Origin of the sequence: Agrococcus sp. GCM10030265 (assembly GCF_042666675.1) — a bacterium.
Lineage (GTDB): Bacteria > Actinomycetota > Actinomycetes > Actinomycetales > Microbacteriaceae > Agrococcus.
In genome coordinates, this window is record NZ_JBHTCZ010000004.1 from 1 (window position 1) to 109,504 (window position 109,504).

117 protein-coding genes and 1 pseudogene (1 of these 118 cut by a window edge) are annotated in these 109,504 nt (G+C 72.6%); 91 read left to right on the forward strand and 27 right to left on the reverse strand.

Annotation, left to right across the window (positions count from 1 at the left end; all coding sequences use genetic code 11):
* The first annotated feature begins 616 nt into the window (after positions 1-616).
* The 23 genes from rpsJ (at position 617) to map (ending at position 12,754) form a co-directional block, all read left to right on the forward strand.
* Entirely contained in the window at positions 617-925 is a 309-nt protein-coding gene (gene rpsJ, locus ACFQPP_RS11660; RefSeq protein ID WP_092503033.1) for a 30S ribosomal protein S10, read from the forward strand.
* An 8-nt stretch (positions 926-933) separates the two neighbouring features.
* Positions 934-1,584, forward strand: a complete 651-nt coding sequence (gene rplC / locus ACFQPP_RS11665) for a 50S ribosomal protein L3 (protein WP_376916813.1) — start codon at positions 934-936, stop codon at positions 1,582-1,584.
* Between the two features lie 2 nt (positions 1,585-1,586).
* Positions 1,587-2,300 carry a 50S ribosomal protein L4 gene (gene rplD / locus ACFQPP_RS11670; RefSeq protein ID WP_376916814.1) on the forward strand — a complete coding sequence of 238 codons (714 nt, stop codon included), beginning with the start codon at positions 1,587-1,589 and terminating at the stop codon, positions 2,298-2,300.
* A 5-nt stretch (positions 2,301-2,305) separates the two neighbouring features.
* A complete protein-coding gene (gene rplW, locus ACFQPP_RS11675) occupies positions 2,306-2,602 on the forward strand; it encodes a 50S ribosomal protein L23 (RefSeq protein ID WP_376916815.1) in 297 nt (98 codons plus the stop codon).
* Between the two features lie 19 nt (positions 2,603-2,621).
* Positions 2,622-3,461: a 50S ribosomal protein L2 gene (gene rplB, locus ACFQPP_RS11680; RefSeq protein WP_376916816.1), complete on the forward strand. Its 840-nt coding sequence runs from the start codon at positions 2,622-2,624 to the stop codon at positions 3,459-3,461.
* A gap of 6 nt (positions 3,462-3,467) precedes the next feature.
* Entirely contained in the window at positions 3,468-3,749 is a 282-nt protein-coding gene (rpsS, locus tag ACFQPP_RS11685; protein ID WP_092503023.1) for a 30S ribosomal protein S19, read from the forward strand.
* 26 nt (positions 3,750-3,775) lie between these two features.
* Positions 3,776-4,138: a 50S ribosomal protein L22 gene (gene rplV, locus ACFQPP_RS11690; RefSeq protein WP_376916817.1), complete on the forward strand. Its 363-nt coding sequence runs from the start codon at positions 3,776-3,778 to the stop codon at positions 4,136-4,138.
* Positions 4,139-4,144: 6 nt separating this feature from the next.
* Entirely contained in the window at positions 4,145-4,879 is a 735-nt protein-coding gene (rpsC, locus tag ACFQPP_RS11695; protein WP_376916818.1) for a 30S ribosomal protein S3, read from the forward strand.
* A gap of 2 nt (positions 4,880-4,881) precedes the next feature.
* Complete coding sequence (gene rplP, locus ACFQPP_RS11700) at positions 4,882-5,301, forward strand: 50S ribosomal protein L16 (RefSeq protein WP_376916819.1); 420 nt, start codon at positions 4,882-4,884, stop codon at positions 5,299-5,301.
* Positions 5,301-5,600 carry a 50S ribosomal protein L29 gene (gene rpmC / locus ACFQPP_RS11705; RefSeq protein WP_376916820.1) on the forward strand — a complete coding sequence of 100 codons (300 nt, stop codon included), beginning with the start codon at positions 5,301-5,303 and terminating at the stop codon, positions 5,598-5,600. The genes rplP and rpmC overlap by 1 nt, the downstream gene beginning before the upstream one ends.
* Positions 5,600-5,884 (forward strand): 30S ribosomal protein S17, encoded by a 285-nt coding sequence (rpsQ, locus tag ACFQPP_RS11710; protein WP_376916821.1) that lies wholly within the window; start codon positions 5,600-5,602, stop codon positions 5,882-5,884. Before rpmC ends, rpsQ begins: the two co-directional genes overlap by 1 nt.
* 18 nt (positions 5,885-5,902) lie before the next feature.
* Positions 5,903-6,271 (forward strand): 50S ribosomal protein L14, encoded by a 369-nt coding sequence (gene rplN / locus ACFQPP_RS11715; RefSeq protein WP_092503011.1) that lies wholly within the window; start codon positions 5,903-5,905, stop codon positions 6,269-6,271.
* Entirely contained in the window at positions 6,271-6,642 is a 372-nt protein-coding gene (gene rplX, locus ACFQPP_RS11720; RefSeq protein WP_376916822.1) for a 50S ribosomal protein L24, read from the forward strand. The genes rplN and rplX overlap by 1 nt, the downstream gene beginning before the upstream one ends.
* Positions 6,635-7,195: a 50S ribosomal protein L5 gene (gene rplE, locus ACFQPP_RS11725; protein ID WP_376916823.1), complete on the forward strand. Its 561-nt coding sequence runs from the start codon at positions 6,635-6,637 to the stop codon at positions 7,193-7,195. The genes rplX and rplE overlap by 8 nt, the downstream gene beginning before the upstream one ends.
* An 85-nt stretch (positions 7,196-7,280) precedes the next feature.
* A complete protein-coding gene (rpsH, locus tag ACFQPP_RS11730; RefSeq protein WP_376916824.1) occupies positions 7,281-7,679 on the forward strand; it encodes a 30S ribosomal protein S8 in 399 nt (132 codons plus the stop codon).
* 6 nt (positions 7,680-7,685) lie between these two features.
* Entirely contained in the window at positions 7,686-8,222 is a 537-nt protein-coding gene (gene rplF, locus ACFQPP_RS11735) for a 50S ribosomal protein L6 (RefSeq protein ID WP_376916825.1), read from the forward strand.
* Positions 8,222-8,593, forward strand: coding sequence for a 50S ribosomal protein L18 (gene rplR, locus ACFQPP_RS11740; protein ID WP_376916826.1), 372 nt, complete (start codon positions 8,222-8,224; stop codon positions 8,591-8,593). Before rplF ends, rplR begins: the two co-directional genes overlap by 1 nt.
* Positions 8,594-8,616: 23 nt before the next feature.
* Positions 8,617-9,291 carry a 30S ribosomal protein S5 gene (gene rpsE / locus ACFQPP_RS11745; RefSeq protein WP_376916827.1) on the forward strand — a complete coding sequence of 225 codons (675 nt, stop codon included), beginning with the start codon at positions 8,617-8,619 and terminating at the stop codon, positions 9,289-9,291.
* A complete protein-coding gene (rpmD, locus tag ACFQPP_RS11750; protein WP_144719925.1) occupies positions 9,288-9,473 on the forward strand; it encodes a 50S ribosomal protein L30 in 186 nt (61 codons plus the stop codon). Before rpsE ends, rpmD begins: the two co-directional genes overlap by 4 nt.
* Entirely contained in the window at positions 9,470-9,937 is a 468-nt protein-coding gene (gene rplO, locus ACFQPP_RS11755) for a 50S ribosomal protein L15 (protein ID WP_376916828.1), read from the forward strand. The genes rpmD and rplO overlap by 4 nt, the downstream gene beginning before the upstream one ends.
* 65 nt (positions 9,938-10,002) lie before the next feature.
* Entirely contained in the window at positions 10,003-11,340 is a 1,338-nt protein-coding gene (secY, locus tag ACFQPP_RS11760; RefSeq protein WP_376916829.1) for a preprotein translocase subunit SecY, read from the forward strand.
* Positions 11,337-11,921, forward strand: a complete 585-nt coding sequence (locus ACFQPP_RS11765) for an adenylate kinase (RefSeq protein ID WP_376916830.1) — start codon at positions 11,337-11,339, stop codon at positions 11,919-11,921. The genes secY and ACFQPP_RS11765 overlap by 4 nt, the downstream gene beginning before the upstream one ends.
* A gap of 8 nt (positions 11,922-11,929) precedes the next feature.
* Positions 11,930-12,754 carry a type I methionyl aminopeptidase gene (gene map / locus ACFQPP_RS11770; RefSeq protein WP_376916831.1) on the forward strand — a complete coding sequence of 275 codons (825 nt, stop codon included), beginning with the start codon at positions 11,930-11,932 and terminating at the stop codon, positions 12,752-12,754.
* A gap of 1 nt (position 12,755) precedes the next feature.
* Here the strand turns inward: map and ACFQPP_RS11775 are convergent, their stop codons facing one another.
* A complete protein-coding gene (locus tag ACFQPP_RS11775; RefSeq protein ID WP_376916832.1) occupies positions 12,756-13,091 on the reverse strand; it encodes an ImmA/IrrE family metallo-endopeptidase in 336 nt (111 codons plus the stop codon).
* A 22-nt stretch (positions 13,092-13,113) separates the two neighbouring features.
* Positions 13,114-13,587, reverse strand: a complete 474-nt coding sequence (locus tag ACFQPP_RS11780) for a helix-turn-helix domain-containing protein (RefSeq protein ID WP_376916833.1) — start codon at positions 13,585-13,587, stop codon at positions 13,114-13,116.
* Between the two features lie 104 nt (positions 13,588-13,691).
* On the opposite strand from ACFQPP_RS11780, the gene ACFQPP_RS11785 reads away from it, so the two are divergent.
* The 20 genes from ACFQPP_RS11785 to truA all read left to right on the forward strand — a co-directional run bounded on the left by ACFQPP_RS11785 (position 13,692) and on the right by truA (position 27,985).
* Entirely contained in the window at positions 13,692-13,925 is a 234-nt protein-coding gene (locus ACFQPP_RS11785; protein ID WP_376916834.1) for a helix-turn-helix transcriptional regulator, read from the forward strand.
* 95 nt (positions 13,926-14,020) lie between these two features.
* Entirely contained in the window at positions 14,021-14,335 is a 315-nt protein-coding gene (locus tag ACFQPP_RS11790; RefSeq protein ID WP_376916835.1) for an uberolysin/carnocyclin family circular bacteriocin, read from the forward strand.
* Positions 14,335-14,934, forward strand: coding sequence for a stage II sporulation protein M (locus ACFQPP_RS11795; RefSeq protein ID WP_376916836.1), 600 nt, complete (start codon positions 14,335-14,337; stop codon positions 14,932-14,934). Before ACFQPP_RS11790 ends, ACFQPP_RS11795 begins: the two co-directional genes overlap by 1 nt.
* Before the next feature lie 10 nt (positions 14,935-14,944).
* Complete coding sequence (locus ACFQPP_RS11800; RefSeq protein WP_376916837.1) at positions 14,945-15,499, forward strand: hypothetical protein; 555 nt, start codon at positions 14,945-14,947, stop codon at positions 15,497-15,499.
* Positions 15,496-15,903, forward strand: coding sequence for a hypothetical protein (locus ACFQPP_RS11805; protein WP_376916838.1), 408 nt, complete (start codon positions 15,496-15,498; stop codon positions 15,901-15,903). Before ACFQPP_RS11800 ends, ACFQPP_RS11805 begins: the two co-directional genes overlap by 4 nt.
* Positions 15,900-17,024 (forward strand): hypothetical protein, encoded by a 1,125-nt coding sequence (locus tag ACFQPP_RS11810; protein WP_376916839.1) that lies wholly within the window; start codon positions 15,900-15,902, stop codon positions 17,022-17,024. Before ACFQPP_RS11805 ends, ACFQPP_RS11810 begins: the two co-directional genes overlap by 4 nt.
* On the forward strand, positions 17,009-17,620 hold the full coding sequence (locus ACFQPP_RS11815) for an ATP-binding cassette domain-containing protein (RefSeq protein ID WP_376916840.1): 612 nt from the start codon (positions 17,009-17,011) through the stop codon (positions 17,618-17,620). Before ACFQPP_RS11810 ends, ACFQPP_RS11815 begins: the two co-directional genes overlap by 16 nt.
* Entirely contained in the window at positions 17,620-18,525 is a 906-nt protein-coding gene (locus tag ACFQPP_RS11820) for an ABC transporter ATP-binding protein (RefSeq protein ID WP_376916841.1), read from the forward strand. Before ACFQPP_RS11815 ends, ACFQPP_RS11820 begins: the two co-directional genes overlap by 1 nt.
* Entirely contained in the window at positions 18,522-19,295 is a 774-nt protein-coding gene (locus tag ACFQPP_RS11825) for a hypothetical protein (protein ID WP_376916842.1), read from the forward strand. Before ACFQPP_RS11820 ends, ACFQPP_RS11825 begins: the two co-directional genes overlap by 4 nt.
* 112 nt (positions 19,296-19,407) lie before the next feature.
* Positions 19,408-19,662 (forward strand): HPr family phosphocarrier protein, encoded by a 255-nt coding sequence (locus tag ACFQPP_RS11830; protein ID WP_376916843.1) that lies wholly within the window; start codon positions 19,408-19,410, stop codon positions 19,660-19,662.
* A 28-nt stretch (positions 19,663-19,690) separates the two neighbouring features.
* On the forward strand, positions 19,691-21,691 hold the full coding sequence (locus ACFQPP_RS11835; protein ID WP_376916844.1) for a PTS mannitol transporter subunit IICBA: 2,001 nt from the start codon (positions 19,691-19,693) through the stop codon (positions 21,689-21,691).
* Positions 21,691-22,812, forward strand: a complete 1,122-nt coding sequence (locus tag ACFQPP_RS11840) for a mannitol-1-phosphate 5-dehydrogenase (RefSeq protein WP_376916845.1) — start codon at positions 21,691-21,693, stop codon at positions 22,810-22,812. The genes ACFQPP_RS11835 and ACFQPP_RS11840 overlap by 1 nt, the downstream gene beginning before the upstream one ends.
* 101 nt (positions 22,813-22,913) lie before the next feature.
* Positions 22,914-23,804 (forward strand): SAM-dependent methyltransferase, encoded by an 891-nt coding sequence (locus tag ACFQPP_RS11845; protein WP_376916846.1) that lies wholly within the window; start codon positions 22,914-22,916, stop codon positions 23,802-23,804.
* Between the two features lie 133 nt (positions 23,805-23,937).
* Positions 23,938-24,159, forward strand: a complete 222-nt coding sequence (gene infA, locus ACFQPP_RS11850) for a translation initiation factor IF-1 (RefSeq protein ID WP_092502965.1) — start codon at positions 23,938-23,940, stop codon at positions 24,157-24,159.
* Between the two features lie 58 nt (positions 24,160-24,217).
* Entirely contained in the window at positions 24,218-24,331 is a 114-nt protein-coding gene (gene rpmJ / locus ACFQPP_RS11855) for a 50S ribosomal protein L36 (RefSeq protein WP_137756603.1), read from the forward strand.
* Positions 24,332-24,570: 239 nt separating this feature from the next.
* Positions 24,571-24,945, forward strand: coding sequence for a 30S ribosomal protein S13 (gene rpsM, locus ACFQPP_RS11860; protein WP_376916847.1), 375 nt, complete (start codon positions 24,571-24,573; stop codon positions 24,943-24,945).
* A gap of 22 nt (positions 24,946-24,967) precedes the next feature.
* Entirely contained in the window at positions 24,968-25,366 is a 399-nt protein-coding gene (gene rpsK / locus ACFQPP_RS11865) for a 30S ribosomal protein S11 (RefSeq protein WP_376916848.1), read from the forward strand.
* A gap of 104 nt (positions 25,367-25,470) precedes the next feature.
* Positions 25,471-26,460, forward strand: a complete 990-nt coding sequence (locus ACFQPP_RS11870; RefSeq protein ID WP_376916849.1) for a DNA-directed RNA polymerase subunit alpha — start codon at positions 25,471-25,473, stop codon at positions 26,458-26,460.
* Between the two features lie 30 nt (positions 26,461-26,490).
* Complete coding sequence (rplQ, locus tag ACFQPP_RS11875; RefSeq protein WP_376916850.1) at positions 26,491-27,066, forward strand: 50S ribosomal protein L17; 576 nt, start codon at positions 26,491-26,493, stop codon at positions 27,064-27,066.
* 106 nt (positions 27,067-27,172) lie between these two features.
* The gene (gene truA, locus ACFQPP_RS11880; protein WP_376916851.1) at positions 27,173-27,985 is read left to right on the forward strand and encodes a tRNA pseudouridine(38-40) synthase TruA; all 813 of its coding nucleotides are present in this window, start codon (positions 27,173-27,175) and stop codon (positions 27,983-27,985) included.
* Here the strand turns inward: truA and ACFQPP_RS11885 are convergent.
* Positions 27,963-28,613: an HAD hydrolase-like protein gene (locus tag ACFQPP_RS11885; RefSeq protein WP_376916852.1), complete on the reverse strand. Its 651-nt coding sequence runs from the start codon at positions 28,611-28,613 to the stop codon at positions 27,963-27,965. The two genes, truA and ACFQPP_RS11885, sit on opposite strands and share 23 nt — an antisense overlap.
* Before the next feature lie 74 nt (positions 28,614-28,687).
* Between ACFQPP_RS11885 and ACFQPP_RS11890 the strand changes: the two genes are divergently transcribed.
* The 4 genes from ACFQPP_RS11890 to glmM all read left to right on the forward strand — a co-directional run bounded on the left by ACFQPP_RS11890 (position 28,688) and on the right by glmM (position 32,610).
* Complete coding sequence (locus tag ACFQPP_RS11890) at positions 28,688-30,115, forward strand: DivIVA domain-containing protein (RefSeq protein ID WP_376916853.1); 1,428 nt, start codon at positions 28,688-28,690, stop codon at positions 30,113-30,115.
* A 185-nt stretch (positions 30,116-30,300) separates the two neighbouring features.
* Positions 30,301-30,747 (forward strand): 50S ribosomal protein L13, encoded by a 447-nt coding sequence (gene rplM / locus ACFQPP_RS11895; protein ID WP_376916854.1) that lies wholly within the window; start codon positions 30,301-30,303, stop codon positions 30,745-30,747.
* 22 nt (positions 30,748-30,769) lie between these two features.
* Positions 30,770-31,249, forward strand: a complete 480-nt coding sequence (gene rpsI / locus ACFQPP_RS11900; RefSeq protein ID WP_376916855.1) for a 30S ribosomal protein S9 — start codon at positions 30,770-30,772, stop codon at positions 31,247-31,249.
* A gap of 2 nt (positions 31,250-31,251) precedes the next feature.
* The gene (gene glmM, locus ACFQPP_RS11905) at positions 31,252-32,610 is read left to right on the forward strand and encodes a phosphoglucosamine mutase (RefSeq protein WP_376916856.1); all 1,359 of its coding nucleotides are present in this window, start codon (positions 31,252-31,254) and stop codon (positions 32,608-32,610) included.
* Positions 32,611-32,656: 46 nt separating this feature from the next.
* Here glmM and ACFQPP_RS11910 read toward each other — a convergent pair whose 3' ends face one another.
* Positions 32,657-33,196, reverse strand: coding sequence for a CGNR zinc finger domain-containing protein (locus ACFQPP_RS11910; RefSeq protein WP_376916857.1), 540 nt, complete (start codon positions 33,194-33,196; stop codon positions 32,657-32,659).
* A gap of 76 nt (positions 33,197-33,272) precedes the next feature.
* Here ACFQPP_RS11910 and ACFQPP_RS11915 point away from each other — a divergent pair, with 76 nt between their 5' ends.
* Positions 33,273-34,256, forward strand: a complete 984-nt coding sequence (locus tag ACFQPP_RS11915; RefSeq protein WP_376916858.1) for a DMT family transporter — start codon at positions 33,273-33,275, stop codon at positions 34,254-34,256.
* Between the two features lie 10 nt (positions 34,257-34,266).
* On the opposite strand, the gene coaA is transcribed toward ACFQPP_RS11915, so the two are convergent.
* Entirely contained in the window at positions 34,267-35,196 is a 930-nt protein-coding gene (gene coaA / locus ACFQPP_RS11920; RefSeq protein WP_376916859.1) for a type I pantothenate kinase, read from the reverse strand.
* Positions 35,197-35,247: 51 nt separating this feature from the next.
* Between coaA and glmS the strand changes: the two genes are divergently transcribed.
* The 9 genes from glmS (at position 35,248) to ACFQPP_RS11965 (ending at position 42,803) form a co-directional block, all read left to right on the forward strand.
* Complete coding sequence (gene glmS, locus ACFQPP_RS11925) at positions 35,248-37,095, forward strand: glutamine--fructose-6-phosphate transaminase (isomerizing) (protein WP_376916860.1); 1,848 nt, start codon at positions 35,248-35,250, stop codon at positions 37,093-37,095.
* Positions 37,092-37,457 carry a holo-ACP synthase gene (locus tag ACFQPP_RS11930; RefSeq protein ID WP_376916861.1) on the forward strand — a complete coding sequence of 122 codons (366 nt, stop codon included), beginning with the start codon at positions 37,092-37,094 and terminating at the stop codon, positions 37,455-37,457. Before glmS ends, ACFQPP_RS11930 begins: the two co-directional genes overlap by 4 nt.
* Positions 37,458-37,459: 2 nt before the next feature.
* Complete coding sequence (locus tag ACFQPP_RS11935; RefSeq protein ID WP_376917329.1) at positions 37,460-38,425, forward strand: alanine racemase; 966 nt, start codon at positions 37,460-37,462, stop codon at positions 38,423-38,425.
* On the forward strand, positions 38,422-39,333 hold the full coding sequence (gene tsaE, locus ACFQPP_RS11940; protein WP_376916862.1) for a tRNA (adenosine(37)-N6)-threonylcarbamoyltransferase complex ATPase subunit type 1 TsaE: 912 nt from the start codon (positions 38,422-38,424) through the stop codon (positions 39,331-39,333). Before ACFQPP_RS11935 ends, tsaE begins: the two co-directional genes overlap by 4 nt.
* Positions 39,330-39,890 carry a tRNA (adenosine(37)-N6)-threonylcarbamoyltransferase complex dimerization subunit type 1 TsaB gene (gene tsaB, locus ACFQPP_RS11945; RefSeq protein ID WP_376916863.1) on the forward strand — a complete coding sequence of 187 codons (561 nt, stop codon included), beginning with the start codon at positions 39,330-39,332 and terminating at the stop codon, positions 39,888-39,890. Before tsaE ends, tsaB begins: the two co-directional genes overlap by 4 nt.
* Complete coding sequence (gene rimI, locus ACFQPP_RS11950; protein WP_376916864.1) at positions 39,887-40,333, forward strand: ribosomal protein S18-alanine N-acetyltransferase; 447 nt, start codon at positions 39,887-39,889, stop codon at positions 40,331-40,333. The genes tsaB and rimI overlap by 4 nt, the downstream gene beginning before the upstream one ends.
* Positions 40,330-41,370, forward strand: coding sequence for a tRNA (adenosine(37)-N6)-threonylcarbamoyltransferase complex transferase subunit TsaD (gene tsaD, locus ACFQPP_RS11955; protein WP_376916865.1), 1,041 nt, complete (start codon positions 40,330-40,332; stop codon positions 41,368-41,370). The genes rimI and tsaD overlap by 4 nt, the downstream gene beginning before the upstream one ends.
* 90 nt (positions 41,371-41,460) lie before the next feature.
* Entirely contained in the window at positions 41,461-41,784 is a 324-nt protein-coding gene (locus tag ACFQPP_RS11960) for a hypothetical protein (RefSeq protein ID WP_376916866.1), read from the forward strand.
* Positions 41,785-41,909: 125 nt separating this feature from the next.
* Entirely contained in the window at positions 41,910-42,803 is an 894-nt protein-coding gene (locus tag ACFQPP_RS11965) for a hypothetical protein (RefSeq protein WP_376916867.1), read from the forward strand.
* 84 nt (positions 42,804-42,887) lie between these two features.
* Here ACFQPP_RS11965 and ACFQPP_RS11970 read toward each other — a convergent pair whose 3' ends face one another.
* Positions 42,888-44,066 (reverse strand): SAM-dependent methyltransferase, encoded by a 1,179-nt coding sequence (locus tag ACFQPP_RS11970; protein ID WP_376916868.1) that lies wholly within the window; start codon positions 44,064-44,066, stop codon positions 42,888-42,890.
* A gap of 171 nt (positions 44,067-44,237) precedes the next feature.
* Here ACFQPP_RS11970 and groES point away from each other — a divergent pair, with 171 nt between their 5' ends.
* The 3 genes from groES (at position 44,238) to ACFQPP_RS11985 (ending at position 46,984) form a co-directional block, all read left to right on the forward strand.
* Positions 44,238-44,534, forward strand: a complete 297-nt coding sequence (gene groES / locus ACFQPP_RS11975) for a co-chaperone GroES (RefSeq protein ID WP_137756581.1) — start codon at positions 44,238-44,240, stop codon at positions 44,532-44,534.
* A gap of 88 nt (positions 44,535-44,622) precedes the next feature.
* On the forward strand, positions 44,623-45,546 hold the full coding sequence (gene rarD / locus ACFQPP_RS11980; RefSeq protein WP_376916869.1) for an EamA family transporter RarD: 924 nt from the start codon (positions 44,623-44,625) through the stop codon (positions 45,544-45,546).
* A gap of 175 nt (positions 45,547-45,721) precedes the next feature.
* Positions 45,722-46,984 (forward strand): ABC transporter substrate-binding protein, encoded by a 1,263-nt coding sequence (locus ACFQPP_RS11985; RefSeq protein ID WP_376916870.1) that lies wholly within the window; start codon positions 45,722-45,724, stop codon positions 46,982-46,984.
* 921 nt (positions 46,985-47,905) lie between these two features.
* Here ACFQPP_RS11985 and ACFQPP_RS11990 read toward each other — a convergent pair.
* From ACFQPP_RS11990 to ACFQPP_RS12005, 4 genes and pseudogenes are all read right to left on the reverse strand, one after another.
* Positions 47,906-48,628: pseudogene (locus ACFQPP_RS11990) on the reverse strand (ABC transporter ATP-binding protein); the annotation flags it as partial.
* On the reverse strand, positions 48,625-49,545 hold the full coding sequence (locus ACFQPP_RS11995; protein ID WP_376916871.1) for an ABC transporter ATP-binding protein: 921 nt from the start codon (positions 49,543-49,545) through the stop codon (positions 48,625-48,627). The pseudogene ACFQPP_RS11990 and the gene ACFQPP_RS11995, both read right to left, overlap by 4 nt.
* On the reverse strand, positions 49,538-50,563 hold the full coding sequence (locus ACFQPP_RS12000; protein ID WP_376916872.1) for a branched-chain amino acid ABC transporter permease: 1,026 nt from the start codon (positions 50,561-50,563) through the stop codon (positions 49,538-49,540). The genes ACFQPP_RS11995 and ACFQPP_RS12000 overlap by 8 nt, the downstream gene beginning before the upstream one ends.
* The gene (locus tag ACFQPP_RS12005; RefSeq protein ID WP_376916873.1) at positions 50,563-51,951 is read right to left on the reverse strand and encodes a branched-chain amino acid ABC transporter permease; all 1,389 of its coding nucleotides are present in this window, start codon (positions 51,949-51,951) and stop codon (positions 50,563-50,565) included. Before ACFQPP_RS12005 ends, ACFQPP_RS12000 begins: the two co-directional genes overlap by 1 nt.
* A 161-nt stretch (positions 51,952-52,112) precedes the next feature.
* Here ACFQPP_RS12005 and guaB point away from each other — a divergent pair, with 161 nt between their 5' ends.
* From guaB to ACFQPP_RS12050, 9 genes are all read left to right on the forward strand, one after another.
* Positions 52,113-53,615, forward strand: a complete 1,503-nt coding sequence (gene guaB / locus ACFQPP_RS12010; RefSeq protein WP_376916874.1) for an IMP dehydrogenase — start codon at positions 52,113-52,115, stop codon at positions 53,613-53,615.
* Between the two features lie 588 nt (positions 53,616-54,203).
* Positions 54,204-55,046 carry a DUF4097 family beta strand repeat-containing protein gene (locus ACFQPP_RS12015; protein WP_376916875.1) on the forward strand — a complete coding sequence of 281 codons (843 nt, stop codon included), beginning with the start codon at positions 54,204-54,206 and terminating at the stop codon, positions 55,044-55,046.
* Positions 55,043-55,693 (forward strand): PadR family transcriptional regulator, encoded by a 651-nt coding sequence (locus tag ACFQPP_RS12020; protein ID WP_376916876.1) that lies wholly within the window; start codon positions 55,043-55,045, stop codon positions 55,691-55,693. Before ACFQPP_RS12015 ends, ACFQPP_RS12020 begins: the two co-directional genes overlap by 4 nt.
* A 72-nt stretch (positions 55,694-55,765) precedes the next feature.
* Positions 55,766-56,881: a GuaB3 family IMP dehydrogenase-related protein gene (locus ACFQPP_RS12025; RefSeq protein ID WP_376916877.1), complete on the forward strand. Its 1,116-nt coding sequence runs from the start codon at positions 55,766-55,768 to the stop codon at positions 56,879-56,881.
* Positions 56,882-56,955: 74 nt separating this feature from the next.
* Positions 56,956-58,734: a glycerol-3-phosphate dehydrogenase/oxidase gene (locus tag ACFQPP_RS12030; protein WP_376916878.1), complete on the forward strand. Its 1,779-nt coding sequence runs from the start codon at positions 56,956-56,958 to the stop codon at positions 58,732-58,734.
* A gap of 2 nt (positions 58,735-58,736) precedes the next feature.
* Positions 58,737-59,525: an SURF1 family protein gene (locus ACFQPP_RS12035; protein ID WP_376916879.1), complete on the forward strand. Its 789-nt coding sequence runs from the start codon at positions 58,737-58,739 to the stop codon at positions 59,523-59,525.
* Positions 59,526-59,546: 21 nt separating this feature from the next.
* Positions 59,547-60,050 (forward strand): DUF3817 domain-containing protein, encoded by a 504-nt coding sequence (locus ACFQPP_RS12040; protein WP_376916880.1) that lies wholly within the window; start codon positions 59,547-59,549, stop codon positions 60,048-60,050.
* Positions 60,050-61,621 carry a glutamine-hydrolyzing GMP synthase gene (guaA, locus tag ACFQPP_RS12045; RefSeq protein ID WP_376916881.1) on the forward strand — a complete coding sequence of 524 codons (1,572 nt, stop codon included), beginning with the start codon at positions 60,050-60,052 and terminating at the stop codon, positions 61,619-61,621. The genes ACFQPP_RS12040 and guaA overlap by 1 nt, the downstream gene beginning before the upstream one ends.
* A gap of 174 nt (positions 61,622-61,795) precedes the next feature.
* Positions 61,796-62,791 (forward strand): bile acid:sodium symporter family protein, encoded by a 996-nt coding sequence (locus ACFQPP_RS12050; RefSeq protein ID WP_376916882.1) that lies wholly within the window; start codon positions 61,796-61,798, stop codon positions 62,789-62,791.
* 156 nt (positions 62,792-62,947) lie between these two features.
* On the opposite strand, the gene ACFQPP_RS12055 is transcribed toward ACFQPP_RS12050, so the two are convergent.
* Both ACFQPP_RS12055 and ACFQPP_RS12060 read right to left on the reverse strand, forming a co-directional pair.
* On the reverse strand, positions 62,948-64,459 hold the full coding sequence (locus tag ACFQPP_RS12055; protein WP_376916883.1) for an SDR family NAD(P)-dependent oxidoreductase: 1,512 nt from the start codon (positions 64,457-64,459) through the stop codon (positions 62,948-62,950).
* Between the two features lie 90 nt (positions 64,460-64,549).
* The gene (locus tag ACFQPP_RS12060) at positions 64,550-65,503 is read right to left on the reverse strand and encodes a Bax inhibitor-1/YccA family protein (protein ID WP_376916884.1); all 954 of its coding nucleotides are present in this window, start codon (positions 65,501-65,503) and stop codon (positions 64,550-64,552) included.
* A 149-nt stretch (positions 65,504-65,652) separates the two neighbouring features.
* Between ACFQPP_RS12060 and ACFQPP_RS12065 the strand changes: the two genes are divergently transcribed.
* The 3 genes from ACFQPP_RS12065 to ACFQPP_RS12075 all read left to right on the forward strand — a co-directional run bounded on the left by ACFQPP_RS12065 (position 65,653) and on the right by ACFQPP_RS12075 (position 71,772).
* On the forward strand, positions 65,653-66,660 hold the full coding sequence (locus ACFQPP_RS12065) for a glycerophosphodiester phosphodiesterase family protein (protein WP_376916885.1): 1,008 nt from the start codon (positions 65,653-65,655) through the stop codon (positions 66,658-66,660).
* A gap of 171 nt (positions 66,661-66,831) precedes the next feature.
* The gene (locus ACFQPP_RS12070) at positions 66,832-69,234 is read left to right on the forward strand and encodes a lamin tail domain-containing protein (RefSeq protein ID WP_376916886.1); all 2,403 of its coding nucleotides are present in this window, start codon (positions 66,832-66,834) and stop codon (positions 69,232-69,234) included.
* A gap of 132 nt (positions 69,235-69,366) precedes the next feature.
* Positions 69,367-71,772 (forward strand): ATP-dependent helicase, encoded by a 2,406-nt coding sequence (locus ACFQPP_RS12075; RefSeq protein WP_376916887.1) that lies wholly within the window; start codon positions 69,367-69,369, stop codon positions 71,770-71,772.
* A gap of 261 nt (positions 71,773-72,033) precedes the next feature.
* Here the strand turns inward: ACFQPP_RS12075 and ACFQPP_RS12080 are convergent, their stop codons facing one another.
* From ACFQPP_RS12080 to ACFQPP_RS12090, 3 genes are read right to left on the reverse strand one after another with little or no spacing between them, the layout of a single operon-like run.
* Positions 72,034-73,707 carry a tripartite tricarboxylate transporter permease gene (locus tag ACFQPP_RS12080; protein WP_376916888.1) on the reverse strand — a complete coding sequence of 558 codons (1,674 nt, stop codon included), beginning with the start codon at positions 73,705-73,707 and terminating at the stop codon, positions 72,034-72,036.
* Positions 73,700-74,254 (reverse strand): tripartite tricarboxylate transporter TctB family protein, encoded by a 555-nt coding sequence (locus ACFQPP_RS12085; RefSeq protein ID WP_376916889.1) that lies wholly within the window; start codon positions 74,252-74,254, stop codon positions 73,700-73,702. The genes ACFQPP_RS12080 and ACFQPP_RS12085 overlap by 8 nt, the downstream gene beginning before the upstream one ends.
* The gene (locus tag ACFQPP_RS12090) at positions 74,251-75,285 is read right to left on the reverse strand and encodes a Bug family tripartite tricarboxylate transporter substrate binding protein (protein ID WP_376916890.1); all 1,035 of its coding nucleotides are present in this window, start codon (positions 75,283-75,285) and stop codon (positions 74,251-74,253) included. The genes ACFQPP_RS12085 and ACFQPP_RS12090 overlap by 4 nt, the downstream gene beginning before the upstream one ends.
* Before the next feature lie 172 nt (positions 75,286-75,457).
* Between ACFQPP_RS12090 and ACFQPP_RS12095 the strand changes: the two genes are divergently transcribed.
* Together ACFQPP_RS12095 and ACFQPP_RS12100 are read left to right on the forward strand one after the other, a co-directional pair.
* Positions 75,458-77,092, forward strand: coding sequence for an ATP-binding protein (locus tag ACFQPP_RS12095; RefSeq protein ID WP_376916891.1), 1,635 nt, complete (start codon positions 75,458-75,460; stop codon positions 77,090-77,092).
* Positions 77,089-77,763, forward strand: a complete 675-nt coding sequence (locus ACFQPP_RS12100; RefSeq protein ID WP_376916892.1) for a response regulator — start codon at positions 77,089-77,091, stop codon at positions 77,761-77,763. The genes ACFQPP_RS12095 and ACFQPP_RS12100 overlap by 4 nt, the downstream gene beginning before the upstream one ends.
* Before the next feature lie 60 nt (positions 77,764-77,823).
* On the opposite strand, the gene ACFQPP_RS12105 is transcribed toward ACFQPP_RS12100, so the two are convergent.
* Both ACFQPP_RS12105 and ACFQPP_RS12110 read right to left on the reverse strand, forming a co-directional pair.
* On the reverse strand, positions 77,824-78,909 hold the full coding sequence (locus ACFQPP_RS12105; RefSeq protein ID WP_376916893.1) for a PQQ-dependent sugar dehydrogenase: 1,086 nt from the start codon (positions 78,907-78,909) through the stop codon (positions 77,824-77,826).
* Positions 78,910-79,007: 98 nt separating this feature from the next.
* On the reverse strand, positions 79,008-79,199 hold the full coding sequence (locus tag ACFQPP_RS12110; protein ID WP_376916894.1) for a hypothetical protein: 192 nt from the start codon (positions 79,197-79,199) through the stop codon (positions 79,008-79,010).
* A gap of 125 nt (positions 79,200-79,324) precedes the next feature.
* On the opposite strand from ACFQPP_RS12110, the gene ACFQPP_RS12115 reads away from it, so the two are divergent.
* A complete protein-coding gene (locus ACFQPP_RS12115; RefSeq protein WP_376916895.1) occupies positions 79,325-80,680 on the forward strand; it encodes a pyridoxal phosphate-dependent decarboxylase family protein in 1,356 nt (451 codons plus the stop codon).
* 4 nt (positions 80,681-80,684) lie between these two features.
* On the opposite strand, the gene ACFQPP_RS12120 is transcribed toward ACFQPP_RS12115, so the two are convergent.
* The gene (locus tag ACFQPP_RS12120; RefSeq protein WP_376916896.1) at positions 80,685-81,404 is read right to left on the reverse strand and encodes an MBL fold metallo-hydrolase; all 720 of its coding nucleotides are present in this window, start codon (positions 81,402-81,404) and stop codon (positions 80,685-80,687) included.
* Positions 81,405-81,471: 67 nt separating this feature from the next.
* On the opposite strand from ACFQPP_RS12120, the gene ACFQPP_RS12125 reads away from it, so the two are divergent.
* On the forward strand, positions 81,472-82,032 hold the full coding sequence (locus ACFQPP_RS12125; protein ID WP_376916897.1) for a TetR/AcrR family transcriptional regulator: 561 nt from the start codon (positions 81,472-81,474) through the stop codon (positions 82,030-82,032).
* A 13-nt stretch (positions 82,033-82,045) separates the two neighbouring features.
* On the opposite strand, the gene ACFQPP_RS12130 is transcribed toward ACFQPP_RS12125, so the two are convergent.
* Positions 82,046-82,447, reverse strand: coding sequence for a glyoxalase superfamily protein (locus tag ACFQPP_RS12130; protein WP_376916898.1), 402 nt, complete (start codon positions 82,445-82,447; stop codon positions 82,046-82,048).
* 45 nt (positions 82,448-82,492) lie between these two features.
* Positions 82,493-83,218 (reverse strand): VIT1/CCC1 transporter family protein, encoded by a 726-nt coding sequence (locus tag ACFQPP_RS12135; RefSeq protein WP_376916899.1) that lies wholly within the window; start codon positions 83,216-83,218, stop codon positions 82,493-82,495.
* Between the two features lie 207 nt (positions 83,219-83,425).
* Here ACFQPP_RS12135 and sucC point away from each other — a divergent pair, with 207 nt between their 5' ends.
* The 3 genes from sucC (at position 83,426) to ACFQPP_RS12150 (ending at position 86,536) form a co-directional block, all read left to right on the forward strand.
* The gene (sucC, locus tag ACFQPP_RS12140) at positions 83,426-84,592 is read left to right on the forward strand and encodes an ADP-forming succinate--CoA ligase subunit beta (RefSeq protein WP_376916900.1); all 1,167 of its coding nucleotides are present in this window, start codon (positions 83,426-83,428) and stop codon (positions 84,590-84,592) included.
* 11 nt (positions 84,593-84,603) lie between these two features.
* A complete protein-coding gene (sucD, locus tag ACFQPP_RS12145; protein WP_376916901.1) occupies positions 84,604-85,503 on the forward strand; it encodes a succinate--CoA ligase subunit alpha in 900 nt (299 codons plus the stop codon).
* Between the two features lie 499 nt (positions 85,504-86,002).
* The gene (locus ACFQPP_RS12150) at positions 86,003-86,536 is read left to right on the forward strand and encodes an endonuclease domain-containing protein (RefSeq protein ID WP_376916902.1); all 534 of its coding nucleotides are present in this window, start codon (positions 86,003-86,005) and stop codon (positions 86,534-86,536) included.
* 64 nt (positions 86,537-86,600) lie between these two features.
* Here ACFQPP_RS12150 and ACFQPP_RS12155 read toward each other — a convergent pair whose 3' ends face one another.
* Positions 86,601-87,224, reverse strand: coding sequence for a hypothetical protein (locus ACFQPP_RS12155; protein ID WP_376916903.1), 624 nt, complete (start codon positions 87,222-87,224; stop codon positions 86,601-86,603).
* Positions 87,225-87,367: 143 nt separating this feature from the next.
* On the reverse strand, positions 87,368-89,587 hold the full coding sequence (locus tag ACFQPP_RS12160; RefSeq protein ID WP_376916904.1) for an NADP-dependent isocitrate dehydrogenase: 2,220 nt from the start codon (positions 89,585-89,587) through the stop codon (positions 87,368-87,370).
* A gap of 169 nt (positions 89,588-89,756) precedes the next feature.
* On the opposite strand from ACFQPP_RS12160, the gene ACFQPP_RS12165 reads away from it, so the two are divergent.
* The 6 genes from ACFQPP_RS12165 (at position 89,757) to ACFQPP_RS12190 (ending at position 98,774) form a co-directional block, all read left to right on the forward strand.
* Complete coding sequence (locus tag ACFQPP_RS12165; protein ID WP_376916905.1) at positions 89,757-91,175, forward strand: DUF6350 family protein; 1,419 nt, start codon at positions 89,757-89,759, stop codon at positions 91,173-91,175.
* A gap of 10 nt (positions 91,176-91,185) precedes the next feature.
* Positions 91,186-91,746: a phosphoribosylglycinamide formyltransferase gene (gene purN / locus ACFQPP_RS12170; RefSeq protein WP_376916906.1), complete on the forward strand. Its 561-nt coding sequence runs from the start codon at positions 91,186-91,188 to the stop codon at positions 91,744-91,746.
* A complete protein-coding gene (gene purH, locus ACFQPP_RS12175; RefSeq protein WP_376916907.1) occupies positions 91,743-93,383 on the forward strand; it encodes a bifunctional phosphoribosylaminoimidazolecarboxamide formyltransferase/IMP cyclohydrolase in 1,641 nt (546 codons plus the stop codon). The genes purN and purH overlap by 4 nt, the downstream gene beginning before the upstream one ends.
* A gap of 318 nt (positions 93,384-93,701) precedes the next feature.
* Positions 93,702-94,958, forward strand: coding sequence for an LPXTG cell wall anchor domain-containing protein (locus ACFQPP_RS12180; protein WP_376916908.1), 1,257 nt, complete (start codon positions 93,702-93,704; stop codon positions 94,956-94,958).
* A gap of 217 nt (positions 94,959-95,175) precedes the next feature.
* Positions 95,176-96,969, forward strand: a complete 1,794-nt coding sequence (locus ACFQPP_RS12185) for an ABC transporter ATP-binding protein (protein ID WP_376916909.1) — start codon at positions 95,176-95,178, stop codon at positions 96,967-96,969.
* A complete protein-coding gene (locus ACFQPP_RS12190; protein WP_376916910.1) occupies positions 96,966-98,774 on the forward strand; it encodes an ABC transporter ATP-binding protein in 1,809 nt (602 codons plus the stop codon). Before ACFQPP_RS12185 ends, ACFQPP_RS12190 begins: the two co-directional genes overlap by 4 nt.
* Before the next feature lie 47 nt (positions 98,775-98,821).
* Here the strand turns inward: ACFQPP_RS12190 and ACFQPP_RS12195 are convergent, their stop codons facing one another.
* The 3 genes from ACFQPP_RS12195 to ACFQPP_RS12205 form a co-directional block, all read right to left on the reverse strand.
* Positions 98,822-99,259 (reverse strand): hypothetical protein, encoded by a 438-nt coding sequence (locus ACFQPP_RS12195; RefSeq protein ID WP_376916911.1) that lies wholly within the window; start codon positions 99,257-99,259, stop codon positions 98,822-98,824.
* Positions 99,260-99,306: 47 nt separating this feature from the next.
* A complete protein-coding gene (locus ACFQPP_RS12200; protein WP_376916912.1) occupies positions 99,307-99,693 on the reverse strand; it encodes an MGMT family protein in 387 nt (128 codons plus the stop codon).
* Positions 99,694-99,886: 193 nt separating this feature from the next.
* The gene (locus ACFQPP_RS12205) at positions 99,887-100,777 is read right to left on the reverse strand and encodes a MurR/RpiR family transcriptional regulator (RefSeq protein WP_376916913.1); all 891 of its coding nucleotides are present in this window, start codon (positions 100,775-100,777) and stop codon (positions 99,887-99,889) included.
* Positions 100,778-100,918: 141 nt separating this feature from the next.
* Here ACFQPP_RS12205 and ACFQPP_RS12210 point away from each other — a divergent pair, with 141 nt between their 5' ends.
* Together ACFQPP_RS12210 and murQ are read left to right on the forward strand one after the other, a co-directional pair.
* Positions 100,919-102,865, forward strand: a complete 1,947-nt coding sequence (locus tag ACFQPP_RS12210) for a glucose PTS transporter subunit IIA (protein ID WP_376916914.1) — start codon at positions 100,919-100,921, stop codon at positions 102,863-102,865.
* A gap of 29 nt (positions 102,866-102,894) precedes the next feature.
* A complete protein-coding gene (gene murQ, locus ACFQPP_RS12215) occupies positions 102,895-103,806 on the forward strand; it encodes an N-acetylmuramic acid 6-phosphate etherase (RefSeq protein WP_376916915.1) in 912 nt (303 codons plus the stop codon).
* A gap of 213 nt (positions 103,807-104,019) precedes the next feature.
* Here murQ and ACFQPP_RS12220 read toward each other — a convergent pair whose 3' ends face one another.
* Positions 104,020-104,901: a DMT family transporter gene (locus tag ACFQPP_RS12220; RefSeq protein WP_376916916.1), complete on the reverse strand. Its 882-nt coding sequence runs from the start codon at positions 104,899-104,901 to the stop codon at positions 104,020-104,022.
* A 39-nt stretch (positions 104,902-104,940) separates the two neighbouring features.
* Here ACFQPP_RS12220 and ACFQPP_RS12225 point away from each other — a divergent pair, with 39 nt between their 5' ends.
* Entirely contained in the window at positions 104,941-105,558 is a 618-nt protein-coding gene (locus ACFQPP_RS12225; RefSeq protein ID WP_376916917.1) for a MarR family winged helix-turn-helix transcriptional regulator, read from the forward strand.
* Here ACFQPP_RS12225 and ACFQPP_RS12230 read toward each other — a convergent pair.
* Positions 105,555-105,998, reverse strand: coding sequence for a GNAT family N-acetyltransferase (locus tag ACFQPP_RS12230; protein ID WP_376916918.1), 444 nt, complete (start codon positions 105,996-105,998; stop codon positions 105,555-105,557). The genes ACFQPP_RS12225 and ACFQPP_RS12230 overlap by 4 nt on opposite strands.
* A 144-nt stretch (positions 105,999-106,142) precedes the next feature.
* Between ACFQPP_RS12230 and ACFQPP_RS12235 the strand changes: the two genes are divergently transcribed.
* The 3 genes from ACFQPP_RS12235 to ACFQPP_RS12245 all read left to right on the forward strand — a co-directional run.
* A complete protein-coding gene (locus tag ACFQPP_RS12235; RefSeq protein WP_376916919.1) occupies positions 106,143-107,306 on the forward strand; it encodes an ROK family protein in 1,164 nt (387 codons plus the stop codon).
* A gap of 52 nt (positions 107,307-107,358) precedes the next feature.
* Positions 107,359-108,636, forward strand: coding sequence for an extracellular solute-binding protein (locus ACFQPP_RS12240; RefSeq protein WP_376916920.1), 1,278 nt, complete (start codon positions 107,359-107,361; stop codon positions 108,634-108,636).
* Between the two features lie 175 nt (positions 108,637-108,811).
* Positions 108,812-109,504: the 5' portion of a carbohydrate ABC transporter permease gene (locus tag ACFQPP_RS12245; protein ID WP_376916921.1), read on the forward strand. It continues 285 nt past the right edge of the window; the window shows 693 of its 978 coding nt (coding positions 1-693); the start codon lies at positions 108,812-108,814; its stop codon lies beyond the right edge, outside the window.

Here is a 109,504-nt window from a genome sequence, read left to right on the forward strand (position 1 = left end):
CTCCCTCCCCCCATTCCCCACCCTCACGCCGAACCCTCCAGCGACGGCTCCCGCGCGAAGCGAAGCGACGCGCATGGCGTCGACCCCAGCGACGCGCTCCCCGAGCAACCCACGCGATCCCCGAACGACGCGCTCACCGAGCGACCCACGCGATCCCCGAACGACGCGCTCACCGAGCGACCACGCGATCCCCGAACGACGCGCACGACGATGCGCGTCGCGCGCACAGGAACCCATGGCACGATCGACGACAGGGGACGCTGGTGGCAGCGCGCGACGCCCACGCACATCGTCCGCCCCAGGGCCCGAGTCACGAGCTCCCCGAGCGACGCGCCCCACGTGCGGACGATGCGACACGCCCGGGTTGCACGCCCTCCCGCCTCCGTGCGAGAATCGTCAGGTTGCAGACGCCGCGATCGCGGCTCACTGCTCGGCTGTGCACAGGACATGTCTCCTGGGCCGCGAGCAGATCGACATCACTTCGCCGAAGCTCCTGCAGGCATGTCCTGCGGAGGATCGGCATGCCCCTCGGGGCGTTGACAGAAGAACAGGGCGCACAGCAGTGCTCAAATGCGCGGGCCGGTCACGGTCCGTGCGTCGATGAGAGAAGGAAGCCATGGCGGGACAGAAGATCCGCATCCGACTGAAGTCGTACGACCACGAGGTCATCGACTCGTCGGCGCGGAAGATCGTCGACACCGTGACCCGTGCGGGCGCGACGGTGGTGGGCCCTGTGCCGCTGCCGACCGAGAAGAACGTGGTGGCGGTCATCCGCTCGCCCCACAAGTACAAGGACAGCCGCGAGCACTTCGAGAAGCGCACGCACAAGCGCCTCATCGACATCGTCGACCCGACGCCGAAGGCGGTCGACTCGCTCATGCGCCTCGACCTCCCTGCCGACGTCAACATCGAGATCAAGCTCTAAGGAACCGCATGTCCACCCTCGCAACGACTCAGGGTCTGCTGGGCCGGAAGCTCGGCATGACGCAGGTGTGGGATGAGCAGAACAAGCTCGTCCCCGTCACCGTCGTGGAGATCACGCCCAACGTGGTCACGCAGATCCGCACGCCCGAGCGTGACGGCTACGACGCGATCCAGATCGCGTTCGGCCAGATCGACCCCCGCAAGGTGAACCAGCCCAAGGCCGGTCACTTCAAGGCTGCAGGCACGACGCCTCGCCGCCACCTCACCGAGGTCCGCACCGCCAACGCGTCCGAGTACGAGCTCGGCCAGGAGATCGCGGTCGACGTGTTCTCGGCCGGCCAGAAGGTCGACGTCGTCGGCACCTCGAAGGGCAAGGGCTTCGCCGGCGTCATGAAGCGCCACAACTTCGCGGGCGTCTCCGCGTCGCACGGTGCGCACCGCAACCACCGCAAGCCCGGCTCCATCGGTGCCTCGTCGACGCCGTCGCGCGTCTTCCGCGGCATGCGCATGGCCGGCCGCATGGGTGGCGACCGCGTCACCGTCCAGAACCTCACGGTGCACTCCGTCGACCTCGAGAAGGGTCTGCTGCTCGTCAAGGGCGCCGTCCCCGGTGCTCGCGGCCGCATCGTGTTCGTCCGCAACGCCGTGAAGGGAGCCTGACCATGGCGAACAAGGTCGACGTCCTCGACGCCAAGGGCGCGAAGGCCGGCTCGCTCGAGCTGCCCGAGTCGCTCTTCGACGTCCAGACGAACGTGCCCCTGATCCACCAGGTCGTGGTCGCGCAGCTCGCTGCCGCACGCCAGGGCACGCACAAGACGAAGAACCGCGGCGAGGTCTCCGGCGCCGGTCGCAAGCCGTTCAAGCAGAAGGGCACCGGCCGTTCGCGCCAGGGCTCGATCCGCCAGCCCGAGCACCGTGGTGGTGGCGTCGTGCACGGCCCGACGCCCCGCGACTACTCGCAGCGCACCCCCAAGAAGATGATCGCCGCCGCGCTCCGCGGTGCGCTCTCGGACCGCGCCCGCGGCGGCCGTCTCCACGTGGTGGAGTCGTTCCTCGCGGACGGTGCGCCCTCGACGAAGACGGCCGTCGCGCTGCTCGCGTCGGTCGCGACGTCGCGGAACGTGCTCGTGGTGCTGCACCGCGACGAGGAGTCGTCGTGGCTGTCGGTGCGCAACCTCGACAACGTCCACGTGCTCACGTGGGACCAGCTCAACGCGTACGACGTGCTCGTCAGCGACGACATCGTCTTCTCGAGGACGGCCTACCAGGCGTTCGTCGAGGCTCGCACGGGCGAGGCCGTCGAGGTCGAGGCCGCGAAGAAGGCTCCGAAGGCCAAGGCTGCCAAGGCCGACGCCGCCGAGGCAGAGGAGAAGTAGGACCGATGAGCATCCAGAAGGACCCGCGCGACATCATCCTGCGCCCGATCGTCTCGGAGAAGAGCTACTCGCTCATCGACCGCGGCAGCTACACGTTCGAGGTCGACCCGCGCGCCTCGAAGACCGAGATCCGTCTCGCGATCGAGAAGATCTTCGGCGTCAAGGTGGAGCGCGTGAACACGCTCAACCGTCAGGGCAAGACCCGCCGCACGAAGTTCGGGCTCGGCAAGCGCAAGGACACGAAGCGTGCCATCGTCACGCTGCGTGCCGGCTCGATCGACATCTTCACGGCTGTCGGCTGAGGACTAGAGGACTAGACACATGGCTATTCGCAAGTACAAGCCGACGACCCCGGGTCGTCGTGGCTCGTCGGTCGCCGACTTCGCGGAGATCACGCGCTCGACCCCCGAGAAGTCGCTGCTCCGCCCGCTGCCCAAGACGGGCGGCCGCAACAACACGGGTCGCATCACGACCCGCCACATCGGTGGTGGCCACAAGCGCCAGTACCGCGTGATCGACTTCCGTCGTCACGACAAGGACGGCATCGACGCTCGCGTCGCGCACATCGAGTACGACCCGAACCGCACGGCGCGCATCGCGCTGCTGCACTTCGCGGACGGCACGAAGCGCTACATCATCGCTCCCAACAAGCTCTCGCAGGGCGACGTGGTGGAGTCGGGCGCGGGCGCCGACATCAAGCCGGGCAACAACCTGCCGCTGCGCAACATCCCGACGGGTACGGTCGTGCACGCCATCGAGCTCCGCCCGGGTGGCGGCGCGAAGCTGGCTCGCTCGGCGGGCGCCTCGGTGCGTCTCGTCGCGAAGGACGGCCCCTACGCGCAGCTCCGTCTGCCGTCGGGCGAGATCCGCAACGTCGACGCGCGCTGCCGCGCGACGGTCGGCGAGGTCGGCAACGCCGAGCAGTCGAACATCAACTGGGGCAAGGCCGGCCGCAGCCGCTGGAAGGGCGTCCGCCCGACCGTCCGTGGCGTCGCGATGAACCCGGTCGACCACCCGCACGGTGGTGGCGAGGGCAAGACGAGCGGTGGCCGTCACCCGGTGAGCCCGTGGGGCAAGCCGGAGGGCCGCACGCGTCGCCCCAACAAGGAGAGCGACAAGCTCATCGTCCGTCGCCGGTCCACGAACAAGAAGCGGAAGTAACCCAAGATGCCTCGCAGCCTCAAGAAGGGCCCGTTCGTCGACGACCACCTGTTCCAGAAGGTGGTCCGTCAGAACGAGGCCGGCAGCAAGAACGTCATCCGTACCTGGTCGCGCCGCTCGATGATCGTGCCCGCGATGCTCGGTCACACCATCGCCGTCCACGACGGTCGCAAGCACATCCCCGTGTTCGTCACGGAGTCGATGGTCGGTCACAAGCTCGGCGAGTTCGCGCCGACTCGCACCTTCCGCGGCCACGTGAAGGACGACAAGAAGGGCCGTCGCCGCTGACGCGGCGACGCTGACAGGAGGAAGAGATGATCGAGTCGATCGCTCGGGTGCGGCACATCCGCATCACCCCGCAGAAGGCCCGACGCGTCGTGGACCTCATCCGCGGCAAGCAGGCCGAGGAGGCCATGGCCATCCTCAAGTTCGCGCCGCAGGGCGCCGCTGAGCCCGTGCGCAAGCTCGTCGCCTCCGCGGTGGCCAACGCTCGCGTGAAGGCCGACGCGCAGAACGAGTACCTCGACGAGCAGGACCTGTACGTGTCCCGCGCATTCGTCGACGAGGGCACCACGCTCAAGCGGTTCCGTCCGCGTGCGCAGGGTCGTGCCTTCCGCATCAACAAGCGCACGAGCCACATCACCGTCGTGCTGGCCACGCCCGAGACGGAGGTCTAGGAAGCAATGGGACAGAAGGTCAACCCGTACGGGTTCCGCCTCGGCATCACCACCGATCACGTGTCGCGTTGGTTCGCCGACTCCTCGAAGCCGGGTCAGCGCTACGCCGACTACGTGGCCGAGGACGTCAAGATCCGCGAGATGCTCAAGAAGAGCCTCGACCGTGCAGGCGTCGCCCGCATCGAGATCGAGCGCACCCGCGACCGCGTCCGCGTCGACATCCACACCGCCCGTCCGGGCATCGTGATCGGTCGTCGTGGCGCCGAGGCCGAGCGCATCCGCGCCGAGCTCGAGAAGCTCACGGGCAAGCAGATCCAGCTGAACATCCTCGAGGTCAAGAACCCCGAGGCCGAGGCGCAGCTCGTCGCCCAGGGGATCGCGGAGCAGCTCAGCGCTCGCGTCGCGTTCCGCCGTGCGATGCGCAAGGGCCTGCAGGGTGCGCAGCGCGCCGGCGCCAAGGGCGTCCGGATCCAGGTGTCGGGCCGTCTCGGCGGCGCCGAGATGAGCCGCTCGGAGTTCTACCGCGAGGGCCGCGTGCCCCTGCACACGCTCCGCGCCAACATCGACTACGGCTTCTACGAGGCCCGGACGACGTTCGGTCGCATCGGCGTGAAGGTCTGGATCTACAAGGGCGACATCACCAACCGCGAGCTCGCACGCGAGCAGGCGAACCAGAAGTCGCAGCGTCCCGAGCGTCGTGGCCCCCGCCGCGACTCCTCGAACGCCGGATCGGAGGGCTGATCATGCTGATCCCCCGTCGCGTCAAGCACCGCAAGCAGCACCACCCGAAGCGCTCGGGCCAGGCAACCGGCGGCACGAAGGTCAACTTCGGCGAGTTCGGCATCCAGGCCCTCACGCCCGCGTACGTGACCAACCGTCAGATCGAGGCAGCTCGTATCGCCATGACGCGTCACATCAAGCGTGGTGGCAAGGTGTGGATCAACATCTACCCCGACCGGCCGCTCACGAAGAAGCCTGCCGAGACCCGAATGGGCTCCGGCAAGGGCTCGCCCGAGTGGTGGGTCGCCAACGTGAAGCCGGGCCGCGTCCTCTTCGAGGTCGCCGGCGTCAACGAGGAGCTGGCTCGCGAGGCCATGACCCGCGCGATCCACAAGCTGCCGCTCAAGGCACGCATCATCACCCGCGAGGAGGCTGACGCATAATGGCGATCGGAACGAAGGAGCTCATGCCCGTCGAGCTCGCGACGTTCGACGACGAGCGTCTCGTCGTCGAGCTGAAGCGTGCCAAGGAGGAGCTGTTCAACCTGCGCTTCCAGGCAGCGACCGGCCAGCTCGAGAGCCACGGCCGCGTGCGTGCCGTGAAGCGCGACATCGCGCGCCTCTACACCGTCATCCGCGAGCGCGAGCTCGGGATCAGCGCCTCGCCGGCGCCGGTGGAGAAGCCCGCCGAGAAGAAGAAGTCCAAGAAGGCCGCCGAGGCCGAGAAGGTCGAGGAGAGCTGATGGCCGACAAGGCAGAGGCAGCTCAGACGATCCAGCGCGGCTACCGCAAGTCGCGTCAGGGTTTCGTCGTGAGCGACAAGATGGAGAAGACCATCGTCGTCGAGGTCGAGGATCGCGTGAAGCACCCCCTCTACGGCAAGGTCATCCGCACGTCGTCGAAGGTCAAGGCCCACGACGAGCAGAACAGCGCCGGCATCGGCGACCGCGTCCTGATCGCGGAGACCCGCCCGACGAGCGCCACCAAGCGCTGGCGTCTGGTGGAGATCCTCGAGAAGGCCAAGTAGGCCAGGGGAGACAGAGAGATGCTGCAGCAGGAATCTCGAGTCAAGGTCGCCGACAACACCGGCGCCAAGGAGCTCCTGACCATCCGCGTGCTCGGTGGCTCCGGCCGCCGCTACGCGGGCCTGGGCGACACGATCGTCGCCACGGTCAAGGACGCCATCCCGGGTGGCAACGTGAAGAAGGGCGATGTGGTCAAGGCCGTCATCGTCCGCACGGTCAAGGAGACGCGTCGTCCCGACGGCTCCTACATCAAGTTCGACGAGAACGCCGCCGTGATCCTGAAGAACGATGGTGACCCTCGTGGCACCCGCATCTTCGGTCCGGTCGGCCGTGAGCTGCGCGACAAGCGATTCATGAAGATCGTCTCGCTCGCGCCGGAGGTGCTGTGATGGCGACCATCAAGAAGGGCGACACCGTCCAGGTGATCGCTGGCGCTCGTGAGAGCCGTGGCGGCGACCGGGGCAAGACCGGTCGCGTGCTCGAGGTGCTCAAGGAGCAGGACCGCGTGATCGTCGAGGGCGTGAACCTCGTGACGAAGCACGTGAAGGTCGGCCAGACGCAGCGCGGCACGAAGACGGGTGGCATCGAGACCCACGAGGCCCCGATCCACGTCTCGAACGTCGCGCTCGTCGACCCGGAGACCAAGAAGCCGACGCGCGTCCGCTCCTCGATCACCAAGGTCGAGAAGGACGGCGTCCAGGTGACGACGAAGGTGCGTGTGAGCACGCGCTCGGGCAAGGAGATCAAGAGCAATGACTGACACGGCAGTGCGCCTGCCGCGCCTCAAGGCGCAGTACCGCGCGGAGATCGTGGACCAGCTGCGCTCGCAGTTCGAGTACGCGAACGTCATGCAGGTCCCCGGCCTCGTGAAGATCGTCGTGAACACGGGCGTCGGCGACGCCGCCCGTGACTCGAAGGTCATCGACGGCGCCGTGAAGGACCTCACGGCCATCACCGGCCAGAAGCCGATGGTCACGAAGGCACGCAAGTCGATCGCGCAGTTCAAGCTGCGCGAGGGCATGCCGATCGGCGCCCACGTGACGCTGCGCGGCGACCGCATGTGGGAGTTCCTCGACCGTCTGCTGACGCTCGCGCTTCCCCGCATCCGCGACTTCCGCGGCCTGAGCCCGAAGCAGTTCGACGGCAACGGCAACTACACGTTCGGTCTCCAGGAGCAGTCGGTGTTCCACGAGATCGACCAGGACCGCATCGACCGCGTGCGTGGCTTCGACATCACCGTCGTGACCACCGCGAAGTCGGACGACGAGGGTCGCGCGCTGCTCAAGGCGCTCGGCTTCCCGTTCCAGTCCTGACCCCAGCCTGGCGCCGCCGGCGCCGGGACAGTATCCAGGTCGCCGTCCGTGGAACGGGCGGGGAAACCAGAACAAGGAGACATCCATGACGATGACCGACCCGGTCGCCGACATGCTGACGAGGCTGCGGAACGCCAACACGGCGTTCCACGACGAGGTCTCGCTGCCGTCGTCGAACCTCAAGACGCACATCGCCGAGATCCTGCAGCGCGAGGGCTTCATCCAGGACTGGAAGGTGGAGGACGCCCGCGTGGGCAAGACCCTCACCATCGGCCTGAAGTACGGCCCGGAGCGCCAGCGTTCGATCGCCGGCATCAAGCGCGTGTCGAAGCCCGGCCTGCGCGTGTACGCGAAGTCGACCGAGATCCCTCAGGTGCTCGGCGGCCTCGGCGTCGCGATCCTCTCGACGAGCTCGGGCCTGCTCACGGACCGTGAGGCCCAGCAGAAGGGCGTGGGTGGGGAAGTCCTCGCCTACGTGTGGTGATCTGACATGTCTCGAATCGGACGACTCCCCATCGACATCCCCTCGGGCGTCGAGGTCAAGGTCGACGGCGCCTCGGTGACCGTCAAGGGCCCCAAGGGCGAGCTGAACCTGGTGGTGGCGAAGCCCATCCAGGTCGAGGTCGCCGACGGCCAGGTGCAGGTCACGCGCCCGGACGACGAGCGCGAGTCGCGTTCGCTCCACGGCCTGACGCGCACCCTCATCGCGAACGACATCGTCGGCGTGACCGACGGCTACTCGAAGGCCCTCGAGGTCGTCGGCACGGGCTACCGCGTCGCGTCCAAGGGCTCGGGCATCGAGTTCGCGCTCGGCTACTCGCACCCGATCGCCGTCGAGCCCCCCGCGGGCATCACGTTCACGGTCGAGGGCAACAACAAGGTCATCGTCGCCGGCATCTCGAAGCAGGCCGTCGGCGAGGTGGCTGCCAACCTCCGCAAGCTCCGCAAGCCCGAGCCCTACAAGGGCAAGGGCGTCCGCTACGCGGGCGAGCAGATCCGCCGCAAGGCCGGAAAGTCAGGTAAGTGATGGGAATCGGAACCCGAGGCACCAGCAAGTCCGCTGCCCGCGGCCGTCGTCACTCGCGGCTGCGCAAGAAGATCGTCGGCTCGGCCACCATGCCGCGCCTGGTCGTCACCCGGTCGGCACGGCACCTGTTCGTGCAGATCGTCGACGACGCGCAGGGCCACACGCTGGCCTACGCATCCACGATGGAGGCTGACCTCCGCGCCCTGACCGGCGACAAGTCGGACAAGGCGAAGAAGGTCGGCGAGCTCGTCGGCGAGCGCGCCAAGGCAGCGGGCGTCGAGAAGGTCGTCTTCGACCGCGGCGGCAACCGCTACGCAGGTCGCGTCGCAGCAGTGGCGGACGGTGCACGAGAGGCAGGTCTGGAGCTGTGAGCGAAGAGACGAAGGAGACGCAGGTGAGCGACACCACCGCCACCGCGGAGACGGTGCAGGGCACCGACACCCGCAGCGAGCCCCGCGAGCAGCGTCGCGGCAGCCGTGACCGCGGCACCCGCGGCGAGCGCGGTCAGCGCGACCGCGGCAACGACAGCCAGTTCCTGGAGCGCGTCGTCACCATCAACCGCGTGTCGAAGGTCGTGAAGGGTGGTCGTCGCTTCAGCTTCACCGCCCTCGTGGTCGTCGGCGACGGCAACGGCATGGTCGGCGTCGGCTACGGCAAGGCGCGCGAGGTCCCCACGGCGATCTCGAAGGGCGTCGAGGAGGCGAAGAAGAACTTCTTCCGCGTCCCCCGCGTCGCGGCGACGATCCCGCACCCCGTGCAGGGCGAGGCGGCTGCAGGCGTGGTCCTGCTCCGTCCGGCCGCTGCCGGTACCGGCGTCATCGCGGGCGGCCCCGTGCGTGCCGTCCTCGAGTGCGCGGGCATCCACGACGTGCTGTCGAAGTCCCTCGGCTCGTCGAACACCATCAACATCGTCCACGCGACGGTCGCTGCCCTCCAGCAGCTCGAGGAGCCGCGCGCCGTCGCAGCTCGTCGTGGCCTGGATCTCGACCGTGTCGTGCCGGCGCGTCTGCGTCGTGCCGAGGCGGAGGCGAAGCAGCACGCTGCAGAGATCGCGGAGGTGTCGTCGTGAGCAAGCTCAAGGTGACCCAGATCAAGTCCAAGATCAGCGAGAAGCCGAACCAGCGCGAGACGCTGCGGTCGCTCGGTCTCAAGCGCATCGGCCACACGGTCGTGCGTGAGAACGACGCGCAGAACCGTGGCTACGTGAACGTGGTTCGTCACCTCGTGCGCGTCGAGGAGGTCGACGAATGAGCGAGAAGAACAAGGACGGCGAGCAGCTGCCCGCACTGAAGGTGCACCACCTTCGCCCCGCGCCCGGTGCCAAGAAGGACCGTCAGCGCGTGGGTCGCGGTGAGGGCTCGAAGGGCAAGACGGCCGGTCGCGGCACCAAGGGCACGAAGGCGCGCAACACCGTGCGCCTCGGGTTCGAGGGTGGCCAGCTGAACTCGGTCATGCGCGCCCCGAAGCTGCGCGGCTTCAAGAACCCGTTCCGCACGGAGTACCAGGTCGTGAACGTCGGCCAGCTCCAGGACCTCTTCCCCGAGGGTGGCGACGTGACCGTCGCAGCGCTCGTGGCGAAGGGTGCGGTGCGCAAGAACGAGCTCGTGAAGGTGCTCGGCGACGGCGAGCTGACGGCTACGCTGAACGTGACGGTCGACAAGGTGTCGGCTGCTGCGGAGCAGAAGATCGTCGCCGCTGGCGGCTCCATCCAGTAAGCATTCGGGATGGGGTGGCCCTCGTGGCCACCCCATCCCTCTTCTGCGTCCACCGGAAGGCTCACGTGTTCAAGGCAATCGGCAGGATCTTCAAGACTCGCGACCTGCGACGGAAGATCCTCTTCACGCTCGCCATCGTGGCGGCGTTCCGGCTGGGATCGTTCATCCCTGCTCCGTTCGTCGACTACGGCAACGTCCAGGCGTGCCTCGACACGGCCGCGGCGGACACGTCGGGCCTCTACCAGCTCGTCAACCTCTTCTCGGGTGGCGCGCTGCTCCAGCTGAGCGTCTTCGCGCTCGGCATCATGCCGTACATCACGGCATCGATCATCGTGCAGCTGCTGCGCGTGGTCATCCCTCGCTTCGAGGCCCTCTACAAGGAGGGCCAGTCGGGTCAGTCGAAGCTCACGCAGTACACGCGCTACCTGACCATCGGTCTCGGCGTGCTGCAGTCGACGACCCTCATCGCCGTCGTGCGCTCGGGTCAGCTGTTCTCGGCGGGCGGCGTCGCGCCGTCCGGTCCCTGCGCCAACCTGCTGACCAACGAGTCCTGGTGGGCGATCGTGCTCATGGTCGTCGCGATGACGGCCGGCACCGGCGTCATCATGTGGATGGGCGAGCTCATCACCGAGCGCGGCATCGGCAACGGCATGTCGCTCCTCATCTTTACGTCGATCGCGGCGACGTTCCCGTCGGCGCTGTTCCTCATCGGCGAGACGAACGGCATCGAGATGCTCGTCGCGGTCCTCGCGGTCGGCGTCGTCATCATGGGCGCGGTCGTGTTCGTCGAGCAGTCGCAGCGACGCATCCCCGTGCAGTACGCGAAGCGCATGGTCGGTCGACGCATGTACGGCGGCAAGTCGACGTACATCCCGATCAAGGTCAACATGGCGGGCGTCGTGCCGGTCATCTTCGCCTCGTCGCTGCTGTACTTCCCGGCGCTCATCGCCTCGTTCAACTCGCCGGCGGCGGGCGAGCAGCCCGCGCCGTGGGTGCAGTGGATCAACGACAACCTGACGACGGGCGACCACCCGCTGTACATGGTGATGTACTTCCTGCTCATCATCGGCTTCACGTACTTCTACGTCGCGATCACGTTCAACCCGGACGACGTCGCCGAGAACATGAAGAAGTACGGCGGCTTCATCCCCGGCATCCGAGCGGGTCGCCCGACGGCCGAGTACCTCGACTACGTGCTGACGCGCGTGACGTTCCCGGGCTCGATCTACCTCGGCATCGTGGCGCTCATCCCGCTCATCGCGCTGGCGACGGTCGGCGCGAACCAGAACTTCCCGTTCGGTGGCGCATCGATCCTCATCATCGTCGGCGTCGGCCTCGAGACCGTCCGCCAGATCGACGCGCAGCTGCAGCAGCGCCACTACGAGGGACTGATCCGCACGTGACCCAGCTGCTCATCGTCGGCCCTCCCGGTGCGGGCAAGGGCACGCAGGCCGCTCGCATCGCCGAGCGGTTCGGCATCCCCACCATCTCGACGGGCGACATCTTCCGCTCCAACATCAAGGAGCAGACCGAGCTCGGCAAGCAGGTCACCGCGATCCTCGACGCCGGCGACTACGTGCCCGACTCGCTGACCAACGACCTCGTCGAGGATCGTCTGGCGCAGGCGGACGCGCAGGAGGGCTACCTGCTCGACGGGTATCCGCGCACCGAGGGTCAGGTCGCGTTCCTCGATGCGATCAACGAGCGCCGCGGACGCGGGCTCGATGCCGTGGTGCGGCTCGTGGCCGACCACGACGAGGTCATCCGTCGTCTGCGGCTGCGCGCCTCGGAGCAGGGGCGCAGCGACGACACCGACGAGGCGATGCGGCATCGCCTCGAGGTGTACGAGCGCGAGACCGAGCCGATCCTCGCCGCCTACGCGGGTCGCGGCGTCGTCGTCGAGATCGACGGCCTCGGCGACATCGACGAGGTCACCGAGCGGATCCTGGCGGCGCTGGCGACGCGCGACGTCGCCGTGCGCTGACGCAGCCGATGCGGCGCATCTACAAGTCGCGGTCGCAGCTGGCGTCCATGCGGGCGCCCGGCCTCCTGACGGGGCGTGCGCTCGAGGCGGTGCGTGCTGCGATCCGTCCCGGCGTGACGACGCTCGAGCTCGACGCGATCGCGGAGGACGTCGTGCGCTCCGGCGGCGGCATCCCGAACTTCCAGCTCGAGCCCGGCTACCGTCACACGATCTGCGCGAACGTGAACGACGTCGTCGTGCACGGCATCCCTGACGACCGCCCCATCGAGGCGGGCGACCTCGTGACGATCGACTGCGGCGCGATGGTCGACGGCTGGAACGGCGACGCCGCGTTCTCGGTCGTGGTCCCCGGCGGATCGGGCGATGTCGTGGGCGTCCGTGAGCGTCTGTCGCAGGCGACGCACGACGGCCTGTGGGCGGGCATCGCCGCGCTCGCGTCGGCGCGCATGCTCGGCGAGGTCGGTGCTGCGGTCGAGGATGCGATCGAGGCGGCAGGCGACTTCTCGATCAGCGACGACTGGATCGGGCACGGCATCGGCCGGGCCATGCATGAGGAGCCCCCGGTCTTCAACTACCGCACGCGCCAGATGGGGCCCGCGGTCAAGCCGGGCCTGTGCGTCGCGATCGAGCCGATCGTGGTCGCCGGCGATCAGGCGACGCGCATCCTCGACGACGGCTGGTCGGTCGTCACGGTCGACGGCAGCCAGGCGTGCCAGTGGGAGCACTCGGTGGCGGTGCACGCCGATGGCATCTGGGTGCTGACCGCCGAGGACGGCGGGGCTGCGGGCCTCGCGGCGTTCGGCATCGAGCCGCGACCCATCCGCGACCGCTGAGTCACGGCCGCGGCGCCACGAGCGTCAGGTAGGCGACGACGACGTCCTCCGTGAGGTCGAGCTCGTCTGCGAGCTCGGCCGGGTCGTGCGTCCAGCGGGTCGCTGCACGCAGCGCGACGGGGTCGACGAGCAGGCGGGCTGCGAACGCGTCGGCCACGCGCTCGTTCGCAGGCGACCCGGTGCGGTGGCCGTGGTGCGCGTGCCCCAGCTCGTGCGCGAGCACGCATCGTCGTTCGACGGGGGTGAGGCCCGCGTCGAGCACGATGGCGTGCCTGCGCGCATCGTAGAGCCCGAGGAGCCCGCGTTCGAGCGGCGCCGTGCGGATGCGCACGCCCATGCGGCGCGCCAGGCGCTCGAGATCAGTCTGCGTGGCGCTGCTCGCGCCGGGCGGTGCCGCGCTTCGCGGCGATCGGCTGGTCGGCATGGTCCCTCGGCATCGGGTGGACGATGCGTGGCACGGTAGCCGATGCCACCGACGCGCCGGACTCGCGCACGTGCCGGACGATGGCGGCGAGCGCGTCGTCTGCGGCGTCGGCACGCCGCTCGTGCGGCACGGAGAGCAGCAGCGACTCGATCATGGCCGACCACAGCTCGACCTCGACGTCGCCGCGGTGGTCGTCGGTCGCGATCCCCAGCGCGTGCAGCAGTCGGCGCAGCACCTCGGCCTGCGGCGCGAAGGCGCCGCGCTCGACGTTGCTGACCGTCGTGCGGTCGACGTCGGCGATCCTCGCGAGCTCGAGCTGCGACATCCCCGCTCGGAGCCGCGCGGGACGGACGAGGGCTCCGTAGCGGGCGCGGTCGTCGGCGCTCGCTCCCTTGAGGTTGATGCTCACGTCGTAGGTCTCCGGCAGGGTGTGGGGTCCTGCATGAGCATAGGCGCGCACCTCGTTCTCCACAGGGAGGGTGCCGACTCATCCACAGGAGTCGAAGACATGCGATGCTCTTCGACGTGACGGACAGCAGGGTAGGGGCGTCGCTGCGGAGGCTTCGAGAGCTGGCAGGCATGACGCAGCACGAGCTCGCCGACGCGGTGGGCGTCGGCACCGAGCATCTCGACGCGGTCGAGACGGGTGCCGTCCTGCCGTCGACGGCGTTCCTGTCCGCCGCATCCGCAGCCCTCGCCCTGCGGCTGCGCGAGCAGCCGCCCGGCCCAGGGTCCCGACAGACGTAGGCGCATCGACGGCGTGCGCCTGCGCGGGGCTCCGCCTCGTGGGATGCGTCGTCACCGACACGGCCGACCGGCCACGCAACGGAAGAGGAACCACCATGCAGGACACCATCGTGACGAGCGCGATCGCGACGCGCGACAGCGGAGAGGGGCGCACGGCTGCGCTCGCGTGGAGCGGCGCGCTCGCGGCGAGCGCTGGGCTGCTCGCCGTGGCGGGCGTCTCGCTCGCCTGGCTCGTCGGCAGCTTCGGCGTCTCCACGGCAGCGGCGTCGCAGATCGTCGCGGCCATCGAGCTCGGCGGCGCGGCCGTCGCGATCATCACGGCGATCATCGGCGGCGGCGTCGTCGGCATCGTCGTCTCGACGGTCGTCTGGTACCTGAAGCGCAAGCTCCGCAACCTGGCGATCGCCTGATGCGGCGGGCGCGGGCGTCCGAGACGTCGCGATCCGCATCCCGGCGCATCGTCGGGCTGTCGATCGTGCTCGGGGCGCTCGCGCTCGTGCCCGCAGCGCTCGTCGCCGCCGCGGCGGCGGGCGGCCTCGCGCTCGACAACGCCGTGGGCGTCGCGGCCGGCGACCTCGACGCGACCCACCTCGCCGACGCGACCACCTTCGGCGAGATCCTCGCTCGCAACCTCTCCGCAGCCGCGCTGCTCGTCGCCGGCGCGCCGCTCGCAGGCATCCCCACGCTCGGCGGGGGAGCCGTCGTCGGCTTCGGGGTGGGCGCGGGGATGCGTGCGGTGCTCGGCGCGATCGAGCCCGGCGAGCTCGCCGCGCGCGTGCTCGCCTACGCCCCGCTCGAGCTGCTCGGCATCGTCCTCGCGGCAGCGGCGGGCCTCGCTCCGCTCGCGGCCGTCGTCCTCGACCGGCTCGGGCTCCTGCACCGCCGCTCGTGGCGGGATGCCGTCGTGCGCGGTCTCGTCCTCGCCGCGCGGCTCGCCGCAGTCGCGCTCCTCTGCCTCGTCGTCGCGGCGGCGGTCGAGGCCATCCTCATCGCCAGCGCACCGCACTGAAGGGAACCGCATGACCATCCAGCCGCCGTCGCCCACGACGACGACACCTCGCCTCGACCCGCGCCGCGGCACGTCCGTCGCCGCGTGGGCGGCCATCCTCGCCGTCGTCGCCGCGCTCATCGTGGCGCGGCTGCCGCAGCTCGAGCTGCTCGTCACCGAGCGCACGAGCGCGCTGCTCGTCGACCTGGGCGACCCCGAGCTCGGCGCGGCGTCCGTGCGGGTCGGCGCCATCACGGCCCTCGTACTGTTCGTCGTCGTCAGCATCGCGATCGCCGTCGCGGTCGGCCTGCTCGAGCGCTGGCTCGGGCCGGCAGCGCACGCGCCGCGGCCGTGGCTGCGCATCGGGGTCGGCGGCGCGGTCGTGGCGATCGTCGGCATCGGGCTGCAGCTGGCCGCCGTGGTGCTCTCGCTCCCGTCGGTCGCCAAGTCGCTGCCCGTGCTGCTCGTGATCGTGGCCGTCGGCGCGGTCGCGCCGCTCGCGTTCCCCGCGGCGAGGGGCCGCGCGGCCTACGTGCGGGCCGCCGGCGTGGGCGTCGTGGCGGGGGTGCTGCTGTGGCTGCAGTGAGCGAGCCGGGGCCCTTCGGTCTGCGGGCACCGGTCTCGCGTGCCCTGTCGCGCGGCGGGGCGGTGGCGGTGGCGCTCGTGGCGGTGATCGTGGCCTGCGTCATGGCTGCGAGCGACGCGTTCGCCCACGAGTCGGTCTCGTTGCGCATCGTCGCCGCAGCGTCGGTGCTGCTGCTGTCCGCCGTCGGAGGCGTCGGTGGGCTCGTTCTCGCGACCGTCGGGCCGTGGCGCGTCCGAGCCGTCGCCGCCATCGCGTTCGCGCTCGTCGGTGCGGCGGGTGCCGTGGCCTTCGGACTCGACGTCGACGGCGGCCCGCTGGCGCCCGCCGCGCTCGTGGCGGTGACGGCCGTCGTGCTCGTCATCCACCTCCTGGCCTCGCCATCGCTCGCCGACGAGGAGGCGTGAGCCACCCGAGCCCTCCGCGGCTCGTGACGGCGATCGACGTCCTGCTGCTGCGCACCGTCCTGCGGCGGCTCGGGGGAGACGGAGCGCGGGCGGTGGCCCTCGCCGTGGCGACGTGGGCGACGATCGCCTGCGCCGCGGGCGGCGTCGTCATCGGCGTCGGGCTGCGCGTGGGCGTCGCAGCAGGGGTGCCGGAGCAGGTCGCGCGCTCGGGCGTCGTCGCTGCGGTCTCGATCGTCTGCGCGACGAGCGTCGTGCGTCTCGCGTGCGGCTCGGGGCTCGCCGCGCGGCTCGCGGGCCCCGACGGGCTGCGATCGGCCCTCGGCGTCCCGCGCCGCACGGGGGCGCGGCTCGGCGTCGTCGTGCACGCCTGGCTGCTCCTCGCGGCCACGGGCCCGCTCGCGCTCGCGTGGCTCGCGGCCGACGCGGATCCGATGGTCGCGCTCGCGTGCGGAGCGATCGTCGTCGCGGCGCTCGCCGCGGCCGTCGTGCTCGCTCGCCACGCGTCGACGTCCGGCGCGGGGCGCGCTCGGGCGAGCGCGGTGCTGGGCTCGTCGCAGCGCATCGAGGTCGTCGCGCTCGCGGTCGGGCTCGCCGTCGCGGCCGCCGGCCTCATGCCGGGTGCGCACGCGCTGCGCGCGGCGCTCGCGCAGGTCGCGTCGGAGGCCTCCGGGCACGGCGTCGCCTCCGGGGCCGTGGCCGCCGGCCTCGCGACGATCGTCGCCTCCGACCGGCTCCTCGACCGAGACGTCGTGCCGCGCATCCGCCGCGTCGTCGCGCTCGTCGACGCCGGCGCCGCGCCGGCCGCGGCGACCCTCGCGCTCGCTCGCGGTCCGATGCTGCCGTGGGCGGCGCTCGCGGGCGTCGCCGTCGCCGCCGCGCTCGCATGGGGAGCACCCGTCGCCGACGCGATCGCCCTCGGCGGCATCGTCGCGACCGTCGGCGTCGGCGCGGAGCTGCTCGCCGTGCGGCTCGCGGCACCCGCGTCGCGCGTCCTCGCCGCAGCGGCCCTCGTCGCCTGCGCATCCCTCATCACCGGATGGTGGGCGGCGGGCTCGGCGCTGGCCATGACGGCGGCCCTCGTCGTCGCCATCCGCTGGAGGCTCCGATGCCCGCCATCGTGACGACGGGCGTGCGCCTCGCGCCGCCGTTCGGCGACGTCGTCGTGCCCGACGTCTCCGTGCCCGCCCGCGGGGTCACCCTGCTCGAGGGTCGCAACGGCAGCGGCAAGTCGGCGTTCGTCGAGCTCTGCGCGGGCACCCTGCGCGCCGTGCGCGGCAGCGTGCGGGTGCTCGACCTCGATCCCGCGGATCCGCGGAGCCTCGGCCGCCGCTCGGTGTGCCGCACGAGCGTCGCGCTCGCGCAGGGCGCGAGCGTGCGGCAGCACGTGCGCCTCTTCGCGCGGCATGCGCGCGTGCCGGAGTCGACGTACCTCGCGCGTCTGCGTGCGCACGGCAGCCTCGACTGGGTCGACGTGCCGACGCAGCGTCTGTCGACCGGCCTCGCACGCCTCGCCTGGGTGGTGCTCGCCACGACGCCGCAGCGCGCGCTGATGCTGCTCGACGAGCCGTTCCTCGGACTCGACGACGAGGCGGCGCGCATCCTGCACGGGGAGATCGACGCGTGGGCGCGCGCGGGCTCGGTCGTGCTCGTCGACCACGGCGGCGACCGGGCGTGGACGGGCGGCGCGCACCGCATCGCGATGGGGACCGCGCGGTGATGGCGATCGAGGTCGACGGCCTCCGCGTGCGGCTCGGCGGGCGCACGGTGCTCGACGGCGTCTCGTTCTCGGTCCGGTGGGGAGGCGTCACCGGCTTCCTGGGCGTCAACGGCGCGGGCAAGAGCACGACGATCCGGCGCATGCTGGGCCTCGTCGCCGGCGAGGGCGTGGTGCGCGTCGCCGGCGACGATCCCGCGCGGTTCGCGAACCCCGCGCGCGTCCTCGGCGTCGCGTTCGATGCGCTGCACGCCGACCCTGCGCACACGCCGCGGCAGCATCTCGAGCAGCTCGCTGCACGCGCCGGCCTGTCGACGGGGTGCGTGCCGACGGTGCTCGAGCGGGTCGGCCTGTCGGACGACGGGGATGGCGGCGGCGGCGGGCGACGGGAGAGGCGCGTGCGATCCCTGTCGCTCGGGATGCGCAAGCGGCTCTCGCTCGCCGGCGCGTTGGTGGGCTCGCCCGCCGTGCTCGTGCTCGACGAGCCGTTCGACGGACTCGACCCCACGGGCCGCCGCTGGCTGCGCGCGCTCGTCCGCGACCACGCGGATCGCGGTGGCGCCGTGCTGCTGTCGGCGCACGGCCTCGACGAGATCGCGTCGGTGCTCGACGACGTCGTCGTGCTCGACGGCGGCCGCGTGCGCTTCGCGGGGCCGACCCGGTCGCTGCTCGCTCGCGCGGGCACGCACGTCGTGGTGCGCTCGCCGGATGCGGAGGCGCTGCGCGTCGCGCTCGAGGCCACGGGGGCGAGCGCCCTCGCCGTGGCCGACGACGGGCTCGTGGTCACGGGGGCGTCGGCCGAGGACGTCGCGCGGCTCGCGCTGCGGCTCGGCCTGCTCGTCGTCGAGCTGACGACGACGGCGCCGACGCTCAGCGACGCGTTCGTCGCGGCGATCGGGCGCGCATGAGGCGCGGCATCCACCGACCGTCGACGCGCGACGCGCTGCGTGCCGAGATGCTCCGCATCCGCGGCACGCGACGTCTCGTCGGGATCGCGCTCACCGCCATCCTCGCGACCGTCGCGAGCGCGGCGACCGTGGCGCTGCTCGTCGACGCGCTGCGCCCCGGCCCCGCCGAGGCGGCGGTCGTGGCGGTGCATCGCGGCTCGGCGGCGCAGGTGGCGATCGCCGTCGTCGTCGCGCTCCTCGTCGGAGGCGACCACCGGCACGGCACGGCGACGCTCGCCTGGATGCAGCTCGGCGGGCGCCGTCGCCTGGCGATCGTGGCCGCGGTGCAGGCGGCCCTCGCCGCCGCCGTCGCGCTCGGCTCGGCGTCGGCCGCGCTCGCGATCGTCACGGGGGTCGCGGCGGCACCGATGCACGCGGTCCCCGCCGTCGTCGCGGCGCACGTGGGGCTCATGGTCGTGTGGTCGGCGTGGCTCGCATGCGTCGCGACGCTCACGGGCTCGACGCTCGCGACGCTAGCGTGCGGGCTCGTCGTGCCGATCGCCGTCGAGCCCGTCGTCTCCGGGCTGCTCGCGGCGGCGGGCGCGAGCGGGGTGCAGCGCCTCCTGCCGACGACGGCGCTGCGCATGCTGGGCGAGCTCGCGGCAGGTGGCGAACGCGTGGTGATCGCTCCGGCGTCGACGTCGGATGCATGGCTCGTGCCGTGCGTCGTCGTCGTGTGGACGTGCGTGCTCGCGGCGCTCGCATGGCGCCGGGCGTCGCGCGCACCGTGACGTGCGGTCACCACCCCGCGAAGTCAGGCGGCACGGCGTCGCAAACCCGCATCCTGGGAGTACGCGGAGTGCTAGGTTCATCACCGAGATTCCCGCAGATCAGGAGCACCCCATGGCCGAGCGCACCGTCACCGTCGCATCCTCGCAGGGCCTGCACGCCCGCCCCGCATCGCTGTTCACGCAGGCAGCGGCCAAGGCGTCGTCGCCCGTCACGATCGCGAAGGGCGACAAGCAGGTCAACGCGGCATCGATCCTGTCGGTCATCTCGCTCGGCGTCGCCAAGGGCGACGCCGTCGTGATCGCGAGCGACGACGAGGCCACCCTCGACGCGCTCGAGGAGCTCCTCACCACCGATCACGACGCCTGATCCCACCACGGCACCAGAGAGGTCGACGATGACCGTCACCGCACCCGCGACCGAGCAGAGGGGCGGCGCGCGAGTCGCCGTCCAGAAGTTCGGCACCTTCCTGTCGGGCATGATCATGCCCAACATCCCCGCGCTCATCGCGTGGGGCATCCTGACGGCGCTGTTCATCGACGTCGGCCCCATCCCGAACGAGGGCCTCGCGTCCGTCGTCGGCCCCTTCATCCACTACCTGCTGCCGCTGCTCATCGCGAACACCGGTGGCCGCATGGTCTACGACATGCGAGGCGGCGTCGTCGGCACCGTCGCGACGATGGGCGCCATCGGCGGCGCCGACTGGATCGCAGCGCAGGTCGAGGGCGGACCGTCGTCGCCGCACATGTTCATCGGCGCGATGATCCTCGGCCCGCTGGCCGCCTACGTCATGAAGCGGCTCGACCGCCTCTGGGACGGCAAGGTCCGCGCCGGCTTCGAGATGCTCGTGAACATGTTCTCGGCGGGCATCGTCGCCTTCCTCATGGCGCTGTTCGGCTTCTACGTCATCGCGCGCATCGTCACCTTCATCATGACGGTGCTCGGCGGCGCGGTCGGCTTCCTCGTGGACTCGCGCCTGCTGCCGCTCGCGAGCGTCATCATCGAGCCCGCGAAGGTGTTCTTCCTCAACAACGCCCTGAACCACGGCGTGCTCACGCCGCTCGGCACGCAGCAGGCGTCGGAGACCGGCCAGTCGATCCTGTTCCTCCTCGAGGCGAACCCCGGTCCCGGCCTCGGCGTGCTGCTCGCGTTCGCGATCTTCGGCATCGGCGTCTCGAAGGCGACGGCGCCCGGCGCCATGGTCATCCACTTCCTCGGCGGCATCCACGAGGTGTACTTCCCGTACGTCCTCGCGAAGCCGACGCTGCTGCTCGCGATGGTGGCGGGCGGTGCCTCGGGCGTCGCGACGAACATGATCCTCGGCACGGGCCTCGTGGCTCCGGCCGCGCCTGGCTCGATCTTCGCGGTCGGCGCCCAGGCGGTGCTCGTGAGCCCGATGAACCTCGTGGGCGTGCTGGCCTCCGTGCTCATCTCGGCGGGCGTGACGTTCGCGGTCGCCGCGGTGATCCTCCGTGCGTCGCGCAAGCGCGACCTCGAGCGCGAGGCAGCCGGATCGGACGACTTCGGCGCCGCGGTCGCGCAGACGCAGGCGAACAAGGGCAAGGACTCGTCGGTGCTCTCGGGTCTCGCCGGTGGCGGTGCCGCGGCGGCGACGACCGCGGGTCCCATCTCGAAGATCGTCTTCGCGTGCGACGCGGGCATGGGGTCGAGCGCCATGGGCGCGTCGGTGCTGCGCGGCAAGATCAAGCAGGCTGGCTTCGGCGACGTGAGCGTCACGAACCTGGCGATCGCGAACCTCGATGCGACGCCCGACGTGATCGTGACGCAGAAGGAGCTCACGCCGCGCGCCAAGCAGCGCACGCCCGGCGCGGTGCACGTGTCGGTCGACAACTTCATGAATAGCCCGCGCTACGACGAGGTCGTGCAGATGGTGGCGCAGAGCCGCCAGGCGGCTCCCGCAGCCGCTGCTCCTGCCGCCTCGGCAGCGCCGACCGCATCCGACTCCGACGAGGTGCTCACGCTCGAGCGCATCACGGTGACGCCGCGCGCGACGTCGAAGGACGGTGCCATCCAGGAGGCCGCCGACGCGCTCGTCGCCGCCGGTGCCGTCACGCCGGCGTACGCCGACGCGATGCGAGAGCGCGAGGCGACGGTGTCCACGTACATGGGCAACCTGCTGGCGATCCCGCACGGCACGAACGAGGCGAAGGGCGAGGTGCTCGCATCCGCGATCTCGGTCGCTCGGTACCCCGCGCCGATCTCGTGGGACGGCAACGACGTGCGATTCGTCGTCGGCATCGCAGGCAAGGACGGCGGGCACCTCGAGATCCTCGCGAAGATCGCCACGGTCTTCAGCGACGAGGCGCAGGTGCAGCGACTGCTCGACGCCCCCGACGAGCGCGCGATGCTCGAGATCCTGGGAGCGGTGAACGCCTGATGCGCGCGGTCCACTTCGGTGCCGGCAACATCGGCCGCGGGTTCGTCGGGCTGCTGCTCCACGAGGCCGGCTACCACGTGACGTTCGTCGACGTGAACGCCGACCTCATCGGGATGCTGCAGGCCGCCGACTCGTACACCGTCACCGAGGTGGGCCCCGAGGCGACGACCCACGTCGTCACGGGCTTCGACGCGATCGACTCCCGTGCCGACGAGGCTGCCGCCGTGCAGGCGATCGCCGACGCGGACGTCGTCACGTGCGCCGTGGGTCCCACGGTGCTGCGCTTCATCGCGCCCGTCGTCCGGGCGGGCCTCGCCGCCCGCCCGGCCGACGCGGCGCCCCTCACCGTCATGGCGTGCGAGAACGCCATCGGCGCGACCGACACGCTCGCGGGCTTCGTGCTCGAGGGCGCCGAGGGGCTCGCGAGCCGCGCGGTCTTCGCGAACACCGCCGTCGACCGCATCATCCCCGCCCAGGACGCGTCGGGCGTCGACGTCGTGGTCGAGGACTTCTTCGAGTGGTCGATCGACCGCACCCCGTTCGCGGGCGCCGAGCCCACGATCCCGGGCGCCCACTTCGTCGACGACCTCACGCCGTGGATCGAGCGCAAGCTGTTCACGGTGAACACGGGCCATGCGACGACCGCGTACCACGGCTACCGCGCGGGCGCCGAGACCATCGCCGACGCGCTCGACCTGCCTGCGGTGCGCGCCGAGGTCGAGGCCGCGCTGGCCGAGACGAGCGCGCTCCTCGTCGAGCGCTTCGGCCTCGACGCCGACGAGCACGCGGCGTACGTGGCGCGGGCCATCCAGCGCTTCGAGAACCGCGCGCTGCCCGACACGTGCGCCCGCATCGGCAGGCAGCCGCTGCGCAAGCTGTCGCGCGACGAGCGCTTCGTCCGGCCGGCCGCGGGCCTCGCCGAGCAGGGCAGCGACCCGGCTGCGCTCGTGCGCGCCGTGGGAGCGGCGCTCGCGTTCGACGTCGCCGACGACGAGCAGGCCGTCGAGCTGCAGCGACTGCTCGGCGAGCTCGAGCCCGCGGCGTTCGTCGCCGAGGTGTGCGGCATCGCCGAGGGGCACCCGCTGCAGCCCGCGCTCGTGGCGGTCGTCGCCGAGCGCTGACGACCGATCGGCGCGGCGGCTCCCAGGCTGCCCGCCTACCATGGGCCCATGCCGTCGCGCCTCGAGCAGCTCGTGCTCGTCGTCGTGCGCGCAGCGGGCTGATGCCCGCGGCTCGCGGCGTCGCCGGTCGCGCCTCCGCGACGCCGCGCCACCGGCTGCTGCACGGCTGGGACATCGAGGACGAGCAGATCGAGCTGGCGCTGCTCGCACCCGGCAGCCGCGTGCTCGCCGCAGCGGGCGCGGGCGAGCTCGTGGCGCACCTCGCGGCCGCCGGGCACGAGGTCGTCGCCGTCACCGCCAATCGCGAGCAGCTCGAGTACGCGCGCAGGCGGTCGTCGGGCGGCGCCTTCGAGTCGGGCTCGGCCGAGCGCGTGCTCGAGGCCGGTCGCTCGCTCATCCGCGCCGCGAGCCCGGCCTGGCAGCGCCGACGCGTGCGCAGCCTCCTGTCCGACGCGTCGCCGCAGCGCGTGCAGCAGCAGTGGCGCAAGGCGTTCGACAACCGCACCTTCCGCAGCGTGCTGCACGCCACGATGGCGCCGGCCGGCATGCTGGCGGCCGCGGTGCAGCGCGACTTCTCGACGGCGCTGCCCGCCCACTTCACCGACACGGTGCGCGGCCGCATCGACGCGCGGCTCGGCATGCATCCCTCGCCGGGCAACCGCTTCGCGTGGCGTCTGCTCGCGGGGGAGGATCCGCCCGGCTACGCCCCGCCGGTGGCGCCCGAGGGGTCGATCGCGTTCGTGCTCGCGGATGCGCTGAGCCACCTCGAGGCGGTGGGTGCGGCGTCGTACGACGCCGTGACGCTGTCGAACGTGGCCGACGGCACGCGCGCCGACCTCGTCGAGCGGCTCGGTCGCGCCGCACGGCGCGCGACGGTGCCGGGCGGGCCCATTGTGGTGCGCTCGTTCGCGGCGTCGGCGGATGCGCGCGCGAGCGCCCTCGCCGACGAGGATCGCAGCCTCATCTGGGGCGGCATCCACGTGCAGCGCTGAGACCGCGGCGCGCCGCGACGCGCCCGAGTTGCAGTGCATCGCAGGGCGCGCGTACAGTAGTCCCTTGGTGTCGTGGCACGACTGTGCCATGTCACTCGCACGACCAGCAACCTACGAACCTGCAGACGAGGCTATGGCTAAGAAGGACGGCGTCATCGAGATCGAGGGCTCGGTGATCGAGAACCTCCCCAATGCGATGTTCCGCGTGGAGCTCACCAACGGGCACGTCGTCTTGGCGCACATCTCGGGCAAGATGCGGCAGAACTACATCCGCATCCTCCCGGAGGACCGAGTGATCGTGGAGCTCAGCCCCTACGACCTCACGCGCGGCCGCATCGTCTACCGGTACCGCTAGGCCCGCTGAGAAGGAACGGCTCCATCCCGGAGCACGAGGCCAGCGAGAAGAGAAGATCATGAAGGTCAACCCCAGCGTCAAGCCCATCTGCGACAAGTGCAAGGTCATCCGCCGGCACGGTCGCGTCATGGTGATCTGCGCGAACCCCCGCCACAAGCAGCGGCAGGGCTGAGCCGATAGCGCTGCAGGCGACTGCAGCGCGACGGCTCGAGGTCGAGCGGCGCATGCGCCGCGAGACCGGTCGACGGGAGCCCGGCTCCCGCTCGACCGAGGCACCACCGGCCAGGAGGCCGTGACAACTCCACACACAAGCACCGCACGAACCTCCGCGAGGAGGGGACACCCAGGGCGGGAGAGGCCCTGGCACCGCGGCAGCACCACACCTCCCCATGACTCCGAGAAGGAGCACAGATGGCACGTCTTGCAGGCGTCGACATCCCGCGCGACAAGCGCGTGGTGATCGCACTCACCTACATCTACGGCGTCGGTCGCACCCGAGCCGTCGCGACGCTCGAGGCCACCGGCATCGACGAGAGCATCCGCGTCAAGGACCTCACCGACGAGCAGCTCGTCGCACTCCGCGACCACATCGAGGGCACCTACAAGGTGGAGGGCGACCTCCGCCGCGAGGTGGCAGCAGACATCCGCCGCAAGGTCGAGATCGGCTCGTACGAGGGCATCCGCCACCGTCGTGGCCTTCCCGTCCGCGGTCAGCGCACGAAGACGAACGCTCGTACCCGCAAGGGCCCGAAGCGCACCGTCGCCGGCAAGAAGAAGGCCCGCTAAGGGCCCCGGGAGGTAGAGGAACATGGCAGCTCCCAAGTCCGCAGTGCGCAAGCCGCGCCGCAAGGACAAGAAGAACGTCCCCGTCGGTCAGGCGCACATCAAGTCGACCTTCAACAACACGATCGTGTCGATCACCGACACCACCGGCGCCGTCATCTCGCAGGCGTCGGGTGGCGCGGTGGGCATGAAGGGCTCGCGCAAGTCGACGCCCTACGCCGCCCAGCTCGCGGCCGAGTCGGCTGCGCGTCAGGCGCAGGACCACGGCATGAAGAAGGTCGACGTGTTCGTGAAGGGCGCAGGCTCGGGTCGAGAGACCGCGATCCGCTCGCTCCAGGCCACCGGCCTCGAGATCGGCGCGATCCACGACGTCACGCCGCAGGCGCACAACGGCGTTCGTCCGCCGAAGCCCCGCCGCAACTGACCCATCGACGCGCGGAGGGCTCGAGGGCCCTCCGCGCGTCGCACCCTGTCGCCACCCATCCCCAGCGAGTCATATAGCGGACTCGCAGAACAGGAACGCATACCGTGCTGATCGCCCAGCGCCCGACCGTCTCCGAAGAGGTCATCTCGGAGCACCGCTCGCGGTTCACCATCGAGCCGCTCGAGCCCGGATTCGGGTACACCCTCGGCAACTCCCTCCGTCGCACGCTCCTGTCGTCGATCCCCGGCGCCGCCGTCACGGGCCTCCGCCTCGACGGCGTGCTGCACGAGTTCACGACCATCCAGGGCGTGAAGGAGGACGTGACCGAGATCATCCTCAACCTCAAGGGCCTCGTCGTCTCGTCGGAGCACGACGAGCCGATCGTCGCCTACCTCTCGAAGCAGGGTGCAGGCAGCGTCACCGCCGCCGACATCACGGCTCCGGCTGGCGTCGAGATCCACAACCCCGAGCTCGTCATCGCCACGCTCAACGACAAGGCGAAGTTCCAGCTCGAGCTGACGATCGAGCGTGGCCGCGGCTACGTGTCGGCCGCGCAGAACCGCGACGAGTTCGCCGAGTCGGGCGCCATCCCGATCGACTCGATCTACTCGCCCGTGCTGAAGGTCACGTACCGCGTCGAGGCGACGCGTGCCGGTGAGCGCACCGACTTCGACTCGCTCGTCGTCGACGTCGAGACGAAGCCGGCGATCACGCCGCGCGACGCCGTCGCGTCGGCCGGTCGCACGCTCGTCGAGCTCTTCGGCCTCACGCGCGACCTCAACGCCGCCGCAGAGGGCATCGAGATCGGCCCCGCGCCCGCCGCGGAGCAGCTCTCGGGCGAGCTCGGCACGCCGATCGAGGAGCTCGACCTCTCGGTCCGCTCCTACAACTGCCTGAAGCGCGAGGGCATCAACACGGTGTCGGAGCTCGTCGCCCTCAGCGAGACGCAGCTCATGAACATCCGCAACTTCGGCCAGAAGTCGGTCGACGAGGTCAAGGACAAGCTCACGGAGCTCGGCCTGAGCCTCAAGGACGCGGTGCCCGGCTTCGACGGGGCGCACTTCTACGGCTACGACGACGAGGAAGCCCTCTAAGGGCTTCGGAAGACACCAAGGAGCATCACCATGCCCAGGCCCACGAAGGGACCCCGCCTCGGAGGCGGACCGGCGCACGAGCGCCTGCTGCTCGCGAACCTCGCGGCTGCGCTGTTCACGCACAAGGCGATCACGACGACCGAGACGAAGGCCAAGCGCCTGCGTCCGATCGCCGAGCGCCTCGTCACGTTCGCCAAGCGCGGCGACCTGCACGCGCGTCGTCGCGTGCTCGCCGTGATCGGCGACAAGGGCGTCGTGCACGAGCTGTTCGCCGAGATCGCCCCGCTGGTCGCGGAGCGCGAGGGCGGCTACACGCGCATCACGAAGCTCGGCTTCCGCAAGGGCGACAACGCCCCGATGGCGCGCATCGAGCTCGTGCTCGAGCCCGTGCAGAAGAAGGGCTCGAAGTCGAAGAACGCCGCCGCGGCAGCGACGGCCGCCGCCGACCAGCAGGCCGCCGAGGACCGCGAGGCCGAGGTCGAGTCCGACGAGCTCGAGCAGCCGACGGAGACGACGGAGGAGGCCACCGAGGTCGACACCGACGCGACGCCGGATGCCGACGCCGCCGAGGCCACCGAGCCGCAGTCGAAGGACGAGACCAAGTAGGTCGAGGTCCATCCGCCACGAGGGCGGGAGCGCGATGCGCTCCCGCCCTCGTCGCGTCCGCCGCACCGTGCGGTGCGTGCCGACGGCCGCGGGTAGCGTGGGGAGCATGCCCCGCGTCCGTCTCGACATCGCGTACGACGGCACGGACTTCGCGGGCTGGGCGGCGCAGCCGGGGCTGCGCACCTGCCAGGGCGTGCTCGAGGCGGCCCTCGCGACGGTGACGCGTCGGCCCGTGCGCGTGACGGTCGCCGGCCGAACCGACGCCGGCGTGCACGCCACGGGGCAGGTGGCGCACGTCGACCTCGACGGGGTGCCGGACGCGCGGCTCGCGCACAGGCTGTCGTCGCTCGTGCCGGAGCGCGATCTCGTCGTGCGGGCCGTGACGCTCGCGCCCGACGGCTTCGACGCCCGCTTCTCGGCCACGCACCGTCGCTACGCGTACCGCATCCAGACCCGCGTCGCCGACCCCCTCGAGCGTCGCACGAGCGCGTTCGTGCCGCGGTCGCTCGACGTCGGGGCGATGGCGGCGGCGGCGGAGCTGCTCGTGGGGCTGCACGACTTCGCCGCCTTCTGCAAGCCGCGGGACGGCGCGACGACCATCCGCACGCTGCAGGCGTTCGCATGGGAGGCGCGCGGCGACATGCTCGTCGCGAGCGTGCAGGCCGACGCCTTCTGCCACTCGATGGTGCGCTCGCTCGTCGGCGCCTGCGTCGCCGTGGGGGAGGGGCGACTCGGCGTCGCCGAGGCGGTCGCGCTGCTCGCCGCCCCCGGGCGGTCGAGCGCGTACCGCATGATGCCGGCTGCCGGGCTCACGCTCGTCGAGGTGGGCTACCCGGACGACGCCGAGCTCGCGGCGCAGGCCGAGCGAGCCAGGCGGCGGCGCACGGCGGACGACGTCAGGGCAGCAGCAGACGCCTGAGCTCGTCGACGTCGTCGACGACGTGGCGCGCGCCCGACGCCTCGAGCTCCGCGCGCGAGCCGTAGCCCCACGTGACGGCGACGGCCTCGACGCCGGCCTCGATCGCGCCCTCCACGTCGTGCCTGCGGTCGCCGACCATGACGACGTCGCCCGACGCGGGCACGCCGAGCTCGGCGAGCGCGCGTGCGATGAGCGGTGCCTTCGAGCGCCCGTCGTCGCTCGCGATGCGACCGTGCACGGCGCCGAGCGAGCCGCGCAGGCCGAGGTGCTCGGCGACCGCCTCGGCATCCTCCTGCAGCTTGAAGGTGAGGATGCTCGTGGGCACGCCCGCCGTCGCGAGGTCGGCGAGCAGCGCGGGGATGCCCGGGTAGACGTCCTGCTCCCAGAGGCCGCCGCCGTCGATGAGCCGCTCGCGGAAGAGGCGCATGCCGCGGTCGATCGTCGCCGCGTCGCATCCGCGCTCGGCGAGCGTCGTGCTCGTGGGCGGTCCGAGCCACCTGCGCAGGGCGTCGTCGTCGGGCACGTCCCAGCCGAGCCCTGCGTGCATGTGCCGCAGCGAGGCGAGCAGACCGGGCGCGGAGTCGCTGAGCGTGCCGTCGAGGTCGAGGAGGACGGCGGCGGGAGTCACACGCCGATCCTCGCATCCGGACGGCGTCGCTACGATGGCCTCGTCGGTTCCGATGGCGAGTGGAAGAGACGACGATGACGGACGTGCAGGAGTTCAAGCAGGCCTTCCGCGGCTACGACCAGGCTCAGGTCGATGCGGAGGTGCAGCGTCTGCGCGAGGCGGTCGAGCAGTCCCGCCGGTCGGCGCAGGCCGCGGCGCAGGACGTGCAGGCGCAGGCCGAGCACCACCGCGACGACATGGCCGCCGCCGAGCAGCGCATCACGCGGCTCGAGGGCGAGCTCATCGAGGTCCGCAGCCGCCTGCAGGCCGCGGAGTCGCGGGCCGAGATCCTCGGGCGCGAGGTGTCGGAGGACGGCGAGGAGCCGCGCTTCGAGGAGATCCTCCGCGTCGCCGAGGAGCAGGCCTCGGCGCTCATCGACAACGCCGTGCAGCAGGCCGATCGCATCGTCGCCGACGCGACGAGCCAGATCGAGCGCGATCGCTCGGCGCAGCGCGAGGAGTCGGACCGCATCCTCGCCGCGGCGAAGCACGAGGAGGCGCAGGCGCGCATCCGCATCGAGACCGAGCGCACGGCGCACCAGGCCGAGCTCGAGTCGCGCGAGGCGAAGCACCAGGAGCGCGTCGCGCAGGCCGAGTCCGAGGCGAACGTGCTGATCTCGGAGGCCGAGCGCGCGTCGTCGGCGCTGCGGCAGCAGACGGTCGCGGAGACCGATGCGCTCAAGGCCGAGGCCGAGCGCATCCAGCGCGAGTCGAAGGCCCGCCAGCTCGAGGTCGATGCTGCGGCGAAGCGCCGCCAGGAGGAGGCGCAGCAGGAGTTCCTCCGCCTGCACAACCACGCCATCCAGCACGCGGAGCGCATCACGAGCGACGCGAACGACAAGGTGGCGTCGGCGCTGCAGCACGCCAACCACATCGCCGAGCAGGCGCAGGCGTTCGAGGACCTCTCGAAGGCGCAGGCCGCGCACGTCGAGCGGCAGGCCGTCGCGAAGGCGACCGCGATCCTCGGCGAGGCCCGCACGCGGGCGCAGGCGATCGTCGAGTCGGTGCTCGGGCACTCGAAGGAGGTGCTGCACGAGGCTGAGGACCGCGCGCGCACCCTGCGCTTCCAGCAGCAGCAGCTGCAGGGCTTCCGTGCCGAGCTCGGCCAGCTGATGGCGATCGCCGAGACGACGCGGGCGGCGCTGCCGACCTTCGGCGACGACGTCGCATCCGTGCCGTCCCCGCGGGCGACCGCGCCGGCCACGACCGCGCCGGCCACGACCGCGCCGGACGCGCAGGCGGCGCCGGTGTCCGAGCCCGGCGACGGCGCCGACGACGTCGCGCGGCTCGAGCCGACCATCGAGCAGGATCCGCACGCGCAGCACGTCGAGGTGCTCGACGACCTCGGCGACCTCACCCTCGTGACCGACGATCGCGAGCAGGCTCGGGACCGGTCGGCGGAGGACGGCATCGTGAGCGAGCAGGTCGAGGTCGTCTGGCACGAGGACCGCGACGACCGCTGACGCCCGAGGACACGCCGCGGTGCCGGGCGCGAGATTGACCGGGCGACCGCGGCTCCGGTACAGTCGATCCTTGGTGCGCGCCGCGCTGCGCGCCTCGAGCTGAGCCCTCCAGCCGGTGCCTTCCCCTCGGGGAAGCCCTTGGAGCGGGATGCACGACCATCTCAACTTCGACCCGTGAGGCACACATGACTCGCACTTACTCGCCCAAGGCGAGCGACGTCCAGCACGACTGGATCGTCATCGACGCAACGGACGTGGTCCTCGGCCGTCTGGCCAGCCACGCCGCCGCCCTCCTGCGCGGCAAGCACAAGGCGACCTTCGCGCCGCACATGGACATGGGCGACCACGTCATCATCGTGAACGCCGAGAAGGTCGCGCTCACCGGCCAGAAGCGCGAGCAGAAGCTCGCCTACCGCCACTCGGGCTACCCGGGCGGCCTCAAGGCCACGAGCTACGTGGAGATGCTCGAGCGTCACCCCGCGCGCACGGTCGAGAAGGCCATCCGCGGCATGCTCCCGAAGAACTCGCTGGGCCGCGCCCAGATCAAGAAGCTCAAGGTGTACGCGGGTGCCGAGCACCCTCACGCTGCACAGCAGCCGACCCCGTACACGTTCGACCAGGTCGCCCAGTAGGCGCGAAGAGGAACTGACAATCATGGCGAAGATCGCAGACTCCATCGAGACGCCGGAGAGCTTCTCGACCGAGACGCCCGAGGCCGCCGCGCCCCGTGCGCCTCGCGTGCTCACCGTCGGCGGCCAGGCCGTCGGCCGTCGCAAGCAGGCCATCGCCCGCGTGCGCCTCGTCCCGGGCTCGGGCACGTTCCAGGTGAACGGCCGCACGCTCGAGGACTACTTCCCGAACAAGCTGCACCAGCAGCTGATCAACGACCCCTTCACGATCCTCGAGCTGAACGGCAGCTACGACGTGGTCGCGCGCATCTCGGGCGGTGGCCCCTCGGGCCAGGCCGGTGCGCTGCGCCTCGGCATCGCCCGTGCGCTCAACCAGATCGACGTCGAGAACAACCGCGCCGAGCTCAAGAAGGCGGGCTTCCTGTCGCGCGACGCTCGCGTCATCGAGCGCAAGAAGGCCGGTCTCAAGAAGGCGCGCAAGGCGCCTCAGTACTCGAAGCGCTGACCTTGTCGCGCCTGTTCGGCACGGACGGAGTCCGGGGCCTGGCCGGCGCGGACATCACGGCCGAGCTCGCGCTGTCACTCGCCCAGGCGGGTGCAGCCGTGCTCGGCCGTGCTGCGCGTCTGGAGGGTCGTCGGCCCGTCGCCGTCGTGGCGCGCGATCCGCGCGTCTCCGGCGAGTTCATCGTCGCCGCCGTCTCGGCGGGTCTCGCCTCGAGCGGCGTCGACGTGCTCGACGCCGGCGTCATCCCGACCCCGGCTGCCGCGTTCCTCGTGGGCGACGTCGACGCCGACTTCGGCGTCATGATCTCCGCGTCGCACAACCCCGCGCCCGACAACGGCATCAAGTTCCTCGCTCGCGGCGGCCTCAAGCTGCGCGACGCGACGGAGGACGACATCGAGCGTGCGATGGCCGAGCAGCCCATCCGCGCCGTCGCGGGCGACGTCGGGCGCATCCGACGGTTCGCGGATGCCGAGGATCGCTACGTCGTGCACCTGCTCGGCACGCTCGACACGCGTCTCGACGGCCTGCACGTCGTGCTCGACTGCGCGAACGGCGCCGCGTCGGGCGTGAGCCCGGATGCGTTCCATGACGCGGGCGCGCAGGTCACGGTCGTGGGCGCCGAGCCCGACGGGCTGAACATCAACCGCGACGTCGGCTCGACGCATCTTGAGCTGCTGCAGGAGCGCGTGGTCGCGCTCGGCGCCGACCTCGGCATCGCCCACGACGGCGACGCCGACCGGTGCCTCGCGGTGGCCGCCGACGGCACGGTCGTCGATGGGGACCAGATCCTCGCGATCCTCGCGATCTCCGCGAAGGCGCGCGGCGAGCTCGTCGACGACACGCTGGTGGCGACGGTCATGTCGAACCTGGGTCTGCGGCTCGCGATGGCCGAGCACGGCATCGAGCTCGTGCAGACCTCGGTGGGCGACCGCTACGTGCTGGAGGCGCTCGACGCGTACGGGCTCACGCTCGGTGGCGAGCAGTCGGGGCACGTGATCCTCACGAAGCATGCGACGACGGGCGACGGCGTGCTCACGGGCCTGCACATCGCGCAGGAGATGGCGCGCACGGGGCGCTCGCTCGCCGACCTCGCCTCGGTGATGCAGGTCTTCCCGCAGGTGCTCGTCAACGTGCGCGGCGTCGATCGCCTCGCGCTCGCCGGCGACGACGTCATCGCGGCCGAGGTCGCGCGGCACGAGGCCGAGCTCGCCGATGCTGGTCGCGTGCTGCTGCGTCCGAGCGGCACCGAGAAGCTCATCCGCGTCATGGTCGAGGCGCGCGAGCAGCACACGGCCGATCGCGTGGCGCACGAGCTCGCGGAGCTCGTGCGCGATCGTCTCGGCATGCCCGCCGAGGCCTGAGCCCGCTCGCGCCCGCCGCGCCCGCCGCATGGCGGGGCGGCGGGCGTCAGCGTGCCCTGGCGCGGTAGGCGGCGACGTTGACGCGCGACTGGCACGCCGTCGAGCAGAAGCGGCGCGACCGGTTGCGCGAGAGGTCGAGCATCGGCAGCCCGCAGCGGGGGTCGGCGCAGCGCTTGCAGCGCTCGGTCTCGCCGAGCCGGATGAGGTCGACGAACGCGATGGCGGTCTCGACGGCGATGCGCTCGGCGAACGGGCGCTCCGGGTCGATCGCGTGCAGGTGCCAGTCGATGCCGTCGTGGCGCACGAGCTGCGGCGCGGCGTCGGCGGTGCGGAGGATGGCGTTGGCGAGCGCCGGCACGTCGTCGCGCTCGGCGTCCCACATGGCGAGGAGCGACGGCACGACGTCGCGCACCTCGTGCGCCTCCGCGTCGTCGTGCGAGCGTGCGCCCGTGTAGGCCGCGCTGCCGATCGCGGCGGAGAGGCCCGCGGCGTCGTCGAGGGCGCCGTCGGCGGCGGCCGCAGCGAGGTCGACGACGGCGTCGAGGGCCGCGACGGTCTCGGTCGGCAGCCGAAGCGGCGTCACCATGCTGCGCATCCCATCCGTCATACGATAGCGTCACGACCGTACGCAGGTACGCCCATGACATCGACGGGATGGCGCCATGACCGATCGCCGCAGCCTCGGCCTGCTGCTGTGCCTCGCGGCCGCGGGAGCGTTCGGGTTCTCCGGGATCTTCGCGAGCGCGCTCATCGGCTCGGGATGGTCGCCCGGCGCCGTCACGACCGCGCGCATCTCGCTCGCCGCCCTCGTCATGCTCGTGCCCGCGCTCCTCGCGCTCCGCGGCCGCTGGAGCGCGCTGCGGACGGGCCGTTGGCAGGTGCTGCTGTTCGGCACCTTCGCCGTCGCGATCTGCCAGCTCGCCTACTTCAGCGCAGTGCAGCGCATCCCGCCCGCACTCGCGCTGCTCGTCGAGTTCCTCGGCCCCGTGCTGCTCGTCGGGTGGACGTGGGCGCGCACGCGCCGCTCGCCCGCCGCGCTCACGCTCGTGGGCGCCGGCGTGGCCGTGCTGGGCCTCGGGCTCGTCTCGGGCGTCGGCCAGGCGGAGGGCCTCGATCCCGTCGGCATCGGGCTCGCGCTCGTCTCGGCCGTCGGCAACGCCGTCTACTGGGCCTCCGCGGCATCCACGGGGCACGGGCTGCCGCCCGTGACGCTCGCGGGGCTCGGGCTCGCGGTCGGTGCCCTGCTGCTGCTCGCCGCCGGGGCCGTCGGGGTGCTGCCGATGACGGTCGCGACCGCCCCGACGGTGCTCGCGGGCGCCGAGGTGCCGATGGTCGTGACGCTCTCGCTGCTCGTGCTCGTCGCGACGGTCGCGGCGTACGTGCTGGGCGTCACGGGGGTGCGCATGCTCGGCGCGACCGTGTCGAGCTTCCTCGGCTACTCCGAGCCGCTGTTCGGGGTGCTGTGGATGGCCGTGCTGCTCGCGATCGTCCCCACGCCGGTGCAGGGGCTCGGGGCCGTCGCGATCCTCGCGGGCGTCGTGCTCGTGCGCGCCGGCGAGCTGCGCAGGCCCCGCGCCGAGCGCGATGCGGTGACGGCGCCCGTCGAGTTGCCGCTCGTCGCGCCGGAGCTGCCCGCGCGCGAGTGAGCCGCGCGGCTCAGATCTTGCGCAGCAGCACCGAGCGCACCGTGTGGTCGGCGTCCTTGCGCAGCACGAGGTCGGCGCGCGAGCGCGTCGGCACGATGTTCTCGGCGAGGTTCGGCCCGTTGATGGCATCCCAGATGCCGATGGCGTGCGCGCGCGCAGCCTGCTCGTCGAGGTCGGCGAAGCGGTGGAAGTACGACTCGGGCTGCTGGAAGGCGCCCTGCTGCAGCGCGAGGAAGCGCTCGACGTACCATTCGCGGATCGACGCGGTGCGGGCGTCGACGTACACCGTGAAATCGAAGAGGTCCGACACCGCCATGTGCGCCTTCGACGCCGGGGGCTGCAGCACGTTGAGACCCTCGACGATGAGGATGTCGGGCCTGCGGATGACGACGCGCTCGTCGGGGACGATGTCGTAGGTGAGGTGCGAGTACACCGGCACCTCGACCTCCTCGGCGCCCGACTTCACCTTCGAGATCGCCGACAGCAGCGCCCGGCGGTCGTACGCCTCCGGGAAGCCCTTGCGCTGCATGAGGCCGCGTCGCTCGAGCTCGGCGTTGGGGAAGAGGAAGCCGTCGGTCGTGACGAGGTCGACGCGCGGGCTGCCCTCCCAGCGGGCGAGCAGCTCCTGCAGCAGCCTCGCGGTCGTCGACTTGCCGACCGCCACCGAGCCTGCGACGCCGATGACGAAGGGCACGCGGTGGGCGCGCTCGCCGAGGAAGGTCGCCGTCTCGTCGTGCAGGCGCCTCGCCGACTCCTGGTAGAGGCTCACGAGGCGCGAGATCGGCAGGTACACCTCGGCGACCTCGCGCAGCTCGAGCCGGTCGCCGAGGCCGCGCAGCCTGGCCACCTCGCGCTCGGTGAGCGGATTCGGCGTCGTCGGCGCGAGCCTCGACCATGCGACGCGATCGATCTCGACGAACGGCGTCTGCTGGTGGACCACGACCGTCGAGCCTAGCGTCGGGCACCTGATCGCGCCGGTACGCTGGGGGGCATGTGCGGCATCGTCGGTTACGCAGGTCCCCGCAGCACCGTCGAGGTGCTGCTCGAGGGGCTCGGCCGCCTCGAGTATCGAGGCTACGACTCGGCGGGCGTCGCCGTCGTCGGCGACGAGGGCGTCTCGTGGCGCAAGCGCGGCGGCAAGCTCGGCGTGCTGCGCTCGTCGCTCGACGACGCGCCCCTGCCCGAGTCGGGCATCGGCATCGGGCACACGCGCTGGGCGACGCACGGCGGCCCCACCGACGAGAACGCCCACCCGCACCTCGGCGACCACGGGCGCCTCGCGCTCATCCACAACGGCATCATCGAGAACTTCGCCGAGCTGCGCGCCGAGCTCGACGCGGCGGGCGAGGTCTTCACCTCCGAGACCGACACCGAGGCGGCGGCGCTGCTGCTCGGCAGGCTGTTCCGCGAGCACGGCGACCTCACGCAGGCGATGCTCGCGCTCGCACGCAGGCTCGAGGGGCAGTTCACGCTGCTCGCCGTGCACCTCGACGAGCCCGACGTCGTCGTCGGTGCGTGCCACAACTCCCCGCTGCTCGTGGGCCTCGCGGAGGGCGAGCAGTTCCTCGCGAGCGACGTGAGCGCCTTCGTGCGCTACACGCGCCACGCCCGCGCGCTCGGCAACGACGAGATCGCCACGATCACGCCCGAGGGCGTCACGGTCGTCGACTTCGACGGCCGGCCCGTCGAGGGCGAGACGTTCGAGGTGACGTGGGATGCGGCAGCCGCCGAGAAGGGCGGATGGTCGTCCTTCATGGCGAAGGAGGTCTCCGAGGATCCCGAGGCCGTCGCGAACACCCTGCGCGGCCGCATCGTCGACGGCCTGCCGGAGCTCGGCGAGCTCGGCTCCCTCGATGCCGACGTGCTGCGCGGCATCGAGCGCGTGCAGATCGTCGCGTGCGGCACGGCGGCGTACTCGGCGATGGTCGGCAAGTACGCCATCGAGACGTGGGCGCGCATCCCGGTCGAGGTCGACCTCGCTCACGAGTACCGCTACCGCGACCCCATCGTCGACGAGCGCACCCTCGTCATCTCCATCTCGCAGTCGGGCGAGACGATGGACACGAAGATGGCCGTGCAGCATGCGATCGAGCGGGGTGCGCGCACCCTGTCGATCTGCAACACGCAGGGGTCGACGATCGCTCGCGCCTCCGAGGCCGTGCTCTACACGCACGCGGGCCCCGAGGTCGCGGTCGCCTCGACGAAGGCGTTCCTCGCGCAGGTCGTGGGACTGCTGCTCACGGGCCTGCACCTCGGCCGCGTGCGCGGCACGATGGCCGACGACGCGATCCGCGAGGTCACCGAGGCGCTCGAGGAGCTGCCCGAGCAGCTGCGCACCCTGCTCGCCGAGCAGGGCGAGATCCAGCAGCTCGCGCAGTGGATGAGCGACACGCGCTCCGTGCTCTTCCTCGGCCGCCACGTCGGCTACCCGGTGGCGCTCGAGGGTGCGCTGAAGCTCAAGGAGCTCAGCTACATCCACGCCGAGGGATTCGCGGCGGGCGAGCTGAAGCACGGGCCGATCGCGCTCATCGAGCCCGGCCAGGTCGTGTTCGTCGTCGTGCCGAGCCCGCGCCACCAGCAGGGGCTGCACGCGAAGGTCGTGTCGAACATCCAGGAGATCCGTGCGCGCGGCGCTCGCGTCATCGCGGTCGCCGAGGCGGGCGACTCGGCGGTGCTGCCGTACGCGAACCAGGTGCTGCGCATCCCGCTGACGCTGCCGCTGCTCGAGCCCGTGCTCGCGGTCGTGCCGCTGCACGTCTTCGCGCTCGAGCTCGCGACGGCGAAGGGCCTCGACGTCGACCAGCCGCGCAACCTCGCGAAGTCCGTGACGGTCGAGTGATCGTCGGGCTGGGCATCGACGTCGTCGATGTGGCGCGCTTCGAGCGCGCCATGACGCGGACGCCCGGCCTCGCCCAGCGTCTCTTCGCCGACGTCGAGCTCGTCGTCGACGGCGCACCCAGGCCCGTGCGGTCGCTCGCTGCCAGGTGGGCGGCGAAGGAGGCGGCTGCGAAGGCGCTCGGCACGATCGACGGCCAGCGCTGGCGCGACCTCGTCGTGGCATCCGACGCGCACGGTGCGCCGAGCCTCGAGCTCGGGGGCGCCTGGGTGGCGCTCGCGGCGTCGCGCGGCGCGACGAGCGTGCACGTGTCGCTCACGCACGACGCGGGGGTGGCCGCCGCCGTCGTCGTGGCGGAGGCGTGACGATGCGGCACGTGGATGCGTCGGCGATCGCCGAGAACGTCGCGACGATCGCGGGCGGCATCGACGCTGCCGTGTGCGGCGTCGTGAAGGCCGACGGCTACGGCCACGGTGCCGTGGTGGCCGCCAACGCGATGCTCGAGGGCGGCGCTGCGTGGCTCGGCGTCGTCGACGTGGCCGAGGCGCTCGCGCTGCGCGGGGCCGGCATCGACGCCCCGATCCTGGCGTGGCTGCACGCCGCCGAGCCGGACCTCGCCGCGGCCGTCGCGGCTCGGGTCGACGTCGGCGTGTCGAGCATCGGCCAGCTCGAGCGCGCGGCGGCCGTCGGCGCGACGGTGCACGTGAAGGTCGACACGGGGCTCGGCCGCAACGGCGTGCCGCTCGGCGAGTGGCAGGCGGTCGTCGAGCGCGCGGCAGCGCTGCAGGCGCAGGGGGCGCTGCGCGTGCGCGGCATCTTCTCGCATCTCGCGGGGGCGAGCGCCGAGTCGGATGCGGCGCAGCTCGCGGCGTTCGCGGACGCGTGCGCGGCAGCCGCCGTGCTCGAGCCGGAGGTGCGGCATCTCGCGAACTCGTCGGCGACCCTCGGCATCCCCGGCGCCGCGCACGACATGGTGCGCGTGGGCATCGCCGCCTACGGCATCCACCCCGACGGCGACGACGCGGCGGGCTCGGCGGCGACGGCTGCGGGTCTGCGGCCGGCGATGCGCGTGACGGGCTCGGCGCGCTCCGGCGTGCTCGACCTCGGCGCTCGCGACGGCCTGCTGCCCGCGCCCGGCGCGCCGGTGCTCGTCGACGACCGCGTGGTGGCGGTCGTCGAGGTGGGTGCGCGGTCGACGACGCTGTCGCAGCCGGTCTCCGGCGATGCGGTGCTGTGGGGCGATCCCGCGCGGGGCGAGCCGACGGCGGTCGCGTGGGCGCTCGCCGCCGGCACGATCGGCTACGAGGTCGTGACGAGGATGGCGGCCGCATGAGCGCCGAGCAGCATGGGCGCGCGGCGCCGCGGCGCGTCGCGACCGTCGACCTCGCCGGCCGCGTCGTGCGGCTCGTGGGCGAGGTCGTCTCCACGAAGCGCGTGCCTGCCGGCCACGGCGTCTCGTACGGCAGCGACCACGTCACGGCGGGCGAGACCACGCTCGCGCTCGTCGCGCTCGGCTACGCCGACGGCGTGCCCCGTACCGCGTCGGGTGCCGCGCCCGTCACGGTCGACGGCGTCGCGCATCCCATCGCCGGTCGCGTCGCGATGGACCAGGTGGTGCTCGACGTCGGCGACGCCGTCGTCGAGCATGGCGCCGAGGCGGTGCTGTGGGGCTCGGGCGGCACGGCGGTCGAGGCGTGGGGCGATGCCGCACGCGTGCCCGCGCGGCTGCTGGAGGCGTTCGTCGGCCCGCGCGTCGACGTCGTGGTCGAGGGCGTCGTGGGCGACGCCGACGCCATGGAGGGCCTGGGTCGCAGGCTCTCGGCCGTGCTCGGCGCGGGCGACGTCGTCGTGCTCACGGGCGAGCTCGGCGCGGGCAAGACCACGCTGACGCGCGGCATCGGCGACGGGCTCGGCGCCATCGGCACCGTGCAGAGCCCCACGTTCGTCATCGCGCGCACGCACCGCACGGCCACGGTGCCGCTGCTGCACGTCGACGCCTACCGGCTCGGCGACGAGGCCGAGCTCGACGACCTCGACCTCGACGTCGACGCCTCCATCACCATCGCCGAGTGGGGACTGCCGCTCGTGCACGCCGTCGACGCCTGGCTGCACGTCGAGATCGAGCGCCCCATCGGTGGCGAGGCGGACGCAGACGACGAGCCGCGCCGCATCCGGCTCACGGGGCACGGCGACCGCTGGCCGGCGTCCCGGCTGCTGGCATTCGCGAGGGGGAGCGCATGATCCTGGCCATCGACACGTCGCTCGGCACGTCGATCGCGCTCGTCGACGGCGACCGCGTCGTCGCGGCGCGCGACGAGCACGACACGCGCAGGCATGCCGAGGTGCTCGACGTGCTGCTCGCCGAGGTGCTCGGGATGCACCGCGGCGAGGTGACGCAGGTCGTCGCGGGCCTCGGCCCCGGCGCGTTCACGGGCCTGCGCATCGGCATCGTCGCCGCGCGTGCCGCCGCGCTCGGGCTCGGCGTGCCGTGGGTGGGCGTGTGCAGCCACGACGCCGTGGGCGTCGCCGAGCCGGGGCTCGTGCAGGTCACGACCGACGTGCGCCGCCGCGAGCGGGCCTGGAGCCTGCACGAGGGCGGCCGCCGCATCCAGGCGCCTGCGCTCGCACCCGCGGCCGACGTGCCCGGCGTCGAGGGCGCGCGCCGCGTCGACGCCGACTGGATCTCGGCGGCGGGGCTCGTCGCCGCGCTGCACGCCGGCGCCGAGACCGGACGCGAGGCGATCTACCTGCGCGAGGCGGATGCGGTGCCGTCGGCTCCGAAGCGGGTGACGTCGTGATCGCGCTGCGCACCGCGACGCTCGACGACGTCGACGCGATCATGGCGATCGAGACGGCGTCGTTCGGCCTGACGGCATGGACGCGCGACACGATGGCGAGGGAGCTCGCGAGCGAGTGGGGCCGCTACGTCGTCGCCGTCGACGACGCGGGCGCCGTCGTCGGCTACGTGGGCCTGCGCGCCGTCGGCGTCGAGGGCGACATCCAGACCATCGCGGTCGGCGAGGCGGCGCGCGGCACGGGGCTCGGCCGCCGTCTGCTGGCGCAGGCGCAGCAGGATGCGCGCGACCGCGGGGTGCAGGAGCTCTTCCTCGAGGTCCGCGAGGACAACGCGCCGGCTCGGGCGCTGTACGCCTCCGAGGGGTTCGTGGAGATCGGCGTGCGCCCCGGCTACTACCAGCCGGAGGGCGTCGACGCCATCAGCATGCGGAAGGAGCTCGCATGAGGCCGCTCGTGCTGGGCATCGAGACGAGCTGCGACGAGACGGGCGTCGGCATCGTGCGGGGCGACGAGCTGCTCGCGAACGTCGTCGCGTCGTCGATGGACCTGCATGCGCGCTTCGGCGGCGTCGTGCCGGAGATCGCGGCGCGTGCGCACCTCGAGGCGATGGAGCCGACGATCGAGCGCGCGCTCGTCGAGGCCGGCGTCACGCTCGACGAGCTCGACGCCATCGCGGTGACGGCGGGGCCGGGGCTCGCGGGCGCCCTCATGGTGGGGGTGGGTGCCGCGAAGGCGCTCGGCGTCGCGACGGGCACGCCCGTGCACGGCGTCAACCACCTCGTGGGGCACGTCGCCGCGGATGCGCTGGCCGGCGGCCCGATCGACGAGGAGACGATCGCGCTGCTCGTCTCGGGCGGCCACACGTCGCTGCTGCACGTGCGCGACGTCGACGCCGACGTGCGCACGCTCGGCGAGACGATCGACGACGCGGCGGGGGAGGCGTTCGACAAGGTCGCGAGGCTCCTGGGGCTCGGCTACCCGGGTGGCCCGTCGATCGATGCCGCGGCCGTCGACGGCGACCCGTCCGCCGTGCGCTTCCCGCGGGGCCTGACGGCGCCGAAGGACCGCGAGCGGCATCGCTTCGACTTCTCGTTCTCGGGGCTGAAGACCGCGGTCGCGCGCCACGTCGAGCGCGAGCGCGACGCGGGCGGGCTGTCGGTGCCCGACGTCGCCGCGTCGTTCCGCGAGGCCGTCGTCGACGTGCTCGTGACGAAGGCGCTCGACGCGTGCGCCCACACGGGCGTGCCGCGCCTGCTGCTGGGCGGCGGCGTCGTCGCGAACCGCAGGCTGCGCGAGGTCGCGGCCGAGCGCTGCGAGGCCGCGGGCGTCGCGCTGCGGGTGCCGCCGCTGTCGCTGTGCACCGACAACGGCGCGATGATCGCGGGCCTCGGCGCGCGGCTCGTGGCGCGCGGCGTCGCCCCGAGCGCACCGGGCTTCGGCGTGGAGTCCACGCTCGACGCCGGCACCATCCAGGTCGCCTGACGCGGCCTCGACGCCCGCGATGCGCCCGCGCCGTGGGCCGGGTGCCGCGCGGCAGAGGCGACGCACAGCGTGGGATGCCAGGCTGGGACCGTGAGCATCGCACCGCCGCCCGTCTTCGCAGCGCCCGAGGCGCCCGACGCCGCCGCCTACCGCGCGCCGGCGACCGACCTGCTCGCGATGCTCGCCATCGGCGCCTCCGCAGCCGGGGCGACGCTCCTGCCGTTCCTCGGCTCCATCGCGGGCATCGTGCTTGGCGCCATCGCCATCGTGCGCATCCGCCGCAGCCGTTCGGGCGGGCTCGCGCTCGCGGTCGGCGCGATCGTCGTGGGCGCTGTCGGGCTCGTCGGCATGATCGCCCTCGTGGCCCTGTTCGTGGGCTCGATCGGCAGCATGGCGGCACAGCTCGCACCGTGACGCCAGCCCCGTCGGGTCGCGGGGCCGTGCGGTAGCGTGATGCCGTCACGTCGCGCCGATCGTCGTGTTCCGCGTGACGACCGTGACCCGTGCCTGCCAGGCAGGCGAGCATCCCAGGAGGGACCATGAGCGACCAGTTCTCCCAGCAGGGCGACGACCGGCGCTTCGCGCCGTCGGAGACGCCCGAGCAGCAGCCGTCCGCACCCGGCTTCGGCCAGGACGCGCAGCAGCCCGAGCAGCAGGGGTGGGACGCCCAGAGCGGCACGGCGGGCTCGTGGGGCCAGCCTGCGGCCGAGCAGCAGGCCGCGTCGTCGACGCCGTCGTGGGGCCAGCCCTCCGAGCAGCAGGCCCCGTCGTACGGTCAGCCGTCCGAGCAGCAGGCCCCGTCGTACGGTCAGGCCTCCGCGCCGGCGCCCGCGTACGGCCAGCAGGCCTCCACGCCGTCGTACGGGCAGCAGCCCTCCTATGGCCAGCAGCCCGAGCAGCAGCAGCCGTCGTACGGCCAGCAGCCCGAGCAGCAGCAGCCGTCGTACGGCCAGCAGCCCGAGGCATCCGGCTACGGCCAGCAGCAGGCCTACGGCCAGCAGCAGCCCGCGTACGGTCAGCAGTCGTCGGCACCGGCCTACGGCCAGCAGGACGCCTCGTACGCCCAGCAGGGCTACCAGCAGCCGCAGTACGGCCAGCAGGGCCAGTACGGCCAGCAGGCCGGCTACGGCCAGTACGGCCAGCAGCAGGCCGAGAAGCCCGCGCGCGGCAAGCTCACGGGCCTCACGATCACCGCGATGGTGCTCGCAGGCGTCGGCCTCCTGCTCGCGATCCTCTTCGCACCCGCGAGCGGCCTCGTCATCATCCCGGCGATCGTCGTGTCGGTCATCGCCCTCCGCAAGGCGCCGCAGAACCGCCCGTTCCCGCTCGTCGCGCTGCTGACGAGCATCGTCGCGGCGCTCATCGGCGTCGTCGTCACCATCGTCTACGCGGTCATCTGGCTGCCGTGGTTCGCGGCGGGCGGCTCGTTCTGAGTCGATCGCCGCATGACGAACGCCCCGCCTCGGCGGGGCGTTCGTGCGTTCGGGGGCCGCGTGTCGGCGCCGCGAGTCGGGCGCTCAGGCACGCTCGGCGAGGATCGCGCGGTGCCTGCCGTCGACGCGCGTGGCGATGAGCGTCGCCGCGCCGTCGCCCTGCAGCCGCAGGCGCTTGCGCAGCCGGTCGGGGTCGACGTCGGCGCCGCGCTTCTTGATCTCGAGGGTGCCGATGCCGCGCGCACGCAGCTCGCGCTGCAGCGAGCGCTCGTCGAGCGCGAGCACGTCGAGCACGCGGAAGCGCTGCGTGAACGGGCTCGTGACGTCGTCGTCGGTCGTGAGGTAGGCGATGCGCTCGCTCACGGCGCCCGCGCCGATGCCCTCGGCCACGCGTCCGATGAGGCGCGCGCGGATGACGGCGCCGGCGGGCTCGTGCACCCAGGCGCCGAGCGGCCGCACGGGCACGTCGTCGGCGTCAGGCGTGCCCGCGAGCTCGTGCGCGCCCGCGTCGTCGAGCACGAGCGCCGACGACGTGACGCCGGGCCGCGCGAGCGCGCCCGTCCAGGCGACGGCCTCGACCGTCTCGCCGTCGACGGTCACCCACTGCGCCTCGGCGTCGGCGGGCAGCAGGTCGCGGTCGATCGCGGGCCCGAGCTTCACGCCCATCGGCCGCTCGGAGGCGAGGGTCAGCAGCCAGGGCAGCGCAGGCGACCATGCCTCGACCGGGAGCCGTCGCCCGGATGCGTCGCGCCGCGCGGGGTCTGCCCAGATCGCCTCGACGCTGGCGAGGTCGACGTCCTCGGCGCGCGAGAAGGCGACGGATGCCTCGGGCAGGGGAGCGAGGTTGTAGCCGGCGACCGCCGCGGTGACCTCGTCGGCGTCGACGGCGTGCACGCGGCAGCCGACGCTCGCGATGGCGAGCGCGTCGCCGCCGATGCCGCAGCCGAGGTCGGCGACCGAGGCGACGCCCGCGTCGCGCATGCGGCCGGCGTGCAGCGCGGCGACGCGCAGCCGTGTCGCCTGCTCGAGGCCCGCCTCGGTGAAGAGCATGCGGCTCGCGAACTCGCCGAACTTCGCGGCGCCGCGGCGGCGCAGGCGCGCCTGCGTCAGCACGGCGGCGACGAGCGCGGCGTCGTGGCCGCGGCGCCGCAGCGTCGCGACGGCGCGCACGGCGCCGCCGAGGTCGTCGAGCGACGCGGAGACCTCGTCGAGCAGGTCGAGCCCCTCGCGCGTGAGCAGCATGCGCAGGGCGGTGGCGTCCATCCCACCATCCAAGCAGCACGGCGTCGGTGGGGGTGCGTGCGCTCGGAGCGGACGCACGGGGACGCACGTTGGCACTCATGTTGCCCTGGTGCCAGCCGCTCGCGTACAGTCGACCTGGCACTCGACGACGTCGACTGCCAATCAGACATCCGAATGAGGAAAGAGGGAACCGTGTCGGTCTCCATCAAGCCGCTCGAGGACCGCATCGTCATCCGCCAGGTCGAGGCGGAGACGACGACTGCCAGCGGTCTCGTCATCCCGGACACCGCCAAGGAGAAGCCCCAGGAGGGCGAGGTCGTGGCCGTCGGTCCCGGCCGTGTCGACGACAACGGCAACCGCGTGCCGGTCGACGTCGCCGAGGGCGACCGCGTCATCTACTCGAAGTACGGAGGCACGGAGGTGAAGTTCGGCGGCGAGGAGTTCCTCGTGCTGTCGGCTCGCGACGTCCTCGCAGTGGTCGTGCGCTGACGCACCTCCAGCACCGGTCGTCGACGGCGGCACCCCGCAGGGGTGCCGCCGTCGCGGCATTCCAGCCCGCGCCCACCGCCAGGAGGCGATGACCATGCAGGAGTCCGGACGAGGGCTCGCCTTCGCGATCGGCGCGTACGCCATGTGGGGCGTCGTGCCGATGTACGTCGTGCTCATGCAGGGCGTCGGCGCCATCGAGCTCGTCGGGTGGCGCGTGCTCGCGTCGCTCGCCGTCGCCGCCCTCATCGTGACGGTCGTGCGCGGATGGGGTGCCGTGCGCGCCGTGCTGCGCGACCGGCGGTCGCTCGTCTTCCTCGCGGCGTCCGGCGTCGCCATCCTCGTGAACTGGACGGTGTTCGCCGGCGCGGTGCTCACGGGCCACATCATCGAGACGAGCCTCGGCTACTTCCTGAACCCCATCGTCTCGGTCGTCCTCGCCGTCGTCGTCCTGCACGAGCGCCTGCGCCCGATGCAGTGGGTCGCGGTCGGCATCAGCGCGGTCGCGGTCGTCGTGCTCGCGATCGGCTACGGCGCGTTCCCCTGGATCGCCATCGCGCTCGCCGCCGCGTTCGGCGTCTACGGCCTGCTGAAGAAGCAGGTCGGCGCGAAGGTCGACGCCATCACGGGCTTCACGCTCGAGACCGCCGCGACCGTGCCCTTCGCGCTCGTCATGCTCGTCGGCTCGTCCATCGTGCTCGGCCCCACGATCGACGACGTCTCGCCGCTCGTGCAGCTCGCGGTCGTCGGCTTCGGGCTCGTCACCGCGGTGCCGCTCATGCTCTTCTCGGCCGCTGCGCGTCGCGTCTCGCTCGCGACCCTCGGCCTCACGCAGTACCTCGCCCCCACGATGAGCCTGCTCTTCGGATGGCTCGTGATGCACGAGCCGATGCCGCCGGAGCGTCTCGCGGGCTTCGGCCTCGTGTGGCTCGCGCTCGTCGTGCTCATGGTCGACCTCGTCGTCGCCGAGCGCCGCAGGCGACGCGCGCCCGCCGTCCCCGCACCCGCGCCCTAGCAGCGGCTCGGCTCGCATGGATGCGGGCCAGGACGTTCGCACTGGACCGTGACCGTACTGCGACCAGACCGTTACACGTTCGTCACGAAACCGAGGGTTTCTCGGGCCTGCTCGCGTCTATCGTTGCCTCAACCCCGGCACGGTCGGGGTCATCTCCCTTGACTCAAGGAGCACCATGAAGGCATTCCTTCGACCGCGCTCGCGTCGCAGCGCGCTGATCGCCGTGGGCGCCATCGGCGCCCTCGCGCTCGCAGCCTGCTCGTCCGACGGCGGTGGCGGCGACGCTGGCGGCGGCGAGGGCGACGGCGGCCCCGAGTCGACGCTCTACGTCGGCACGATCCTGCCCCAGACGGGCAACCTCGAGTACCTCGGCCCGCCCGAGTTCGCAGGCGTCGACCTCGCGGTCGCCGACCTCGAGGCCGCCGGCTACGAGTTCGACATCGAGGTCGACCACAAGGACTCGGGCGACACCACGACCGACATCGCCATCCAGTCGGCAGGCGAGCTCGTCGACGCCGGTGCGGACGTCGTCGTCGGCGCCGCGTCGTCGGGTGTGTCCTTCACGTTCGTCGACCAGCTGATCGACGCGAACATCGTGCAGATCTCGCCGGCGAACACGTCGCCCGACTTCTCGGACTACGACGACAACGGCATCTACTGGCGCACCGCGCCGTCCGACGTGCTCCAGGGCCGCGTCCTCGGCAACCTCATGGTGAACAACGGCGCGACCAACGTGGGCTTCATCTACGTGAACGACCCGTACGGCATCGGCCTGGCCGAGAACGCGACGCTGGCCATCGAGGCAGCGGGCGGCGCCGTGGTCGCCTCCGAGGCGTACAACCCCGGCGACACGAACTTCTCGTCGCAGGTCGCCTCGATCATCGCCTCCGGCGCCGACGCGGTCGGCCTCCTGGCGTTCGTCGAGACCGAGAACATCGTCCCCGAGCTGATCTCGACGCAGGGCTACCCCGCGAACCAGGTCTACTTCGTCGACGGCAACCTCTCGAACACGTACGAGTTCCCCGAGGGCACGCTCGAGGGTGCGCAGGGCACGCTGCCCGGCAACCCGGCCGACACGTCCTTCCAGGACCGCCTGGCCGAGGTCGACCCCGACCTCGAGGACTACTCCTACGCACCCGAGTCGTACGACGCCGTCATCCTGGCAGCGCTCGCCGCCGCCCAGGGCGGCTCGGCCGACGCCGACACCATCAAGGAGCACCTGCAGTCGGTCTCCGAGGGTGGCGAGAAGTGCACCGACGTGGCCGAGTGCCTCCAGCTCATCGCCGACGGCGAGGACATCGACTACGACGGCGTCTCCGGGCCCATCGAGTTCGACGAGAACGGCGACCCGACCGAGGCGGTCATCGGCATCTACACCTACGGTGCAGACAACCGGTACACGCTGACGACGACCGAGTCCGGCTCGCTGAACGAGTAGCACGACCGCACCACCGCACCACAGCACGCACCACGAGGGGCCCCGGGCGACCGGGGCCCCTTCGCTGTGCCGTGGGCACGCGCGGCCGAGGGGCGTCGTGCCGCACCTCGACGCCGGCTCGGCGCGCAGCCGCGCGTGCGGGTGCCCCCGGTGCCCTCGCCCGCGGCTGCACCGGTCGCGACGCCCCGCACGGCCCACCCCGTGCTGGCGCAGCGGGGCGGCTCGACACCGCCGGCTCCCCGCTGGCCCCTCACCGGCGTCCGACGCGGCCGGCTCGACGGCGCCGGCCGAAGCGGCAGGCTCCACGGCGCCGGCCGAGGCGGCCGTCTCGACGCCGGCGTCTCCCCACGCGGGCGTCTCCACGCGGGCGTCTCCATGCCCGCGTCTCCACGCCGGCGGGGCCGCATCGGCGTGCTCGCGGGCTGCGGACGCGGCGCGGCATGCCGCGAGGCCGCTCCGGCTGGCACGGCCGTACGGCTCGCACGGCCGCACGGCCGCACGGCCGCACGGCCGCATGGCGAGGATGCCGCGCGGTCCCGTTCGCATGACCGGTCGCAGCGGCGGAGGCCTCGCACCCCGTCATGCGGGGCGACGCCGCATCGGCACGCGCCCGTCGCCGATGCGGGCACGCGCATGGCGCGCAGGTGCGCAGCGGCGACCTCGCCGAGGAGCACGCACGGGCCGTGCAGCGTGTCCGGCACCTCGCGGGAATGCGACGACGGCGGGTGACCCGAGGGTCACCCGCCGTCGTGTGCTGGCGTGGAGCCGGTGCTAGCGCTGCTCGTCGGGCCTGGGCTCGACGTGCGTGGGCTCGACGTGCGCGGGCTCGACGTGCGTCGGCGAGGCTGCGGCCTCCGGTCGAGCGGGCTGCGCGGATGCGGGAGCGACCCGCTCGTGCGAGGCCGTCTTCGCCTTCTCCTCGACGTCGGTCGCGAGCGTGCCGAGGTACAGCTCGACGACCCTCGGATCGTTGAGCATCGACCGGCCCGTGCCCGTGTACGCGTCCTTGCCCTGGTCGAGCACGTATGCACGGTGGGCGATCTGCAGGCAACGGCGCGCGTTCTGCTCGACCATGACGATCGTGACGCCGTGCTTGTTGATCTCCGCGACGCGCAGGAACGTCTCGTCCTGGCGCACGGGGGAGAGGCCCGCGCTCGGCTCGTCGAGCAGCAGCACCGACGGGTCCATCATGAGCGCGCGGCCCATCGCGACCATCTGCCGCTCGCCGCCCGAGAGGCTGCCCGCGCGCTGCTTCCGCCGCTTCGCGAGCTCGGGGAAGAGGCCCGCCACGAACTCGAAGCGCTCCCGGAAGCGCTTCGGCTCCTGGAACAGCCCCATCTCGAGGTTCTCCTCGATCGTGAGCGACGGGAACACGTTGTTGTTCTGCGGCACCATGCCGACGCCCTTGGAGACCAGGCGGTCGGCCTTGAGCCCCGTGATGTCGTCGCCCTTGAGCAGGATCTCGCCGCCGCGGATGTTGACCTGGCCGAAGATGGCCTTCAGCAGCGTCGACTTGCCGGCGCCGTTCGGGCCGATGATGCCGATGAGGTCTCCCTCGTTGGCGACGATCGAGCAGCCGTTCAGGATGTTGACGCCCGGCAGGTAGCCGGCGACGAGATCCTTCGTCTCGAGCACGACGGTCATGCCTTCTCCTCCTCGTCGGTCGCCGCGAGCTCCGCGGCGGCCTCCTCCTCGATCTGCACGACCTGCTGGTTCGTGAGCGTGCCGAGATCGGTGTCGTGGTGCGCGCCCAGGTAGGCGTCGACGACGGCCTGGTCCTGCATGATCGACTCGGGCGGACCCTCGGCGACGACCTTGCCCTCGGCCATGACGATGACCCAGTCGGAGATGTGCCGAACCATGTGCATGTCGTGCTCGACGAAGAGGACGCTCATGCCCTCCTCCTTGAGCCCGAGCACGTGGTCGAGCAGCGACTGCGTCAGCGCGGGGTTCACGCCGGCCATCGGCTCGTCGAGCATGACGAGACGCGGGTCGCTCATGAGCGAGCGCGCCATCTCGAGCAGCTTGCGCTGACCGCCCGAGAGCGACGCGGCGAAGTCCTCGCGCTTCTCGTGCAGCTTGAAGCGGCGCAGCAGCTCGTCGGCGCGCTCGATGTTCGCGCGCTCCTGCGAACGCCACAGGAACGGCAGCAGCGCCGACAGGAAGCCCTCGCCGCGCTGCCCGCGGGCGCCGAGCAGCATGTTCTGCAGCACGGTGAGCCGACCGAGGGACTTCGTCAGCTGGAAGGTGCGGACCATGCCGCGACGAGCCACCTTGTACGCGGGGACGTTGGCGAGCGACTGGTCGTCGAGCTGCCACGTGCCCTCGTTGGGCTTGTCGAAGCCCGTGAGCAGGTTGAAGAAGGTCGTCTTGCCCGCGCCGTTGGGTCCGATGAGCGCCGTGATGGCGTTCCTCGGGATCTCGACGTGCGCGACGTCGACGGCCGTGAGGCCGCCGAACTGCCGCTTGACGCCGTCTGCGACCACGATGGGGTCGACCTTCTTGCAGCCCGGGCCGACGGGGCCGTCGACGAGCGGGTGCGTGATCTGCGTGTCAGACATGGAACGACAGCTCCTTCTTGTTGCCCATGATCCCCTGTGGTCGGAAGACCACCAGCACGACGAGCGCGACGCCGACCGCGACGAAGGCCAGCTGGCCGGCCTGCGAGGCGGACATGGTGCCGAAGATGCCGAGGCCGTGGAGCTCGCCGATCAGTCCGCGGACGAACGAGAGCAGGAACCAGAACAGCACGCCGCCGAGCACGGGGCCCAGCACGGTCGCCGCGCCGCCGAGCAGCAGCGCCGTCCACACGTTGAACGTGAGGGTCGTCGCGAAGCTGTCGGGCTGCACGGCCCTCGGGAAGATGAACAGGATGCCGGCGATGGCTCCCATGACGCCACCGAGCACGAGCGCCTGCATCTTGTAGGAGTAGACGTTCTTGCCGAGGCTGCGCACCGCATCCTCGTCCTCGCGGATGCCCTTGATGACGCGGCCCCACGGGCTGCGCATGAGGCCCCAGACGAGCACGACCGCGACGATCACGAGGATCCAGCTGAGCAGCGTGTACCAGCCGTTGTTCGTGCCGAGCGGCTCGAGCGGCCCCGCGGCGAGGCCGCTGAGGAGGCCGTCGCCCGCGAACGGGTTCGACGCGTTGACGTCGCCCTTGTAGTCGGTGCCGCGGATGCCCTGCGATCCACCCGTGACCTCGGTGAGGTCCTGGGTGCGGGCGACGAAGCGCACGATCTCGGCCGCGGCGATCGTGACGATCGCCAGGTAGTCGCCGCGCAGGCGCAGCGTCGGGATGCCGAGGATGAGGGCGAAGATCACCGAGCAGAGCACGGCGAAGAGGATCGCCGCGATGAGCGAGAGCCACGACGGCCATCCGAACGCCGTCGTCGGGTCGACGAAGCGCGTGAAGATGGCGAAGCCGTAGGCGCCGATGGCCATGAACCCGGCCTGACCGAAGTTCAGGAGGCCGGCGTAGCCGAAGTGGATGCCGAGGCCGATGGCGGCGAGGGCGTAGGCAGCGGACTCGGCGGAGATGAGGTTGCCGAGGGAACCGAGCAGGACGTCGAGCATCAGCCGATCCTCTCCTTACGACCGAGCACACCCTGCGGCCGCACGAGCAGCACGAGGATGAGGATGACGAGGGCGACCGCGAACCGGAGGTCGCTCGGCAGCCAGAGCGTCGAGACCTCGGTGACGATGCCGATGATGAGCGCGCCGACGAGGGCGCCGAACGCGCTGCCGAGCCCGCCGAGGGTGACGGATGCGAACAGCAGCAGCAGGATGAGGAAGCCCATGTCCCAGCGCACGCTCGCGCCGATGAAGTACGCGTAGAGCACGCCGGAGAGGCCCGTCAGCATGCCGGCGAGCACCCACACGATGCGGATGACCCGGTCGACGTTGATGCCCGACGCGGCCGCGAGGCCGGCGTTGTCGCTGACCGCTCGCGTCGCCTTGCCGATGCGCGTCCGCGTGAGGAAGAACGCGACGCCCGCGAGGATGAGGATCGACACGACCATGCTGACGATGTTCGAGACGTTCACGTTGAACGTGCCGAACGAGATGCGCGCGGAGTTGTCGACGGCGAGCGTGCTGCTGCCGCCTCCGAAGAGGAACTGGTAGAAGTACCGCAGCGCGATCGAGAGGCCGATCGTCACGATCAGCACCTGCACGAGGCCGACGCGTCGTCGCCGGAGCGGCTTGAAGATCGCCGCGTCGTGCAACCAGCCGAACGCGGCGCTCGCGAGCAGGACGCCGATGATCGCCACCCAGACCGGCAGGCCGATCGCCGTCGTCAGCAGGAAGAAGGCGAAGCCGCCGAACGTCACCATCTCGCCGTGGGCGAAGTTGTTGACGCCGGTGGTGCCGAAGATGAGCGTGATGCCGATCGCCGCGAGCGCGAGCAGCAGGCCGAAGTTGAGGCCCGTGAAGAGGCGCTGGCCGAGGCGCGCCCACGAGAACGAGCTGGTGCTCGAGCTCGACGCGTTGGACTCGGAGTCGCCGTCGTCGCCGCCGCCGCCCTCGGAGTCGGCGCTCGGCGCGGGCTGGAACGATCCCGGCGCGCCGATGCCGAAGAGCACGCTCTGCGAGCTCGTCGTGCCGAGCGTGAACTCGCGCGAGACGTGCGCGGGGTTCACCTCGAGCCCGTCCGGGATCGTCGTCTCGTCGATCGACACCGTGTAGTCGCCCGGTCCGGGCGTGGCGATCGACCAGCGGCCGTCGTCGGCCGTCGTGGCGGTGCCTGCGAAGCCGTCGGGGCCCGTCGCCTCGATCACGACGCCCGCGATGGGCGTCTGCGGATCGGAGCGGACGATGCCCTGGAACTGGTACCCGCTGCTCGAGTCCGAGGGCGGGGCGGTCGCGTCGGCGGGGGGTGCCCCGAGTCCGAGTGCGACGGCGAGTGCGGCGAGCAGCGCAGGGATGGCGAGCCACCACCTGGCCGGTCGGAGCGTCTTCTCCACATGTCCTCCAGTGGTCCGTGCCGCACCCAGAAGGGAATGCGATGCGAGGGTGCTTCGTTGCACGGTGCAGTCAATGTAGCCCGGGGATCGTGTCGAGCATGTTTCGCTTTCGCCTCGATCGGTGACTCGGGACCGAATCGTTACTCGTACGATGGATGGCAATGGACACGCGCGACCCGTTCGGCTTCACCGGTCTCACCTACGACGACGTCATGCTGCTCCCGGGCCGCACCGACGTCATCCCGAGCGAGGCGGACACGTCCACCTTGCTCTCCCGCCGCATCCGCCTCGCCGTGCCGCTCGTGTCGAGCGCCATGGACACCGTCACCGAGGAGCGCATGGCGATCGCCATGGCGCGCCAGGGCGGCATCGGCATCGTGCACCGCAACCTCGCCATCGTCGAGCAGGCGGCGATCGTCGACCGCGTGAAGCGGTCGGAGTCGGGCATGATCACCGACCCCGTGACGATCGGGCCCGACGCGACGGTCGCGCAGGTCGACGCGATCTGCGGGCAGTACAAGGTGTCGGGCCTGCCCGTCGTCGACGAGGGCGGCCACCTGCTCGGCATCATCACGAACCGCGACATGCGCTTCGTGGCGCGCGCCGACGGCGAGACGACGCTCGTGCGCGACGTCATGACGCCCGCGCCGCTCACGACCGCGCCCGTGGGCACGTCGCGCGAGGACGTCCTCGAGATCTTCCGGCAGTCGAAGCTCGAGAAGCTGCCGCTCGTGCACGAGGACGGCCGCCTCGCCGGACTCATCACCATCAAGGACTTCGACAAGGTCGAGCAGTACCCGCACGCGACGAAGGACGAGCACGGCCGCCTCCGCGTGGGCGCCGCCATCGGCTTCTTCGGCGACGCGTACGACCGCGCCGAGGCGCTGCTCGAGGCGGGCGTCGACGTCATCGTCGTCGACACCGCCAACGGCGAGAGCCAGGGCGTCATCGACATCGTGACGCGGCTGAAGGGCGACGCGCGCTTCGACGCCGTCGACATCATCGGCGGCAACGTCGCGACGCGCGAGGGCGCGCAGGCGCTCGTCGACGCGGGCGTCGACGCCGTGAAGGTCGGCGTCGGCCCGGGCTCGATCTGCACGACGCGCGTCGTGTCGGGCGTGGGCGTGCCGCAGGTGACGGCCGTGTACGAGGCGTCGCTCGCCGCGACCCCCGCCGGCGTCCCCGTGATCGCAGACGGCGGCCTGCAGTACTCGGGCGACATCGCGAAGGCCCTCGTGGCCGGCGCATCCTCGGTCATGCTCGGCTCGCTGCTCGCGGGCACCGACGAGTCGCCCGGCGATCTCGTGCTCATCAACGGCAAGCAGTTCAAGTCGTACCGCGGCATGGGCTCGCTCGGTGCGATGCAGACGCGCGGCACGAAGACGTCGTACTCGCGCGACCGCTACTTCCAGGCCGACGTGCCCTCCGACGAGCAGCTCATCGCCGAGGGCATCGAGGGCCAGGTGCCCTACCGCGGGCCGCTCGCGACCGTCGCGTACCAGCTCTCGGGCGGTCTGCGGCAGTCGATGTTCTACGTGGGCGGGCGCACGATCCCCGAGCTGCAGGCGAAGGGTCGCTTCGTGCGCATCACGGCGGCGGGCCTCAAGGAGTCGCACCCCCACGACATCCAGATGGTCGTGGAGGCCCCGAACTACCGCCGCTGACGCCTTCGGGCGCCGCGTCGCGAGGTGCGCTCTCGTCGCGAGGTACGCGAGGAGAGCGCGGGTGCGCCACGAGCCGTACCTCGCTCGGATCGGCGTAGCTCGCCTCGCCTGGCGTACCTCGCCGCCGAGGCGGCGGCCGACGGGGCGTGGCGGCACCGAACACGTCGCGATCCTCCACAGCCAGCAGCCCTGGGCGCTCCTTCGGGCCGCGGTCGGCGCACCATGCCGGCATGGATGAGATCGACGTCGTCGCGACCCGTCTCGCTCGGACGAGGGGGATCGAGCCCACCGACGCCCTCGCGATGGGCGATCCGAGCACCCCGCATTCGCGAGCCGGCGTCCGCCACTCGCACCTCCCGCTCCCGTCCTCGCACCGCATGGCAGTCGATGGCGCCCCCGGGCGTCCACCTGCCTTCGTGACGGTGCCAGGTACGCGGAGCATGCGGAGGCACCGCCCGAGCAGCACCTCAGGCGTCTTCGCGTCCCTGGCAACCGAGGGGAGACGGTACGGGAGGGTTGCGGGTCGTGCGTGACGCGATATATCGTGACTCGCACACGCGATGCATCGCGTTCGAGGGAGGGAGCGTCATGGAGACCAACGAGGATCGGGTGCCCTTGGAGGGCGCGACGCCCGCCGACTCGAGCGCCGAGCGGTGGACGGTGCGGCCGGGCGACACCCGCACGATCACGCTCGAGGGCGTGCGCCGGCTCAAGGTCGGGGTCATCGCGGGCAGCGTCGACGTCGTCGGGCACGACGAGCCGTGGGCGCGGGTCGAGGTGCACCGCGTCGACGGGCGCGACCTCGAGATCTCGCTCGACGACGGCGCGCTCAGCGTCGCGCATCCGCTGCTGCGGTGGTCGAACCTCATCGAGTCGCTCAAGTCGCTCGGCGTCGAGCGCGGTCGCGTCGAGGTCAGCATCCTCGTGCCGCGCCACGTCGCGGTGACGTACGGCCAGGTCTCGGCGCAGGGCCTCGTCGCAGGCGTGCGCGCCGGCGTCGACGTCAGCACGGTCTCGGGCGACGTGCAGCTCGACGGCGTCGCGGGCGACGTGCAGGTCAACACGGTCTCCGGCGACGTCGAGGCGACCGGGCTCGACGGCGACGTGCAGGTGCACGCCGTGAGCGGCGAGGTGACCGTCTCAGGCAGCGCACGTCGCGTCGGCGTCGACACCGTCTCGGGCGACGTGCTGCTCGACGTGCACGGGCCCGTCGCATCCATCGCCGTCAACGGCGTCTCGGCAGACGCCACCGTCCGCGTCGACCAGGACGTCGCCGCCGAGGTCGTGACGAACACCGTGAGCGGCAGCGGCCGCGCGTTCGGCGTCGCGATGCCGAAGCGCGGGGGCCGCCACTCGGAGGCCGGCGCCGGCGCGCAGGCGCGCATCTCGCTGAACTCGGTCTCGGGAGACCAGACGGTCGTGCGCCGATGAGCCCCGTGTTCGCCCACGGCGCCCTGCGCCTCTACCTCCTCTCGCTGCTCGCCGAGTCGCCGAAGCACGGCTACGAGGTCATGCAGGCGCTCGAGCGGCGCTTCGGCGGCACCTACCAGCCGTCGGCGGGCACCATCTACCCGCGACTGTCGCGGCTGGAGGAGGAGGGGCTCGTCGAGAAGCACGCGGACGGCCGCCGCACCACGTACGCGATCACCGACGCCGGGCGCGCCCACCTCGCCGAGCGGCAGGGCGAGCTCGACGCGCTCGAGACCGAGATCGGCGACTCGGTGCGCAGGCTCGCCGACGAGGTGCGCGGCGGGGTGCGGGACGCGATGCGCACCTTGCGCGCCGATCTCGCCGCAGCCGAGCGCGGCGCCCGCTCGCCCGAGCCTCGCGACGACGCTGCGCCGACGGGCGAGCCCGAGCCCGCATCCTCCAGCGCGCACGCCCGCTCCGAGCCGCGCGGCGCCGATCGCGCCGACGTGCGCGCGGCCGTGCACGAGGTCGACCTCGCCGTCACCCGCATGCGCGCCGAGGTGCGCTCGCTCGTGCGCGGCGCGTCGGTGACGGCGGCGACGGCGCGCGAGGTGCTCGGCGAGGTGGATGCGGCGACCGCCCGCATCCGCGCGATCCTCGGACGCTGACGCGGGGCTCGCCCGGTCACCTCTGGGCGAACTCGGGAGAGGCCGGCCCCGGTCGGCGCTAGGCTTGAGGACGTGGCGGAGATCGAGCTCGGGCTGGCGAAGAGCGCACGACCGGCGTACGGATTCGACGACGTCGCGGTCGTGCCGACGCGTCGCACGCGCGACAGCGATGTGGTGTCGCTCGCGTGGCAGATCGACGCGTTCCGCTTCGACATCCCCGTGCTGGGTGCTCCGACCGACTCGGTCATGAGCCCCCGCACCGCCATCGCGCTCGGGCGCGCAGGCGGCGTCGGCGTGCTGAACCTCGAGGGCGTGTGGACGCGCTACGACGATCCCGAGCCGCTGCTCGCCGAGATCGCGAGCCTGCCCGCCGACCTCGCGACGAGCCGGATGCGCGAGATCTACGCCGCGCCCGTGCGCCCGGAGCTCATCCGCCAGCGCCTCGCCGAGATCCGCGAGGCCGGCGTCACCGTGGCGGGCGCGCTCAGCCCCCAGGCCGTGCAGGAGCACTACCAGACCGTCATCGAGGCGGGCGTCGACCTCTTCGTCATCCGCGGCAGCACCGTCTCGGCTGAGCACGTCACGAAGACGGGCGAGGCCCTGAACCTCAAGCAGTTCATCTACGAGCTCGACGTGCCCGTCATCGTGGGTGGCGTCGTCACCTACACGGCCGCGCTGCACCTCATGCGCACGGGCGCGGCAGGCGTGCTCGTGGGCTTCGGCGGCGGTGCCGCATCCACGAGCCGCAGCGTGCTCGGCATCCACGCCCCCATGGCGACCGCCGTGAGCGACGTCGCCGCCGCCCGCCGCGACTACCTCGACGAGTCGGGCGGTCGCTACGTGCACGTGATCGCCGACGGCTCGCTCGGCACCTCCGGCGACATCGTCAAGGCCTTCGCGTGCGGCGCCGACGCCGCCATGCTCGGCACGGCGCTCGCTCGCGCCACCGATGCTCCGGGCCGCGGCTGGCACTGGGGCCCCGAGGCGCACAACCAGAAGCTGCCGCGCGGCAACCGCGTGCAGGTCGAGCAGGTCGGCGACCTCGAGGTCGTGCTGAGCGGCCCCGCACCCGTCGCCGACGGCACGGCGAACATCGTCGGCGCGGTGCGCAAGGCGCTCGCGACGACGGGATACAAGGACGTCAAGGAGTTCCAGCGCATCGACGTCGTCGTCGCACCGCGACGGTAGGCATCGCGCTCGAACCGCGCAACGCAAGGACCCGCAGGGCCCGTGACACCCGCAAGGGATGAGGGAGTAGGGACATGGCAGTCAGGCAGAGCTCGAAGAGCGTGCGGCGGTCGCCCAACCTGGGACCGGAGGAGCGCGCGAAGGCATTGGCCTCGATGCGCGACCGCGAGGTCGACGTGCTCGTCATCGGCGGCGGCATCGTCGGCGTCGGTGCGGCGCTCGACGCCGTGACGCGCGGCCTGCGCGTCGGGCTCGTCGAGGCGCGCGACTTCGCCTCCGGCACCTCGAGCCGATCGTCGAAGCTCATCCACGGTGGCATCCGCTACCTCGAGCAGTTCAACTTCGGCCTCGTGCGCGAGGCGCTCATCGAGCGCGGGCTGCTGCTGCAGCGCATCGCGCCGCACCTCGTGAAGCCCGTGCGCTTCCTGTACCCGCTCACGAACCAGCTCGAGCGCGGCTACATCGGCGCCGGCATGGCGATGTACGACGCCTTCAGCTACACGGGCTTCATGCGCCCGGGCGTGCCCATGCACCGGCACCTGTCGAAGAAGCAGATGCTGAAGCAGATCCCGTCGCTCGACCCCGACGCGCTGGTCGGCGGCCTCACGTACTACGACGCGCAGGTCGACGACGCACGCTACGTGGCCGAGCTCGCGCGCACCGCCTCGTTCTACGGCGCCCATGTCGCGAGCCGCGTGCGCGCCGAGGGATTCGTGAAGGTCGGGGAGCGCGTCGTCGGCATCCAGGCGCACGACTACGAGTCGGGCGAGCGCTTCGAGATCCGCGCCAAGCAGGTCGTGAACGCGACGGGCGTGTGGACGGGCGACACGCAGGCGATGGTCGGGTCGCGATCCGACTTCCGCGTGCGCGCGTCGAAGGGCGTGCACCTCGTCGTGCCGCGCGACCGCTTCCACTCGGCGATGGGCCTGCTGCTGCGCACCGAGAAGTCGGTGCTCTTCGTCATCCCGTGGGGTCGTCACTGGATCATCGGCACGACCGACACCGACTGGGAGCTCGACAAGGCGCACCCCGCCGCGACGGCCGCCGACATCGACTACATCCTCGAGCACGTCAACTCGGTGCTCGCGACGAAGCTCACGCGCGCCGACGTCGAGGGCGTCTACGCGGGCCTGCGACCGCTGCTCGCCGCCGCGGAGGGCGGTTCGACTGCGAACCTGTCGCGCGAGCACCACGTCTCGCACACCGTGCCGGGCCTCGTGATGATCGCCGGCGGCAAGTGGACGACGTACCGCGTCATGGCGAAGGACGCCATCGACGAGGCCGTGTCGGCGATCGACGGCAAGTTCCCCGCGTCGTGCACCGAGGACATCCCGCTGCTGGGTGCCGTCGGCTACCGCGCCGCATGGAACAAGCGCGGCAAGATCGCGAAGGCGTTCGGGCTGCACAAGCACCGCGTCGAGCACCTGCTGAACCGCTACGGCACGCTCACCGACGACCTGCTCGACATCATCCGCGAGCACCCCGAGCTCGCCGAGCCGCTGCCGGGCGCCGACGACTACCTCGGCGCGGAGGTGCGCTACGCATGCCTCGCCGAGGGTGCGCTGCACCTCGACGACGTGCTGGCGCGCCGGACGCGCATCTCGATCGAGGCGTGGGACCGCGGCGTCGCCGCAGCCCCCGTCGCCGCTCGCATCATGGCCGACGCCCTCGGCTGGGACGATGCGCGCATCGAGACCGAGATCAACACGTACAACAAGCGCGTCGCGGCAGAGCTCGCGAGCCAGGCGCTGCCCGACGACGAGTCCGCCGACCGCGCGCGGCTCGAGGCGCCCGACATCGTGCCGCTGGGTGCGCTGCCGGTCGTCGAGCCCGTCGGCACCCGCGGCACCTGAGCGTGACGCCGCCCCGGTTCATCGAGGTCGCGCGGCAGCCCCGGTGGATCGGGGCGCTGCTGTTCGCCCTCCTCGTCGCAGGCGTGTTCGCCGCGCTCGGGCAGTGGCAGATCGACCGCGCCGTGCAGCAGGGCCAGGCCGACGAGCGCGACACCGAGACGCCCGTCGCGCTGACGTCGGTCGCCGAGCCGCAGTCGCCGCTCATGTCGGAGGCGGGCGGACGCATCGTCGAGGTCGACGCGACGCTCGATCCCGCCTCGGTCATCGTGCTCGCCGGCCGGCAGGAGGAGGGCGAGGCCGGGGCGTGGCTCACGGCCCGCGCGATCACCGACGACGGCGCATCCCTCGCCGTGGCGCTCGGCTGGGCGCCGACGCGTGGCGAGGCGGAGGCGGCGGCCGCAGCCATCGACGCCGAGCGCGCGACGATCGTCGGCCGCTACATGCCGAGCGAGTCGCCGACGGTCACCGACTTCGAGGGCGACACGACGGAGGCGATGAGCGTCGGCGACCTCATCAACCGCTGGCCGGGGTTCTCGGGCGACGTGTACGCGGGCTACGTCATCGTCGAGGGCGCCGTCGAGGGCACGACGCCCATCACGTCGCTGCCGCCGGAGCAGCAGACGCAGCTCAACTGGCTCAACATCTTCTACGCCATCGAGTGGGTCGCCTTCATGGTGTTCGCGCTCTACCTCTGGTTCCGCCTCGTGCAGGACGCGAGGGAGCGCGAGGTCGAGGCGCTCGAGGACGCGGAGGAGGCTGCGGCGGCGGCACGCGCGTCAGGCGGCGTCTGAGCGCTCGGTAGGATGGAGGGCGTGCCGAGGCCCATCCAGCAGATCCCGAAGATCCGCTCGGCGATGACCTTCTACCGCATCATGTCGTGGGTGACGGGCGCGTTCCTGCTGCTCCTCGTCATCGAGATGGTGCTGAAGTACTCGCCGACCCACGTCGAGCTGTTCGCAGGCGGCTCCGTCGGGCTCCTGGGGCTCGCGCCCGTCGTGCCCGGCCCCGGCTGCGAGTGGTACTCGCTGTTCGTGCCCGGCGGCATGGGCTGCGAGATCCAGTCGCTCGGCGACGGCTTCAACATCTCGCTCGCGATCCTCATCGCGCACGGCTGGATCTACGTGATCTACCTGCTCGCATGCTTCCGGCTCTGGATGCTGCTGCGCTGGCCGTTCGGCCGCCTCCTCGCGATGGCGCTCGGCGGCGTCGTGCCCTTCCTCTCGTTCATCGTCGAGCACCGCATGCACCGCATCGCGGCCGCCGACGTCGCCCGGCTCGACGCCCAGGCGGCAGCCCTCGCATCGAAGGAGGCCTGATGGCCGACACCGCTCAGCGCCCCGTGCTCGTCGTCGACTTCGGCGCGCAGTACGCGCAGCTCATCGCCCGCCGCGTGCGCGAGGCCGACGTCTACTCCGAGGTCGTGCCGCACTCGATCACCGCCGAGGAGGTGCGCGCGAAGGACCCCGTGGGCATCGTCCTCTCCGGCGGCCCCTCCTCGGTCTACGCCGAGGGTGCCCCGCGCCTCGACCCCGACATCCTCGAGCTCGGCGTCCCGACGTTCGGCATCTGCTACGGCTTCCAGGTCATGGCCGCGCAGCTCGGCGGCGAGGTCGCCCGCACGGGCAACCGCGAGTACGGCTCGACCGCCGTCACCGTCGGCGAGGGCGGCAGCCTCCTCTCCGGCCAGCCCGACGCCCAGACGGTGTGGATGAGCCACGGCGACGCCGTCGCGAAGGCCCCCGAGGGCTTCGACGTGCTCGCCTCGACCGTCGACACGCCCGTCGCGGCGTTCGAGAGCCGCGAGCGCCGCATGGCCGGCGTGCAGTGGCACCCCGAGGTGCGGCACTCCGAGCACGGGCAGCGCGTGCTCGAGTCGTTCCTGCACGACATCGCGGGCATCGACCGCGACTGGCGCACCGGCAACGTCATCGAGGAGCAGATCGCCCGCATCCGCGAGCAGGTCGGCGACGACAAGGTCATCTGCGGCCTCTCGGGCGGCGTCGACTCGGCCGTCGCCGCGGCGCTCGTGCACGCCGCCGTCGGCGACCAGCTCACGTGCGTGTTCGTCGACCACGGCCTCCTGCGGCAGGACGAGCGCCGCCAGGTCGAGGAGGACTACGTCGCGTCCACGGGCGTGCGCCTCGTGACGGTCGACGCGCGCGAGCGCTTCCTCGGGGCGCTGGCAGGCGTCTCCGACCCCGAGACGAAGCGCAAGATCATCGGCCGAGAGTTCATCCGCGTCTTCGAGCAGGCCGAGCGCGACCTCGCCGCCGAGGCCGCGGCCGAGGGCGAGCCCATCCGCTGGCTCGTGCAGGGCACGCTCTACCCCGACGTCGTCGAGTCCGGCGGCGGCGCAGGCACGGCGAACATCAAGTCGCACCACAACGTGGGCGGCCTGCCGGACGACCTGCAGTTCCAGCTCATCGAGCCGCTGCGCGCCCTCTTCAAGGACGAGGTGCGCGCCATCGGCCGCGAGCTCGGCCTGCCCGAGGCGATCGTCGGCCGCCAGCCCTTCCCGGGGCCCGGCCTCGGCATCCGCATCATCGGCGAGGTCACCGAGGAGCGCCTCGACATCCTGCGTCGCGCCGACGCGATCGCACGCGAGGAGCTCTCGAACGCGGGCCTCGACCAGGAGATCTGGCAGTGTCCCGTCGTGCTCCTGGCCGACGTGCGCTCGGTGGGCGTGCAGGGCGACGGCCGCACCTACGGCCACCCCATCGTGCTGCGGCCCGTGTCGAGCGAGGACGCCATGACGGCCGACTGGACGCGCCTGCCCTACGACGTGCTCGCGCGCATCTCGAACCGCATCACGAACGAGGTCGAGGAGGTCAACCGCGTGGTGCTCGACGTGACGTCGAAGCCCCCGGGGACGATCGAGTGGGAGTAGCCGCCCGGCTGCTCCGCCCGGCCTGAGCCGCCCGCTCGTCGGGCTCGGGCTCGGGCTCGGCGAGGACGGGAGGGTCTGCGGCCTCAGGGCCGCCGAGCCTCCCGTCCGCCGCATCCGCCCCTTCGGGCCGGCACGTCGCCCGGCAGGGATGCGACGCTCGGTATCGTCGAGCGAGTGCCCGACGAGACGACGCCCGAGACCGTGAACGCCACCGCAGCCGCCCGCGAGCACGTGGGCGCGAGGATCGGCCGCATGGCGGGCACGTGGTTCCCGCTCATCGTGATCGCAGCGGGCGCCGTCGCAGTGCTCGCGCCGGCGCCGTTCGTGCCGCTCGGCGTGCTCGTAACCCCGCTGCTCATGGTCATCATGCTCGGCATGGGCATGACGCTGCAGGGCAGCGACTTCGCCATCGTCGCGAGGAAGCCCTTCGCCCTGCTCATCGGCATCGTCGCGCAGTTCGTCATCATGCCGCTCACGGGCTTCCTGCTCGTCACGCTGCTCGACCTCGACGCGGCCATCGCCGTCGGCGTCATCCTCGTCGCGGCGGCGCCCGGCGGCACCGCCTCCAACGTCATGGTCTTCCTCGCGAGGGGCGACACGGCGCTGTCGGTCGCGATGACGACGGTGTCGACGCTCGTCGCCCCCGTCATCACGCCACTGCTCGTGCTGCTGCTCGCGGGCAGCTACCTGCCGGTCGACCCCGCGGGGCTGTTCGTCTCGATCGTGCAGATCGTGATCGTGCCGATCGTGGTCGGCCTGCTGCTGCGCCGCTTCCTGCCGCGGGTCGTCGCGGCGATCGTCGAGTGGATGCCGCTCGTGTCGGTCGTCGGCATCACGCTCGTCGTGCTGGCCGTCGTGGCGGGCTCGGCGGCGACGATCCTCGCATCGGGCCTCGCCATCCTCGGCATCGTCGTGGTGCTGAACGGCGTCGGCCTCGTGCTCGGCTACGTCGCGGCTCGCGCGGTCGGCCTCGAGGAGCCCGCTCGCCGCGCCGTCTCGATCGAGGTGGGCATGCAGAACTCGGGCCTCGCCGCCGGTCTCGCGCGCACGCACTTCGCACCCGAGGCAGCCGTGCCCGCCGCGATCTTCTCGGTGTGGCACAACGTGTCGGGCTCGCTGCTCGCGTCGTTCTGGTCGCGGCGCGCGCCGAAGGTCTCCGCAGACGCGTAGGGCCGTCGCTGGGCGCCGATCGCACGGCGCGGAGCGCCCGGTGCTGCTCGCGACGGCGACGCGGCATGCCGATGGCGCCGGGATGCGCGCTGAGCGCGACCACGGCTGCGCATGTCGCATGAGACGCCGCTCAGCGCGCACCCGCGCGCCGTGCGGCTACCAGGGTGCGCGCTCGTAGTCCTTGAGGAAGACGCCGTAGACATCCTCGCCGGCCTCGCCGCGCACGATGGGGTCGTACACGCGAGCGGCGCCGTCGACGAGGTCGAGCGGCGCATGCCAGCCCTCCGAGGCGATGCGCAGCTTCTCCTGATGCGGTCGCTCGTCGGTGATCCACCCGGTGTCGACGGCCGTCATCAGGATGCGGTCCGACTCGAACATCTCGGCAGCGCTCGTGCGCGTGAGCATGTTGAGCGACGCCTTCGCCATGTTGGTGTGCGGATGCCCCGCGCCCTTGTAGCGCCGCCCGCCGAACTGGCCCTCCATGGCGGAGACGTTCACGACGTACGCCCGCCGGGCACCCGCCTGCACCGCCGCGCGCATCGCCGCGCGCAGCCGCGACACGAGCAGGAACGGCGCCGTGGCGTTGCACAGCTGCACCTCGAGCATCTCGAGCGCGTCGACCTGCTCGACCGTCTGCGTCCACGAGTTCGTCGTCTGCAGGTCGGGCAGCAGCCCGCCCGCGTCGACCGCGGTGCCCGCGAGGTGCGCGTCGAGGCTCGCGTGCCCGGCGCGCAGCGCGAGCGCCGTCATCGACGCAGCCGTCTGCGCGGCCATCGCGTGCTCGAGGGTCTCGCCCTCGTGGTGGGGCGTCGAGTGATGGTCGAGCGCACCGGCGATGGATGCGGGATGCACCGACGAGATGCCGTCGAACGTCGTCATCTCGGGCAGCGCGAGGTCGGTCGGCAGCGGCGCCGACTCCTGCTCGACGAGGGCGGAGTACGCGCCGGGGGAGCGGCGCACGGTCTGCGCCGCGTTGTTGATGAGGATGTCGAGCGGACCCGCGGCCGCGACGTCGTCGGCGAGGGCGACGACCTGCGTCGGGTCGCGCAGGTCGATGCCGACGACCTTCAGCCGGTGGATCCAGTCGGCCGCGTCGTCCATCTGCGCGAAGCGACGCATCGCATCCTTCGGGAAGCGCGTCGTGATGGTGGTGTGGGCGCCGTCGCGCAGCAGGCGCAGCGCGATGTACATGCCGATCTTCGCCCGACCGCCCGTCAGCAGGGCTCGCTTGCCGGAGAGGTCGGTGCGCTGGTCGCGCTTCGCGTGGCTGCGGGCCGCGCAGTCGGGGCACAGGCCGTGGTAGAAGGCGTCGACGAGCGTGTACTCGCGCTTGCAGACGTAGCAGCCGCGCGCCTTCTGCAGCTCGCCCGCGAACGCCCCGACGGCGTTCGACACGAGGGGGATGCCCTTCGTCTCGTCGTCGATGCGCATGGGGGAGCCCGTGGCGGTGCGCTCGATGACGGCGCGATCGGCCTTGCGCTCCGCCCACGTCTTCTCGTCGCGGCGCGTCTTCTTCAGTCGCTTCTGCAGCAGCCACGCGGCGCGCTTCAGGGCGACGAGGTCGGGGTCGTCCTCGGCGAGCGCCGGCGCCTCCTCGAGCACGCGCAACGCCGTCGCGAGGTCGTCGGGGTCGAGGTTCGCGCGCTGCGGATCGGTGGGGTCGGGCACCCGTCGAGGGTACTCGCGTCGCGGCCTGCGCCCAGAACGCGACGGCGCCCCGAGCCAGGGGCTCGGGGCGCCGTCGCGGTGCGTGCTGCGCTAGTTGTTGCCGCGCAGGATCGCGAGGATGCGGAGGATCTCGACGTACAGCCAGATGATCGTGGCCGTGATGCCGAAGGCCGCCTGCCAGCCGTACTTCGCCGGGACGCCGCGCTGCACGCCGATCTCGACGTTGTTGAAGTCGAGCATGAGCGAGTAGGCGCCGAGCAGCACCGCGAGGCCGCCGAGGACGACGCCGAACGGCAGGCCGAGGATCGGCACGTCGACCGAGCGCAGGCCCCACGGGTCGGGGCTGATGCCCGTGACCATGAGCACGAAGTTCACGAGCGAGAACAGGCCGTAGCCGATGAGCACGATGAAGAAGAAGCGCGTGAGCTTGGGCGTGACGCGCACGATGCGGAACGCGTAGAGCGCGAGCGTCGCCGCGAAGACGCATGCGGTGGCGAGCAGGGCCTGGAAGACGATGCCGTCGAAGCCCATGCCGAACTCGATGATGGCGCTGAAGCCACCGATCGCGAGACCCTGCGCCGCCGCGTAGGCGAGGATGAGCGCACGGTTCGGCTCGCGCTTGAACGCGTTGACGAGGCCGAGCACGAGGCCCGCGATGAGGCCGACCCACATGAGGCCCTGCATGAGCATGCCGTTGCCCGTGAGCAGCAGGCCCATCTGCAGCAGGAAGCCGACCGCGACGATGCCGAGCATCGCGACGGTCTTCATGATCACGCCGTCGTAGGTGAGGCGGCCGGTGTCGGACGACGTCGCCGAGGGGCGGTCGTACATCTGGCCGAGCTGCTCGGGCGAGGGGGCGCCGGGCTGCTGGAAGCCCCGCTGCGCGGGCTGCTGGTAGCCCTGCTGCGCGAAGCCCTGCTGGCCCTGACCCTGCTGCGGCGCGTAGGTCTGGCCGGGCACGTAGTCGCCATCCTGGCGCAGCTGCGCAGCACGCTGCGGATCGCGCGAGAAGGCGGGGGAGTTCGAGAAGCCGAAGCCGGCCATGGTGTGCACTCCTGTTCGGGATGGGAAGTCCTGACTCAGGGTAGCCGCGGAGGCCATGGATTCGCTGTGCCGGCCTGGTCGTTCGCCTCCGGCGCACGAGGGTCGGCGGCCGCCGGGGGCGAGCGCATCCGTCGGGCTAGCCTGGGCGCGTGACCAGGCCACTCGTCGTCGCCCACCGAGGAGCCAGCGGCTACCGCCCCGAGCACTCCGCGGAGGCGTTCCGGCTCGCCGCCCGGCTCGGCGCCGACATGGTCGAGCCGGACATCGTCGCGACGCGCGACGGCGTCCTCGTGCTGCGGCACGAGAACGAGATCTCCGGCACGACCGACGTCGCCTCGCACCCCGAGCTCGCGTCGCGCCGCACGACCAAGGAGATCGACGGCGAGCACCTCACGGGGTGGTTCACCGAGGACCTCACGTGGGACGAGCTCTCGCAGCTGCGGGTGCGCGAGCGCCTGCCGCGCATCCGGCAGGCGTCCGCGACGTTCGACGGGCAGCTCGGCATCCTGCGCCTCGAGGACCTCCTCGACATCCTCGACGAGACAGGGCTCGGCATGGTCGCCGAGATCAAGCACGCCACGTACTTCCGATCGATCGGCCTGCCGCTCGACGAGCTCGTCGCCGATGCGCTGCGAGAGCGCGGCTGGGCGTCGACGCCGGAGCGCCTCGTCGTGGAGGCGTTCGAGCAGGACGTGCTGCGTCGCCTGCGCGCCCGCGGCGTCGCCGGCCGCTACGTCTACCTCCTCGAGCACGGAGGATCGCCGGCCGACGCCGTCGCGTCGCTCGGGTCGAGCGCGCCCACGTACGCCTCGCAGCGCACCGACGCGGGGCTCACCGCGCTCGCCGCCGAGGGCCTCGACGGCATCAGCGTCGACAAGCGGGTGCTGCTCGAGGAGGGCAGGGACGGCGTGCGGGTCGCCGACCTCGTCGACCGCGCCCACGCCGCCGGGCTGCAGATCCTCTGCTGGACGCTGCGGCCCGAGAACCGCTTCCTCACGAAGGCGCATCGCCGCGGGCCGCTCGCGTCGCACTGGGGCGACTGGATGCGGGAGTGGGACCTGCTGCTTCGCGCGGGCCTCGACGGCGTGTTCGCCGACCATCCCGACCTCGCCCTGCTGGCCGTCGACCGCGCCTTCGGCGCCGATCGCGCGCGCTGACGCGATCCCGATGCGACGGGCGATGCCGGCCGCGTCCCCCTGACGCGCGCCTCGCGCGACGCGGGCGTGCGTGCGACGCCTGCGGGCCGCGCTGGCGACACCGCTCGTTCACCCGTCGTTCGCCGCGCATCCCGAGGATGCAGGGGTCCCCACAGCACAGGAGATCCTGCAGTGCACAAGCGCGTCCTCTCCGTGACCGCCCTCGCCGCCGTCGCACTCGGCAGCGTCGTGGTCGCGACCCCCGCATCCGCCGCCGATGCGGACGTCCGCATCAACGAGGTGCAGTCGAACAGCGCGACCGGGGCTGCCGACCTCGTCGAGCTCGTCAACGCGGGCGTCGAGCCCGTCGACGTGTCCGGCTGGAGGCTCGTGGACGACGACCCCGAGCGCACGCCCGACCTGCTGCCCGCCGGCACGGTGCTGCAGCCGGGCGCGTTCCTCGTCGTCGAGCCGACGTTCGGCCTCGGCGCGAACGACGCCGCCGTGCTCTCGGACGACGCGGGCGTGCAGATCGACGCGTACGCGTGGACCGAGCACGCCTTCACCGAGGGGCGCCTGCCGGATGGCACGGGCGCCTTCGTGGACACGGAGCCGACGCCGGGCGCCGCCAACGTCGCACGCGTCGCGACGGTCGAGCCGCAGCCCGTCGAGACCGGCATCCGCGTCAACGAGGTGCTCTCGAGCGACCCCGTGCTCGCGGACTTCGTCGAGCTGACGAACGTCGGAGCGAGCACCGTCGACGTGTCGGGCTGGATCCTCCGCGACGACGATCCGCTGTCGACGCTGCGCATCGCGGAGGGCACGATCGTCGAGCCGGGTGCCTTCGTCGTCGTCGAGACGAACGCGACCGCCGACGGCTTCGGGCTCGGGTCGAACGACGAGATCAGCGTGATCACCGAGGACGGCACGGGGCTCGCCGACTCCTCCGCGTGGACCGACCACGCCGCATCCGAGGGTCGCGTGCCCGACGGCACCGGCGCGTTCGTCGACACCGAGGTCACGCGCGGCCAGGCCAACGTCGAGCGCCGCGTCGCCTCGCCCGTCGTCATCAACGAGGTCGAGTCGAACGGCGACCCCGTGAGCGACTGGGTCGAGCTCGCCAACACCGACACGACGAGCACCATCGACGTCTCGGGCTGGACCATCCGCGACTCGGACCCGTCGAACCCCACCATCACGCTGGCCGAGGGCACCGAGATCGAGTCGGGCGGCTACCTCGGCATCCGCACCGACGCGCCGGACGACTTCTTCGGCCTCGGCGGTACCGACCGCGTCACCGTGCGCGACGAGACGGGCGCCGTCGTCGACACGTTCGGCTGGTCGGGCCACGCCGCCACGACGTACGGGCGCTGCCCCGACATGATGGGTGCCTTCGCCGTCACCGCCGCGAGCACGTTCGAGCTCGTGAACGACTGCACCGTCGTCGAGGAGCCCGTCCACGACACCATCCCGTGGCCGTACGGACAGGACGTGCAGGATGCCGTCGCACCCGGCACGTGGGGCGAGGACATGTCGGGCCTCGACCACGCGGCCGACGGCACGCTCTTCGCCGTGAACAACGACGACGGCGAGATCTTCGAGATGGCGGGTGGCGACGGCCAGCCGCACGCGATCGCCCGGTCGTGGGTACCGACGTACCCGGACGGCTCCGGCCAGCCCGACGCCGAGGGCATCTCGGTCGCCGGCGACGGCGCCATCCTGCTGTCGACCGAGCGCGACAACGCCGCATCCAACGTCTCGCGTCCGTCGGTGCTGCGCGTCGAGCTCGGCGAGGACGGCGCCTCGACGACGACCCACGAGTGGAACCTGACCGCCCTCACCGGCCCGCTCGGCGCGAACGCGGGCATCGAGGCGATCGAGTGGATCTCGGATGCGGACGCGACGCGCCTCGGCATCCGCGACGCATCCGGCGCCGCGTACGACCCGGCCGCGTACGGCCCGCACCTGGGCGGCATCGTCGCGTTCGCCGTCGAGGCGACGGGCGAGCTGCACCTCGCGGTGCTCGAGGAGGACGGCGGCATGACGCTGCTGCAGACGACGCGCCCCGGCCCCGCCGTGTCCGTCGTCATGGGCCTCGACTGGCGCGCGGGCGGCAACCTGCTGTGGGCGCTGTGCGACGAGGCGTGCGACAACCGTCTGTCGACGCTCTCGATCGTCGACGGCCTGCTCGCATGGCAGGCGGACGTCGACGCGCCCGCCGCGATGCCGACGGCGTACACGAACGAGGGCCTCGCCATCGCGTACTGCGGCGTCGCAGACGTGACGCCGACGGTGCTGTGGATCTCGGACACCGCCCACGCGGGCGTCTCGCTGCGCGTCGCGCCCGGCGCCGACTGCGTGGCGGCCGAGCCGACGCCCGAGCCCAGCGCACCCACGAGCCCGACGCCCACGGATGCACCGATCGGCGGCGGCGTCGGCGGCGGCGCAGGCGGCCAGGCGGGCTCCGGCGGCCAGGGCACGCTGCCGCAGACGGGCTCGGAGACGGGCCTCGGCCTCGCCGCGCTCGCGATGCTGCTCATCCTCGGCGGCGCGACGATCGCGCTGCGGACGGCGGGCCTGCGCCGACGCGCCTGACCGAGGCGCTCAGGCGCAGCCTGCGAGGCCCGTCCGGCGACCCGCCGGGCGGGCCTCGTGCGTGGCGGGCCGCCGCCGTCGGCGCCCTCGGGCGGGCGCCGCGTCGGTGGTGCGCCGTAGGATCGTGAGGACATGATGGATCTCTGGGGGCTGGACGACGCGCCGCTCGTGCCGACGCCCCTCGGGCGCGCTGGAGCGGGCGAGCCGAGCGTCGACGACGCGCTGCTCGACGGGCTCAACCCGCCGCAGCGCGAGGCCGTGCTGCACCGCGGTCCCGCGCTGCTCATCGTCGCCGGCGCGGGCTCCGGCAAGACGCGCGTGCTCACGCACCGCATCGCGGGCCTGCTGTCGACGCGCGAGGCCTGGCCGAGCCAGATCCTCGCGATCACCTTCACGAACAAGGCCGCAGGCGAGATGCGCGAGCGCGTGTCGTCGCTCATCGGCGACGAGGCCCGCGGCATGTGGATCTCGACGTTCCACTCGGCGTGCGTGCGCATCCTGCGCCGCGAGGCCGAGCAGTTCGGGTTCAAGCAGTCGTTCACCATCTACGACTCGGGCGACACCCGAGCGCTCGTCAAGCGGCTCATCAAGGACTCCGGCGCCGACACCCTGGGGCTCACGCCCGGCGGCGTCGCGTCGAAGATCTCGAAGGCCAAGAACGACCTGCACGACGTCGACTCGTACCGGCAGACCGCCAACCTCTCCGACCCGCGCGAGCAGGCGTTCGTCGAGATCTGGCGCCGCTACGACCACGAGCTGCGCCGCGCCAACGCCTTCGACTTCGACGACCTCATCGGGCAGGTCGTCTACCTCTTCCGCGCCTTCCCCGTCGTCGCGGCGCTCTACCGCAAGCGGTTCCGCCACATCCTCGTCGACGAGTACCAGGACACGAACCGCGCGCAGTACGCCCTCATCCGAGAGCTCACGCAGGGCGTGCCCGCAGGCACGCTGCCCGACCAGCGCGGCGAGATCCCCGGCGCGTCCCTCACGGTCGTCGGCGACTCCGACCAGTCGATCTACGCCTTCCGCGGCGCCGACATCCGCAACATCGTCGAGTTCGAGCGCGACTTCTCCGAGGCCAAGGTCGTGCTGCTCGAGCAGAACTACCGGTCGACGCAGCACATCCTCTCCGCCGCGAACGCCGTCATCAAGCACAACTTCGACCGGCGCGACAAGAACCTCTTCACCACCGAGGGCGACGGCGACATGATCGTCGGCTACACCGGCTACTCGGGCCACGACGAGGCGCAGTTCGTCGCCGACGAGATCGTCACGCTGCAGAGCCAGGGCATGCCGTGGTCGCAGATCGCCGTCTTCTACCGCACCAACGCGCAGACGCGAGCGCTCGAGGAGATCCTCATCCGCTCCGCGATCCCGTACAAGGTCATCGGCGGCACGAAGTTCTACGAGCGCGCCGAGATCAAGGACGCCATGGCGTACCTCGTCGCCGTCGCCAACCCCGACGACGGCATGAGCCTGCGTCGCATCCTCAACGTGCCGAAGCGCGGCATCGGACCCGCGACCGAGGCCGGGCTGCAGGCCTTCGCCGACGAGCACGACCTCACGCTGCGCGAGGCCATGCGCCGCGTCGGCGAGCTCGGCTTCGGCCCCAAGGTGACGGGCGCCATCCGCGACCTCGCCGCCCTGCTCGACACGCACACGCAGGCCGACAACCCCGACCCGGGCGCGGTGCTCGCGGATCTCATGGGCCGCACCGGCTACCTCGACCAGCTGCGGGCGTCGCCCGACGCGCAGGACGCCGCGCGCGCCGAGAACGTCGAGGAGCTCATCGCCGTCACCCGCGAGTTCCGCAAGGCGAACCCGAACGGCTCGCTCATCGACTTCCTCACCGAGGTCGCGCTCGTGGCCGCCGCCGACGAGCTCGACGACTCCGAGGGCCAGGTGTCGCTCATGACGCTGCACACCGCCAAGGGCCTCGAGTTCGACGCCGTCTTCATCACGGGCGTCGAGGAGGATCTCCTCCCGCACCGCATCTCCGCGAACGAGCCAGGTGGCCCCGCCGAGGAGCGACGCCTCTTCTACGTCGGCGTCACCCGCGCCCGCAAGCGCCTCTACCTGTCGCTCGCGATGACGCGTGCGCAGTTCGGCGAGGTCACCGTCGCCATGCCGTCGCGCTTCCTGCAGGAGATCCCCGCCGAGCTCATCGACTGGCGCCAGTCGCCCGGATTCGTCAACGGCCGCGGTGGCTCGCAGTCGCGCGCGCTCAACGCCCGACAGGGTGGCGCCAAGCCCGGCGCGCTCGGCACGGGCGGCTTCGGCGGCGCCCGCAGCGGCGGCCGCTACCCCGACGCCCTGCCCGCAGGCGAGAAGAAGGCCTTCCCCAACACCATCGCCGAGGTGCGCGACAACTCCGACCTGGAGCTCGTGCCCGGCGACCGCATCCGTCACAAGGACTTCGGCGAGGGCCGCGTCTCGGCCGTGACCGGCGCCGGGCCCAAGCGGGTCGCCGAGGTGCAGTTCGACGGGGTGGGACGCAAGCGGCTGCTGATCAAGATCGCGCCGATCGAGAAGCTCTAGTCGGAGGCGGCGTCTTCGGCGTCCCGCTGCGCGTCTCGTGACGCGTGCTCGCTGCGTTCGCGCGCTCCTCGACCAGCAGGTGGTGGCACCGATCGCTGCTGGTCGAGGAGGCCGTGCGCGCAGCGCACCGCCGTCGCAAGACCCGCGCATCAGCGCAGCGGCAGCATGCGGGACGCGCAGGAGGTCGAGGCATGGAGACGGCGGAGGGGACGAGACCCACGGGCCTCGCCCCCTCCGCCGTCTCCGTACGACGCAGGGACGCTACGAGTCCTCGGGATCTCGAGGACGACGCATCCGCCGCCTGGCCGTGGGGATCGACGTCGTCGACAGAGCGCCGCGGTCGAGCTGCGGGTGCGGCTCGTGGCTCTCGATGGTCTCGTCGAGCGTCGCGATCGACTCCGTCGACGCCGCCGCGGTCTCGGCGGCGAGCGCCGCCTCGAAGCGTGCGCTGCGGCGTCGCAGCCACAGCGACAGCGCGACGATGACGATCGCGACGACGTAGGCGACGACGGCGAACGGCGACTGCACGAGGTAGGCGGGGTCGCCGACGCCGAGCTGCATCGCCTGCCGCAGCTCCTCCTCCGCCATGGGGCCGAGGATCGCGCCGACGACGAGCGGCGACACCGGGAATCCCTGCCTGCGCATGAAGAAGCCCATGATGCCGAGCACGAGCAGCACGAACACGTCGAACACGGTGAAGTTCGCCGCGTAGGCGCCGAGGCCCGCGAACACGAGGATGCCGGCGTACAGGTACGGCCGCGGGATCTGCAGCAGCCGCACCCACAGCCCCACGAGCGGCAGGTTGAGCACGAGCAGCATGACGTTGCCGATGTAGAGGCTCGCGATGAGCGCCCACACGAGCGGACCCTGCGACTCGAACAGGCGTGGACCGGGCTGGATGCCGTACGTCTGGAACGCCGACAGGATGATCGCCGCCGTCGCCGTCGTCGGGATGCCGAGCGTCAGCAGCGGCACGAGCACGCCCGCCGCAGCGGCGTTGTTCGCCGACTCGGGTCCGGCGACGCCCTCGATGGCGCCCTTGCCGAACTGCTGCTTGTACTCGCCCTTCGCGAGGCCGCGCTCCGTCGCGTACGACAGGAACGTCGCCACGTCGGCGCCGCCGGCGGGGATGGTGCCGATGGGGAAGCCGATCGCGGTGCCGCGCAGCCACGGCTTCCACGAGCGCGCCCAGTCGGAGCGGCGCATCCACGTGCGCCAGCCGCGGGTGATGGGGACGAGCGGGATGGCACCCGACCGCAGCCGCGAGCCCACGTACAGCGCCTCGCCGAGGGCGAAGAGTCCGACGGCCACGAGCACGACGTCGATGCCGTCGGTGAGCTGCGGGATGCCGAGCGTGAAGCGCGACTGGCCGGAGATGGAGTCGACGCCGACGAGCCCGAGGGCGAGACCGAGCGCGAGCGACACGAGGCCGCGCCACACGCTCGAGCCGAACAGGGCGCCGACGGTGAGGAAGGCGACGACCATGAGCGCGAAGTAGTCGCGGGGCCCGAGCCCGACCGCCCACCGGGCGATCGTGGGGGCGACGAGCGTCAGCAGCGCCGTCGCGATCGAGCCCGCGATGAACGAGCCGATCGCGGCGGTCGCGAGTGCTGCGGCGCCACGCCCGGCGCGCGCCATCTTGTTGCCCTCGAGGGCGGTGACGATCGATGCGGACTCGCCGGGCGTGTTCAGCAGGATCGAGGTCGTCGATCCGCCGTACATGCCGCCGTAGTAGATGCCGGCGAACACGATGAGCGCCGCCGTCGGCTCGAGCGCGTACGTGATGGGCAGCAGCAGGGCCACCGTCATGGCGGGGCCGATGCCGGGCAGCACGCCCACGGCGGTGCCGACGAACACGCCGAGGAGCGCGTAGAGCAGGTAGACGGGCTGCGCCGCGGTGGCGAAGCCCTCGAGCAGCAGGCCGAGGCTATCCAAGGGGGATCCAGGAGGTGAGGGTGCCCGTGGCGGGCAGCGAGAGACCGAGGAGGGTGCCGAACAGCAGCTGGCTCACGACGCCGAGGCCGAGGCCGATGAGCACCGCGACCCACCAGCGTCGCGCGCCGAGCGCGATCGACGACGCGGCGAACAGCACGGTGACGGCCAGCGGCCAGCCGAGGTGCGGGATGGTCACGACGAGCGAGAGGAAGGCGAGGGCCACGATGCCCGTGGTGATCCACGACGTGCCGCCCTCGAGGTCGACGTCCTCGCCCTCGTCGGCGTCGCCGAAGCGGCCGCGCAGCTGGCCGACGAGCACGCCGATGCCGGCGACGAGCAGCAGCCCGCCGACGGCGTACGGGATGACGCGGGCGCTGAGCGTCGTCGCCTGCCCGCCCTGGTGGATCTGCGTCGTCAGCACGAGCATCGCGATGGCGAGCGCGATGACGACGCCGACGACGACCATGGCCTCGACCCGGTGCGCCCGGGGGAGCACGCGGGGCGAGGCCGGCGCACCCTGCCCGGGTGCGCCGGCCTCGACGGTCACGAGGTGAGGCCGATCGTCTGCAGCGTGTCCTGCGTGAGCGCGATGTCCTCGTCGAGGAAGGACACGAACTCGTCGCCGGGGAGGAAGGCGTCGGTCCAGCCGTTCGTCTCGACCGCGTCCGTCCACTGGCCGGCGTCGTGCATCTCGGTCACGAGGTCGATGAGCGCCTGACGCTCCTCGTCGGAGATGTCGGCGGGGGCGAGGAGGCCGCGCCAGTTGGTGATGGTGAGGTCGATGCCCTCGTCCTGCAGCGTCGGGGCGTCGGGCAGGGCGATGGCGGGCTCGTCCGACGACACGGCGAGCGCGCGCAGGTCGCCCGACTCGACGGACTCGGCGAACTCGCCGACGCCCGAGATGCCGACCATGGCCGTGCCGCCGAGGAGCATCGTCAGCGCCTCGCCGCCGCCCGAGTTGGCGATGTAGTTGAGCGACGTGGGCACGTCGGCCGCGTCGACGCCGCCCTCGACGAGCAGCTGTCCGGCGAGGATGTGGTCGATGCCGCCTGCGGAGCCGCCGGTGACGGTGACCTGCGGGCCGTCCTCGACGATCGCGTCGACGACGTCCTCCACCGTCTCGAACTCGGAGTCGGCGGGCACGACGATCACGAGGGGCTCCTCGGTGAGGCGTGCGATGGGCGTCATGTCCTCGATGCGGTTCTCGGACGCGTTCGTCTCGACCGCGCCGACCATGACGGAGCCCGTGACCATGAGCGTCGCGAACGACGTCTCCGTCGCGAGGCTCGCGAGGCCGACGGTGCCGCCCGCGCCGCCGATGTTCTGCACGGGGGCGGAGTCGACGAGCGAGTCGCCGGTCAGCGCGGCGGCGACGGCGCGAGCCGTCTGGTCCCAGCCGCCGCCGGGGTCGGCGGGGGCGATGACGTCGACGGCCGTGATGGCGTCGGGTGCGGCATCGGCGTCGCCGCCGCCTGCCGAGCCTCCGGAGGAGCAGGCCGCGAGCGCGAAGGTCGTCAGCGCGACGGCGCCGATCGTGAGGGTGCGCCGCAGGCGCAGGTGCTGGACGTCGTCGTGCATGGGTCGATCGCCTCTCATCGTCGAGCGACCGGCGCCGTGCCGGATCGCGATCTGGGGAGACCATAGGGACGCACCGCGCGCCCCGCGGCGTTGCGTGCGAAACGCGTCGTTTCGGTCGTTTCGGTCCTGCCCGCATGCGGTGCGCGGACGGATCCGGCCCTAGCATCGGCTCATGACCCGGGCGACGGCGCTGCGGGGCCTCCTCGCGCGGCCCAACGCATCGCCGCGCGCCCTGACGCTGCGTCGGCAGCTCGTGCTGCTGCAGTCGGCGATCATGCTCGTCGTCATCCTCGGCGCGGGTCTCGCAGCCGTCGTCGTGCAGGAGCGGCAGATCCGCGACGCGTACCGCGACCGGATGATCGGCGTCGCGTCGTCGGTCGCGCAGCTGCCGTCGGTGCTCGACGCGTTCGACGACGCGGATCCGGCACGCACGATCCAGCCCATCGCCGAGCTCATCCGCACGTCCTCCGACGTCACGTACGTCGTCGTCACCGACCTCGAGGGCGTCCGCTACTCGCATCCGAACCCCGAGCTCATCGGCGAGATCGCATCGACGCCGCCGATCGCCGCGCAGACGGGCGACGTGTGGATCGGCACCGAGACGGGCACGCTCGGCGAGTCGTGGCGCGTGAAGGTGCCGATCGTCGACGCCGACGGCCAGGTCGTGGGCCAGGTGTCGGTGGGCACGCTCGAGTCCGAGCTGCAGGAGGATCTGTTCGGTGCGACGCGGTGGCTCGCGCTGTGCCTCGCCATCGCGGCGCTCGTCGGCCTGCTGCTGTCGACGTGGGCGGCGGGCGTCGTGCGCCGCCGCATCCACGGCGTCGAGCCCGACGAGATCAAGGCGATGCTCGAGACGCGCGACGCCACGCTGCACGGCATCCGCGAGGGCATCGTCGTCGTCGGCGACGACGGACGCATCGTGCTGTGCAACGACGCCGCGGCCCGGCTGCTCGACGTCGACGTCGACGATGCCGTGGGGGAGGCGTTCGAGGGCGTGCTCGACGCCGATCTCGCGGGCCTCCGCGACGACGACGGGCAACGGCTCGTGCTCGCGGGCGAGCGCGTGCTCGTCGCGCACGCCGACCCCGTCGTCGTGCACGAGCGCACCGTCGGCACCGTCGTCATCCTCGTCGACCGCACCGAGACCGACGACGCGCTGCGAGCCCTCGCCGGCGCGCAGTCCGCCGCCGAGGGCCTTCGAGCGCAGCGGCACGAGTTCGCGAACACCCTCCACACGATCGGCGGGCTCATCGAGCTCGGCGAGACGGATGCGGCGCTCGCGATGGTGCGCAGGGAGGGCGACGGCGGGGCGATCTCGGGCGTCGAGGAGTCGGGCATCCACGATCTCGAGCTCGCGGCCCTCGTGCTCGCGAAGCGCGCGCGTGCGCGCGAGCTCGGCGTGCGGCTCTCGGTCGACGCCGGGCGGCTCGCGGCGCCGTTCGCCGTCGAGGGCGCCGACCTCGTGACGGTCGTCGGCAACCTCGTCGACAACGCGCTCGAGGCGACGGGCATGCAGGGTCGCGTGCACGTGACCCTGGAGAGCTGCGACGGCGACGCATCGCAGGGTCGCATCGTCGTCGAGGACGACGGCCCGGGCGTGCCCGTCGGCGAGCGCGGCGCGATCTTCGAGCTCGGTCACTCGACGAAGGGCGACGGCCGGGCACGCGGCTACGGCCTGACGCTCGTGCGCCGCGTCGTGCGCCGGCTCGGCGGCGAGGTCGAGGTCGACGACGCGGCCCTCGGCGGCGCGCGCGTCACGGTGACGCTGCCCGTGCAGACGCGAGCGGATGCGCAGGTGCGGCGATGATCGTGCTGCGTGCGCTCGTCGTGGAGGACGAGCCGGAGGTCGCCGTCGTGACGCGCGGCTTCGTCGAGCGCCACCCCGGCTTCCAGGTCGTGGCGGTCGCGCCGACGGGCGGGCAGGCGCTCGACGCGGTCGAGACGCTCGCGCCCGACGTCGTGCTGCTCGACGTGCATCTGCCCGACATGTCGGGGCTCACGGTGCTGCGACGGCTGCGGTCGCGCGGCAGTCGCGTGGAGGTCGTGGCGGTGACGGCCGCGCGCGACCTCGAGACCGTGCGGATGGCGCGCACGCAGGGCGTGCGCCACTACCTCGTGAAGCCGTTCGACATGGGCACGCTGCACCAGCGCCTCGACGACGTGCATCGCGCCGTCGCGCAGGAGCGCTCGCTCGCCGCATCCACGCTCGACCAGGCGGGCATCGACGCCGTGCTCGGCAGCGCCGCGGGCCCGCGGCTCGTGCGCAAGGGCGTCAACGACCGCACGCTGCAGACCGTCGAGGCCGCGCTCGCCGAGGCGGGGTCGGACGCGTCGGCGGCCGAGGTCGCCGTGCGCATCGGCATGTCGCGGGTGAGCGCGCGCCGCTACCTCGAGCGGCTCGTCGAGCTGGGCGTCGCGCGCGTCGAGCCCCGATACGGCTCGACGGGCAGGCCGGAGCACCGGTACACCGTGGTCTGACGCCGGTGCTCGCGGCCGGCGGCCGGCGGCCGGCGCCCGTCGCTCGTCGGAGCCGACGCGTCAGACGACGACGCGCAGGATGCGGTCGTCGTCGACGCCCGGGGTGCCGTTGGCGTCGCGGTTGCTCGTCGTGAGCCACAGCGAGCCGTCGGGTGCGGCCGCGACGCAGCGCAGCCTGCCGAGCTCGCCGTCGAAGGCCTTCTGCGGCGTGCCCGCGCCGTCGCCCGCGAGCGGGACGACCCACAGCCCCTGCCCGCGCAGCGCGCACAGGTAGGCGACGCCGCGGTGGATCTCGAGCGCCGACGGCGAGCACGCCGACGTCGGCCAGGTGACGACGGGGTCGACGTACGCGGGTGCGCCGCCTGCGCCCTCGACCTCCGGCCAGCCGTGGTTGCCGCCCGGCTCGATGCGGTTCAGCTCGTCGGCCGCGTCCTGCCCGAGCTCGGCCGCCCACATCCGGTCGCCATCCCACGCGAGCCCCTGCGGGTTGCGGTGGCCGAGCGACCACACGCGCGTGCCGAACGGGTTGCCCTCGGCGGCTCGCCCGTCGGCGTCGAGGCGGAGGATCTTGCCGGCGAGGTCGCCCGGATCCTGCGCGCGCGAGCCGTCGGCCGCGTCGCCGACCGTGACGTACAGCATGCCGTCGGGACCGAAGCGCAGGCGGCCGCCCTGGTGGTTCCGCGCCAGGGCGATGCCCTCGACGAGCACCTCGGGCGTGCCGAGGCCGCCGTCGAACGGCATCCGCACGAGCCGGTTGTCGGCGTCGCTCGACAGGTACGCGTACAGGGCGGACTCGTCCGGCGAGAGGGCGAGGCCCAGCAGACCGCCCTCGCCGCGCGCCGCGACGCCGGGCACGACGCCCACCTCGTCGACCGATCCACCGCCGTCGACGCGCAGCACGCGGCCCGACTCGCGCTCGGAGACGAGCGCCGCGCCGTCGGCGAGGAACGCGAGCGACCACGGCACCGCGAGACCCGTCGCGATCGTGCGGTCGAGCGTGGGGAGGGCGGGCGGTGCGTCGGACGGTGCGGTGCCCGCGTCGGCGTCGGCGGATGCGTGGACGGTGGGATCGCTCGGCGAGCAGGCGGTGAGGCCGAGTCCCGACGCCATCATCCCGGCGAGCATGGTCCTGCGCGAGAGGCTCATGCCCATCGAGGCTAGGCCCGGTCGCCGCCGAGGGGGAGGGGTCTCTCGGGTCGCGACGACGCGTGCTGCCCGGTCGGGGCCGTCGCGCCGGGTGCGTGTCAGAGCACGAAGACGAACGTCATCGCCACGAGCGCGATGAGCGCGCCCACCCAGATGAGCGGACGCAGTCGGTTCGCCATCGTGCGCGACGGGCCGTCGTCGAAGTGGTCGTAGGCGGGATCGAGCTCGGGCGGGATGCGGTCCTGCTCGTGGCTGCCCCGCTCGTCCCAGCGCTCGTGCTCCTGCTGCATGCATCCAGGGTGCCAGGTGCGCGCGCGATCGTGGATGGCTCGCGCTGCGCCGAGCGCGGACGTACGGCACGATGGACGCGATGCCCGACTCGACGAATGGGGACGCGACGATGCGACCCGACGCCATGCACGAGATCTCCGACGACACCCGCGCGATCGTCGACCGCGTCCTGCGGTACGCACGCGAGCGGGCGCTGTACGAGCGGATCCCGCTCGACCGGCCGATGCCGCCCGACGAGCTCGCGGCGCTCGCAGGCCCGTCGATCACGCCCGAGGGCATCGGTGCCGAGCGCGCCACGGCGCTCTTCGCCGACGTGCTCGCGCCCGCGTGCCTCTCGACCGACCACCCCGGCTACGTCTCGTTCATCCCGTCGGCGCCGAGCAAGGCGGCCATCGCGTTCGACCTCGTCGTGTCTGCGTCGGCGATCTACGGCGGATCATGGCTCGAGGGCGCGGGCGCCGTGCACGCCGAGAACGAGGTGCTGCACTGGCTCGCCGCCGAGTTCGGCATGCCCGAGGGCTCCGGCGGCGCCTTCGTGCAGGGCGGCACGATCGGCAACCTGTCTGCGCTCGTCGCCGCGCGCGACGCGTACCGCCGTCGTCGCGCCGCGATGGACGACGCGGCCCCCGTGCGCCTCGCGGTCGTGTGCAGCGCGGAGGCGCACTCGTCGATCGCGTCCGCAGCCGCGGTGATGGACGTCGACGTCGTCGGCGTGCCCACGGGCGCCGACGGCCGACTGCACGGCGACGCGGTCGCGGCCGCGCTCGACGCGCATCCCGGCGTCTTCGCGGTCGTCGCCACCGCCGGCACGACGAACTTCGGCATCGTCGACGACATCGCGAGCGTCGCGCGGGCGACGAAGGAGCGCGGCGTGTGGCTGCACGTCGACGGCGCGTACGGCCTCGCCGCCATGCTCGTCGACGAGCTGCGACCGGCGTACGCGGGGGTCGAGCTCGCCGACTCGCTCGTCGTCGACCCGCACAAGTGGCTCTTCGCGCCGTTCGACGCGTGCGCGCTGCTCTACCGCGACACCGTGGGTGCCCGCGCGGCGCACACGCAGCACGCCGAGTACCTCGACACGCTCACCGAGAGCGCCGACTGGAACCCGTCGGATCTCGCCATCCAGCTGACGCGTCGCTCGCGGGGCCTGCCGCTGTGGTTCTCGCTCGCGACGCACGGCACCGAGCTGTACCGCGCCGCGATCCGGCACGGCATCGATGCGGCGGCGGCGATCGCCGCCGAGATCGAGCGCCGCCCCCACCTGTCGCTCGTGCGCGACCCGCAGCTGTCGGTCGTCGTCTTCCGCCGGGAGGGCTGGACGCTCGCCGACTACCAGCGCTGGTCGGATCGGCTGCTCGACGAGCAGCGCGCGTTCTGCGTGCCGAGCTCGCACGCCGGCGAGCCCGTGCTGCGCTTCGCGATCATCAGCCCGCTCACGACGGTCGACGTGCTCATGGACGTGCTCGACACCCTCGACTGACGCGTCACGCCGCAGGCTGGCCCGCGCGGATCGCGTCGGCGAGCGCTCGGGGCGTGCCCTGCCACACGGGCCCGTGGCCGGGCACGACGACGCGGGCGTCGATCGCCGCGAGACGGTCGAGGGATGCTCCCGCGCCGTCGACGTCGTCGGTGAAGGGCGCGAGCTGCGGCGTCGTGTCGCCCGTGAGCACGTGCCGCGTCGTGAGCGCGTCGCCCACGGCGACGACGCCGTGCGCGGGCAGGTGCACGGCGATCGAGCCGGGGGAGTGGCCGGGCATGCCGATGACGACCGGGGCGCCGGGCAGGGGCAGCACGTCGCCGTCGACGACCGTGCGCACCTCGCCGAGGCGGCGCGTGCGCCCCGCCTTCGCGAGCATCGTGCCGACGAAGCCGATCGCGGCGCGGAGCCGCCACGGCGGCATCGGATTCGCCGGGGCCGCCTCGTCGCCGCGGGCGCGGGCGGCGTCGGCCTCGTGCACGAACACCGGGATGCCGTGGTCGACGCGCAGCGCCTCGGCGACGCCGATGTGATCCTGGTCGCCGTGGGTCAGCACGATGCCGCGCACGTCGGCCTCGGTGCGGCCGAGCCTGCGCAGCGCGCGTCGGAGGTCGCGGCGGTGGCCGGGCAGGCCGGCGTCGACGAGCGTGAGCCCGTCGTCGGCGACGACGAGCAGGAAGGCGACGCGGTCGTCGCCGACGCGGTGGACTCCAGGAGCGATCTGCATGAAGGCTACGATACATAGCCTTCATGGCTACGGTCAATAGCCTAGGCTTCGGAGACGGAGGAGGACCATGCCCGCACCCGAACGCACCACCGCCGCCGCGATCGTCGACGCCGGCCGCGCCATCGTCGAGGCGCACGGCCTCGACGCCCTCACGATGCAGGCCGTCGCCGACCGCGTGGGCGTGCGCGCGCCCTCGCTCTACAAGCGCATCGCCGGCCGCGACGCGCTGCTCGCCGCCGTCGTCGCGGCCGTGCTCGACGACCTCGAGGCCGCGATCGCCGCGGCCGCGAGCGACGCGACGCCCCGCGAGCGACTCGCCGCCATCGCCGCGGCGACGCGCGCCTTCGCCCATCGGCACCCCGTCGGCTACGGTCTCGTCTTCGCGCCCGCGCCCGCGCCCGCGGCGCAGCCCGACGTCGGGCGACTGGGCGACGCCGCAGCACCGCTCCTCGCCGCGACCCACGAGCTCGTCGGCGAGGCGGCAGCGCTCGACGCCGCGCGCCTCCTGACCGCGTGGCTGCACGGCTTCCTCGCCATGGAGCTCGGTGGCGCGTTCCGGCTCGACGGCGACGTCGACCGCGCCTTCGCCTACGGCCTGCGCCGAATCCTCGACGCGATCGACGCCTGACGCGCCGACGGCGTCAGCGCGGCGGCAGCTGCTGCAGCACCCAGCGGTTGCCGTCGGGGTCGGCGAACGTCACGAATCGCCCCCATGCCTGCTCGTCGACGCCCTCGGCCTCGACGCCGCGCGCTCGCAGGTCGGCGATCGCGGCATCCGCATCGGGGATGACGGCCTGCACGTTGCGCATCGATCCCGGTGCGTCCTCCGAGAGCCCCTCGCCGAACGCGATCGAGCACGCGGAGCCCGGCGGCGTGACCTGCACGAAGCGCAGGTCGTCGGAGACGCGATGATCGTGGTCGACGTGCCAGCCGAGCGCGTCGCCGTAGAAGGCGACGGCGCGATCGGCGTCGGCGACGGGGACGAAGACGAGCTCGATCCTGACCTCGAGGGCGACGCGGCCCTCGGATGCGGTGGTGTCCATGCGCGGACGCTACGCCGCACCGCCGACACGCGACCGCGACGTCGCTCAGACGACGTGGACGCCGAAGAGCCCGCCGATCGCGTAGGTGATCGCGAGGGCGCCGACGCCGCCGACGAGCACGCGCACCATCGCGCGGCGCTTGCCCGCCGCTCCGATGCGCGCCGCCATGAAGCCCGTGAGCAGCAGGGCGACGACGACCGCGAGGAGCACCGACCACGGCGCCCACGTCGTCGGCAGCAGCACGACGGCCAGCAGCGGCACGAGGGCGCCGATGGAGAAGGCGGCGGCCGACGCGGCCGCCGCCGACCACGGGTCGTTCGGCGACTCGTCCTCGTCGAGGCGGTACTCGATGTCGAGGTGGGCGCGCAGCGCGTCGGCGGCCGAGAGCTCGGCGGCCACCGCGTGCGCCGTGCGAGGAGACAGGCCGCGCAGCTCGTACATGTGCGCGAGCTGCGCCTCCTGCCCGACGGGGTTCGAGGCGAGGAAGCGGCGCTCGCGGCGGATCGCCGCGCGCTCGCTGTCGCGCTGCGAGGACACCGAGACGTACTCGCCGACGCCCATCGACAGCGCACCCGCGACGAGGGCGGCGACGCCCGCCGTGAGGATCGCGCCCGAGCTCGCACCCGACGCCGCGACGCCGACGATCAGCGCAGCGGTCGAGACGATGCCGTCGTTCGCCCCGAGCACGCCCGCGCGCAGCCACGACAGTCGCGACGCGGTCGACTCGATCGGCCGAGGGAGGTCGGGGTGGCGGTGCAGGGCGGGATCCATCTCGTCCATCGTCCGCGCATCCGTGCCGCCCCGCGACGGGGGAGGCCCTGCCATCTCGCCGTCGACGGCCCCGAAGGCTCAGGCTTCGGGCGACCGAATCCGCAGGCATCCGCAGGCGAGCGCAGACGCCCTCCGCACTCGACACCGGCGCGCGACGCGACCGGGCTAGGCTGGTCGGCGGCCCCCACTCCCAGCAGAAGGATTCCGGTGGATCTCTACGAGTACCAGGCCAGGGACATGTTCGAGTCCCATGGCGTTCCCGTCCTGCCAGGCATCGTCGCCGACACTCCCGAGGAGGCCGAGGCGGCTGCGCGCCAGCTCGGCACGCCCGTGGTCGTCGTCAAGGCCCAGGTGAAGACCGGAGGCCGCGGCAAGGCCGGCGGCGTCAAGGTCGCGAAGAGCCCCGAGGAGGCCCGCGCCGCAGCGGAGGCCATCCTCGGCCTCGACATCAAGGGCCACACGGTCCAGCGCGTCATGGTCGCCGCGGGTGCGCAGATCGAGGAGGAGTACTACTTCTCCGTGCTGCTCGACCGCGCCAACCGCTCCTACCTCGCCATGTGCTCGTACGAGGGCGGCATGGAGATCGAGCAGCTCGCCGAGGAGCGCCCCGAGGCGCTCGCGAAGGTCGCCGTCGACCCCGCGGTGGGCATCACGCTCTCGGTCGCGCGCGGCATCCTCGAGAAGGCCTCGTTCCCGGCCGACGTCATCGAGCGCGCAGCGCCCGTGCTCGTCACGCTCTACGACGTCTTCCAGAAGGAGGACGCCACGCTCGTCGAGGTGAACCCGCTCGTGCAGACCGCCGACGGCGCCATCGTCGCGCTCGACGGCAAGGTCACGCTCGACGAGAACGCCGGCTTCCGCCACGAGGGCCACGCGGCGCTCGAGGACACGGCTGCCGCCGACCCGCTCGAGGCGAAGGCCAAGGAGTCCGACCTCAACTACGTCAAGCTCGACGGCCAGGTCGGCATCATCGGCAACGGCGCGGGCCTCGTCATGTCGACGCTCGACGTCGTCGCCTACGCAGGCGAGCAGTTCGGCGGCGTCAAGCCCGCCAACTTCCTCGACATCGGCGGCGGCGCCTCGGCGGAGGTCATGGCCGCAGGCCTCGACGTCATCCTCGGCGACGACGACGTGCGCTCCGTGTTCGTCAACGTCTTCGGCGGCATCACCGCCTGCGACGCCGTCGCGAACGGCATCGTGCAGGCGCTCGCCATCCTCGGCGACGCCGCCACCAAGCCGCTCGTGGTGCGCCTCGACGGCAACAACGTCGACGAGGGTCGACGCATCCTGGCCGACGCGGCGCACCCGCTCGTGACGGTCGTGGACACGATGGACGAGGCTGCCGCGAAGGCCGCCGAGCTCGCAGCGGCGTAGGGGGAAGCAGCATGTCGATCTACCTGAACAAGGATTCCAAGGTCATCGTCCAGGGCATCACCGGCGGCGAGGGCTCGAAGCACACCGCCCGCATGCTCGCGGCCGGCACGCAGGTCGTCGGCGGCGTCAACGCCCGCAAGGCAGGCACGACCGTCGCCCACACCGCGAAGGACGGCTCGGCCGTCGAGCTGCCCGTCTTCGGCTCCGTGTCGGACGCCATGGCGCAGACCGGCGCGACCGTGTCGATCGTCTTCGTGCCGCCGGCGTTCGCGAAGGACGCCGTCATCGAGGCCGTCGACGCCGGCATCGAGCTGCTCGTCGTCATCACCGAGGGCATCCCCGTGCAGGACTCGGCCGAGTTCTGGGCGCACGCCCAGGCTGCGGGCACGACCCGCATCATCGGCCCGAACTGCCCCGGCATCATCACGCCCGAGGAGTCGCTCGTCGGCATCACGCCCGCGAACATCACGGGCAAGGGCCCCATCGGCCTCGTGTCGAAGTCGGGCACGCTGACGTACCAGATGATGTTCGAGCTGCGCGACATCGGCTTCTCGACGGCCATCGGCATCGGCGGCGACCCGATCATCGGCACGACCCACATCGACGCCCTCGAGGCGTTCGAGGCCGACCCCGAGACGAAGGCGATCGTCATGATCGGCGAGATCGGCGGCGACGCCGAGGAGCGCGCGGCCGACTTCATCAAGGCCAACGTCACGAAGCCCGTCGTGGGCTACGTCGCAGGCTTCACGGCTCCTGAGGGCAAGACGATGGGCCACGCAGGCGCCATCGTCTCGGGCTCGTCGGGCACGGCCGAGGCCAAGCAGGTCGCCCTCGAGGCCGCGGGCGTCAAGGTGGGCAAGACGCCCTCCGAGACGGCGCGCCTCATGCGCGAGGTGATCGCGGCGCTCTGATCGAGCGTGCGTGACGCAGGGCCCCGGCTTCGGTCGGGGCCCTGCTGCATCTCCGGGCGGTGGCTCGCACGAGATGATCGTGGGCGACGCCCCGAGTGGGATGCACCCTCGGCGTCCCGCCCACGCGCATCCGGTGCGCCGCATCCCCAGGATCCGGTGAACGCGACACGGTGCGGGCATCGCCCCGCCACCCTCGCCGGGTGCTCGATCCCCTCGTCATCGCCCTCGGCGTCCTGACCGCCGCGCAGCTCTCGACCCTCGGCTGGTCGCGCCGTGCGCGCGACGCGGCGATCGCCGAGGGCAGGCTGCACCGCGTGCGCGACGGGTGGTTCGCGTCCGCGACGGCCGACCCGCACGTCGCGGCCGCCGTGCGCGCGGGCGGCTGCGTGGCATGCGCCACCGCGCTCGTCGCCCGCGGGGTCTGGATGCCCGAGCACCTGCGTCGCCGGCGGCACGTGCGACTCGCGCGCCGAGCCGATGGCAGCCACGCAGGGAGGGGATGTCGGCCGCACGGGCGCATGCCCCCGGTGCGCAGCGCGGTCGACGACGTCGACGTGGCCTTCCGCTGCCTCCTGCGCTGTCGCAGCGCCGAGGACGTCGTCGTCGTCGCGGACTCGCTGCTGCACCTCGGCCTCGCGACGGCGTCCGACCTGCGGTCGTGGGCCGCCGACGCGCCCGCGCGCATCGCAGGGCTCCTCGAGCGCACGGACCTCGCGGAGTCCGGCCTCGAGAGCCTCGTGCGGCTTCGGCTGCGCGCCCTCGGGATCCGCGTCCGCGCCAGGTGCGGATCGGCAGGATGCGCGTCGACCTGCTCGTGGGAGAGCGCCTCGTCGTCGAGTGCGATGGCGCCGAGCATCACGGCGGCTGGGAGGCGAGCGCGGCCGACCGGGCGAGGGACCTCGAGCTCATGGTGCTCGGCTACCGGGTCGTGCGACCGACCTACCGGCAGGTCGTCGACGACTGGCCGACGGTCGAGCAGCGGCTGCTGGCGCTCGTCCGGGCGGACGCGCACCGCGCCCCGCGCACGAGATGAGCGTGAGCGGAGCGCCGGGTGGAATGCACCCTTCGCGCGCCGCTCACGCTCATCTCGTGCGGGGTCAGGGCGCGGCGATCGACGTGTCGATGAGGTCGCCGTCCTCGGTGCGCACCGAGGCGGTGACGGCGTCGTAGGCGAAGCCCTCGGGCACGAGGAGCACGGGGCACACCCGCTCGAGCACGTCGCCGGGGGCGCCGCTCGCGGCGAACATGTCGTTGTCGAGGTCGATGACCTCGTAGTCCCACGCGTCCTCTCCGCCGGGCACGGAGAACTCGTGCACGACGCCCACGAGCGATGCGTAGCCGTCGGGAGCCTCGACGACCGTCATGCGGAAGCACGCCCAGCCGACCTCGTAGCCGGCGGGCGGTGCGGGCGCGGGGGCGCCCTCGTCGCCGCCGTACTCTGTGAGCTGGTCGAGCGGCGCCGGGCCGAGCTCGAGGAGCTCGAGCTGCCAGGTCGTGCCCTCGCTCGACAGCGTCGCGGTGCTGCCCTCGGCGGTGGCCGTGTCGCCGGACGGGGTCGACGGCGACGGGCTGCCGGGGCTCTGGCTCGGCTGCGTCGGCTGGCTGGGCTGCGGCGGCTGGGGCAGCGGCTCCGCGGGCTGGAGCGCCGGCGGCGCGATGACGCAGCCTGCGAGGGCGATCGTCGCAGCGGCCGCTGCGAGGGCGGGGAGGAGTCGAGCCATGGTGGTGCCTTCCGAGACGAGCGGACTCCACCGTCCCATGCCCGGCTGGATGCGCGGCCCTCGCCGTGCGCGCGCCGCGCGACCGGGCGGGACGACGACGGGCCCCGGCAGCAGCCGGGGCCCGTCGGTCGTGCGGGGAGGCGTCAGCGCAGCGCGTCGACGATCGCGTTGAGCGTCGTCGAGGGGCGCATCGCGGCCTCGGCCTTCGCGGCGTCGGGGCGGTAGTAGCCGCCGAGGTCGACGGGCGAGCCCTGCGCTGCGAGCAGCTCGGCCTCGATCGTGTCGGTCTGCTCGGCGAGCTGCGCGGCCACGGGGCCGAAGCGCTCGGCGAGCGCTGCATCCTCGGTCTGCGCGCTGAGCTCCTCGGCCCAGTAGCGGGCGAGCCAGAAGTGGCTGCCGCGGTTGTCGATCTCGCCCGTGCGACGCGAGGGGGACTTGTTCTCGTCGAGGAAGGTCGCCGTCGCGCGGTCGAGCGTCTCGCCGAGCACGCCGGCTCGCTCGTTGCCCGCCGTGAGCGCGAGGTGGCGGAACGACTCGGCGAGCGCCATGAACTCGCCGAGCGAGTCCCAGCGCAGGTGGTTCTCCTGCTCGACCTGCTGCACGTGCTTCGGTGCCGAGCCACCGGCGCCGGTCTCGAAGAGGCCGCCGCCTGCGAGGAGCGGCACGACCGACAGCATCTTCGCGCTCGTGCCGAGCTCGAGGATGGGGAAGAGGTCGGTGTTGTAGTCGCGCAGCACGTTGCCCGTCACCGAGATGGTGTCGAGGCCCTGACGGATGCGGCCGATCGCGTGGGTCGTCGCGGCGGCGGGCGCCATGATCTGGATGTCGAGGCCCTCGGTGTCGTGCTTCGGCAGCTCGTCCTGCACGACGGCGATGAGGTTCGCGTCGTGCGCGCGGGTCTCGTCGAGCCAGAACACGGCGGGGGTGTCCGACAGGCGTGCGCGCTGCACGGCGAGGCGCACCCAGTCGCGCACGGGGACGTCCTTCGTCTGGCAGGCGCGCCAGATGTCGCCCGCGGAGACCTCGTGCGACAGCAGCACGGTGCCCGCGGCGTCGACGACCTCGATGCGACCGTCGGCCGCAGCGGTGAACGTCTTGTCGTGGCTGCCGTACTCCTCGGCCTTCTGCGCCATGAGGCCCACGTTCGGCACGGAGCCCATCGTCGTGGGGTCGTACGCGCCGTTCGCCTTGCAGTCGTCGATGACGGCCTGGTAGATGCCGGCGTACGACGAGTCGGGGATGACCGCGAGCGTGTCGGCCTCCTCGCCGTCGGGACCCCACATGTGGCCTGCGGTGCGGATCATGGCGGGCATGGATGCGTCGACGATGACGTCGGAGGGCACGTGGAGGTTCGTGATGCCCTTGTCGGAGTTCACCATCGCGAGGCGCGGGCCCTCGGCGAGGCCCTCCTCGATCGCGGCGCGCACGCCGTCGGCGACGGTCGGCTCGAGCGCGTCGAGCCCGGCGACGATCGAGCCGAGGCCGTCGTCGGGGGTGAGGCCGGCGGCGTCGAGCTCGGCGCCGTAGCGCTCGAAGACGGCCGGCAGGAAGGCGCGCACGACGCGGCCGAAGATGATGGGGTCGGAGACCTTCATCATCGTGGCCTTGAGGTGCACCGAGAAGAGCACGCCCTCGGCCTTCGCGGCCTGGATCTGCTCGGCGAGGAAGCGGTCGAGCGCGGCGACGCGCATGACGGTGGCGTCGACGATCTCGCCGGCGAGCACGGGCACGCGCTCCTTGAGCACGGTCTCGGTGCCGTCGGCGGCGACGTGGCGGATGCGCAGGTCGGTGGGCTCGGCGATGACGACCGACTGCTCGTTGGAGCGGAAGTCGTCGACGCCCATCGTCGCGACGCGCGTGCGCGAGTCGGCCGACCACGCGCCCATCGAGTGCGGGTGCTTGCGCGCGTACTGCTTGACCGACTGGGGTGCGCGACGGTCGGAGTTGCCCTCGCGCAGCACGGGGTTCACGGCGGAGCCCTTCACGGCGTCGTAGCGCGCGCGGATGTCGCGCTCGTCGTCGGTCGAGGGCTCGTCGGGGAACTCGGGGAGGTCGACGCCCTGGGCGCGCAGCTCGGCGATCGCGGCCTTCAGCTGCGGCACCGATGCCGAGATGTTTGGCAGCTTGATGATGTTCGCCTCGGCGGTCTTCGCGAGCTCGCCGAGCTCGGCGAGCGCGTCGGCCTGGCCCTGGCCCTCGGGCAGGCGATCCGAGAAGGCTGCCACGATGCGGCCGGAGAGCGAGATGTCGCGCGTCTCGACCGCGACGTCGGCAGCGTTCGCGAAGCCCTGCACGATCGGCAGGAACGAGTGCGTCGCGAGCATCGGCGCCTCGTCGGTGTGGGTGTAGATGATCGTCGCCATGGATGCGTCGTCCCTCGTCGTCGTCGGTGGGGGCGCGCCGGATGGCGGCGCATGCCCGCCTCCCAACCTATCGCGGGCGCCAGGGCCGTGCCCGGGTGGCGTCCGGCGGCGTCCGGCGCCGTCCGCGAGGCGGTCGGGCCAGCGACGCGCGCGCCACTAGGCTCGCCGCGTGCGTCGCCTCTCGTCCGTCCTCCTGCAGGCCGTCGAGTCGGCATCCATCGCCGTCGTGACGCTGCTCGTGACGCTCGTGCCGGCGTTCGTCGCCTTCGCGGTCGGCGGGCTCGCAGGCGATCCTGCGGTCTCGTGGCGCATCGCGGTCGACGCGTGGCTGCTGGGGCACGGCGCCGACGTGGGCGTGACGCTCGGCGACGTCGCGATCGCGGCGGTGGGCACGGACGCGGCGGGCGCGCCGTTCGTCGTCGGCATCGGCGCGTGGGGCCTCGGGCTCGTGACGCTGCTGCTCGCGGTGCGCAGCGGCATGCGGCTCGCGCGCACGCCCGAGCCGCTGTGGGGCCTGCTGGGCGGCGTGGTCGCGACGGCCGCCGTGGGTGCGGCGCTCGGTGCGTCCGCGCAGCACGAGGCCGTGGCGCCGAACCTCGTGCACGCGGCCGTCGGCCCCGGCGTCGTCATGCTCGTGGGCCTCGTGATCGGTGCGCTGTGGCATGCGGAGGACGTCGTGGGCGACGCGGCCGGCTGGTTCGCGATCGACGGCTCGGCGGTGCCGCTCGTACGCGCCGCGCTGCGGGCGGGGCTCGCGGCGGCGGCGACGTTCGTGGGGCTCGGCGCGGTGCTGCTCGCCGTGACGCTCATCGCCCGTCAGGCCGACGTCATCCTGCTGTTCGAGGCGCTGCAGCCCGACCACCTGGGCGTCGTCGTGCTGTGGCTCGTGCAGCTCGCGCTGCTGCCGACGGCCGTCGTGTGGTCGACGTCGTGGATGCTCGGCCCGGGCTTCGCGCTCGGCGACGGCTCGAGCGTCTCGCCGCTCGGCACCGATCTCGGCCCCGTGCCGACGCTGCCGCTGCTCGGGGCGATCGTGCCGGGCGTGCAGCCGTGGTCGCTCGTCGTGGCGGTCGTGCCGCTCGTCGCCGCGATGGCGATCGGCGCCCTCGTGCGCCAGCGCTCGGCGTTCGCTCGCTGGTGGCAGTCGGTCGTCGTCGCCGTGGGCGGCGGCGTCGTGGCGGGGCTCGTGCTCGCGGGGCTCGCGGCGCTCGCGACGGGCGGCATGGGGCCGGGCAGGCTCGCGACGGCGGGTCCGACGTGGTGGCTCGTGGGCGCCGTGGGCGCCGGCATCGCGGCCGTGGGGCTCGCCGTGGGGCTGCTGGCGGGCCGCGCGCCCGAGGGCGCGGAGGAGACGGCGGACGAGGACGACGACGAGGACACCGCCTCGCTCGACGTCGCCGCGCTCGCCGCTGCCGTGCGCGCCCGTGCGACGGGGGTGGTCGAGCCGCTCCCCGCCGATCCCGACGCGCAGGCGACGGCGCCCGTGGCGCGCGTCGAGCGCGACGACGAGCGGGATGCGGAGCCGGGCGACGCGAGCGAGCCCGAGGCCGGCGACGATGCGGACGACGCCGCGTCCGACCGCCGGTAGGCTCGCTGTCGTGCTGCGTCTGGTCGTCCTCGTGTCCGGCGGCGGCAGCAACCTCGCCGACCTGCTCGCGCGCACGCGCGACGGTCGCGTGCCCGCGACGATCGTCGCCGTCGGCGCCGACCAGGAGTGCGGCGGCATCGAGCTCGCGCGCGCGGCCGGCATCGCGACGTTCGTCGAGCCCTTCGCCCAGCCGCGCGAGGCGTGGAGCGACCGCATGGCGACGCGCGTGCTCGAGCACGCACCCGACCTCACGATCCTCTCGGGCTTCATGCGCCTGCTGTCCGCGGATGCGGTCGAGCGGCTGAGCCCGAACCTCGTCAACACGCATCCCGCCTACCTGCCCGAGTTCCCCGGCGCCCATGCCGTGCGCGACGCGCTCGCGGCGGGCGCGAGCGAGACCGGCGCATCCGTCATCGTGGTCGACGCCGGCGTCGACACCGGTCCCGTCCTCGCGCAGGTGCGCGTGCCCATCCACCCCGACGACGACGAGGCGAGCCTCCACGACCGCATCAAGCCGGTCGAGCGCGACCTGCTCGCCGACGTCGTCACCAACTGGAGGAGCCCCAGGTGAGCGGTCCGACCCACGACGAGAGCCTGTACCGCGAGCGCGACGTGGTGCCCATCCGCCGCGCGCTGCTGTCGGTGAGCGACAAGACGGGCATCCTCGAGCTCGCCGCAGCGCTGCACGGGGCCGGCGTCGAGCTCGTCTCGACGGGCTCGACGGCGAAGGGCATCGCGGATGCGGGCATCCCCGTCACCGAGGTCGCCGAGGTCACGGGCTTCCAGGAGGCGCTCGACGGCCGCGTGAAGACGCTGCACCCCGGCATCCACGCCGGCCTGCTCGCCGACCTGCGCCTCGAGCACCACGAGCAGCAGCTCGCGGGGCTCGGCATCGCGCCGTTCGAGCTCGTCGTGGTGAACCTCTACCCGTTCGTCGACACCGTGCGCTCGGGCGCCGAGGCCAACGCGGTCGTCGAGCAGATCGACATCGGCGGCCCTGCGATGGTGCGCGCGAGCGCGAAGAACTTCGCGAACGTCGCCATCGTCACCGATCCGCGCGCGTACGACCTCGTGACGCGTGCCCTGCCCGCCGGACTGTCGCTCGCGCAGCGCCGGGCGCTCGCGAGCGAGGCGTTCGCGCACACGGCGTCGTACGACGCGGCGGTCGCGCGCTGGTTCGCGACCGGCTCGGTCGAGGAGGCCGCAGCACCCGCGGCCGTGCCCGCCGAGCAGCGAGGCACCGACGGCGCAGCCGGCCTGCTCGCGGCCATCGGCGCGGCGTCGCTCGCGTCGCCGCTGCGCTACGGCGAGAACAGCCACCAGCAGGCTGGCCTGTTCACGCTGCCCGCCGGCCGCGGCATCGCGCAGGCCACGCTGCTGCACGGCAAGGAGATGTCGTTCAACAACTACGTCGACGCGGATGCCGCGCTGCGCGCCGCGTTCGACCACGACGAGCCCGCGGTCGCGGTCGTCAAGCACGCGCAGCCGTGCGGCGTCGCGCTCGCCGCCCCGGGCGCCGCCGACCCGATCGCGTCGGCGCACGAGCGCGCGCACGCCTGCGACCCCGTGTCGGCGTTCGGTGGCGTCATCGCCGCGAACCGCACCGTCACGGCCGCGATGGCCGAGACCGTCTCCGGCATCTTCACGGAGGTCGTCGTCGCGCCCGACTTCGAGCCCGAGGCGATCGAGATCCTGTCGCGGAAGCCCTCCATCCGCCTGCTGCGCCTGCCGCAGGGCTTCGCGCGCGAGGCGAGCGAGCTGCGGCAGATCTCGGGCGGCCTGCTCGTGCAGCAGCCCGACACGTTCGACGGCTTCTCGAGCCACACGTGGCGTCGCGTCACCGGCAGCCACGTCGACGATGCGACGCTCGCCGACCTCGAGTTCGCCTGGCGCGCCGTGCGCTCGGTGAAGTCGAACGCCATCCTCCTCGCCGCCGATGGCGCAGCGGTCGGCGTCGGCATGGGGCAGGTCAACCGCGTCGACTCGTGCGTGCTCGCCGTGTCGCGCGCGGGGGAGCGGGCGCGGGGCTCGGTCGCCGCGTCGGACGCCTTCTTCCCGTTCGCGGACGGACCGCAGATCCTCATCGACGCCGGCGTGCGCGCCATCGTGCAGCCGGGTGGCTCGAAGCGCGACGACGAGGTCGTCGCAGCCGCCGAGGCAGCGGGCGTCACGATGTACCTGACGGGGGAGCGGCACTTCTTCCACTGACGCGTCCGAGCGTCCCGTCGCGCCCCGCATCCGCTCGTCGGATGCGGGGCGTCGTCGTGCGCGCCACCCGAGGTCGTGCACCCGTCGAGGTGCGGAGTCCGCACCGGGGTACGGGCGTCCCCTACGGATCCCGTGGGATCGCACCACCGCCACCGACGACCTCAGCCGTCCGGTCCCCCATGCGCTCGGGTGCGGTCGCGCCGAGCGGACGCGCTTCCTAGCGTTCTCGGCAGCGGCCAGGCACCTGCACGGCGGGGCCCGCACGAGCCGCATCCCACCTCCAGACGAATCGGGTACCTCCCTGTGCTGAACCCCTCCATGCCTCGACGGCCCAGGGCGCTCGCGCTCGCGGCCATGCTGCTGCTCGCGACGCTGCTGAGCGCGGTGCTCGTCGCCCTCTCGGCGCAGCCCGCCCAGGCGCACACGCCCGTCGTGCAGCCCTCGTGCTCGGGCCTCGCCGTCTCGGCGACCTCCTATGGCGACGTCGCCAACCACGTCACCGTCGTCATCGACGGCGAGACCGTCGTCGACGAGCGCTTCGGCCGCGCGTTCCAGCGCACCATCGGCTGGTCGCAGTCGGCCGACCACACCTGGTCGGTCTCGATCGACCAGGGCGACGGCGACCGGTACGACCTCGAGCGGTCGGGCACGCAGCCCGCATGCCAGCCGACGACCGAGACGGCCGTGGCCGCCGAGCCGACGATGCAGGACCTCTGCGGGCCCGCGTATGCGCTGACCGTGCCTGCCGACGGCACGGGCTACCGCTTCGACGGCGACGAGTCCGGCGTCGTCGACGGCGCAGGCGACGTCGTCGTCACCGCGACCCTCCTGCCCGGCTTCGTCTGGCAGGGAGGCGGCACCGAGCCGCGCTCGTGGACCTTCCCCGTGACCGACGAGCCCTGCACGACGGGTGCCATCCCCGCGCCGACGTTCGCCGAGGTCTGCGGTCCCGACGGCGAGGCGCCGTACGCGCTGCCGACCGGGGTCGAGCACGTGCGCTACGTCGTGACCGACCCCGGCACGTACGTCGGCGGCGAGCGCGTCGTGGTCGTCGTCGCCGAGCTCGACGCGGGCTACGCGGCACCCGAGGGCGCCGTGACCAGCTGGACGCACACCTTCCACGAGCAGCCGTGCGACACCCCCGTCGCCGGCGTCGCCTCGGCGGAGGTCGTCGTCACGGGCGCCACCTGCACCGCGCCCGGCACCGCGACGACGGGCGGCATCGAGCGCGCCTCGTGGACCGTCGTCGACGTGCCCGCCGGCGGCGGTCGTGCGACGTTCGTCGCCGTCGCCGAGGAGGGCTCGGCGTTCGCCGCCGGCCTGTCCGGCGTGTCGCAGGACCTCGCGACGCGCACCTTCGTGGTCGACGTGCCGGCCGCGGGTGGCGAGCTCTGCTCGATCGCACCCCCGCCCGTGCAGCCGCCGACCGCCGAGACGCCCCCGACGGCGACGCAGGCCGGCCCGCCGACGCTGCCCAGGACGGGCTTCGACGTCGCGTCGATCCTCGCCCTCGGCGCTCTGCTCGCCGCCGCTGGCTCGGCGCTCGTCGTGCGACGCGTGCGCGCCGCCGGCTGACCGCCGCACCATCGGGGCGGGCGTGGGACGCCCGCCCCGCACCGGGCCCCGCATCCGTCGGATGCGGGGCCCCTTGGCGCTTGCGAGGGACACGGGCAGCGCATAGCCTGAAGGGCTCTCGACACCTCGAGACAGCATGAGGCGACCACCGACGCCTCGCCTCCCCCCATCGCACCGCCTTCCACGCGCGCCACGAGCGCGGCACCGAGGAATCCCCATGTCGTCCCAGCCCTCCGCGCCCACCCGGCCGCGCGTCATCCCGTCGCTCGGCAGGCTCATGCCGTACGTGCGCCCCTACCTCCCGCGGATGCTGGCGGGCGCGCTGGCCGCGCTCGTCGGCTCGCTGCTGGCGCTCGCCATCCCGCTCGTGCTGCGAGCCCTCGTCGACGGCCCGCTCGCCGTGGGCGACCGCGACGCCGTGTGGCCCGCCGCGATCGCGGTGCTCGCGCTCGGCCTCGCCGAGGCGATCTGCATCTTCCTGCGCCGCTTCTTCGTGCTGCAGCCGTCGACGTACGTCGAGGCGTCGATGCGCCGCGACCTCTACGCCCGCCTGCAGCAGCTGCCCGTCGCGTTCCACGACCGCTGGCAGTCCGGCCAGCTGCTGTCGCGCGCCGTGCAGGATCTCGGCACGCTGCGACGCTTCCTCGCGTTCGGCGCGGTGCTCTTCGTCGTGAACCTCGTGACGCTCGTCGTGGGCGTCGGCGTGCTGCTGTGGTGGAGCCCGCTGCTCGGCGGCCTGTTCCTGCTCCTGTCGCTGCCGATCGTGATCGTCGCGTTCCGCTTCGAGCAGACCTACCACCAGGTCTCGCGCAAGGCGCAGGACCAGGCTGGCGACCTCGCGACGACCGTCGAGCAGTCGGTGCACGGCATCCGCGTGCTGAAGGCGTTCGGCCGCGGCACGCACGCGCTCGAGGGCTTCACGAGCCAGGCGAGCGCACTGCGCAGCACCGAGATCGCGAAGGCGCGTCAGGATGCGTCGCTGTGGATGTGGCTGACGATCATCCCGTTCGTCTCCTACGCCGTGTGCCTGTTCGTCGGCGTGTGGCTCGTCACGGTCGACCAGCTCACCGTCGGCCAGCTGCTCGCGTTCTTCGCGACCGCGGTCGTGCTCAACTGGCCGATCGAGTCGATGGGCTTCCTCTACGCGTTCGCGATCGACGCCGCCAACGCATCCGTGCGCTTCCACGAGGTCATCGACACCGAGAACACGATCGACGACCCCGAGCGGCCGGAGACGATCGCCGAGCCGCGCGGTCGGCTGACGTTCGAGGGCGTGCGCTTCCGCTACCAGGACGCGCCCGAGGGCGAGCGCGACCTCGTCGACGGCGCCGACCTCGAGCTCGAGCCGGGCGAGACGATGGCGCTCGTCGGCTCGACCGGCAGCGGCAAGACCACCCTCACGGCGCTGCCCGCCAGGCTGTACGACGTCACGGGCGGCCGCGTGCTGCTCGACGGCGTCGACGTGCGCGACCTCACGCGCGAGGAGCTGCGCACCCACGTCGCCATGGCGTTCGAGGATGCGACGCTCTTCTCCCGCTCCGTGCGCGACAACGTGGCGCTCGGCGTGCCAGACGCCGACGAGGAGGTGGTCGAGGAGGCGCTGCGCATCGCGCAGGCCGGCTTCGTGCGTGACCTGCCGGACGGTCTCGACACCGTCATCGGCGAGGAGGGCATGTCGCTCTCCGGCGGGCAGCGGCAGCGTCTCGCCCTCGCCCGCGCCGTCGCGGCGAAGCCCGCGGTGCTCGTGCTCGACGACCCGCTGTCGGCGCTCGACGTCGACACCGAGGCGCAGGTCGAGGCGGCGCTGCGGCAGGTGCTCGCCGAGACGACGGCGCTCATCGTGGCGCACCGCCCCTCGACGGTGCAGCTCGCCGATCGCGTCGCCCTCATGCGCGACGGCCGCATCGACGACGTCGGCACCCATTCCGAGCTGCTCGCCCGCAACGAGCACTACCGCTTCGTGCTCTCGAGCCTCGAAGAGGCCGAGCGCAACCGGGAGGTGAACCTGTGAGCGTCCACGGCGTCTCCGGCGAGGACCGCGACGACTACACGAAGCAGGAGTCGCGGGCGATCAGGCTGCGCTCGCGCAGGCTGCTGCTCGAGCTCATCCGACCGCACCGCGGCCGCATCGCCTGGACGATGGCGCTCGTCGTCGTCTCGGCGGGCGCGAGCGTCGTCGGCCCCGCGATCATCGCCTACGGCGTCGACGTCGCGCTGCCCGCGATCCTCGACGGGCAGGACTGGCTGCCGCTGTGGGCCGCGACGATCGCGTACGTCGTCTCGGCGATCGCCGCGGGCGTGCTCATGTACGCCTACACGGTGTCGTCGGCCCGCATCAGCCAGGCCGTGCTGTTCTCGCTGCGGCGCAGGCTCTTCGACCACACGCAGCGCCTCAGCCTCGAGTTCCACGAGCAGTACACGTCGGGCCGCATCATCGCGCGGCAGACGAGCGACCTCGAGTCGATCCGCGACCTGCTCGACCAGGGCCTCAACGAGCTCGTGCGCGGCATCCTCTTCATGGCCTTCACGGGCGTCGCGATGGTGCTCCTCGACCCGCTGTCCGGCCTCGTGCTCGCCATCGCGCTCGTGCCGGCGATCCTGCTCACCCGCTGGTTCCAGGTGCGCTCGACCGTGCTGTTCCGCGAGACGCGCACGACGAGCGCGCGCATGATCGTCTACTTCGTCGAGACCATGACGGGCATCCGCGCCGTCAAGGCGTTCCGCACGGAGGCGCGCAACGAGGACGAGTTCGGCGAGCGCGTCGAGGACTACCGGTCGGCGAACCACCGCGTCATCTCGATCTTCGGCATCTACGAGCCCGGCATCGTCGCGATCGGCGCCGCCAGCATCGCCGCGATCGTGCTGCTCGGCGGCCTGCGCGTCATCGACGGCACGCTCGAGGTGGGCGTGCTGCTGGCGACGGCGCTGTACGCGCGGCAGTTCTTCCAGCCCATCCAGGGCGTCGCGATGTTCTTCAACGGCTACCAGTCGGCGTCGGCGGCGCTCGAGAAGATCTCGGGCGTGCTCGAGGAGCAGCCGACGGTGCCCGAGCCCGCGCAGCCCGCGGCGCTCGCGCGCGCGCACGGCCGCATCGACTTCGACGAGGTGCGCTTCGCGTACGCGACGGGCGGCGACGTGCTGCCGGAGCTCGACCTGCACATCCCGGCTGGCCAGACCATCGCGCTCGTGGGCACGACGGGCGCGGGCAAGACGACGCTCGCGAAGCTCGTGTCGCGGTTCTACGACCCGACCGAGGGCGCGGTGCGCCTCGACGGCGTGAGCCTGCGCGACCTCGCGAACGACGACCTGCGGCGCGCGGTCGTGATGGTGACGCAGGAGGCGTACCTCTTCTCCGGCACGGTCGCCGAGAACATCGCGCTCGGCAAGCCGGATGCGTCGCCGGCCGAGATCGAGGCGGCCGCTCGCGCCGTGGGTGCGCACGACTTCATCGTCGCGCTGCCCGACGGCTACGACACCGACGTGAACAAGCGCGGCGGGCGCGTGTCGTCCGGCCAGCGGCAGCTGCTGTCGTTCGCGCGCGCGTTCCTCGCCGACCCGGCCGTGCTCATCCTCGACGAGGCGACCGCGAGCCTCGACATCCCGAGCGAGCGACTCGTGCAGCAGGCGCTGCAGACGCTGCTCGCCGACCGCACGGCCATCATCATCGCGCACCGCCTGTCGACGGTCGCGATCGCCGATCGCGTGCTCGTCATGGAGCACGGACGCGTCATCGAGGACGGCTCGCCCGCCGAGCTCATCGCGGCCGGCGGCAGGTTCTCGAGCCTGCACCGCGCGTGGCGGGAGTCGCTCGTCTGAGCCTCGCCCGCGGGCGTCGCCCCTGTCGGGGCGGCGCCCGCGGCGCGTCAGAGGGTGGAGGCGCCGAGCCCGATGACCGCCGACAGGACGACGCCGACGAGCACGGAGGCGCCGACGCCCACGGCGGCTGCGGCGAGCAGTCGCCCGCGGTCGCGCACCACGAGGCCGCCGATGCCGAGGCCGATCGTCACGAGCGCGAGCACGACGTGCAGCACGACGAAGAGGCCGGAGATGCCGGCGATCGACGAGCCGCCGCCGTCGCCGGAGACGGCGGCGAGGACGGCGAGCTGCTGCGCGGGCCCGAGCAGCGTCACGAGCGCTGCCATCGCGATCGCCCCGATGCCGAGCGCGTTCGCGCGGCGCCGCACGCCGGGCGTGCCCGCCGATGGCTGCTGCCCCCATCCCGTCGGCGCGGGCTGCTGCGACTGCCGCGGCCATCCGGGCGGCGCGGGCTGCTGCGGATGCGGAGGCGGGGACTGCGTCATGCCGCGATCATCCGCCGTCGGGCTGCATGCGAGCCGTGCGCAGGCGCTCAGTCGGGCATCCAGCGCGCGCGGCGCTCGATGCGGAAGGGGGCGTCGGCGCCTGGCGCGGTCGCGGCGAGCGGGGTGCCCTCCGCCTCGTAGCGGGGGAGCGCGCGATCGTGGAGGCCGGCGGGCGGCAGCCCGCTCGCACGGACGACGCGCCACCACGGCAGGCCCTCCGAGTCGGTCGCCATGATGCGGCCGACGCGTCGGGCGGCGCGCGAGCCGAGCACGGCGGCGACCTCGCCGTACGCCATGACCCGCCCGGGCGGGATGCTCGCCACGAGCTCGTGCACGGCTTCGACGAAGGCGTCGTGCTCGGGGTCGCGCTCGGCCTCGCGCTCGTGGTCAGGTTCGTGCTCGTGCTCGCGCTCGGGGTCGTCCGGGTCGGTCACGCGCCCACGATACGTCGCGCGCTCGCTTCGGCCCGTGGTGCGTGCGTCTCGCAGGCGATCCCGGCACCGGAGGGGCATCCTCCCTCCGCCACCCCGGATCGCCTGCGAGACGCACGCTGCAAGCCTGCGAGACGCGAACTGAACGCGAGCCGCGACGCGCGCGACCCGCGACCCAGGCCGCGACGCGGATGCGTCAGGCCGTCGGCAGCGTGCGCCCCACCGCCGCGTACGTGCGGCGCAGCGCGTCCATCGCGCCGTCGGCGTCGAGCTGCGCGACGCCGATGTAGAGGCAGTCGCCGATCATGAGCTGCGCGATGCGGCTGCCGAGCGCGCCCGAGCGCAGCGGCGTCGCCTCGCGCGCGGCGGTGCGCAGCACGACGTCGGCGTGGCGGGCGAGCGGCGAGTCCTCGTGGTTCGTGATGGCGACGGTCGTCGCACCCGACTCCTTGGCGAGGCGCAGGAAGCGCACGGTCTCGTCGGTCGCGCCGGAGTGCGAGATCGCGATGGCGACGGCGGCGTCGTCGAGCACGGCCGCAGCCGTCCACGCCGCGTGCGGCTCGGGCCACTCGAGGGCGATGCGGCCGATGCGCGAGAGCTTGCGCTGCAGGTCGACGGCGACGATGGCGCTCGCGCCGACGCCGAAGAGGTCGACGCGCCTCGCGCTCGCGATGGCGCCGACCGCTGCGGTGAGGGCGGCCACGTCGATCGTGGCGGCGGTGTCGGCGATCGAGAGCGACTCGTTGGCGGCGACCCTCGCGACGACGTCGTCCATGCCGTCGCCCGCGGAGACGTCGGGGCTCGTGACGTCGACGGCGGCGATCGCGAGGCGCTCGCGCAGGTTCTGCTCGGTGAGCGCGCGGCGCAGGTCGCGGAAGCGCTCGTAGCCGACGGTGCGGGTGAAGCGCACGACGGTCGTCGTCGAGGTGCTCGCGGCGGCGGCGATCTCGCCGATCGATCGCGTCGCGAAGCCCTCGGGGTCGGCGAAGAGCGCGTCGGCGATGCGACGCTCGGAGGGTCGCAGGTCGTCGTAGCGGGCGCGCGCCTCGGTCAGCACGGCTCGCGGGATGCGCGGCTCGGTCGCCATGGCGCTCCTCTCGTCGCGTCGCAACGGTACCGACGGTGCGCGGCGCAGGGGCCGCGCTCGCCGTCGTGTACGCAATGTACATGGAACGTGTCAATCGGGTACCATCCATACCGTCACTCCCATCGACGCGAGGATCCACCCATGGCCGCACCCGAGAAGATCGCCGCCGAGCTGCTCCAGCACCTCGGCGGCGCCGACAACGTCGTCGGCGTCGAGCAGTGCATGACGCGCATGCGCGTGACGCCGCGCGACCGCGACCGCATCGACGAGACCGCCATCCGCGCCACCGACGGCGTGCTCGGCGTCGTCGACGACGAGACGTACCAGATCGTGCTCGGACCGGGCGCCGTCACGCGCATCACGACCGCCTTCCGCGCACGCCTCGCGGATGCGGGCGTCGACGCGAACGACGAGGCCGCGGCGCTCGCCGCCCGCGGCGCCGGCATGAAGGCGGCGCAGAAGCGCCGCAACGACACCCCGTTCAAGAACCTCATCCGCAAGATCGCGAACATCTTCGTGCCGCTGATCCCGGCGCTCATCGGTGCGGGCATCGTCGCCGCCGTGCGAGGCCTGCTCGTGAACTGGGATGCCGTCGGCGCCGCACCCGAGTGGGTCGCGGGGCTCATCCCAGCGCTCACCGCCATCGGCTCCGCCTTCTTCGCGTACCTCGCGATCTTCGCGGGCATCAATGCCGCGAAGGAGTTCGGCGGCACGCCCGCCATCGGCGGCGCCGTCGCCGCGATCATCGTCTTCCCCGGCATCGCCGACGTCACCTACGCGCTGCCCCTCGTGGGCGAGATCACGCTCGCACCCGGGCAGGGCGGCGTCATCGGCGCCATCTTCGCCGCCGTGCTCGCCTCGTGGATCGAGCGCGCGCTGCGCGGGCGCATCCCCGACGCCATCGACATCCTCGTCACGCCGACGCTCGCGCTGCTCGGCGCGGGCCTCGCGACGATCTTCGCCTTCATGCCGCTCGCCGGCGCGATCGCGACCGGCATCGGCGAGGGCGCCGTCTGGCTGCTGCAGGTCTCGGGCGTGCTCGCGGGCTTCGTGCTCGGCGGCCTCTTCCTCCCGCTCGTCATGCTCGGCCTGCACCAGGCGCTCATCCCCATCCACGCGACCCTCATCGAGCAGCTGGGCTTCACCCCGCTGCTCACGATCCTCGCGATGGCGGGCGCTGGGCAGGTGGGCGCGGCGATCGCGATCTGGATCCGACTGCGCCGCAACGCGTCGCTGCGCCGCGCCATCAAGGGCGCGCTGCCCGTGGGCGTGCTCGGCGTCGGCGAGCCGCTCATCTACGCCGTGACGCTGCCGCTCGGCCGCCCCTTCCTCACCGCGTGCCTCGGCGGCGCCGTGGGCGGTGCGGTGGCCGGCGCGTTCAACCAGCTCGTGGCACCGTGGGGCGCGACGGCCATCGGCCCGTCTGGCTGGGCGCTGCTGCCGCTGCTGCAGAGCGACGAGGGACAGGGCTACGCCATCCTCGCCTACGTCGTCGGACTGCTGGCCGGCTACGTCGCCGGGTTCGTCATCACGATGCTCTTCGGCTTCCCGAGGTCGCTCCTCGCCGAGCACGGCGGGGATGTCGACGAGGCGACCGCCGATGCGCCCGGCGCACCCGTGGTGGCGGCGCCCGGCACGCGCATCCACGTCGCGGCACCTGCCGAAGGGCGCATCGTGTCGCTCGACGACGTGCCCGACGCTGCCTTCCGCGACCGCACGCTCGGCGACGGCTTCGCCGTCGACCCCTCGAGCGGCCGGTTCGCGAGCCCCGTCGCCGGCACGATCACGGCGCTCTTCCCGACGGGTCACGCGTTCGGCGTGACGACGGCGGACGGGCTCGAGGTGCTCGTGCACATCGGGCTCGGCACCGTCGCGCTCGAGGGGGAGGGGTTCACGGTGCTGCGCGCCGAGGGCGACGCCGTCGAGGCGGGCGACGCGATCGTCGACGTCGACCTCGACGCCGTGCGCGGCCGCGTGCCCTCGCTCGTCTCGCCCGTCGTCGTGCTGAACGGCGACGCGTGGGCGATCGTCGAGCGCGACGGCGACGCACCCATCACGGTCGCCGCGACCGCCACGGCCGGCGCATGAGCGCCATCCACCCCTCGACAGGAGCTCCCGTGACCGACGACATCCAGGCGATCGCCGCGCTCGGCACCGAGCGTCGCAACCCGCGCACCGCCGATCTCGACACCCTCGACACGGCCGAGCTGCTCGCGCGCATGAACGACGAGGATGCGACGGTCGCCACCGCCGTGCGCGCCGTGCTGCCGCAGGTGGCGGAGGCCGTCGACCGCATCGCGGCCGCGCGCCGACGGGGTGGGCGGCTCGTGTACCTCGGGGCGGGCACGAGCGGACGGCTCGGGCTGCTCGACGCCGTCGAGTGCCCGCCGACCTTCGGCACCGACCCGTCGGAGGTGCTCGGGCTCATGGCTGGGGGGCGCGACGCGTTCGTCGTGGCCGTGGAGGGCGCCGAGGACGATCCTGCGCTCGGCGCGTCCGACGTGGCGGGCGTCGACGTCGGTCCCGACGACGTCGTCGTGGGGCTCGCGGCGAGCGGGCGCACCCCGTACGTCCTCGGCGGGCTCGCCGAGGCGCGCGCCCGCGGGGCTGCGACCGTGGCGGTCGCGTGCAACGTCGGCTCGCGCATCGGCGCCGCGGCCGACGTCGCGATCGAGGTCGACACGGGTCCCGAGGTGCTCACGGGCTCGACGCGCCTCAAGGCGGGCACGGCGCAGAAGCTCGTGTGCAACATGCTGTCGACCGCGAGCATGGTGCGCACCGGCAAGGTGTACGGCAACCTCATGGTCGACGTGCGGCCGACGAACGCGAAGCTCGTCGACCGTGCGCAGCGCATCGTCGCCGAGGCGACGGGCGCGGCCCCCGAGATCGCCGCCGACGCGCTCGCCGCCGCGGGCATCCACGCGAAGACCGCGGTGGTCATGCTGCTCGCCGCGTGCGACGCGCAACGGGCGCAGTCGCTGCTGGATGCGGCGGGCGGCGACGTGCGCGCCGCGCTCGCGGTCGCCTGACCGCCTCCAAGCCCGCCTGAGCGCCTCCGCGCCCGCGCCTGCGAGACGCGACCCGGCGTGCGGATGCGCCTCCGTCTCGCAGGCGATCCCGGCAGCGGAGGGGCATGTCCCCTCTACCTGCCCGGATCGCCTGCGAGACGCACGCGCGCGTCAGGGGTCGGGGCGCTCGCGCGGAGCGCGCGTCTGGGCGCGGGCGCTCGCGCGGAGCGCGCGTCAGGGCGCGGGCGCGGGGGCGGGGCGCCCAGCCGCGCGGGCGCGGGTCGCTCCGATCGCGACGGCGGCCATGACGAGCGCGATGCCGACGCCCTGCAGCACGGAGAGGTGCTCGCCGCCGATCACGACGCCGAGCAGCACGCCCGTCGCGGGGTTCAGCAGGGCGACGATGCCGACGGCGCCGGCGGGCAGGTGCTGCATGCCCGCGAACCAGCAGACGAAGGCGAGCGCGGTCGCGACGAGCGCGACGTACGCGTAGGCGGCGACGCCGACGGCGTCGACCCGGGGCGGCGCACCCTCGACGAGCACGGCGCACGGCGCGAGCACGAGCGCGCCCGCCGCGAGCTGCCAGGCGGTGAGGTGCAGCGCGGGCGTGCCGTCGTGCCAGCGCTTCGCGAGCACGGAGCCGAGCGACCACATCCCGAGGGCGGCGGCGCTCGCGACCACGCCTCGCACGTCGACCGCGTCGGCGCCCGCCGTGACGACGAGCAGCACTCCGGCGATGCCCACGCCCGCACCCACCACGAGCCTCGGCGTCGGCCGCTCGCGCGCGATCGGCCATGCGAGCGCCATGAGCACGATGGGGCTCGCCGCCATGACGGATGCGGCGATGCTCGAGGGCAGCAGGGTGGCAGCGACGTACACGAGCAGGAAGAACGCGGCGACGTTCAGCACGCCGAGCACCGCGGAGCGCCACCACCACGCGCCCGTCGGCAGGCGCCGGACGACGAGCAGCAGGACGAGGGCCGCGGGCAGCGCGCGCGACGCCGCGCCCCAGAGGGGAGCGTCGGGCGGCAGGGCCTGATGCGTGACGACGTACATCGATCCCCAGGACACGGGTGCGATCGCCGTCAGCAGCATCCACCGCCATTTCGCTTCCATGGAAGCGAAAGTATCTGACGGGGAAGGTATCGTGCAAGGGTGATCGACCCCGAGATGCCAGCGGTGCCCGAGGCCCCGCACGACGCAGACGAGCACGACCCAGACGGGCGCGACGTCGTCGACGCGATCGTCGCGCAATGGCGCGAGGTGCGCCCCGACCTCGACGCGAGCCCCGTCGAGGTCGTCGGGCGGATGCACCGGCTCGGGGATCGTCTGCGCGCGCGGGTCGTGACGCGGCAGCGCGACTTCGGCCTCGGCGAGGGGGAGTTCGACGTGCTGGCGACCCTCCGCAGGAACGCGGTGCCGCTGCAGCCGGGCCGGATCGCCGAGCAGACGATGGTGACGACGGGCGGGATGACGAAGCGCATCGACCGACTCGTCGCCGCGGGACTCGTGACGCGAGAGCGTGGCGCCGAGGACGGCCGCACGCGGGCCGTCGCGCTGACGGAGCGGGGCCGCGACCTCATCGACGAGGCGTACGCCGCGCACCTCGCCACCGAGCACGCGCTCGTCGCACCGTTGGGCGAGGCCGACCGCGTCGCGCTCGCGGCGATCCTGCGTCGGTGGACCCTGGCCCTCGACGCGCAGGACCCGCAGCCGCGGCGTCCGCGCCCGAGCGAGCCGAGCGTGCCGGACCGGGGCCCATCCGCGGGCTAGAGCGTGCGGCGGCCGATCTGGTCGCCGAACTCGGTCTCGCCGACGACCTCGAAGCCGATGGCGGTGAAGAAGGCGTTCGGGCCGAGCTCGCCGGGCTCCCAGATGGCGTAGAGCGCGTCGAAGCCGCGACGCTTGCCCTCCTCGGCCACCTGGCCGACCGCGTACGTGCCGACGCCCTGGCCCTGCGCGGTCGCGGCGACGTGCATGCGCAGCACGCTGCAGCGGTACTCGTCCTTCGTCGACTCGGCGTCGAAGTTGGCCATGATGTACGCCACGAGCTCGTCGCCTGCGTAGACCACGCGCGTCCACGTCGTCGACTGATCGACGTAGGCCTCGTTCGACGCGGGCACGAGGAAGGCCTCCTGGCCGCGCTTGAGCGTGAGGCCGTTCGCCGCCACGGCGTTCCTCGCGTTGAGCTCCTCGAGCCGCAGGTCGTCCATGGCACTCACCGTAGTCGACTCCACCGCGCGCTGCATCAGACCTCGGGATGACGCGTCCGGCACCGCCCGGGTGGGGCGCTCGTGACCGGATCGTGATCGAACGCGTCTTGCGCCGACGTTTGTATGGAAGGTGTACTAACAAACATGGCTCCCACGCAGGTCCGCTCCGACGCCGCCGTCGCCCTCCCGCGCGACGCGTTCGCGAGCGGAGCGCCCAGGCGCCAGAAGGTGCTGCCCGAGCACGCCCGCGCGCACAACCGCACGCTCGTGCTGCAGACGCTGCTCGACGCGGGCCCCTCGTCGCGCGCCGACCTCGCCCGCGCGACGTCGCTCACCCGCGTCACCGTCTCGGACCTCGTCGCCGAGCTCGTCGCCGAGCACCTGCTCGTCGAGCTCGGCACGCGCGAGGGCGTGCGGCCAGGCAAGCCCGCGACCCTCGTCGACCTCGCGCGCGACGCCTTCCAGATCGTCGGCCTCGACCTCTCCGACGCCGTCGCGTTCCGCGGCGCGCTCGTCGCCGTCGACGGCACGGTGCTGGACCGCGCCGAGGTGCCCACGCGCGGCCGCACGGGAGAGGCGGCCGTCGCGCTCGTGCTGCAGCTCGCCCGCACGCTGCGCGACCGCGCAGGCACCGGCATCGTGGGCATCGGCGTCGGCACCCCCGGCGTCGTCGACGTCGACGGCGTCGTGCTGCAGGCCCCCAACCTCGACTGGCACGGCCTCGCGCTGCGCGACCGCATCGCCGCCGAGCTCGGCGTGCCCGTGCACGTCGCGAACGACGCCAACGCCGCGCTGCTCGCCGAGCGCGGCCGCTCGGACGCCGACCTGCTCGTCGTGCGCATCGGCCTCGGCGTCGGCGCGGGACTCGCGGTCGGCGGCGTGCCCGTGCGCGGCACCCGCTCGGCCGCGGGCGAGATCGGCCACGTGACCATCGGGACGGACGGAGGGCCGCGCTGCGCGTGCGGCCGCGACGGCTGCCTCGAGGCGTGGCTCGCCGAGCCGAGGCTGCGCCACGCGCTCGCCGTCGCCGACCCCGACGACCACGACCGCATCCTCGAGGAGGCCGGGCACCGCCTCGGCATCGCGCTCGCACCCATCGTCGGCGTCCTCGACCTGCCGCGCGTCGTCGTCTCGGGCCCCGCCGACCTCGTCGACGGACCCCTCGCGCGCGCCGCCGAGCGCACGCTGCGCGAGCGCACCCTCGACGACGGCCAGGAGGTCGTCGTCGCCATGACCGAGCACGGCGACGACGTCGTCGTGCGTGGAGCCGCGATGCTCGTGCGCTCCGGAGAGCTCGGGGTCGCGTGACCCCCGAGAGTCGGCGGGCCAACCCGCCGGTCGCCCTAGGAAAGGACCACGCATGAGGAAGATCGCATTCGCGAGCGTCGCCGCAGTCGGCGTGCTCGCCGCGGCCGGCTGCAGCGCCGGCAGCGCCGACGGCGACGGTGGCAGCGGCGGCGACGACGGCGCCGAGCTCACCGTCTGGCTCGTCGGCACCGACACCCCCGACGAGGCACGCGAGCTGCTGCAGCAGCAGTTCGCGGACGAGCATCCCGGCTCGACCATCGTCATCGAGGAGCAGTCGTGGGACGGCCTCGTCGACCGCCTCACGACGGCGCTCTCGGGCTCCGACAGCCCCGACATCGTCGAGATCGGCAACACCCAGACGCCCGCCTTCACCAGCGCGGGCGCCTTCCTCGACCTCACCGACCACTACGAGGACCTCGGCGGCGACGACCTGCTGCCCGGCTTCGTCGAGATCGGCACGTACGAGGACGCCTTCTACGCCGCGCCGCTCTACTCGGGCGCACGCGTCGTCTACTACGACACCGCCGCGTACGAGGCGGCCGGGCTCGAGGTGCCGACGACGCTCGACGAGTACGCGTCGAACGCCGAGGCGCTCGCAGCCGCCAACCCCGGCGCATCCGGCCTGTGGTGGCCCGGCCAGGACTGGTACAACGGCCTGCCCTTCGTGTGGGAGCACGGCGGCGAGATCGCCGTGCCCGACGGCGAGGAGTGGGATGCGCAGCTCTCGAGCGACGAGTCGGTCGCGGGCCTCGAGCAGGTGCAGCAGGTCATGCAGGGCGCCTCGCGCGCCCCTGTCGACGCCAACGAGACGAACCCGCAGGTCGGGTTCTGCGACGGCACGAGCCTGCAGGTCTCGGCACCGAACTGGGTGCGCGGATCGATCCTCGCGCCCGCCGACGCCGAGACGCCCGGCTGCCCCGAGGTCGAGGCGACGCTCGGCGTCTACGCGATGCCCGGCATGGATGGCGGCGCCGCGCAGGTCTTCGCCGGCGGCTCGAACATCGCCATCTCGGCGCAGACCGAGCACCCCGAGCTCGCGCTCGACGCCATGCGGATCATCCTCGGCGAGGAGTTCCAGACGGTGTACGGCGAGAACGGGCTCGTGCCCGCACGCGTCTCGCTCGCCGACACGCTCGGCACCGACGCGTCGGCCGAGGCGTCGACCGCCGCTGCTGCCAACGCCCGACTCACGCCGGCGTCGCCGAGGTGGGCCGACGTGGAGGCCGCGGGCATCATGCAGGACCTGTTCGTGAGCATCGCCCAGGGCGGCGACGTGCAGGCCCTCGCCGAGCAGGCCGACGCCGACATCGAGGCCATCCTCAACGGCTGACGCCCTCGAGGGGGCCCCGGCCGAGCGCCGTGGCCTCCTCGAGCCAGCACGGCCGCCGACGCTCGGCGGCCGGCGGGATGCGATCCCGCACACGATGCGGTCGGCGCGGCATCGCCCGCCGCGCCGACCGCATCCGGCCCTAGGAAGGCCGACACGATCCTAGGAGGACGACCCCATGGTGCAGACCCAGGTGCCGACCGCCGCGAGCCCCGCGGTGACGGCCGTCGCCCCGCCGCCCGGCGCGCGAGCCCCGAGCCGTGCGCGGCGGCGCGCGGGAGCGCTGCCGTACGTGCTGCTCGCCCCCGCGACGCTCGTGGTGCTCGCGATCATCGGCTGGCCGATGGTGCAGCTCGTCGTCCTCTCCTTCCAGGAGTTCGGGCGTGCGCAGGCGTTCGGCCGACCCGCGGAGTGGGTGGGCCTCGACAACTACGTGCGCGTGCTCACCGACCCCTCCTTCTACGAGGTCCTCGGCCGCACCGTCGGCTTCGCCGCCGTGTGCGTCGTCGTGACCATGGTGCTCGGCACGCTCATCGCGCTGCTCATGCAGCGGCTGCCGAAGCCGTTCCGCATCCTCATGAGCGTCGGCCTGCTGCTCGCCTGGGCGATGCCCGCGCTCACCGCGACGATCGTGTGGGGATGGATGGTCGACACCGAGTACGGCGTCGTCAACCAGCTGCTGCGCGACGGGCTGGGGCTCGCGCAGTTCGACAGGCACTCGTGGCTCATCGAGCCCATGTCGTTCCTCGGCGTCGCCGTCGTCGTCATCGTGTGGGGCGCCATCCCGTTCGTCGCCTTCACGGTCTACGCGGGCCTCACGCAGGTGCCCGACGAGCAGCTCGAGGCTGCGGCGCTCGACGGGGCCGGACCC

Coding starts and splice junctions, on each gene's coding strand:
- tsaB (WP_376916863.1), top strand. CDS start 39,330: ATGATCCTGGCCATCGACACGTCGCTCGGCACGTCGATCGCGCTCGTC.
- ACFQPP_RS12125 (WP_376916897.1), top strand. CDS start 81,472: ATGCCCGCACCCGAACGCACCACCGCCGCCGCGATCGTCGACGCCGGC.
- ACFQPP_RS12230 (WP_376916918.1), bottom strand. CDS start 105,998: ATGGACGACCTGCGGCTCGAGGAGCTCAACGCGAGGAACGCCGTGGCG.
- ACFQPP_RS11985 (WP_376916870.1), top strand. CDS start 45,722: ATGAAGGCATTCCTTCGACCGCGCTCGCGTCGCAGCGCGCTGATCGCC.
- ACFQPP_RS12090 (WP_376916890.1), bottom strand. CDS start 75,285: ATGCACGACGACGTCCAGCACCTGCGCCTGCGGCGCACCCTCACGATC.
- ACFQPP_RS11790 (WP_376916835.1), top strand. CDS start 14,021: ATGCAGGACACCATCGTGACGAGCGCGATCGCGACGCGCGACAGCGGA.
- ACFQPP_RS11935 (WP_376917329.1), top strand. CDS start 37,460: ATGCGGCACGTGGATGCGTCGGCGATCGCCGAGAACGTCGCGACGATC.
- rplX (WP_376916822.1), top strand. CDS start 6,271: ATGGCGACCATCAAGAAGGGCGACACCGTCCAGGTGATCGCTGGCGCT.
- rplO (WP_376916828.1), top strand. CDS start 9,470: ATGAGCGAGAAGAACAAGGACGGCGAGCAGCTGCCCGCACTGAAGGTG.
- sucD (WP_376916901.1), top strand. CDS start 84,604: ATGTCGATCTACCTGAACAAGGATTCCAAGGTCATCGTCCAGGGCATC.
- truA (WP_376916851.1), top strand. CDS start 27,173: ATGCCCCGCGTCCGTCTCGACATCGCGTACGACGGCACGGACTTCGCG.
- ACFQPP_RS11840 (WP_376916845.1), top strand. CDS start 21,691: ATGCGCGCGGTCCACTTCGGTGCCGGCAACATCGGCCGCGGGTTCGTC.
- guaB (WP_376916874.1), top strand. CDS start 52,113: ATGGACACGCGCGACCCGTTCGGCTTCACCGGTCTCACCTACGACGAC.
- rpsH (WP_376916824.1), top strand. CDS start 7,281: ATGACGATGACCGACCCGGTCGCCGACATGCTGACGAGGCTGCGGAAC.
- rplE (WP_376916823.1), top strand. CDS start 6,635: ATGACTGACACGGCAGTGCGCCTGCCGCGCCTCAAGGCGCAGTACCGC.
- ACFQPP_RS12105 (WP_376916893.1), bottom strand. CDS start 78,909: ATGAGCCTCTCGCGCAGGACCATGCTCGCCGGGATGATGGCGTCGGGA.
- ACFQPP_RS12155 (WP_376916903.1), bottom strand. CDS start 87,224: ATGGCTCGACTCCTCCCCGCCCTCGCAGCGGCCGCTGCGACGATCGCC.
- ACFQPP_RS11820 (WP_376916841.1), top strand. CDS start 17,620: ATGGCGATCGAGGTCGACGGCCTCCGCGTGCGGCTCGGCGGGCGCACG.
- ACFQPP_RS12110 (WP_376916894.1), bottom strand. CDS start 79,199: ATGCAGCAGGAGCACGAGCGCTGGGACGAGCGGGGCAGCCACGAGCAG.
- ACFQPP_RS11800 (WP_376916837.1), top strand. CDS start 14,945: ATGACCATCCAGCCGCCGTCGCCCACGACGACGACACCTCGCCTCGAC.
- rplV (WP_376916817.1), top strand. CDS start 3,776: ATGATCGAGTCGATCGCTCGGGTGCGGCACATCCGCATCACCCCGCAG.
- ACFQPP_RS12100 (WP_376916892.1), top strand. CDS start 77,089: ATGATCGTGCTGCGTGCGCTCGTCGTGGAGGACGAGCCGGAGGTCGCC.
- rpsK (WP_376916848.1), top strand. CDS start 24,968: ATGGCAGCTCCCAAGTCCGCAGTGCGCAAGCCGCGCCGCAAGGACAAG.
- rpsI (WP_376916855.1), top strand. CDS start 30,770: ATGGCGAAGATCGCAGACTCCATCGAGACGCCGGAGAGCTTCTCGACC.
- ACFQPP_RS12075 (WP_376916887.1), top strand. CDS start 69,367: ATGATGGATCTCTGGGGGCTGGACGACGCGCCGCTCGTGCCGACGCCC.
- infA (WP_092502965.1), top strand. CDS start 23,938: ATGGCTAAGAAGGACGGCGTCATCGAGATCGAGGGCTCGGTGATCGAG.
- ACFQPP_RS12235 (WP_376916919.1), top strand. CDS start 106,143: ATGGCTCCCACGCAGGTCCGCTCCGACGCCGCCGTCGCCCTCCCGCGC.
- ACFQPP_RS12130 (WP_376916898.1), bottom strand. CDS start 82,447: ATGGACACCACCGCATCCGAGGGCCGCGTCGCCCTCGAGGTCAGGATC.
- rplQ (WP_376916850.1), top strand. CDS start 26,491: ATGCCCAGGCCCACGAAGGGACCCCGCCTCGGAGGCGGACCGGCGCAC.
- rpsS (WP_092503023.1), top strand. CDS start 3,468: ATGCCTCGCAGCCTCAAGAAGGGCCCGTTCGTCGACGACCACCTGTTC.
- ACFQPP_RS12240 (WP_376916920.1), top strand. CDS start 107,359: ATGAGGAAGATCGCATTCGCGAGCGTCGCCGCAGTCGGCGTGCTCGCC.
- ACFQPP_RS12205 (WP_376916913.1), bottom strand. CDS start 100,777: ATGGCGACCGAGCCGCGCATCCCGCGAGCCGTGCTGACCGAGGCGCGC.
- ACFQPP_RS11965 (WP_376916867.1), top strand. CDS start 41,910: ATGAGCGACCAGTTCTCCCAGCAGGGCGACGACCGGCGCTTCGCGCCG.
- ACFQPP_RS12180 (WP_376916908.1), top strand. CDS start 93,702: ATGCCTCGACGGCCCAGGGCGCTCGCGCTCGCGGCCATGCTGCTGCTC.
- rpsM (WP_376916847.1), top strand. CDS start 24,571: ATGGCACGTCTTGCAGGCGTCGACATCCCGCGCGACAAGCGCGTGGTG.
- ACFQPP_RS12120 (WP_376916896.1), bottom strand. CDS start 81,404: ATGCAGATCGCTCCTGGAGTCCACCGCGTCGGCGACGACCGCGTCGCC.
- rplP (WP_376916819.1), top strand. CDS start 4,882: ATGCTGATCCCCCGTCGCGTCAAGCACCGCAAGCAGCACCACCCGAAG.
- ACFQPP_RS11825 (WP_376916842.1), top strand. CDS start 18,522: ATGAGGCGCGGCATCCACCGACCGTCGACGCGCGACGCGCTGCGTGCC.
- ACFQPP_RS12000 (WP_376916872.1), bottom strand. CDS start 50,563: ATGCTCGACGTCCTGCTCGGTTCCCTCGGCAACCTCATCTCCGCCGAG.
- ACFQPP_RS12020 (WP_376916876.1), top strand. CDS start 55,043: ATGAGCCCCGTGTTCGCCCACGGCGCCCTGCGCCTCTACCTCCTCTCG.
- ACFQPP_RS12030 (WP_376916878.1), top strand. CDS start 56,956: ATGGCAGTCAGGCAGAGCTCGAAGAGCGTGCGGCGGTCGCCCAACCTG.
- ACFQPP_RS12220 (WP_376916916.1), bottom strand. CDS start 104,901: ATGGAAGCGAAATGGCGGTGGATGCTGCTGACGGCGATCGCACCCGTG.
- ACFQPP_RS11910 (WP_376916857.1), bottom strand. CDS start 33,196: ATGGTGACGCCGCTTCGGCTGCCGACCGAGACCGTCGCGGCCCTCGAC.
- ACFQPP_RS12150 (WP_376916902.1), top strand. CDS start 86,003: ATGTCGGCCGCACGGGCGCATGCCCCCGGTGCGCAGCGCGGTCGACGA.
- ACFQPP_RS12160 (WP_376916904.1), bottom strand. CDS start 89,587: ATGGCGACGATCATCTACACCCACACCGACGAGGCGCCGATGCTCGCG.
- map (WP_376916831.1), top strand. CDS start 11,930: ATGCGGCGCATCTACAAGTCGCGGTCGCAGCTGGCGTCCATGCGGGCG.
- rpmC (WP_376916820.1), top strand. CDS start 5,301: ATGGCGATCGGAACGAAGGAGCTCATGCCCGTCGAGCTCGCGACGTTC.
- ACFQPP_RS12060 (WP_376916884.1), bottom strand. CDS start 65,503: ATGGCCGGCTTCGGCTTCTCGAACTCCCCCGCCTTCTCGCGCGATCCG.
- ACFQPP_RS11890 (WP_376916853.1), top strand. CDS start 28,688: ATGACGGACGTGCAGGAGTTCAAGCAGGCCTTCCGCGGCTACGACCAG.
- tsaD (WP_376916865.1), top strand. CDS start 40,330: ATGAGGCCGCTCGTGCTGGGCATCGAGACGAGCTGCGACGAGACGGGC.
- rpsJ (WP_092503033.1), top strand. CDS start 617: ATGGCGGGACAGAAGATCCGCATCCGACTGAAGTCGTACGACCACGAG.
- ACFQPP_RS12210 (WP_376916914.1), top strand. CDS start 100,919: ATGGCCGCACCCGAGAAGATCGCCGCCGAGCTGCTCCAGCACCTCGGC.
- ACFQPP_RS11915 (WP_376916858.1), top strand. CDS start 33,273: ATGACCGATCGCCGCAGCCTCGGCCTGCTGCTGTGCCTCGCGGCCGCG.
- ACFQPP_RS12135 (WP_376916899.1), bottom strand. CDS start 83,218: ATGGATCCCGCCCTGCACCGCCACCCCGACCTCCCTCGGCCGATCGAG.
- rplM (WP_376916854.1), top strand. CDS start 30,301: ATGACTCGCACTTACTCGCCCAAGGCGAGCGACGTCCAGCACGACTGG.
- ACFQPP_RS11815 (WP_376916840.1), top strand. CDS start 17,009: ATGCCCGCCATCGTGACGACGGGCGTGCGCCTCGCGCCGCCGTTCGGC.
- guaA (WP_376916881.1), top strand. CDS start 60,050: ATGGCCGACACCGCTCAGCGCCCCGTGCTCGTCGTCGACTTCGGCGCG.
- rplD (WP_376916814.1), top strand. CDS start 1,587: ATGGCGAACAAGGTCGACGTCCTCGACGCCAAGGGCGCGAAGGCCGGC.
- glmS (WP_376916860.1), top strand. CDS start 35,248: ATGTGCGGCATCGTCGGTTACGCAGGTCCCCGCAGCACCGTCGAGGTG.
- ACFQPP_RS12115 (WP_376916895.1), top strand. CDS start 79,325: ATGCACGAGATCTCCGACGACACCCGCGCGATCGTCGACCGCGTCCTG.
- rpmJ (WP_137756603.1), top strand. CDS start 24,218: ATGAAGGTCAACCCCAGCGTCAAGCCCATCTGCGACAAGTGCAAGGTC.
- ACFQPP_RS11785 (WP_376916834.1), top strand. CDS start 13,692: ATGCTCTTCGACGTGACGGACAGCAGGGTAGGGGCGTCGCTGCGGAGG.
- rplR (WP_376916826.1), top strand. CDS start 8,222: ATGGGAATCGGAACCCGAGGCACCAGCAAGTCCGCTGCCCGCGGCCGT.
- tsaE (WP_376916862.1), top strand. CDS start 38,422: ATGAGCGCCGAGCAGCATGGGCGCGCGGCGCCGCGGCGCGTCGCGACC.
- ACFQPP_RS11835 (WP_376916844.1), top strand. CDS start 19,691: ATGACCGTCACCGCACCCGCGACCGAGCAGAGGGGCGGCGCGCGAGTC.
- ACFQPP_RS11995 (WP_376916871.1), bottom strand. CDS start 49,545: ATGTCTGACACGCAGATCACGCACCCGCTCGTCGACGGCCCCGTCGGC.
- ACFQPP_RS11830 (WP_376916843.1), top strand. CDS start 19,408: ATGGCCGAGCGCACCGTCACCGTCGCATCCTCGCAGGGCCTGCACGCC.
- ACFQPP_RS11970 (WP_376916868.1), bottom strand. CDS start 44,066: ATGGACGCCACCGCCCTGCGCATGCTGCTCACGCGCGAGGGGCTCGAC.
- rpsQ (WP_376916821.1), top strand. CDS start 5,600: ATGGCCGACAAGGCAGAGGCAGCTCAGACGATCCAGCGCGGCTACCGC.
- rplN (WP_092503011.1), top strand. CDS start 5,903: ATGCTGCAGCAGGAATCTCGAGTCAAGGTCGCCGACAACACCGGCGCC.
- ACFQPP_RS12195 (WP_376916911.1), bottom strand. CDS start 99,259: ATGACGCAGTCCCCGCCTCCGCATCCGCAGCAGCCCGCGCCGCCCGGA.
- ACFQPP_RS12095 (WP_376916891.1), top strand. CDS start 75,458: ATGACCCGGGCGACGGCGCTGCGGGGCCTCCTCGCGCGGCCCAACGCA.
- rplF (WP_376916825.1), top strand. CDS start 7,686: ATGTCTCGAATCGGACGACTCCCCATCGACATCCCCTCGGGCGTCGAG.
- rarD (WP_376916869.1), top strand. CDS start 44,623: ATGACCATGCAGGAGTCCGGACGAGGGCTCGCCTTCGCGATCGGCGCG.
- rplC (WP_376916813.1), top strand. CDS start 934: ATGTCCACCCTCGCAACGACTCAGGGTCTGCTGGGCCGGAAGCTCGGC.
- ACFQPP_RS11845 (WP_376916846.1), top strand. CDS start 22,914: ATGCCCGCGGCTCGCGGCGTCGCCGGTCGCGCCTCCGCGACGCCGCGC.
- rplB (WP_376916816.1), top strand. CDS start 2,622: ATGGCTATTCGCAAGTACAAGCCGACGACCCCGGGTCGTCGTGGCTCG.
- rpsC (WP_376916818.1), top strand. CDS start 4,145: ATGGGACAGAAGGTCAACCCGTACGGGTTCCGCCTCGGCATCACCACC.
- rplW (WP_376916815.1), top strand. CDS start 2,306: ATGAGCATCCAGAAGGACCCGCGCGACATCATCCTGCGCCCGATCGTC.
- ACFQPP_RS12185 (WP_376916909.1), top strand. CDS start 95,176: ATGTCGTCCCAGCCCTCCGCGCCCACCCGGCCGCGCGTCATCCCGTCG.
- ACFQPP_RS12015 (WP_376916875.1), top strand. CDS start 54,204: ATGGAGACCAACGAGGATCGGGTGCCCTTGGAGGGCGCGACGCCCGCC.
- ACFQPP_RS11775 (WP_376916832.1), bottom strand. CDS start 13,091: ATGGGCGTGCGCATCCGCACGGCGCCGCTCGAACGCGGGCTCCTCGGG.
- ACFQPP_RS11795 (WP_376916836.1), top strand. CDS start 14,335: ATGCGGCGGGCGCGGGCGTCCGAGACGTCGCGATCCGCATCCCGGCGC.